This window comes from Bordetella ansorpii, assembly GCF_900078315.1.
Classification (GTDB): Bacteria; Pseudomonadota; Gammaproteobacteria; order Burkholderiales; family Burkholderiaceae_B; genus Bordetella; species Bordetella ansorpii.
On record NZ_FKBS01000008.1, the window covers coordinates 26,471 to 138,591 of the forward strand.

Sequence of the window (112,121 nt, forward strand, 5' to 3'; positions counted from 1 at the left end):
ATCCGGGCCACCCCGGCGTCCTTGTCCAAACTTTATCGAGGTACACCATGCAGAAAGCCCAATCCCTGAAGATCGTTGCCGCCCTGATGCTGTCGATGCTGGCCACCGGCGCCGCGCAGGCCCAGAAAGAAAGCGCCGTGCCCAAGGACTCGCTGTCGCGCGCGGAGGTCGTGCGCGACATGCAGGCCTGGAAGCAGTCGGGTCTTGCAGAAGAATGGCGCACCGAGAACACGCCCGACGTCTACAGCCCCGCATACCTCGAGAAGTACGAAGCGTATCTGCGCATGACGCAGCGTCCCGCCGTGCCGTCGGCCTCGCCGTCGCAAGCGCAGCCCGAGCCGCGTGGCTGATCGACCGGCATGGCGGGCGCATCGCGCAGGCTTCAGAACCGGTGCCGCAGCCCCACCGCATATTGCGTCTGCCGCCAGCCCGCATCGTCCCAGGCGCCGCGCAACTGGCCAAGAATGGCGTACACGTTCGTGCGGCGCGACAGGTCGTGCGAATAGCCCACCGAGGCGATGTGCTGCGCATGCGTCGCCCCTTGCCGCGCCAGCGCGCCGTCATTCTCGGGAATGCTGGATTGCCAGGAAGCCATCACCGTTCCCGCGCCGACCTGCCAGCCCAGGCCTGCCAAGAAGCCATGCACCGTGCTGCCGGGAAAGTAGGGCGTCTGGCCAGGCGAGGGCGCCGCGGGCAGCGTCGAGCCATGCCGCATGTGCGAGTACGCCAGGTACAGCGTCGCGGGTCCGATCTTCTGTCGTCCCGCCAGCGATACCGCCGAGGGTTGCTCCGCGCCGCCCGCCGCGGCCATCGCGCGGCCCTCGGCGGTGTTGGCGGCCCAGCGCCCACCTTCGTAGGTCACGGCCACGGCGGACGCGCCGTCGTCATAGCCCAGCGCGGCGCTGTCCAGGCGGTTGGCGCTGTTCGTGGCGAAGCCGCCGGTGCCCGTGGCATCGAAACTGTGATCCACCGCCACGCGCCAGGGGCCAGGCACCGGCAGGCGCCAGGCCAGCGTGTTGTCGGCGCGGTTGGCGTTGAAGGGCAGCAATGCGGTCTGCGCGCCCAGGTTCAGGTAGGACGCCAGGAAGGGATCGAACTCGCCGAGCAATTCCGACGACACCGAGGTCTGCCGGCCCGCGCGCAGTTCGCCCCATGCGCCGCCCACGCCCAGCCAGGCGCCCCGGCCGAACAGGCGGCCGCCCTGCGCGCTGCGTCCGGTGGTGGCCAGCACGCCGCTTTCCAGGTGATAGCGGGCGTACAGGCCCTCGCCCAGGTCTTCGCGGCCGCGCAGTCCCCAGCGCGAGCCGGACTGCATGCCGCTTTGCATGGTGTGCGAACTGCCGCGCTCGCTGTCGTCGAAGCCGGCCAGGCCCAGATCGACCACGCCGAACAAGGCGGGGCCGTCAGCCTGCGCCGCCAGAGCGGGGGCCACGGCGGCCAGGCCCAGCGCCAGGCAGGTGGCGCGCCATTTGGATACGTGCGTCATGGCCTGGCGTCTTACAGGTACTTCAGCCACGCGATGTCGCGGCGGCGGGCCTTCAGTTGCCCGAAGGCGCGCACCGGCCAGTACAGGGCCACGCCCAGCGCTACCGTCAGCACCCACAGCATGCCCACGCCGTCCACGCTGAAATACTGCCCCTGGTTGGGGCCCCACATCGCCATGGCCGCCAGGTACATCGCCTTCAGCACATACAAGTGCAGGATGTAGAAGAACAGCGGTGCGGCGCCGTACACGCACATCACGCGAACGGCGGGCCGCGCGTCCAGGCGTTCCAGCCAGGCCAGCAGCAGCAGCCCCAGGCCCAGGGTCAGCAACAGGAAGAACAGGGACGGCGGATACTTGGTGATGTTGATGAAGCTCATCAGCGAACGCACCGCGTCGTCCTGCACGCTCCAGCCTTGCCCCTGGCCGTAGGCGTTGAAGGTGCGCAGCACCACGAACAGCGCCAGGGCGCCGCCGCCCGCCAGGCACAGGCGCCGCCGGCGTTCGGCGGGTGCCACCGTGCGGGCGAACCACGGGCCGCAGGCATAGCCCAGGGCGATCACGCCGATCCACGGCAGCAGCGGGTACGAGGTGCGCAGGCGCAGCGATTCGCTGACCTCGATCCAGCCGCGGTCATGCAGGATGGCCCACAGTACGAAACCGGGTTCGCCCGCCGCCACGTGGATGCCGTCCAGCAGGTTGTGGCCGGCGACCAGCGCCACGCCCACCGCGATCAGCGCGGGACGGGGCAGGCGCACCAGCAGGGCCAGCGCCAGCATCGACAGGCCGATGGCCCAGATCACCTGCAGGTAGACCACCGACGGCGGGAACTGGAACGTCCAGGCGAAGTTGACGACCGTGAACTCCAGCGCCACCAGGAACAGGCCGCGCTTGGCCAGGAAGGCGCTGGTGGCGTTCAGGCTGCCCGCCTTCTGGCCGTACAGCCAGGCGGACAGTCCGGTCAGGAACACGAAAACGGGCGCGCACAGGTGCGCCAGCGCGCGGGAGAAGAACAGTTCGGGCGGGGTGTTGGCCACGTCCATGGGATCGCTGACCTGGGCATGCAGATACACGGTTTCTCGGACGTGATCCAGCAGCATGATGAGCATCACCAGACCGCGCAGGGCGTCGATGGACAGCAGGCGGGAGGGGGGAGAAGAGGAGGAAAGACCAGTCATCGGGTACGGCAACAGCGGGGCCGGCAAGGCGGCGGGTGACGCCTGGCGCTGCCTGTGAAGGCGGTCCAGGGCGGTAAAAGGCCGCAAGTGTAATGAAATAACATTACATCATCAAGCTGTTTGTCAGGTTGCCGTGCGAAAGATGGGGACGTTACGGTCCCGGCTTGAGCAATCCCGCGATCGCTCCCGGTTTTGCCTTTCCGGACTTGGCCGCCGCCTCGATGGCGTTCTGGATGGTGTTGGCGCCCGCCGTGGGTTTCAGGGCCTGGGACTGCTCGATGGCCTTCAGCGCCTGCGGATACTGGCGCTGTTCGGCCAAGGCCACCGCCAGATAGACCAGGACGCTGTTGGCGTACTCGTAGGCGCCGCTGGGCTCGTGGGCTTCCCAGGCGGCCTTCCAGCTGGACAGGTGCTTGACGGCGGTGCCGTACTGTCCGGCCAGCACGGCGGCCATGCCGATGTGCTGATGCAGGGCCGGCAGGTCCCGGGGCATCGTGGTGGGCAGAGCCAACGATTGCTCGAACGAGCTCACCGTCTTGGTGAAATCCAGCTTCTGCCGGTAGGCATGCCCCATGCCCTCCAGCGCCAGGGCCGCCATGTCGGGGTTGGCCGACGAGGACAGCGCGCGGAACGTGTCGACCGCGGTATCTGGTTTCTTCGCTTCCAATGCCGCGAAACCGCGCTTGAGGGCGGCGATTTCCGCCTGGGACGGATCGGCGGGCGGAGCCGGCTGGGCGGCCTGGACGCAGGCGGCGAAGCACAGAAGCAGGGCGCCCGCATGGGCCTTGAACACGTTCGGCACGGCAGGTTTTTCGGTTCGGGAAACCGGTATTGTGCCTGTTGGAAAGCCGCTGCGCCGGGGGCGTCGGTATCTGCGGCAAGCGCCCGGCAGGTCCGCTACGGGCACCATGCGGTGCAACTGCTGCCGACCGGGTACCGATTGATGGATTACTTCATGAGGCATGCCGGCCAGCTGCTGACGCGCGCCATGATTTTTCAGGCTGTCTGGCAATGAATGCGCGCTAGGCAGGGGACGTGGCTGTCAGTGCACGGCAGGCCCAGACGCCCCCGGCAATGGCATCGTTGATGCACGCCGTCAGCAGATGGCGCGTCTCGACGGCCGCCGCGGTGGGATGGTGGTATCGCGACACCGCGATGTAGCCAGTCCGGGCCAGCGCCTCGTCCTGCAGCAGCGCGCTGTCCAGCCGCAACTTCGCATCGGAGCCTGGCAACGAGGCCGAAGGCAGGATGGAGAAGCCCATTCTGCTGGCGATGGCCTGCATCAGCAGGCTGGGCGAGTCGATCTCGGCGCGCACCTGCGGCTTCACGTTCAGCCGCAGCCAGGAGGTTTCGAGGATTTCGCGGATGCCGTTGGGCCGGCGCAGAAGCAGCAGCGGATAGGTGCAGGCTTCCTCCAGCGTGGCCTTGCGGCGGCGCTTGAGCGTGCCGTGCGCGCCCACCAGCCAGAGCGGTTCCACCAGCATCGGCGTCAGGCTCAATGCATCGTGATTCGTGTCGTCGAACACCACGGCCATGTCCAGTTGGCCTTGCGTCACCAGCGTGCCTAGCATGGAGCTGGGGCCCTCGACGATCTGCAGGCGCACGGCGGGGAGGTGATCCAGCACGGCGCGCAGCAGATCGAGACCGATGACGGACGACACCGTCCACGGAAGCCCGACCACCACCGGGCCGGAGGGGCCGATGGCCGCCTGCGCGGCCACTTCGGGTGTCGCGGCCAGTTGCCGCAACACATGCTTGGCATGTTGATAGACGGCCTTGCCGGCCTCGGTGGGCGTGGCGCCGCGCACGTCGCGCAACAGCAATTGCACGCCCAGTTCGGCCTCCAGCCGGTTCATGTGCAGCGTCAGCGCGGGCTGGGCGACATGCAATGAACGCGCCGCCCGCGACAGGCTGCCGGCATCGACGATGCCGACGAAGTATTTCAATGGCCGGGTATCCATGGAGGAAGGGCGTCAGCGAAGAGAAGAGGCGGCTTTGGCAAGGGTATAACGATTCTATATGCCCCCAGTCTGAAAATGTATTTTTTGTGTCGCGCCGGTGACTCCTAGACTAGCCAAAACTCGAAACAGGAGACTCCATGAGCGGCACGCTGCAATTGCACCGCGACGGCCACGTCGCGACCATCGTCATCGACAATCCCGGCAAGAAGAACGCCATGAACCAGGCGATGTGGATCGCCATGGGCGACATGCTGCATGACCTGAAGAGGGATCCCGGCCTGCGCTGCCTGGTGCTGCGAGGCGCCGGCGACAGCGCCTTCGGCAGCGGGGCGGACATCGAGGAATTCGAAGCCATTCGCGCCACCAGGGAACAGGCCATCGCTTTCGCCCAGCACGGCCATCGCGCCATGCACGGCGTACGCGACTTCCCGGTGCCGACGGTGGCCGCCATCCGCGGCGCCTGTGTCGGCGGGGGGCTGGAGTTGGCGGCGTTCTGCGACATTCGCCTGTGCACCTCGGACAGCCGGTTCGGCGTGCCCATCGCGCGCCTGGGCGCGGTCCTCGCCTATCCTGAACTCGAAGGCCTGGTACGCGTGGCGGGCCCGGACGGCGCGCTGCGCTTGCTGCTGCTGGGCGACGTGGTCAGCGCCGACGAGGCCCTGCGCATGGGACTGGTGCAGCAGGTCGTCGAGACAGCGGACTTCGACGAGGCGCTTGGCCAAGCCGTATCGCGCATCCTGGCGGGCGCGCCGCTGTCGGCGCGCTGGCACAAGAAATTCGTTCAGCGGCTGCGCGACGGCACGCCGCTGACGCCGCAAGAACGCGACGAAGGCTACGACTGCTTCGATACGGAAGACTATCACCGGGGCTTCCAGGCCTTTCTGGCAAAAACGAAACCCGAGTATCTGGGGAGATGAGCAGCATGTCGGTTCACACGCACACCGAAACGGGCGGCCCGCTGTCCGGCCTGAAGGTCATCGAGATCGCACACGTCATGGCGGGGCCGGTCGGCGGTCTGCTGCTGGCGGACATGGGCGCGGACGTCATCAAGGTCGAACGTCTTCCTGGCGGCGACGACACGCGGCGCACCACGCCGCCCGAGATCCACGGCGAGTCGGCCTCGTTCATGATCATCAACCGCAACAAGCGGGGCATCGCGGTCGATCTGAAAGACCCCGCCGGCGTGGAGGTGGTCCGCCGGCTGATCGCGACGGCCGACGTCGTGCTGGAGAACTACCGGCCCGGCACCCTGGAAAAGCTGGGCCTGGGCTACGAATCCCTGCGCGAGCAGAATCCCGGCCTGATCTATTGCAAGATCACGGGTTTCGGCACCAACGGTCCCTATGCGACGCGCGCCGGCTATGACCTGATCTCGCAAGGCATGTCGGGGCTGATGAGCATGACCGGCGAAGCCCCGGGCCGTCCGCCCGTAAAGCTGGGCGTTCCCGTGGGAGACGTGACGGCCGGCATCCTGGCCGCCACCGGCATCCTGGCGGCCTACATCCGCCGCCTGACAACCGGCCGGGGGCAGTTCGTCGATACTTCGCTGCTGGAGGCTTCTGTGGTGCATACCTATTGGCCGGCTGCCCTGGCCCTGGCCACGGGCGTATCGGCCGGCCCCATGGGATCCGCCCATCCGGTCGCCGCACCCTACCAGGCGTTTCCCACGCAGGATGGCTGGATCAACGTCGGCGCCATCAGCAAGGCCACCTGGGAGGGCACGGCAAACGTGCTGGGCGCGGGCTGGATGATCACCGACGAGCGCTTCGCCACCAACGGCGCCCGCATGGCCAACCGCGACGCGCTGGTGGCCATCATGTCCGATATCCTGCGAAGCCGGCCGACCGACGACTGGATGCCGGATTTCGAGCGGGCGGGCGTGCCGGCGGGGCCGGTGCGCACCATGGCGCAGGTGCTGGCCGATCCGCAGACGCAGGCGCGCCAGATGGTGGTGGAAGTGGACCATCCCGTCGCGGGAACGGTGCAGGCGCTGGGCTGCCCGATCAAATTCTCCGATGGGCATGGCGTGACCCGGCGCGGGGCGCCGCTCTACGGCGAGCACACCCGCGATGTCCTGTCCGAGCTTGGCTACGCTGCAGAAGAGATCGAGGCGTTGGCCGGCAGAAACGTGGTCGGCGCGCGATAGGCGCGCTGCGCGGCACGGTTGCCCTAGAACGATAGGCAACGCGGCAGGCCTCGGAACGAAGGCCTGACAAACAAAAAAGCAGGAGACAACATGACACATTTCGCTCGACGCGCCTTGCGCGTTTCCTTTGGGGCGCTCGTTTCCGTGGCCTGTGCCTTGTGCACGGGCACTGCAGCGGCGCAAGACTATCCGCAACGCAGCATTCGCCTGGTGGTGCCGTCTGCGCCGGGCGGCGGCGGCGACTTCGTCGCCCGGCTGGTCGGCGAGAAGGTCGGCCGGATACTGAAACAGCCTGTCGTGGTGGAAAACCGGGGTGGCGGCGGCGGCAACATCGCAACGGAAGTGGTGCGCAGCGCCAAGCCGGACGGCTATACCTTGCTGCTGACCGGCAACAATCATCCGCTGAACGTCTACCTGTTCGCCAAGGCACCTTATGCATTGAATGAATTCGTGGCGATTGCGGAGGCCACGCGGGGACCCTCCGTATTGGTCGCGGCCAATAACGCGCCGTTCTCCACGCTGCGCGAACTGATCGCGCAGGCGAAAGCCAAACCAGGCACCATCGCCTACGGCAGCCCGGGGGTGGGCCTGCCGAGCCATATCGCCGCCGAACTATTCCAGCGCGCCGCGGGTATTTCGCTGGTGCACGCGCCGTATCGCGGCTCGGGGCCGTCCTTGGCCGATGCGTCAGGCGGACAGATTCCGCTGGTGTCGTCCACCTTGTCGGCCGCCTTGCCGTTGATCCAGGCGGGCAAGCTAAAGGCGCTGGCGGTGACGTCGGAGCAAAGGTGGCCGGCGCTGCCCGATACGCCCACGGTGGCGGAAGTGCTGGGCAAGCCCTTCAGCCATTTGACCTGGCTGGGCATCCTGGCGCCTGCCGGCACGCCGCCCGAGATCGTGTCGCGGCTCAATGCCACCGTCAACGACGTGCTCAAGGACAAAGCCGTGCAGGATGCCCTGGTGGCCCAAGGCACCTTGCCGCGTGGCGGCACGCCCGCCGACTTTCAGGCCACCATCGACCGCGAGGCGGTGGTGTCGAAGCAACTGGTCGAAGCCGGCGGCTTGAAGGTGGAGTAGCGTGCCCCCCGATCACGATCTTCCTTCCGGATTGACGCGGGCGGCCAGCATCGGCGACCTGCGGTTGCTTGCGCGGCGTCGCCTGCCCCGAATGGTCTTCGACTACATCGATGGCGACGCCGGCGAAGGAGAGTGCGCCGCGCGCAATCGGCGTGCGTTGCAGGAGTGCCGCCTTCAGCAACGGGCGCTGATCGACGTCAGCCGCGTGGATATGTCGACGACCCTGCTGGGCGCATCCAGTACGATGCCCGTGACCATCGGTCCCACGGGCTTGAACGGCGCCTACTGGCTGCACGGCGACGCGTGCCTGGCACGTGGCGCCGCCGACGCGGGCATTCCTTTCGTGATGAGCACTGCGGCCTGCCTGCCCATGACGGACATTGCCCGCATCGGCGGCCTGACCAAGTGGTTTCAGCTATACATGCTGAAGGACCGCGGACTGGTCGAGTCCTTCCTGCAACATATCCACGCGCAGGGCTTCGACGTGCTGCAGCTGACCGTGGATACGGCGGTCGCCGGGCGCCGCAACCGCGATATCCGCAACGGGTTCACCCTGCCGTTTCGCTGGACGCTGGCGAATCTGCTGGACTGCGCCAGGCATCCCGCATGGGCATTGCAGATGGCGCGGGGCGGATCGCCCACGCTGCGCGTGTTCGCGGAAGTCTTGGGCGAGGTGCCCAAAGGCAGTACGATCTCCGAAGTCATGCAGCAACAGCTCAGCAGCAGTTTCACCTGGGACGATCTGGCGTGGCTGCGCCGCGCATGGCCGAAGAAGCTGGTGCTCAAGGGCATACTGGATGCCGGCGATGCGCAGCGCGCCGTGGACGAAGGCGTCGATGGCGTGATCGTATCGAACCACGGCGGGCGGCAGCATGACGCGGCGGCGGCCACGCTGGACATGCTGCCCGCCATCGCCGAGCGCATCCAGGGCAGGGCCGCGCTGCTGATCGACAGCGGCTTCCGGTCCGGCTCCGACGTGGCCAAGGCGCTGGCGTGGGGCGCCGACGGCGTGCAGTTGGGCAGGGCTACGCTATATGGGCTGGCCAGTGGCGGACAGGCCGGTGTACGGCATGCGCTGGCCATCATCAAGGACGAATTACGCCTCGCCATGGCCCTGTCCGGGGCCGTGTCGGTCGCGGAAATGAAAGGGAAAGGGGTATGACCGAAGCAAGCGCCGTGCGGGTGTGCCGCAGCGACGAATTGGTGAACGGCGGGCTGTGCGTGAAGCTGCCCGCGCAGGATCGGCGCGGGCCGACCACCGTGTTCTTCGTCCGTTATCAAGACCAGGTGTATGGCTACCTGAACCGCTGCCTGCACATGGGCATCGCCATCGACTGGGAAGGCAGCGTCTTCACGCGCGCGGGCGACCTGCTGATGTGCGCGCAGCATGGCGCCACGTTCGCGCCGGACACCGGCACCTGCATGGGCGGCCTCAACCTGAAGGGCAGGCTCAGCCCCTTGCAGGTGGAAGAGCGGCAGGAGGCAGGCGGCAGCGTGGTGTACTGGCTGCCCGACGAGCGCGTCTGGCCCGTGGCGCAACCGGCGGCCTGATCGGAATCCTGGCCGGACTGCGAGCCTGCCTGCCGTGGGCGCCGGACTCTCCCGGGCGCGTCTACGGCTTTGCCGTGTCCTGCCAGGCCCTTACATATCCCAGCACCACGTCTTCCTGCTCGCGATGCGGCACATGCCCACAAGAGGGCAGGATATGCACCGTGGTGTCCGCCGGGGCCAGGCGGGCGATGCGCTCGGGATGCGTGGTGGAGCCGTACTCGTCGGTGTCGCCATGCAGCGACAGGATCGGGCTGCGCACCTGGCGCAGTTCCGCGTCCAGGTTCCAACTGGCGAACTCGGGCGCCAGCCAGGAGTCGATCCAGGCGTGCAGCACCCATCCGGCCTTTTCGCCGTGATACTTGGCCAGCCGCTGCAATTGGACCGGATCGGCAAACGCCTGTCGGGCGTCGCGGATGCCGTTCAGGGTGCGGTCTTCGGCGTACATCTGAGCCGATTCGCAGATGAGTCCCGCGCAGGCCGACGGATAACGCGCCGCGCAGGCCACCGACATGCCGCCGCCCACGCTGTGCCCGAACAGCACGAAACGCTCCAGCGCCAGGGCCTCGCGCACGCTGCGGAAACCTTCGTCGGCCTCGGCCTGGATGAAATGCAGCGGGGACAAGGTGCCGGGATTGGGATCGGAACGGCCGAAGCCCAGCCGGTCGTAGGCGATCACGTCACGGCCGGTGGCCGCAGCCAGATGCGCCGGAAAATCGCGCCACAGTTCCACGCAGCCCAACGAGTCATGCAGCATCACGATGGGAGGCAGGGCGCCGAAGCCATCCTCGTCCGGCGTCCAGCGCCGCACGAAAAGTCCGCCCTGATCGGTGGGCACCCGGTAATCGTTGGTTTGAATCGTGGACATCCGCTTCCTATTCCATGAAATGCCGTAGCGTACCCGCCGCCGCCACGCCGATAAGCACCGTCGGCAGCATAGGCAATCGCGTGGCCGCCAGCAAGGTCACCGCTGCGCCGCCAGACCGGCGGGCCGCCCGGCCAGGACAGTGTGTTTGGCTGGTCCGGCTTTCCGCACCCTGTTTTTCTGGGAAAATGGCGGTTGGAGCCGAAAATCTCCTCCTCTTGCACGCCATATCGTACTCACCCGCACATCGAGTCCGGTATTCCGATGCAGAACGATAAAACGGCGCTGGCAATTGCCGCTTCAGCCCCCATGTAGCATGGAGCGCCTCCGTGCATGGCGCGTTTTCCTGCCGCTGGCGCCGCAGGTTCCTGACATTTTTACCAAGTTGGTTTTCCGCTGTGACTGCCGTAGCCCCTCGAACCACACCCATTCAACCCGCCGCCTCGATCCGCGTGACGGTGCAACTGCCTGTCCGCCTGGCCGATGGCACGGACACCCTGGCGCAGTCGTACAGCTTCAACGGCCTGGCCGATGGCAAGGAGCACGTGGCGCTGCGCCTGGGCGAGCCGGGGGCCATCCCCGTGGTGCGGCTGCATTCCGAATGCCTGACGGGCGATGTGTTCGGGTCGTTGCGCTGTGATTGCGGCCCGCAGTTGCAGGAAGCGCTCAGCGTGCTGAACCAAGAGGGCGGCTATCTGCTCTACCTGCGCCAGGAGGGGCGCGGCATCGGCCTGTATTCCAAGCTGGACGCCTACCGCCTGCAGGAACAGGGCCGCGACACCTATGCCGCCAATCTGGAACTGGGGCATGGCGTGGACGACCGTGACTACACGGCGGCTGCGCAGATGCTGAAGGCACTGGGCATCACCCGCATCGAGCTGGTCACCAACAATCCCGACAAGAAGCAGCAGCTCGAACAACTGGGCATCGAGGTGGCCAGGTGCCGCCTGACGGGCGTGCACGCCAACCAGCACAACCTGGCGTACCTGAAGGCGAAGATCGATCGCACCGGCCATCTGCTGAAGATGGACGAAGGCGAAAAGAAGTAATCAGGCGGATCGGGTCGGTGCGCCTTCGGATTGACCAGTGGCCGGCGTTGCCGGCGGTGCGGTGCGCGACAGCGCCAGACCGGCGATGATCACCGAGATTCCGATAGCGTGGTACAGGTGCAGCGATTCGCCCAGGAAGCCCACGGCCATCAACGCTCCATACACCGGCAGAAGGTGGATGAACAGTGAGGCTTTGGCCGGTCCGATGCGTGCCACGCCCACTGAGTAAAGCAGATTGGCCAACAGCGAGGCCACGATGCCCACGTAGAGAATGGCCGCCACGGAGGTTGCGCTCCAGACCGTCCGGGCTCCGCCCCGGTACTCGATGACGGCAAGAGGCAGTAGCGCCACCACCGTGATGCCCAACTGGATCGTCAGCAACCCAATGCGGCTCAGGCTGGGGGGGACCGATCTTAGCCACAGCGAATACAAGGCGAAGGAGGCCATGGCCCCGAACACGATCAGGTCGCCCTCGGAAAAGGACAAGGCCAGCAGTCCCGCCAGGTCGCCGTGGGTGATGATGGTCAGTACGCCGACGCAGCTCAGTGCCAGGCCTACCACTTGCCGGGCCACCAGTTTCTGGCCGAAGAACAGGGCAGCCATCAGCAACACCAGTACGGGAATGGTGGAATTGAGCAACTGACCGTTGGCCGCGGTCGTGTGATGCAGGCCGATATAGACCAGCACGCTGAACATCGCCAGGCCGGCCAGCCCGGTGCGCACCAGCAACCAGCGCAGCCGCCAATATTGACGCCAATCCCGTCGGATCACCGCCCAGCCGAAGGGCAAAACACAAGCAAAGGCCACGACGTGCCGGGCGAAGGCCAGCATCATGGGAGGGACATCGGCGCGGACGGCGCGTCCGACGATGAAGTTTCCCGCCCACAAGAGGGGCGGCAGCAACAGGATGAGCCAGCCGTGAGAATCCGCCGCGCGGCTTTTGTCCATGCCCATGTCGTAGTTTCCGGTGTCTCGTTATCGGGGACTTTGCAAGAGCGCAAGAATACCCCTGTTGCACGAAACGGGCTGACTTGTCCATAGACCGAACCCCATAAGCCCATAGAATCCCGTCGATGGGCCGCCACCGCCCGCGCCTCTACGATGCCTTCATCTTCTACTGCAACGATGAAAGGCGAGGCATGTATCGAATTGGTATCGACGTCGGGGGCACCTTCACGGACCTGGTGCTGACGCACGGGGAAAGCGGCAAGACCGTCTTTCACAAGGTTCCGTCCACGCCGCACGACCCCTCGGAAGCGATCCACCGCGGCATCTCCGAGCTGATCCAGGACAACGGCCTGGACCCGGCGGACATCCGCCACATCGGGCACGGCACTACGGTAGCCACCAATCTGGTCATCGAGCGCAAGGGCGCCAGGTGTGCGCTGCTGACGACGCAAGGCTTTCGCGACATTCTGGACATCGGCCGCCAGACGCGTCCGCACATCTTCGACTACAGCGTGCGCAAGCCCGAGGCGCTGGCGCCGCGCAAATGGCGCCTGGAGGTGGCCGAGCGCATCGACGCGCGCGGCCAGGCGGTCGAGCCGCTGGACGAAACCGCCGTGCGCCAGGCCGCGCAGGCCATGAAGGACGGCGGCATCGAGGCCGTGGCCATCTGCTTCCTGCACGCCTACCGCAACCCCGCACACGAAATCCGCGCGGGCGAGATCCTGCGCGAGGTCCTGCCGCAGGCCTACGTGTGCCTGTCCAGCGAAGTGCTGCCCGAGTTCCGCGAGTACGAGCGCTTCTCGACCACGGCGCTCAATGCCAAGGTCGGCCCCAACATGGAACGCTACCTGGGCCGCTTCCTGCAGCGCGTACGGGAAACAGGCGTGAAGATCGAACCCTTCACCATCCATTCCAACGGCGGCCTGATGTCGGTGGAGTCGGTGCGCCGCTTCCCGGTGCGCACCTGCCTGTCGGGCCCCGCGGCCGGCGTGGTCGGCGCAGCCGTGATGGGCCGCATCATCGGCTATCCCGACCTTGTCACCTTCGACGTGGGCGGCACCAGCACCGACGTGTCGCTGATCGCCGATGGCAAAGCCATGCTCAGCGCCAGCCGCAGCGTGGCGGGCTATCCCGTGAAGACGCCGATGGTCGACATCCACGTGATCGGCGCGGGCGGCGGCAGCCTGGCCTGGCTGGACGATGCCGGGTCGCTCAAGGTGGGGCCGCAAAGCGCGGGCGCCGTGCCCGGCCCGGTGGGCTATGGCCGCGGCGGCACGCTGCCGACCATCACCGACGCGCAGATCTCGCTGCACCGCCTGAATCCCGTGGCCGTGCTGGACGGCAAGATGCCCATCTACGCCGACGCCGCCCGCCAGGTGATGCGCGAGAAGGTCGCCGAGCCGCTGGGCCTGGGCGTGGAAGTGGCCTCGGAAGGCGTGATCCGCATCGCCAACGCCAACATGAGCCGCGCCATCCGCTCGGTGTCGACCGAGCGCGGCTACGACCTGTCGAAGTTCGCGCTGTTCGCCTTCGGCGGCGCCGGACCGCTGCACGCACTGGACGTGGCCCGCGAATGCGGCATTCCCACCGTGATCGTGCCGCCCGAGCCGGGCAATATGTGCGCGCGGGGCATTCTGCTGTCCGACATCTCCTTCGACTTCGTCGCCACCGCGATCGCCGTCGTCACGCCGCAGACCTGGGCCGACGCCACCAGCCGCTTCGAATCCCTGCAACGCGCGGCCGATCAGTGGCTGGACGAAGAGAAGGTGGCCCCGCAGGACCGCGCCTTCGTCAAGACCATCGACGCCCGCTACGTGGGCCAGAACTTCGAGGTGCAGGTGCCCGCGCAGGACTTCGATGCCGGCAGCCTGGACGCCTTCCTGCGCGACTTCCACGCCGCGCACCAGAAGGAGTACGGCTACGACGTGCCCGAGCGCCAGGTCGAGATCATCAACTGCCGCATGAAGGCGGTGGGCGCCATCGTGAAGGCGCCGCTGGTGAAGCTGGAGGCGCGCGGCGACAACCAGCCCAGCGGTTCGCGCGAGATCTACTTCGGCGCCGGGCATGGCTGGCAGCCCAGCGCGGTGTATCACCGAAGCAACCTGTCGCCCGGCGCGCGCGTCGAAGGCCCCGCGGTGATCGAGGAAATGAGCTCGACCACCGTCATCCGCCCCGGCCAGTCCATGGTCATGGACGACTACGGCAACCTGATCATCAACATCGCATAGGAATGGCTCCCATGAAACCCCAAGAACTGCTGCGGGATCCGATCGAGATGGAGGTCTTCAGCAATCGCCTGCTGTCGATCACCGAGGACATGAACAACACGCTGGTGCGCTCGTCGTTCTCGACCAATATCAAAGAACGCAAGGATTGCTCGGTGGCGCTGTTCGACGGCCGTGGCCGCCTGATCGCCCAGGGCACGCAGATTCCGCTGCACCTGGGTTCGCTGAACGGCGCGGTGGAAACGGTGCTGGCGCGCTACAAGCCCGAGGACATCAAGGACGGCGACGTCTATATCTGCAACGATCCCTACCTGGCCGCCGGCAGCCATCTGCCCGACGTCAACCTGATCACGCCCGTGTTCTGCGACGGCCGCCTGGCCTTCTTCACGGCCAATGTGGGGCACCATGCGGACTTCGGCGGCGTGGTGGCCGGCTCCATCGCGGGCGGGCTGCGCTCGATCTACGCGGAGGGCCTGCGCCTGCCGGTGATCCGCATCGTGCGCGAAGGCGTGCTGGACGAGGATCTGCTGAACCTGATCGCCCACAACACCCGCGATCCCGAAGAGCGCGTGCTGGACCTGAAAGTGCAGATCGCCACCAATGCACGGGGCGCCCAGGCGGTGCGCGAGCTGTCGCAGCAGATGGGCCTGGACAAGGCGCTGGATGCGGTCGAGGACCTGATCTCGTACACCCGCAACCGCCTGCGCCTGCGTATCGGGCAACTGAAGCAGGGCTCGTACCGTTTCGAGAACTGGCTGGACGACGACGGCCTGGGCGATGGCGATCCGGTGCCGGTGCGGGTGGAGGTCACCGTGGCGGCCGACAAGCTGATCTTCGACTTCGCGGGATCCGGTCCCGAGGCGCGCGGCGCGATGAACCTGCCGGTGAATGCGCTGAACGCCTGCGTGTACTACTCGGTGAAGGCGCTGCTGGATCCGGACATGGCGGCCAACGCCGGTCTGTTCGAGCCGCTGGAGATCCGCCTGCCCAAGGGCAGCATCGTCAGCCCGGATTCGCCGGCCGCCGTGGGCGCGCGTTCGCTGACCGCGCAGAAGGTCGCGGGCGCCATCTTCGGCGCGTTCCGCGGCGTGCTGCCGCCCGAGCGCATCATGGGCGCCGGCAACGATGTGTGCCCGGCGATCGTGTTCTCGGGACGCCATGCCGACCGGCCGGGTTCCTACGTGTACATCGAAGCCGTGGGCGGCGGGTCGGGCGCCCGCGCGGATTCGGACGGCATGGACGGCGTGCACGTGCACATGACCAACTCGTCCAACCTGCCGGTCGAGGCGCTGGAGAACGAGTATCCGCTGCGCGTGGACGCGTACGGCTACGTGGTGGACTCGGGCGGCGAAGGCCGGCAGCGTGGCGGCATGGGCCTGGCGCGCCAGATCTCGGCGCAGGCCGAAGGCATCGTGTTCACGGCGCGGGCCGATTCGCACACCGTGGGCCAGGCCTCGGGCGCGGCCGGCGGCAACCCGGGCCGGCGCGCCACGCTGTCGCTGCGCAAGGCGTCGGGCGAGGTGACGGCGCTGCAGTCCAAGTCGGCCAACATCGTGCTGAAGACGGGCGACAGCATCCGCATGGAAACCTCCGGCGGCGGCGCGGTGGGCCTGCCCGCCGAACGCTCGCTGGAGGACATCGTCAACGACCTGGAAGACGGTGTGCTGACGGCGGAACGGGCGCGTATCGCCTATGGTGAATTGGGCGAGGCCGCGCTGGCGAAGCTGTTGCCGGCGGGCCGCTGAGGTTCACGCCCCGGCGCGCCCACGGGTAGCGCCCGCAACGAGAAAAGCCCTTGCGTGGGGCCTTTCTCGATTTCTATTGCGCCACCGCCTGCGCCATTGCCGGCATCCGCTGGCAGGTGGAAGGCTCCCGTTGCGTCTCCAGCTCGGTGGCAATGAAGTTGCGCAGCCAGGCATGCGCGCCATCGCTGCGGTTGCGCTCGTGCCAGAACATCGAGATGCGCATCTTGGGCAGCTTCAGGGGGATGGGCAGCACGGTGGTCTTCGACACCGACGCCAGCGCCTGGCCCACGCTGGACGGCAGGATGGCCAGCATGTCCGACTGGGCCAGCACGAAGGGCACGGCCAGGTAGCTCGACAGCACCGCACCCGTGCGGCGCAATTGGCCGGTTTCCCGCAGCGCGGCGTCGATCTGCGTGCTGAAGTAGCCCGCGTGCCCCGACGTGTCCACGTGCTCGTAGGCCAGGAAGGCGTCCAGGTTCCAGCTGCGCGCCAGCACTGGGTGGTCCTGGCGCACCACGCAACAGACCTCTTCTTCGAACAGATAGCGGGCGCGCAGGCTGCCGGGCGGATCCGGGTAATAGCCCAGGTACAGCTCGATGTGGTTTTCCGTCAGCATCTCCTGCCCGCCGTGCAGCCGGGGCGGCAACATGCGCAGCGTCAGGTTGGGCGCGATCTCCTTCAGCTTGCCGATGATGCGGGGCAGGGCGGCGAACTGCAGATAGTCGCTGGCATAGATGTCGAAGGTGCGCGACTCGGTTTTCCAGTCGAACTCGCTGGCGCGCGTCGAGGCCGACAGCCAGGTGTCCAGGAAGGGGCCGAACGAATGGTGCAGCGCCAGCGCGCGCTCGGTCGGCGTCCATTGGTTGCCTTCGCGCGTCAGCAGCGAATCGCCGAACAGGTGCCGCAGGCGGCTCAAGGCGGCGCTCATCGAGGGCTGGCTGATGCCCAGCTGCGCGGCGGCCTTGGACACATTACGGTGCGTCATCAACGCGGAGAAGTGGGGCAGGAGGTGAAGATCGCAGGCTTTCATAACACACCGTCTATGCACTTATAAATGGCAAGGGCTGGGTGGACGCGGCAGGAGTTGCGTAGCATGGTCCATTCCATTCGATGGACGGCAAGTCAAGGCGACCGTCCACGACGACATACTTCAAGGGGAAGTGATGAAGCAAAGTTTCAAGCGGCACGGTCTGGCGGCGGCCCTGTGCCTGGCCGCGGTGTTGCCCGGCGCACGCGTGGCGCAGGCGGCGGATACGGCCTCGTGGCCCAGCCGGCCGGTGCAGCTGATCGTGCCGTTCGCCAACGGCGGCTCGACCGACCTGGTGGCGCGCAAGGTGGCCGATGCCCTGGGCAAGGAAGTCGGCCAGACGGTCATCGTCGAGAACAAGGTCGGCGCGGGCGGCGTGATCGGCTCGTCCTACCTGTCGCGCCAGAAGCCCGACGGCTACGCGTTGCTGCTGGGCACAGTCTCCACGCACTCGATCCACGAAAGCGTGATGAAGAACCTGCCCTACAACCCGCGCAAGGACTTCACGCCCATCACCATGATCGGCCTGATTCCCGACCTGATCGTCGTGAATCCCGAAGTGGTCAAGGTCAAGAACCTGCAGGAGTTCATCGCGCTGGCCAAGGCCAAGCCCGGCGTCCTGAACTATGCGTCGGGCGGTCCCGGCACGTCGAGCCACCTGGGCAGCGAATACTTCGCCACCGAAGCCCAGATCAAGATGAACCACGTGCCGTACAAAGGCAGCGGTCCGGCCCTCATCGACGTGCTCGGCGGCCACGTGGACATGATGCTGGACGTGATCATGACCTCGCTGGAACCGGTGAAGGCCGGCCGCCTGAAGGCCCTGGGCGTGACCTCGCGCACCCGTTCGCCCCTGCTGCCCGACGTGCCCACTCTTGAAGAGCAGGGCATGAAGGACTTCGAGGCCATCATCTGGTTCGCGGTCTACGCGCCGCCCAACATGCCGGCCGACCTGCAGGAGAAGATCGCCGGCAAGATCGACACGGTGCTCAAACGACCCGAGATGGTGCAGTTCCTGCAGGGCCAGGGCATCCAGGTGGTGGCCGAAGGCCCGAAGCAGCTTCAGGAGCAGGCCAACGCCGACGCCGACAAGTGGCGCGCCGTCGTGCAGAAGGCCGGCATCGAACCGCAGTAAAGCGGACTGAGGGCTCGCCATTCCGGGCCTTTCCGGGTTCAGGCGGGCGAGCCCTGGAAACGCCCGATGGCGAATGCGTCGATCGGCAGGCTGCTGCGCCGGTCGACCACCAGTTCGCTGACGATGCGCCCGACCACGGGCGACATCTCGAACCCGTGGGCCGAGAAGCCGAAGGCGTGCACCACGTTGCTGGCGCGGCCGCTGTGGCCCAGCACCGGAATGTTGTCCGGCATCACGCCCTCGACACCGGCCCAGGTGCGGTTCACCGGCAAGGTCTTCAGGTGCGGAAACAGGTCGGTCACGGTGACCGCGCTGTTGTACAGCCGCGCCACATCGACGTCGGCCAGGCGTTCACCGGGATTGGCCTCGCAGCGCAGCGCGCCGCCGATCAGCACCGACCCGTTCTCGAACTGCTTGAACGACAGGGGCCGGCCCATGGCGCCCAGCACCGGATCGACAAAGGGCGCGATCTTCTGCGTGATCATCAGCATCAGCCCGGTCGGCTGGACGGGCACGGGCTCGCCCAACTGGCGCGCGAATTCGCCCGCCCAGGCGCCGGCGCAGTTGACCACATGCGTGGCCGAGCAGATCACGCCGCCCGCCTGCGCCACCCAGCGGTCACCCAGGGGTTCGATCTTCTCGACTTTCTGGCCTTCGAACACCTGCACGCCCTGGCGGCGGGCCGCGCCCAGCATGGCCAGCACGGTGCGGTAGGGGTTGGCGTGGCCGTCTTCCTTCGCCCAGATGCCGCCCAGCACGTGGGGCGACATGGATGGCACCAGTTCGCGCACGGCGGTCTGGTCGATCAGCACTTCGTGATGAAAGCCCAGGGCCTGCAGTTCGCCCACGCGCTTGCGAGCAGCCGCCATGTCGGCCTCGGTCTCGGCGACCTTGAGCTGGCCGCTGGCCTCGAAGCCGCAATCGGCTCCGAAAAAGCCGGGCATGTCGACCCAGTATTCGTCACGCGCCACCAGCGACAGCGGGATTTCGGCGACGTGCCGTCCCAGCGTGCGCACGCCGCCCGCATTTACGCCCGAGGCGTGGCGGCCGCTGTACTGCGCTTCCAGCACTACCGTCTTCAGGCCGCGCCGCGCGAGATGCACCGCGCTGGACAGGCCGGCCAACCCGCCGCCGACCACCACCACATCGGCTTCGATACGTTGCGGGCTCATGGCTTTTCTCCTGCTTGGGCGGCGGCGCCGCGCGCCAATTGTTCCAGCGTGATCGGTTTGAGCGGGGGCCGCAGCCGGTAATAACCGACCTGGGCGGGCGATATGCCGCGCGCGTCGGCAACGATCTCGTCCACGGTCAGGCCGCATTGGCGTCCCTGGCACGGGCCCATGCCGCAGCGCAGATAGGACTTGAGCTGATTCGGATCGGGCTGGTCCGTGGCCAGTTGCGCACGGATCGCGCCGGCGCTGACATGTTCGCAACGGCAGGCGATGACGTTGTCGGCAGGCACGCGAATGGCGTCGGGCGGCGTATAGAGCGTGTCGAGAAAGGCGCGGAACGGCGCCTGGCCGGCGATGCGGCGCTGCAGTTCGGCGATGCGCGCATCGCGGGGTTGCGACGCCGCCGACTGGCGCGCCGCGGCGATCGCCAGGCCAGCCAGTTCGCCTTGCAGCGCGGAGGTCCTGGCGCCGACGATGCCCGCGCCGTCGCCCACCACGTAGCAGCCGGACAGGCTGGCCAGGCCGCGGTCATCCACGCGGGGTTTCCAGCAGCGTTGCGTGTCATCCCACGTGTGGTCCAGGCGCAGCGCCTGGCTGTTCTGGATGTTCGGCACCACGCCCTGATGCAGCAGGACGAGGTCGGTCCCGATCCGGTGCGTGCGGCCCGCGGCCTTGAAACGCACGGCCTGCGCCGCTTCCTTGCCTTCGATGACCAGATCCTCGGCATGCTTGTAGCGAGGGATGGCGGCGCGGCGGATCGCCCGCAGCATAGTCATGCCCTTGCGCAGTTCCGCCCAGTTGGCCAGCGCACCGGCCACGTTGCGGGCCGCGCGCAGGTAATGGGCGCGAGGCGTGGTCTCGACGATGGCCTTGATCGAGACGCCCGCGCGCAGATACTGCCAGGCCAGCAGATAGAGCAGGGGGCCGGCGCCGACCAGCACCGCCGGCCGGCTGGGCACCACGCCCTCGGTCTTCAGCAGGATCTGGGCCGCGCCCGCCGTCATCACGCCGGGCAAGGTCCAGCCAGGCACGGGACAGGGGCGTTCCTGCGCGCCGGTGGCCAGCACCAGGGCATCCGTCGTGTAGGTGCGCGGCTGGCCATCGACCAGCGCGAAGACCTGCTTTTCCCGGGTGATCTGCCACACCGACGTGCCACCTTGCAGGCGCGCACCACTGCGGCGGAACCGGTCCAGCAGCGCCAGCCCGGCGCCGTAATCGGGGCCCAGTATCTGGTGCCGCGCCGGATCGGCGGCCTCTACCGCGCGGTAGATCTGGCCGCCCGCGCGGGCCTGTTCGTCCAGCACCAGCACCCGCAGCCCCTGTTCGGCGGCGGCACAGGCAGCGGCCAACCCCGCGGGGCCGGCGCCGATCACCAGGACATCGGCATGGCGGGCGGCGGCCGTCGCATTGACTGCCGCGCTCATGCCGGATCCCCGCCTGGTTCCGTGACGGATCGTCCCGTGCGCACGTTCATGCCCTCGCGCACCACGACCATACAGCTCTGCGTATGGACCTCGCCGTCCACGTCGACCAGGCATTCGAAACAGGCGCCCATCATGCAGTAGGGCGCGCGCGGATCGTTGCCCGCGGGATTGCGTTGGAAGGTTCGCGCGCCACTGCACAGCAGTGCGGTCGCCAGGGTGATGCCGGCAGGTACGCATTGCGGCTGGCCATCGACCGTCACGGTGACGGTGCCACGGGCGCCGGTCGAGGCCTCGAGCCGCCGCCATATGGGTTCGGACGCATTGGCCGAGGATTGATTCGGGTTTTCCCTAGATTCCATAGCAAATAGGTATGTATAGGTTCGCCGGTGCTTCTTTGAGGGTGGCGCCGGAAATTCGCAGGAAAATCGCAACGCAGACCTTGCTTCAGCAGATGCTAAGACCCTGGAAAGCCTATGTACAATTCCTAAACTTCACCTTTCAATGTCTTTTTGCTATGGCTGGCCGCGTCACTTTCCGCCATCTCGAAGCCTTCCGCGCGGTCATGCTGCGCAAGACCGTCACCAGCGCAGCCGAGATGATGCACGTCTCACAACCGGTAGTGACGCGCCTGCTCAATGCCCTGGAAGAACGGCTGGATTTCCGCCTGTTCGAGCGTGTGAAAGGGCGCCTGACGCCCACGGCCCAGGCCCTGTTGCTGTTCGACGAGGTGCAGCGCTCGTTGCGCGGCGTCGATCACGTGCTGGGCGTGGCGCAGGAAATCCGCGACCAGCACTATGGCCGGCTGCACATCGCGGCGGCGCCGGTGATGGCGCTGTCCTTCCTGCCCAAGGTGATCGCCGAATTCTCGCGTACGCGGCCCCGGGTGGCCGTCACGCTGGTCATGCACAGCTCGCGCACGGTGGTGGACATGGTGCTGGGCGAGCAGTGCGACGTGGGTTTCGGCATCCTGCCCGAGGTGTCGCGGGGGCAGTTCGGCGAACTGCTGATGTCGGCGCGGCTGGTCTGTGGGTTGCCGCTGGGACACCCGCTGGCCTCGCGTTCGCGCCTATCGCCCAAGGATCTGGCGGGCGAGCACTTCGTTTCGCATTCGACCATGCTGGACGTGCGGCTGCGCATCGACAGCGTCTTCGCGGCGCATGGCGTGCAGCGGGCGCTGACCATCGAAACGCCCACCTCGCAGTCCATTCTTGCCCTGGTCGAGGCCGGCGCGGGCGTGGCGCTGATCGATCCGCTGACGGCGGCATGCTATCAGGGCGGGAAGTTGCGCTTCCTGCCGTTCGACCCGGTGATCAAGACGGGCTTCTCGATGCTGACGGCACCGGGCCGCTTGCCATCGATGCTGTTGGAGCCGTTCGCGCAAGAAGTCCGGCGCAGTCTGGCGAGCCTGGTGGATCCTGCGATGGTGCTGGAGGGGGATCAGGAGGCGAGGCGAGGGTAGACCGTCTGCCCCCGCCCACGCGCTTACGCCGCCTGGACCAATCCCAACTGCGGCGGCAGGCGTGGCGCCGCTGACCTGCCTGGCCGAATGGCGAATGGGGCTGGCCAGGCGCGCGTTGCGGGAGGGCAAACGGCCGGTGGCGGCCATTGCAAAGACTGGCCAACCAGCCTTGCCGGCTTCACTTGAATTTGGCCCAATGGGCTTCGAGCCAGGCCACCACGTTTGCCTGGGTGCGGACGTCCGCCGGCAGTCCTGTCTGGATCATGCGTTCGGCTTTCAATGCCGCGGCGCGATTGAAGTTGTGCTTGGCGCAGAACCGGTTGAGCAGATAAACGACTTCGTAGATCTCTTTCCGGTTGAACAGGCTGCTGTCCGGCTCTCCCCGGAGTTTCAGGTCATCTCCCCGGGTCGCGCCTTTTGCGTAGGGATATCCGAGCGTATCTGCGGTGATGACTGCCATCGCTTCTCCTGTATTGGTATTCGAAAGCGGTTCGGTTGAATCCCTCTGAACAAAAAGCCGCGCTGTATGCTCCTTTCGTTTGCCAGCCGGGTCAATGGCGGTAACGGTTTGATGCTTTCTGCCCGGCCGATCCCATTTCAAGTCCTCCGTATGCTGACGATTTGGCGCAATTTAGCGATCTGCTGTCCGGACTTGCGTATTGCATCCGGAACGGGCCGACGTATCATGGCTGCATAGACCGTCAGCAAGAGCTTGCCTGGGCATGAATGCTGCCCGCCTCTCATGCAACGGCGGCGCGAATCAAGGGCAAACATGGATACGATCGACACACTGGTGCTGCGTGCCTTGCGGGACTGGCGGATGGCCGGACGGCGGGCGGTACTGGCCACCGTGGTGCGCACCTGGGGGTCGTCGCCACGGCCCGTGGGCGCGATGATGGCGCTTTGCGAAGACGGCGGCGTGGTGGGGTCGGTATCGGGCGGCTGCATCGAGGACGACCTGATCGACCGCTACACCCAGGCCTATGGCCGCGGAGCGATTCCCGGGGGGCCGCCGGAACTGCTGCGCTATGGCGTCAGCGCGGACGAGGCGCACCGTTTCGGACTGCCTTGCGGCGGCACGCTCGAATTGCTGCTGGAGTTCGACCCCGACCCCGGCTCGCTGGACAGGCTGGTCGTCCGCCTCGATAACGGCGAACTGGTGCGCAGAGAGGTGGATTGCCGCGATGGCGCCGTGCAACTGTTCGGCACGGATGCGCCGTGCGACCTGCAATTCGACGGCGCGCGCCTGGCGAATACCTTGGGACCGGGTTATCGCATGCTGCTGATCGGCGCGGGCGCGCTGGCGCAGTATCTGGCCACCATGGCCATCTTCAATGGATTCAAGGTAACCGTGTGCGACCCCCGCGTCGAGCATCGCACCACCTGGGCCATGCCCGACGTACCCCTGCTGACGGAAATGCCCGACGATGTGGTGACGGCGTTCCGGCCGGATTCGCGCACCTGCATCCTGGCGCTGACCCACGACCCCAAGCTGGATGACCTGGCCTTGCTCGAGGCGCTGGAAAGTCCGGCCTTCTACGTCGGGGCCATCGGCTCAAGGCGCAACAGCGCCGCCCGGCGCGCGCGCTTCATGGAGCACTTCGATGCGACCGAGACCTCGCTGGCCAGGCTGCGCGGCCCCATCGGGCTGTATATCGGCAGCAAGACGCCCGCGGAAATCGCCGTCAGCATCATGGCCGAGGTGCTGGCCACCAAGAATGGCGTGGTGCTGGCGCCGGAAATGGACATCGAGGCCGCCAAGGCCTTCCGTGAACTGAACCCCTAGGCTGGTCAGAATGCCCGCAGCAGGGCGCGTCCGTAGTGATTGTTGGATTCGACCAGGATACCCAGCAAGCGCATGAACACCTCGCGGTTGCGGGCATTCAGGGGTTCGAGCAGGCGCGCCTGCGCGCGCGCCATGCCCTCGTGCAGCTCTTCCACGATCTTGGCGCCGGCCTTGGTCAGCTTGGCCTGGCGCGACCGCTTGTCTTCGGGGTTGACGCGACGCTCGAGCAGGCCGCGCTCTTGAAGCCGCTTGATCACATCCGCGGTGGTGGTGCGGTCCAGGCCCACGTCCATGCCGATCTCGGTCTGGTCCATCCAGGGCAGCAGCGACAGCGCGGTCAACACGCCATACTGGACCGGCGTGATGTTCTGCGAATGGCATTCCTCGAAGAACATGGCGTAGTGGATCTGGTTCAGGCGGCGCACCAGGAAGCCCGGGCGCTCCCACAGGACCTCGCGCGCGACGTCTCCGTCCTCGTCCTGGGCGGGCGGGCGTGCGTTGAGGGTTGCCGACTTGCGCGCCGCCAGGGCGGATTTCTTAGGAGACGTCATGCACACTTCCCGTGTGGGCAAAAATAACAGTGTACTGAATAAAGTCAGACGGGATAGACCAGATCGTTGGCCAGGATGTTGGTATCGTAGATCACGTCCCGGCGCTTCAGGCGCAGTGCGCCGTCCTCGCGCACGAACACATCCTGGTACACCCCGGCCAGGTGCACGGTGGTGGGGCCTTCGACCAGGGTCTGCATCAGCAGGAAGCTGGCCTGGGCGGCGATCTCGCCGGCTTGCGTGGCGTCGATGACGCGCACGCCGCTGACGATGTGCAGCAGGTAGCGCGGCGCGAACATCTGCGTGCGCGAGATCGCCACCGCCCGATCATGCATCATGTCGCGGCCTTCGGCGTAGACCAGCCCCACGGGCAGGTTCAGCTCGGCGTTTTCGCGCGCGGTGACGCGGTACACCGCATCCTCGACGAAGAACTCCGGCCAGCGCTCGACATCGCCGCCGTCCAGCGCGGCGCAATATTCGGCGTGGAACAGCTCGATCCCGGCCTTCAACGCCAGCGCCTGCTCCAGCGGCAAGCGGCTGGGCACATAGGTGTTGCTTTGGTTCATCTCGGCAGTTTCCTTCAGAAGCCCATGACCTGACGGTAGTACTGATACATCGAACGGATGGCCGCCTCGGAGATCAGCGTCTCGGAGGTGCCGAGCTTGCCGCTTTCCAGTTTCAGCACGTTCAGGTCGGTGCTCGAACGCCGTACGCCTTCCTGCACGAACTTCATGGCCTCGTTGTCTTCCAGCCCGAGGAATCCGGCGGGGCCCATCAGGTTGCCCTGGCGCAGGCGATGGCGCTGCATCTCTTCCGTGTCGTCCTCGTAACCGAACATGGTCCATTGCATGATCATGCTGTTGGGGCCGTTGGGGATGATGTGGCGCACGCCGAGCGTATTCATCTCGCGCTGCACGATGAGGTTCGGCCAGATGGTCTGCATGGTGACCGACCAGGGCGAATCGAACTCCTTGACGTATTCCAGGAAACGGTCGTCGCGCAGCCGCAAGCCGTCGTGGAACGAGCGCATTTCCTTTTTGTTCTCTTCACTGACCGTGGCGTACTTCTCCTCGCTCTTGGCCGATGCCATGGTGCCGTGACGGCCGTGCACCGTATCCACGGTCATCGCCGACTTGTTGCCGGCCACCAGCAGGCCGAACACCACCAGGAACGAATGCAGCAGGGTCGCGTGGTACGGATCCTTCAGGTTCTCGTGGTACATCTTCCAGTTGCAGGGCAGCTCGTTGCGGTAGTAGCCCAGCAGTTTCAGCGGACGGCCGGGAAATACCGCATCGAAGTCCACCAGCATCTCGGGCGTCAGGTATTCCTCGATCGGCTCGACGTCGTCGGAATACGACGCGAAAATCACGCCGTGGCGCGTGGTGACGTTCAGCTTGCGCAGGCCGTGCTCTTCGTTGCGGAAGTCACGCGGCATGCCGCCGGCCTTGTTCACGCCGCGCTTGAACGGCACCCCCTGCAGATTGCCCTTCAGGTCATAAGACCACTGGTGGTAGGGGCACACGAACTCTTTGGCCTTGCCCTGGCCGTGGCGGCAGAACTCCGCGCCACGGTGCGCACACCGGTTCTCGAAGACATGCAGGCCGCCGTCTTCCGCGCGCGACACCACCACGGGCACGGCGCCCACATACGACCGCTTGTAGCTGCCGGGCTCGGGCACTTCGGCTTCCAGCGCCACATAGTTCCAGGTCTTGCCGCGAAAGATGCGGTCCTGCTCCTGCTCGTAGACCGCCTGGCTGGTATAGACCCAGTCAGGCACGAAATGCAGGGCGTCCTCGGGCCAGGTGCAGTCTTGCAGCGGCGGATCCTTGCGGGCGGGAGTGATGCCGATCACGGTTTGCGATTGATACATGAAAGAGCTCCGATGAGCCGCGCGTTCAGGCGGAACGCTGCAGGCAGGATTTGACGAAAGGCTTCAGGGCGCAGGCAGGATCGGCGAACGCGTGCGCGTCGATGGCGGCCGCCTGCTCGAACAACGGGCGCAGCACGCGCAGGTCGCCACCGGCATTGATGGCCACGCCGTGCACCGGCACGCCCTCGCGCAGGCCCACGGCCAACAGCCTGGGGGCATCGTCGGCGGGCTGCGCCGTGCCTCGCATGACGTACTGCAGGCCCGGTTGCGCAGCGCCCAGGATCTGGATGTTGCAGCCGAGCTGGTCGGTCCAGAACCAGGGGTAGGGCGTCACGGGGCGTTCGGCCTGCAACAGGGAAGCGGCGGCGATGGCGCCGTGCGTGTTGGCGTTCTGCCAGGATTCGGTGCGCACGGCCTGCGCGTCCGGTTCGCGGCATTGGCTGGCGCAATCTCCCGCGGCCCAGACATGCGGGTCCGCCGTGCGGCAGTCCGCGTCCACCAGCACGCCCGCCGTGGCCGCGCACAGGGGCAACCCCGCCGATGACGCCAGTTCGGTATTGGGGACGAGGCCGATGGCCACCAGCACCTGGTCGGCCTCGATCTGGTTGCCGTCGGACAGCGCCAGCGTGGTGCCGGCGGCGGTGGCGCCCGGCACCGCGCCGCAGACCGAGACTTCCAGGCGCACGTCCAGGCCCGCTGCGCGGGCGCGCAACAGCAGCCACTCGCTGAGCACGGGCGGCAGCACCCGTCCCAGCAACGCCGGCGCGCCTTCGATCACGGTGACGGCCGCGCCGCGCTGGCTGGCGGTCCATGCCGCTTCGAGCCCCAGGAATCCGCCGCCGACGACCGCCAGCCGCACGCCCGGGGCCAGGGCGGCGCCCAGCGCCATGGCATCGTCCAGGGTGCGCAGCACATGCACATTGGGCAGGCGCTCTGGCAGCAGCGGCAGGCGCCGCGCGCGGCCGCCGGTGGCCAGCAGGCACGCGTCATACGGCAGGCGCCTGCCATCGGCCAGTACGACTTCGCGCTGCGCGCGGTCCAGCGCGCTGGCCACGGCCCCCGAGACCACGCGGATGTCGTGGTCCGCGTAGTACTGCGCCGGGTGCAGGCGCCCCACGCCGGCATCGACGCCCGCGCCCAGGGCTTCCTTGGACAGGGGCGGGCGTTCGTACGGCAGGTGCGCCTCGTCGCCCACCAGCGTAATGACGCCGGCGTAGCCCCGTTCGCGCAGCGTGCGCGCGGCGACGGCGCCGGCCTGTCCCGCGCCGACGATCACGATGGAGGCGGGTACGGCCATCGTTCAGGCCTCCAGTTGCGCAAAGATCGCGCCATCCTCGACACGCACCGGGTACACGCTGATCGGAACGGTCGCCGGCGCGCACTCCGGCTCGCCGGTACGCAGATTGAAACGGGCCTGATGCAGAGGGCATTCGACGCAGCCGTCTTCCACATACCCCTCGGCCAGCATGGCGTGGCCATGGGTACAGACACCGTCGGACAGAAAGTACTCGCCATCGCATTTGTAGAGGGCCAGTTGCATCTGGCCGACGGTCAGCGCGATGGCGCTGTCGTCATCGACCTGATCGGTGGAGGCGATGCGTATCCAGTTCATGGTTTTCTCCGGCAATTAATCAGTACACTGAGCAAAGTCTAGCAGCGATGCATCGATTCTTCCAGCGTTTGTGGCAGGAATGAACTACGGGAAAACACGGGGCTCCGCGGGGCGTACAACACTGGTGCAGGCATGCATTTTCCTGGGCATCGCATGCGCCGATACGGTGCGTGAAAAACGCCGGAAATTTGTCCGCATGCTGAGGATTCAACCTATTGACGAACCTGCAAAGTAATCAGCATACTGATTAATAGCACGACGGCTGACAGTCAGTGCGATGCGCTTCACGCGAGATGGCACGATCCTTGCATGGGTAAGGTTGCCGCTCGCAGACCAGGGCCGGTCGGCCTCACGAATCAAGGGGAATTGAGTTATGCAACGTCGTCGTTTCCTGACCCAGGCGGCAGGTATGGGAGCCGCCATCGCGGCCGTTCCGGCAATTGCGCAGGAAGGCGCCACTGTGCGCTGGCGCATGTCCACCAGTTGGCCCAAGAGCCTGGACGCCATGTACGGCTCGGCCGACGAACTGGCCAAGCGCGTATCCGAACTGACGGGCGGAAAATTCGAGATCCGCGTCTTTCCCGCGGGCGAGATCGTGCCGCCGGCGCAGAACATGGACGCCGTCAGCAACGGCACCGTGGAATGCAACCACGTGCTGAGCACCTTCCACCTGGGCAAGAACACCGCGCTGGCGTTCGACACCGGCCTGTCGTTCGGCCTCAGTGCGCGGCAGCACAACGCATGGATCCACTACGGCGGCGGCCTGGAAAAGCTGCGGGCCCTCTACAAGAAATACAACATCGTCAATCACGTCTGTGGAAACGTCGGCGTGCAGATGGGCGGCTGGTTCCGCCGCGAGATCAAGACGGTCGATGACCTGAAAGGCCTGAAGATGCGCATCGGCGGCATCGGCGGCATGGTGCTGTCCAAGCTGGGCGCGATTCCTCAGCAGATTCCGCCGGGCGATATCTACCCCTCGCTGGAGAAGGGCACGATCGACGCGGCCGAGTGGATCGGTCCTTACGACGATCTCAAGCTGGGCCTGAACAAGGTGGCCCCGTTCTACTACTCGCCGGGCTGGTTCGAGGGCAGCGCGTCCATCACCACCATGGTCAACGCCGCGGCCTGGGCCGCGCTGCCGCCGCTGTTCAAGGCCGCCTTCGAGTGCGCATGCTCCGAACAGACCATGAAGATGCTGGCCAAGTACGACGCCAGCAATCCCGGCGCGATGAAGTCGCTGCTGGCGGGCGGCGCCAAGCTGTCGTTCTTCCCGCGCGACGTGATGGACGCCGCCTACAAGGCGTCGCAGGAACTCTGGAAGGAACAGGTCGCGGCCAATGCCGATTTCGCGGCGCTGTTCCCGCAGTGGTCGGAATTCCAGCGTGACCAGGCCAGCTGGTTCCGCGTGGCCGAAAGCGCGCTGGACAATTACACGTTCCAGGCGGTGACGCGTCGTTGAGCCACGGCCGGCCAGCCGTCTCATCACCATAGAGGTGTTTCATGCAAGACAAGCCCCACGCCGCCCACGGCGCCAAGCCCCAAGGCGTCGGCGCGCGTGTTCCCCGCAAGGAGGACACGCGCCATCTCATGGGCCGCGGCCAGTTCGTCGGCGACATGTCCATGCCCGGCCTGCGCGAGGTCGCCTTCCTGCGCAGCCCGCTGGCCCATGCCCGCGTGGCCGATGTCCGCATCCCGCCGGCGCTGGACGGCAAGGTGTTCACGCGTGAGCACATGCAGGTGCTGGACATCGTGGCCGACTCGACGCTGCCGACGTACCAGCGTTCGGCCCAGCCGCCGCTGGCGCGCGGCAAGGTGCGCTTCGTCGGCGAACCGGTGGTCATGGCGGTGGCGGCCACGCGCGCCGAGGCCGAAGACCTGATCGAAGAAGTCGGCGTGGATTACGACGAGCTGCCGGTCTACGCCAGTGCCCAGGCCGCGTTGGCCGCGCAGGGCGATCTGGTGCATGAGGAATGGCGCGACAATCTCTTCGTCACGCTGAAGGCCGAGAAGGATTTCGCGCCCGAGCAACTGGACGCGCCCGTGGTGGTGCGACGGCGCGTCGAACTGGCGCGCCAGTGCATGGTTCCCATGGAAGGCAAGGCGGTGCTGGCGTACTGGGATCACCGGGAAGACCAGTTGGTGGTGGTCAGCGCGACCCAGGTGCCGCACATGATCCGCACCGGCTTGGCGCAATGCCTGGAACTGGACCAGGCCAAGGTGCGTGTCATCTCTCCGGACGTGGGCGGCGCCTTCGGCTACAAGTGCGTGCTGCAGCAGGAAGAGCTTTGCGTGGCCTGGCTGGCCAAGACTTACAAGAAACCGTTCCGCTATCTCGAGGACCGCCGCGAACACCTGATCGCTGGCGCCAACACGCGCGAACACGACTACGAACTGACGGCCTATGCCGACCGCGACGGACGCCTGCTGGCCCTGGACGCCCACATCGTCATCGATGGCGGCGCCTATTCGGTCTGGCCGTTCACCATCGGCCTGGAGCCCGGGCAGGCCACCGGCAATCTGCCTGGGCCCTACGACTTCCAGCGCTACCGCTGCCTCACCCAGTGCGTGGCCACCAACAAGCCGGGCTTCGTCCCTTATCGCGGCGTGGCCCGCACCGGCGTCTGCTTCGCCATCGAACTGATGATGGACAGCATTGCCTACCAGGTCGGCAAAGAGCCCTGGGAGGTGCGCATGCTGAATCTGGTCAAGCCCGAACAGATGCCCTACGTGAACGTGGCGAACAAGCATTTCGACAGCGGCGACTATCCGGCCAGCCTGCGGCGCGCATTGCAGATGATCGACGCGCCCGCGGTACGCCGACGCCAGGCGCAGGCCGAGGCCGATGGACGGCTGATCGGGCTGGGCGTGGCGACCTATACCGAGCAGTCCGCGCACGGTACCTCGGTCTTCGCGGCCTGGGGCACGCCCGTGATTCCTGGCTATGACCAGGCGGCGGTGAAGATCACGCCCGATGGCGGCCTGGAGGTTCGCGTGGGCGTGCATTCGCACGGGCAGGGCATGGAGACCACGTTCGCGCAGATCGCCAACGAAGTCCTGGGCACCGATATTTCGCGCATCAAAGTGCTGCACGGCGACACCGGCCAGACGCCGTTCTCGACCGGCACCTACGCTTCGCGCGCCCTGGTGATGTCGGGAGGCGCGGTGTCGCAGGCCTGCAAGCGCCTGGCGCCGCGCCTGCTGCACATCGGCGCGCACATGCTGAACGCGACGCCCGACCGGGCCGAGTTGCGCGACGGATCGGTCTGGGTGGGCGAGCACTCGGTCAGCGTGCGCGAGATCGCCGACGCCTGGTACATCAACCCGCACAAGCTGCCCAGGGACGCGGACATCGGCGGCCTGGAGACCACGGTGGGCTACAAGCCCAAGGTGGACACCGGCTCGTTCACCTACGCCAGCCATGCGGCGGTGGTGGCGCTGGACCCGGGCACGGGCGCCGTCGAGATCCTCGATTACGTCGCGGTCGAAGACTGCGGCACCATGATCAACCCCATGGTGGTCGAGGGCCAGACCTTCGGCGGCATCGCCCAGGGCCTGGGGACGGCGCTCTACGAAGAAACCCCTTACGACGAGAACGGCCAGCCGCTGGCCTCGACGTTCGCCGACTACGTCATGCCCGGCGCGACCGAAGTCCCGTCCATCCGGATCGACCATTTCGAGACCCCGTCGCCGCACACGGAATTCGGCGCCAAGGGCATGGGCGAGGGCGGCGCGATCGCCCCTCCCGCCGTCATCTACAACGCGGTCAACGACGTGCTGCACCGGCTGCACGCGCCGCTGGTGCACCGCACGCCGCTGACGCCCCGGCGCCTGATGCACGCGCTGGCCGGGGCGGGCCGCGCGGCCGTCGCACCGGCGGGATCTTCGTCCGTCGCAACGCCGTCCGACGCCCTGATGGAGGTGGGCCAGTGAAAGCAGCCCGTTTCGATTACGCCCGCCCCGCCAGCCTGGCGGATGCGCTGAAGGGCCTGATGACCGCCGGACACGGGGCCAAGCCCATGTCGGGCAGCCAGTCGCTGGGGCCGATGCTGAACCTGCGCCTGGCCCGGCCCGGCGCCGTGGTGGATGTGTCCGGCGTCGCGGAATTGCGCAAGGTGGAGCAACGGGGCGAGCGCCTGCGGGTGGGCGCGGCGGTGACGCATGCCGAGATCGAGGATGGCGTGCACGCGCCGCTCAGGAACCATCCCATGCAGGGCGTGGCCGGGCGCATCGCCTACCGGGCGGTGCGCAACCGGGGCACGCTGGGCGGCAGCCTGGCCCACGCCGACCCGGCGGCGGACTGGGTGGTGGTGTGCGCCGGCCTGGGCGCCAGGCTGGAGATCGCGGATGCCGACGGCGCAGTGCGCCACGAGACCGTGCAGCGCTTCATGGCGGGCGCCTACACCACCTCGCTCCAGGAGGGCGAACTGATCGTGGCGGTGGACGTGCCGGCCGCCAGCGCCGACAGCCGCTTCGGCTACTACAAGTTCTGCCGCAAGACGGGCGAGTTCGCGGAGGCCAGTTGCGTGGCCTGGTTCGATCCCCGCAGCCGCACCGCGCGTCTCGTGCTGGGCGCGCTCGACGCCACGCCGCGGTCGCTGACGGCGCTGGCGCAGGCCTGTGCGCGGCAGGGCGGGGCGGCGGTGACCGCGGCGGCGGTACGCGGCGCGGTCGAACAGGCCCTGCCCGAAAAGGATGCGGTCGAACGCCGCCTGTACGAAACCGTGGTGGCCCGCTGCCTGGCCCAGGCGCTGGGCACGCCCGCCAACCTGATCGATGACATGCCGCCCCGCGGGGCCGGCGAGGCAAAGCCATGAGTCTGGTTTCAATGAAAGTCAACGGCGAAGCCGTGTGCCATGACGTCCCGGCGCGCATGCACCTGGGCGACTACCTGCGCGACGAGGCGCGCCTGACGGGCACGCATCTGGGATGCGAGCACGGCGTATGCGGGGCGTGCACCGTGCTGGTGGACAACCGGCCGGTCCGGTCCTGCATCACCTTCGCGGTCGCCTGCGAGGCACGCGAGGTCGTCACGGTCGAAGGCTACGACGAGGATCCGGTGATGCGCCGCCTGCGTGCCGCCTTCACCGCCCACCACGCCCTGCAGTGCGGTTTCTGTACGCCGGGCATGCTGGCCACCGCGCGCGACATCGCGCTGCGCCTGCCCGACGCCGACGAGAAGCGCGTGCGTATCGAGCTGTCCGGCAACCTGTGCCGCTGCACGGGCTATATGGGAATCGTGGCGGCAGTCCTCTCGGTGTTGCACGACCTGCGGGAACAACCCGATCCGGCCGTCGAGGCATTGCGCCGCGCACTGCCCGTCGCGCCGCCGCTGGCCGCGCTCGCGGACAGGCCGCTGCAGGTCTTCGAAGCGCGCCACGACGAGGACGAGGTCGCCGCGCCCACGCCGCCGGGCAGGCCCGCCGCCGGCGGCGCCAGGGAAGGAAAGGGCAAGGGGCAGCACATCGACGGCGAATTCAGCGTCCCGTTCCCGCCGGACGAGGTATGGACGTTCATGGTGGATCTGCCGCGCGTGGCGGGATGCCTGCCCGGCGCGCAGATCGTCTCCCGGCAGGGCGATGAAGTCCAGGGCCGGATCGGCATCAAGTTCGGTCCGATGCAGGCGGCGTTCGAAGGCAAGGCCACGCTCGAACGCGATGACGCGGCGCGCGCCGCCATCCTGCGCGGGGCGGGCAAGGATACGGTCAGCCAGTCGCGCGCCCAGGGCGACATCGGATACCGCCTGGAACAGGACGGGCAGGGCACCCGCGTCGTCATCGACATGGATTACGCCCTGCAAGGACCGCTGGCGCAGTTCTCGCGCTCCGGCCTGGTGCAGGATTTCGTACGCCGCATGATCGCCGAGTTCGGCCGCAACGTGGCCAGGCGCATGCAGAACCCCGACGCCGCCGATGACGCGCCGGTGGCCGCCCTCAATCCCCTTGCCCTGTTCTTCGGGGTGCTGAAGGACCGCATCATGCGCCTGTTCCGACGCCGGACGTAGCCCGGCCCCGATTCACCCCGGTTTTCCTGTTGGTTTTCAGATATCCCGTTTTTGTTGGGAGGCACCATGTCGCTCATACGCAAGCCATTCCTGTTGTGGGCCGCCCTGGCCAGCCTGCTGCTGGCAGGCCCTGGGCAGGCCGCCGAGACCGTCCGCGTCCGCCTGGACTGGACGCCCTGGGGCGTGCATGCGCCGTTTCATCTGGCTGCCCGGAAAGGCTGGTTCAAAGAGGCGGGGCTCGACGTCCAGCTCGAAGACGGCAATGGTTCCGTGACCACCGTGCAGATCGTCGGCAACGGCGACTCCTTCGACGTCGGTCATGCCGCGCTGGCCTCCATGATGGTCGCGCGCGACAAGGGATTGCCCGTCAAGGCGCTGGCGGTGTTCGCGCGCCAGGGCGACATCGGCGTGCTGGTGCCGGCGGACTCGGGCATCGATGGTCCCGCGGGCCTGAAGGGCAAGAAGGTGGCCTACACCGCCGGTTCGCTCGAAGCGCCATTCATCGATGCCTTCCTGGCTCATGGCAAGCTGCGCCGCGACGATCTGGAATTGATCAACGTGGATGCCGCCGGCAAGGCCAGCACGTATGCGGTGGGGCGCGCCGACGCGGCCTTCTCGACCATTCCGTTCTTCCTGCCGGTGGTGTCCCAGAGCCGCGCCTCGCGCGCCGTGCGCTTCGCGGATTACGGCCTGCACATGCCGGGCTTCGGGCTGTTCGCCAGCGAAAGCAAACTGGCGCAGCGGGGCGAGGTGCTGGGGCGCTTCGCCGGCGTGGTCGCCGCCGCGTGGGAATACATCTATGCCGGCCACCAGGACGAGGCGGTCGCCGCGATCCTGGCGGCGCGTCCGCAGGCCCGGCTGAACGCCGACGTTCTGCGTGGCCAGATCGACGCGTTGCGCGACTACTTCGGACCGCTGGACGGCGCGCGGATCGGGCCGCCGGTGGCGCAGGACTGGATCCAGGCCGTCCAGACCCTGTCCTCGGTCGGCCTGGTGTCCGCGCAACGCCCCGCGGCCGACTACTACGCCGAGGGCCGCATGGTCCTGCATGCTCCCTACGGAAGCGCCAAATGAGCGACATCACGATCGCCGCGCGCGGCGTGGGCAAGCGTTACGAAGGCGAGCGCGGGGTGCAGGCGCTGGCCGGCGTCGACGTGCAGGTGCCGGCGGGACGATTCGTCAGCCTTCTGGGCCCCAGCGGCTGCGGCAAGAGCACGTTCCTGCGCTGCGTGGCCGGACTGGAATCCATCACCGAAGGCAGCCTGGCTGTCTATGGCCAGCCGGTCCGCGGCGCGCCGGAAGGCATCGGTTTCGTCTTCCAGCGCGATGCGTTGCTGGAATGGCGCTCCATCCGCGACAACATCCTGCTGCCTATCGAATTCGCCGGCAAGAAGCGCCAGGATTACCAAGCCAAAGTGGACGCCCTGCTGGACATGACGGGCCTGTCGGCCTTTGCCGGCAGCTACCCCCGCGAGTTGTCGGGCGGCATGCGGCAGCGGGCGGCGATCTGCCGCGCGCTGGTGGATGCCCCCCGTCTGCTGCTGATGGACGAACCTTTCGGCGCGCTCGATGCCATGACGCGCGACCAGATGAACGCCGAGTTGCAGCGCCTCTGGCTGGGCACGCGCAATACCGTGCTGTTCGTCACGCACGGCATTGCCGAGGCCGTATTCCTGGGCGACGAGGTGATGGTGTTCTCTGCCCGGCCGGGCACGGTGCGGGAGGTGATCACGATCGGCCTGCCGCGGCCACGGCCGCTGTCGATCCGGGAGACGCCCGAGTTCGGCGCGTACGTATCGCGATTGCGCGGGCTCTTCCAGGAAATGGGCCTGTTCCAGGAGCCGGAGGTGGCGCGATGACAGCCCCGCGTTCCGGCCCGGCGCCCCGCAAGGGCGCCATCGGCAAGCTCGCCGCCGGCGCCGTGTCCATCGCGGCGATGCTGCTGTTGTGGGAAGCGGCGGGGCGGTTGCTGCACGTGCGGCCCATCATGCTGCCGCTGCCCTCGGCCGTGCTGGCCGACCTGGCCAAGGATTGGCACTGGTATCTGGACCACGCGCTATACACCCTTTTCACTACGCTGTGCGGCTTCGTGCTGTCGGTCGTCGGCGGCGTGGCCATCGCGCTGTTGCTGGTCGGATCGAGCGGGTTCGCGCGCTTCGGGTATCCGCTGATCGTGGCGCTGAACAGCGTCCCCAAGGTCGCCGTCGCGCCGCTGTTCGTGATCTGGATGGGCACGGGCGCGGAACCCAAGGTGGCCATCGCCTTCCTGATCGCCGTGTTCGCCATCATCGTCGACGCCGCCCACGGCCTGCGATCGGTGCCGCAGGACGTCCAGGACCTGGGCCGCGTGCTGCGAGGCTCGTGGCTGCAATTCTTCCTGAAAGTCCGGCTGCCCGCCGCGTTGCCCTCGCTGGTGGCCGGCATGAAAGTCGCGATTTCGCTGGCGCTGGTCGGCGCCATCGTCGGCGAATTCGTCTCGTCGCAGCGCGGCCTGGGCTACGTAATCATGAGCGCGCAGGGCACCTTCGACACCGTGCGGGTATTCGCCGCGCTGTTCGTGCTGGCGGCGCTCGGCCTGTTGCTCTATGGCGCGCTGGCATGGATCGAGCGGCGCGCCATGCCCTGGCGCGCCGCCGACCACTGACGGCTCGCGCCCACCGATTCCATTGTTTTCAAGATCAGAGACTGCCATGCAATCCTTGCTCCGCCTCTCTCGCATGATCGATGCACTGAACGTCCGGGTAGGACGGATCGTGGCCTGGTTGATCCTGGCCATGGTGCTGATCAGCGCGGCGAACGCCTTCGGGCGAAAGTTCTTCCACGCCAGCTCCAACGCCTGGCTGGAGATCCAGTGGTACATGTTCGGCGCCTTGTTCCTGCTGGCGTCCGGCTACTGCCTGCTGCGCAACGACCACGTGCGCGTGGACATCATCGCGCAGCGTTTCTCGCCACGCACGCAGGTGCGCCTGGAGATCTTCGGCATCCTGTTCTTCCTGCTGCCGGGCTGCACCATGATCATGTGGCTGGCATGGCCCATGTTCTGGGAGTCCTATACCAGCGGCGAGATGTCCTCCAACTCGGGGGGGCTGATCCGCTGGCCCGCCAAGCTGCTGGTGCCCGTCGGTTTCACGTTGCTGATTGCCGCCGCGCTGTCGCACCTGGTCAAGTGCGTCGGCTTCCTGCGGGGCGCGTGCGGCGATCCGCGCCAGCGCGAAGCCACGGCCGACGAAAAGGCGCTGGCCGAGGAGATCGCGGCACGCCTCGGGGAACACGGCGTGCCCGCCGGGCAGACGGCGCCGTCCGGCAAGCAGGCAGGGAAGGCGGACTGACCATGGAATTCTTCATCGACAACCTGGCGCCCATCATGTTCGCCACCTTGATCGTGCTGCTGCTGTCGGGATTCCCGGTGGCCTTCGCGCTCATGGCCAATGGCATCCTGTTCGGCCTGATCGGCATGGAACTGGGCCTGCTGTCGCCCGCGCTGTTCCAGGCCCTGCCGCAACGCGTCTTCGGGGTGGTGTCCAACGACACCCTGCTGGCCTTGCCGTTTTTCACGTTCATGGGGCTGATCCTCGAACGGTCGGGCATGGCCGAGGAATTGCTGGAAACAGTCGGCCAATTGTTCGGGTCGGTGCGCGGCGGCCTGGCCGTGGCGGTGGTGGCCGTAGGCGCCGTCCTGTCGGCCACCACGGGCGTGGTGTCGGCCTCGATCATCTCGATGGGGTTGATCTCGTTGCCCATCATGCTGCGCTACGGGTATGACCGCAGACTGGCGACCGGCGTCATTGCCGCCTCGGGCACGCTGTCGCAGATCATCCCGCCATCGCTGACGCTGATCATCCTGGCCGACCAATTGGGCCGCTCGGTGGGCGACATCTACCGGGGCGCCATCCTGCCCGGCCTGCTGATGATCGTCATGTACATGGCCTATGTGCTGTTCCTGACATGGGCACGCCCTTCCGCCGGCCCGGCCATGCCCGCCAGCGCCCGCCAGACGGCCGAACCCAGCGGCGCTTCCGGCACGCGGTCGCTGATCGTGCTGATGCTGCTGTCCAGTCTGTCCGCCTACTTTCTGGCGGTGGAGGTGCTGGACCCGGATGCGCCGGTCGACGAGACCGTGGTGGTGTCCATCCTCTGCTGGGGCACGGTCGCCTTCGCGGCTGCGTCGGTCAACCGCGTGCTGCGCCTGGGCCTGCTGTCCGGAATCGCCGAGCGCGTCACGTTCGCGCTGATCCCGCCGCTGGCGCTGATCTTCCTGGTGCTGGGCACCATCTTCATCGGCCTGGCCACGCCCACCGAGGGCGGGGCGATGGGCGCTGTCGGCGCCTTGGTCATGGCGATCGCCAAGCGCCGCCTGACGCTGCCGCTGCTCAAGCAGGCCATGGATTCCAGCACGCGGCTGACCTGCTTCGCGCTGTTCATCCTGATCGGCTCGACCGTGTTCGGCCTGACTTTCCGCGCCGTCAACGGCGACCTCTGGGTCGAACACCTGCTGGTGTCCGTGCCGGGCGGGGAGACCGGCTTTCTGGCCTTCGTGATGATCTTCGTCTTTATCGCGGCGTTCTTCCTGGATTTCTTCGAGCTGGCGTTCATCGTCGTGCCCCTGCTGGCGCCGGTGGCCGACAAGCTGGGCATCGACCTGATCTGGTTCGGCGTGCTGCTGGCCCTGAACATGCAGACCTCGTTCATGCACCCGCCGTTCGGGCTGGCGCTGTTCTATCTGCGTTCGGTGGCCCCACGCGAGGACTACCGCGACCGGGTCACGGGCCACGTCATTCCCAAGGTGACGACCGGCCAGATCTATTGGGGCTCCCTCCCGTTCATCGGCATCCAGCTGCTGCTGGTGCTGATCGTTCTTTGCTTTCCCTCGCTGGTGACGCACGACAAGGATGACGTCGTGAAGACCGACACCAAAGATGTGAGGATCGAAATGCAGGGAGGAGGCTTCGACAGCAATTACGGCGGGGAAATGAGCAACCCCTTCGGCAATTGAGAACACCGGCCGCCGCCAAGTGGGGAAGGGCGGCCGGCCACAGGACATAAGCCGGGCCAGCCGGTTGCCGATTCTCGGCGCGGCGCGGCCTGAATATTCAGTGCACTGACCATAAACAGGACAAGAGGTAGAACCATGCGCAAGATCGCTTTCGAGGAGCACTACACCGCGCCGGGCTTCCAGGACTATTCCAAAGTCTTCGCCCAGCACATCGACGCGCAATCGCTGGCCGAACTGGGGCGCCGGCTGACCGACTTCGACCAGTTGCGCCTGCAGGACATGGACGAGAACGGCATCGACTACGTCATCCTGTCCCAGACGGGGCCCGGCGTGCAGGCCGAGCGGGACCCCGTGGTGGCGTTGCGCCGCGCCCGCGAGAACAACGATTTCCTGGCCGAACGCGTGGCGCGCAACAGCCGCCGCTACGGCGGCTTCGCCGTGGTGCCCATGCACGATCCGCGCGTGGCGGCCGACGAACTGGAGCGCACCGTGCGCGGCTATGGCTTCAAGGGCGCGCTGATCAACGGCCACACCAACGGCACGTATTACGACGGCCGTGAATACGACGCCTTCTGGGAGCGCGTGCAGGCGCTGGACGTGCCGATCTATCTGCACCCGTGCGACGCCTTTGTGATGCCGCACGCCTACACGGGCCATCCCGCCATCGAACGGGCCACATGGGGCTGGGGGGTGGAGACCGCCACGCACGCCTTGCGCCTGCTGTTCGGCGGCGTGTTCGACCGTTTTCCGCGGGTCAAGCTGATCCTCGGCCACATGGGCGAAGGGTTGCCGTTCCAGCGCTGGCGCTTCGACAGCCGCTTCGCGGTCTACCCCCACGGCGTCACGCTCGACCGCATGCCGTCGGCCTATCTGGGAACGAACATCCTGATCACCACCTCGGGCGTGTGTTCGCATCCGACGCTGATCGGGGCCATCGCCGAGATGGGCGCCGAGGCGGTGATGTTCTCCGTCGACTACCCCTACGAGTCCAGCGCGATCGCCTCGCGATTCATCGACACCGCGCCGCTGGACGACGCCACCCGCGCCCTGGTTTGCCACGGCAACGCGGAACGCCTCTTCAAGCTCTGACCCATACCCGACCCGATTGCCCATTCCCGGAGGAGCAACCATGACCAAGACCTACCGCATCGGCCAGATCGTGCCGAGTTCGAACACCACGATGGAGACCGAGATTCCCGCGATGCTGCGCGCGCGCGAGCAGATCCGGCCCGAGCGTTTCACCTTCCACTCCAGCCGCATGCGCATGAAGAAGGTGGTGAAGGAGGAACTGGCCGCGATGGACGCCGAGTCGGACCGCTGCGCCGTCGAGCTGTCGGACGCGCGCGTGGACGTGCTGGGCTACGCCTGCCTGGTGGCCATCATGGCCATGGGCCACGGCTATCACCGTGTGTCGCAGGAGCGCCTGACGGGCCATACGGCGGCCAACGGCGCCAGCGCGCCGGTCATCACCAGCGCGGGCGCGCTGGTCGATGCCCTGAAGATCATGAAGGCGAAGAAGATCGCCGTGGTCGCGCCCTACATGAAGCCGCTGACCGAACTGGTGGTGAGCTACATCGCCAACGAGGGCTACGAGGTGCTGGACTACCGCGCGCTGGAGATCCCCGACAACCTGGACGTGGGCCGCCACGACGCCGCGCGCCTGCCCGAGATCGTGCAGGGCCTGAAATACCAGGATGCCGACGTGATCGTGCTGTCGGCCTGCGTGCAGATGCCCTCGCTGCCGGCCATCGCCAAGGTCGAGGCCATGACGGGCAAGCCCGTGGTGACCGCCGCCGTGGCCACGACCTACGCGATGCTGACATCGCTGGGCCTGGACCCGGTGGTGCCGGGCGCGGGCGCGCTGCTGTCGGGCGCGTATTGAACACCGGAGAGCCGACATGAGTACCTTCCAATACGGCGCGCACGTGCACGCCAACGGCATCCGCCAGCACTACCTGCGCTACGGCGGCGCCGAAACGGGCCTCGATCCCGTCATCATCGTGCCGGGCATCACCAGTCCGGCCGTCACCTGGGGCTTCGTGGCCGAGCGCTTCGGCCGGCGGTTCGACACCTACGTGCTGGACGTGCGGGGCCGCGGACTGTCGCAGGCCGATGCCTCGCTGGACTACGGCCTGGACGCGCAGGCGGCCGACCTGCTGGCCTTCGCGCAGGCCCTGGGCCTGGAGCGCTATAGCGTCGTGGGCCATTCCATGGGCGCGCGCATCGGCATCCGCGCGGCGCGCACCCGGCCCGCGGCGCTGGCCCGGCTGGCGATGGTGGACCCGCCTGTCTCGGGCCCGGGCCGCCGGCCGTATCCGGCCAAGCTGCCGTGGTACGTGGGCTCGATGGCGCAGGCGCGCGCCGGCATGACGGCCGAGGACATGCTGGCCTATTGCCCGACGTGGACCGAAGAACAGCGCCAGTTGCGCGCCCAGTGGCTGCACACCTGCGACGAGCGCGCCATCCTGGCCAGCTTCGACGGGTTTCACCTGGACGACATCCACGCCGACCTGCCGTCGATCGAGGCCGCGCGGCTGTTGGTCACGGCCGAGCGCGGCGAAGTGGTGCGCGACGACGACGTGGAAGAGATCCAACGGCTGGCGCCGGGCACGCGGCACGTACGCGTGGCCGACGCGGGCCACATGATTCCCTGGGACAACGAGGATGGCTTCTACGCGGCCTTCGGCGAGTTCCTGGGTGCGGCGCTAGACCTCCCCGAACAGGAGCCATGATATGCCAGTCAGCGACTACGCCATGATCGAAGCCTGGAAAGAGGTGCTGACCCTGTCCCGCCTGGAAGCAGGGCAGACCGTCACCATCCTGACCGGCGCGACCACCCATCCCCAGACCCTGTCCACCGCGCTGATCGCGGCGCAGTCGCTGGGCGCCATCGTCAATCGCCTGGACCTGCCGCCCGTCAACGGCGAGAAGGCGTTGAGCCGCGACACGCTTGCCTACCTGGGCACCACGCCGCTGACGGGCAACCAGGCGGCCATTGCCGCCCTGAAGGCCAGCGACCTGGTGCTGGACCTGATGACCTTGCTGTTCTCGCCCGAGCAGCATGACATCCTGGCCAGCGGCACCAAGATCCTGCTGGCGGTCGAACCGCCAGAGATCCTGGCGCGCATGGTGCCCACCGAGGCCGACCGGGCGCGCGTGAAGGCCGCCGCCGCCCGCATCGAGGCCGCCGGGACCATGCATGTGACGTCGCCCGCGGGCACGGACGTGCGGTTCCGGCTGGGCGAGTTCCCGGCGATCAGCGAATACGGCTACGTCGACGAGCCCGGCCGCTGGGACCATTGGCCCAGCGGCTTCGTGCTGACCTGGCCCGACGAAGGCAGCGCCGACGGCGTGATCGTCATCGATCGCGGCGACATCCTGCTGCCGCAGAAGAACTACGTGAACGACCCCATCCGGCTTACCGTGCAAGGGGGATACGCCACGCATATCGAGGGCGGCATCGACGCGCAGTTGCTCAGCGAATACATGGCGTCGTTCAATGATCCGGAAGGGTACGCGATCTCGCACATCGGCTGGGGACTGCAGCCGCGCGCCAGCTGGACCACCTTGTCGCTGTACGACAAGGAGGCCACCATCGGCATGGACGCGCGCGCCTTCGAGGGCAATTTTCTTTTCTCGCTGGGACCCAACAACGAAGCGGGCGGCCATCGCACCACGGCCTGCCACATCGATATTCCGCTGCGCCGCTGTACCGTGCGGCTGGACGGCGACACCATGGTGCGGGACGGCAAGGTGCTGTACCCGCCACAATCAGGAGCCCAGGCATGACCCAGACCCCACAGACCGCCGATACCGATGTCTACCGCCGGCAGAGCTTCGGCACGCCGCTGCCCTTGAAGGCTCCGTATGGCCTGCTGATCGTCGATTTCGTCAATGGCTTCGCCGATCCCGCCGTGTTCGGCGGCGGCAACATCCGCCCGGCCATCGACCGCACGGTGGGCCTGTTGCAAGCGGCGCGCGAACGCGGCTGGCCGGTGGCGCACAGCCGCATCGTCTACGCGGACAACGATGCCGACGCGAACGTGTTCTCGTTGAAAGTGCCAGGCATGCTGGGACTGAAAGAGCAGGGGCACAACAGCGCCATCGTGCCCGAGCTGACGCCCGCCGACGGCGAACTGGTGGTGCGCAAGACGGTGCCTTCGGCCTTCTTCGGCACGGGCCTGTCGGCCTGGCTGTCATTCCATGGCGTGCAGACCCTGCTGGTCGCCGGCGCCGTCACCAGCGGCTGCGTGCGGGCCAGCGTGGTGGACGCCATGCAGTACGGCTTCCGTCCGCTCGTGGTCACCGACTGCGTGGGCGACCGCGCGATCGCGCCCCACGAAGCCAATCTGTTCGACATGGAACAGAAGTACGCAGCGCTGATGACCCGCGACGAGGCGCTGGCCGCGACAAGCCGATAACGAAGCATGGGGCCGGCGGCCACGCCCTGCGTATTTCCCGACAGGTCGCCCTAGTCGTTCTCAAGCAACCGCCCGGCCTTGGACGACAGCGCCGACCCCGCGCGGTGATAGCCGACCACGCTGGCCACGCTGGCGTGGCCGGTCAGCGCCATGGTCTCGCCCAGCGGCAACGCCTGCCGGCCGGCCTCGGTCACGAAACCCGAGCGCAGGCTGTGCGCCGAGTAGTCGCCCTGCAGCCCGGCCTGCGCGGCGCGCTGCTGCACGATCTTGCGGACTGCCTCGGCCCCCAGGGCGGCACCCATCACGCCCCCCCGCCGCACGCGGCGGAACAGAGGACCTTCGGTAATGCCGGCTGCCGTCAGCCAGGCCTGCAGGGCCACGGCGGCGCGGCCCACGACGGGCTTGTGGCTGTCAGCGCGTTCGGCGCCTTCCTGGTTGGTCTTGGACGTCCCCATCGAATACAGGAATCCTTCGGGCACGCGTCGGGTGTTTTCCATGGTGGCCCGCACGACCTCCGAGCGGCGGCGTCCGCCGCTGGCCCAGGCGAACAGCAGCAGGGCGCGATCGCGCAGGCCGATCAACGAGTCGTCGCAGGTGGCCAGCAGTTGCTCCAGCGGCTCTTTCGTCAGTGCGTCCTTTCTGGCCGGACGAACGCCACGCTTGGCATAGGCGCTGCGCACGCGCGCCATCAGTGACCGCACCTCGCGGCTGCGGCAGGGATTGGGCTGCTGTTTTGCCTCATGGGCTTCGGACAATACCGCCAGGCGGTGCCGGACCGTGGCCAGCTTGAAGGGGCCCGGGCTGCGCTTGACGCCACTGGCGACCAGCGCGGCATCGACGGCAGCGGGCAGGTCGTGGGCCAGCCCTTGTTGCTCCGTGACGTGTTCGACGTGATCGGCGATGAACTGCAGGACGGCAGTGACCGAAAGGGGCAGCACGAACGGCTGGCCCAGGCGCAGCTGATGCCACGCGGCCCAGTACTGGATGGCCGACCGGTACGAAGCCACGGTGTTCTGCGCGCTGCCCTCGCGCATCAGCGCCTGGATCGAGGCTTCACTGGAACCCAGCGCGGCCACGACGGTTTCAGCGATGAGGGCCCGCCTGGGCATGGGTGTCGACGGAGAGGGCAGGGCTTCGGTCATGGCAATTCGATGTTGGCTTCAATATTGTTTGATATAATACATATCACGTATTAAATAATACGTCATTAAGAAACTAGATCGGATAACTTTCAATTATCCGCCCTAATTCTACGTCGCGACGGCGGTTCAACCCCTTACGTAACCAGGAAAAGGCACCCACCATGGCCAGAGGCATCACCGACGAGGACGTCTGGGCGGCCGCCGATGCGCTGCTGCGTGACGGCGAGCAACCCACCATCGAGCGTGTTCGGCTGCACCTGGGGCGCGGTTCGCCCAATACCGTCGGCCCGCACCTGAAAACCTGGTTCAAGCAGCTCAGCGAACGCCATTCACGGCTGGGCGGGGCAGAGCAGGGGGCCAGCGGCTTGCCCGCGCCGCTGTTGCGGGCGGCTGGCCAGCTCTGGGAAGTGGCGTTGGCCAGCGCCCACGCTGAATGGGCGGAGGCCGCCGCGCAGGAACGGACGGCGGTGGCCAGGCAACGGGAGCACATCGACCTCGAGCGCGCAACGCTGCGGCAAGAGCGGGACCGATTGCAAACGCGCGAAGCCGACCTGCTGGCCTCGGCCGAAACGGCGCGCGAACAGGCCGCCGCGGCGGAAGCCCGTCTGGTGGCGGCAGAGGCCCAGGCCCGCGAAACCCGCGCCGCGCTGAAAGACGCCGAATCGCAGTTGGCAGACATCCGCGACCGCGAGACCCGGCTGCAGCAGGCGCTGCGCGACGGCACGGTGGCCCACCAGGATGCCTTGGCCAAGGCAGACGCTCGCCATGCCGTGCATGAGCGCCGATGGCTCGGCGAGCTGGACGAATTGCGCCAGGCCCTGAAGAAAACCAACGAGGATCAGGAGCGCGCACGAAAGGCCGCCGAGACTACGGCGGCCAAGCTGCGGGCGGATATCGAACAGGCCCGGTCGGAAACGGACGCGCAGGTGCAACGCGCCCAGGCCGCCGAATCCACGGTGCAGACCGTGATTGCGCAGTTGGATGCCAGCATTGCCGCGACCGAGACGGAGCGGTCATTGCGTCACGCCACCACGGCGCAGTTGCTCAGTCAGTTGGGCAGCCTGAACGATCAGCTGGTGGGCCGAGACCGGCAGATCGACCATCTGCTTGCGCAATTGGCCACGCGAGCGTCCGAGCCTGTGGCCCAGGCCAAGACACCGGCGCAGCCCCAAGATCCGGCCCACGCTCCGCCCGACGCGAAGCCATCCGTCCCCCCTCGGACAGCCTCAGCCTCCGCGCCTTCCAGCCCGTCTCGAAAGCCAACGGCCAGGAAGCGCCGTTCCTGAACTTCCCGAGCGGCCTGCGTGGTTCCTGCGTACACTGGCCGCCATGCTACGCATCGATCAACTCGGCAAACGCTACGGCGACTACACCGTCTTCGACGGCCTGACCCACGTCTTCCCGGCGGGTTGCTATGCGCTGTGCGAAGAAGACAGCACCGGCAAATCGACCTTGCTGGGCATCATCGCGGGCGTCATCCCTCCCGATGCCGGCGAAGTCTGGATCGACGGCCATTCGTTGGCCGGAACGCCGCAGGAAGCCAGGCTCAGGCTTGCCTACGTCCCCGACAACTGCATGGTCGACCCCACGCAGACCGGCCGCGAGTTGCTGGCGCAAGCCGCCGCCGGCAAGCACACCACCGTCGACGAAGGCACGCTGGCGCTGGCCCGCGCCCTCGGACTGGAACCGCACCTGGACAAGCGTTTCGAACAGATGTCCACGGGCACCCGCAGAAAGGTCTATCTGGCGGCGGCCTCGCTGGGCCATCCCGCCGTCGTGATCGCCGACGGCGCCAGCAATGGGCTCGACGGCCCGGCCCGCGCAGTGCTGGCGCAGCAGTTCAAGGCCTGGGCCCGGGACCGCGTGGTGCTGTTCGCCAGCCATGACCCAGAACTGGTGCAGGCCTGCGGCGCGGCGACGATCAACGTCGGCGACCTGCGCCCGGCCTGACGCCGCGCGCGCCCTCATGTCCGCCGATACCGCCCACCGCCGCCGCGCCTTCCTCGCCGACACCACGGCGCTGATCCTGTTCTTCACCACGACCGGCGCGCTCAATGAACGCTACATCGCGGGCATGACCTGGGATCAGGTGCTGCATGCCCGTCTGCTGGGCGCGGCCCTGATGGTTCCGGTCGCAAGACCCTATGGAATCTGGCGAGACTACGTCATGCGTCGAGCGAGCGAGAACCGCTTGTCCCGGCTGCTGTGGGACAGCGCGGCCCTGGTCAGCTTCCAGGTGCCGATCTACGCCGCGATCATCGCGTTCAGCGGCGCCTCGGGGCAGGGCCTGTGGCTCGGGGTATTGAGTGCCACGGTAATGATGCTGGTGCTGGGACGGCCCTACGGCGCGTTTCTCAACGCCGTGCGCAGGCTGTTCGGCCTGCCGCCAGGCGGCGCCAAGCCGATGAGCCTGGATACCTGAAGACCAGGGCGTCCTGCGCCTGGCAAGGCCTGGATTCCGCCTATCTCTCGCGCCGCCGCCCCGTGCGCGCCACGATCACGGCCCCCACGATCACCATCGCCGCCATCGCGAACCAGGTAATCGCATAGACCAGGTGGCTGTTGCGGAACGCCAGCACCGTCAGGCCGCGCACCGGCGCAACGGAAGGATCCACCGCCGGGCCGGCGGTCTTCTCGGCATCGATGAAGTAGGGCGCCACCGCGCCCGCATCCAGGCCGCGCGCCACGCCGATCGCCCGCGTATCGCGTGAATACCAGACGTCCTTGGCGGGATCGTTGGTGCGCAGGATGGGAAAATCCGGCTCGGACATCCGCAGCAGCCCGGCCACTTCGACCAGGCCCGCCGGGCCGCCCTGATCCTGCTGCTTGCGCCAGGCCGGCAGCACGAACCCCCGGTTCACCAGCACCGTACCGCCCTGGCGCAGCTGCAGCGGCGTCATCACCCAGTAGCCGCTGCCGTAGTCCGTGGTGGCCTGGACCAGCGTCTGCTGGTCGTAGCGGTACTCGCCCGTGGCCACGACGTGCCGGTACTCGTCATTGGCGGTGTTCATGGTGTCCCAGCGGTCTTCGCCGGGCGCCTGGGTGGCGGGCAGATGCACGCGCTGGTCGACCTTCGCGATCAGGTCCAGCTTCCAGGCGCGGCGCTGCACCTGCCATACGCCCAGCGAGCAGAAGCCCGCGAACAGGACGATGGCCAGCAAGACCAGGAACACCCGCCGGGCCACGCCGCGCGACCGGGAAACGGCGGCTGTCGCGGTCAAGGCATCTTCCGTGCGTCGTCCGGCATCATGTGCATCATGTTGTGGTCCAGGTGGTACATGATCCAGATCGAGCCGCTCAGCGTGATGATGACCAGCACCAGCGTGAACAGGATGGACAGCATGTTCCAGCCGCCTTCCGAGCGGAAATCCATATGCAGGAAGTAGATGACGTGCACCACCATCTGGATGGCGCCCAGCGCCAGCAGCACCAGGCTGGTCACGCGCGTGCTGGAGAACAGCCCGCCCATCACGATGGCGAAGGGAATGGCGGTCAGGATCACGGCCAGCGCGAAGCCCAGCAGATAGCCGTGCAGCGAGGCGTGGGCCAGCGGATCCTCGTCCTCGTGGCCATGCCCATGGCCGTGCTCGTGGGCGGAGGTCGTCGTCGCGCTCATGGCAGCACTCCCATCAGGTACACCACGGTGAATACGCCGATCCAGATCACGTCCAGGAAGTGCCAGAACATCGACAGGCACATCAGGCGGCGCTTGTTGGGGATGGTCAGGCCGTGCCGGGCGACCTGCACCATCAGCACCACCAGCCAGACAATGCCGAAGGTCACGTGCAGCCCGTGGGTGCCGACCAGCGTGAAGAACGAGGACAGGAAGGCGCTGCGCTGCGGTCCGGCGCCTTCGTGGATCAGGTGCGAGAACTCGTACAGCTCCAGCCCCAGGAAGCCCAGGCCCAGCAGGCCGGTGATGGCCAGCCAGCCCAGCAGCGAGCCCACGCGCCCCTTGCGCCCCTGCAGCAGCGCGAAGCCGTAGGTGATGGAGGACAGCAGCAGCAGGGCGGTGTTGATCGCCACCAGCGTCAGGTCGAACAGCTCGGCGCCGGTCGGCCCGCCCGCGTAGTTGCGGCCCAGCACGCCATAGGTGGCGAACAGGCAGGCGAAGATGAGACAGTCGCTCATCAGGTACACCCAGAAGCCCAGCAGCGTGCCGTTCTTCGGATGGTGTTCCGTGGTCAGGTAGAACTGGCGACCCGCGTCGCCGTTCGGGGCGGTGGCAGTGAGTTCAGGCATGGTTGGCCAGCAGTTGGGTGCGATCGGATTCGGTGCGCGCGACCTGGTCGGCCGGCACGTAGTAATCGCGGTGGTAATTGAAGGTGTGCACGATGGTGACGCCCACCAGCGCGGCGAAGGACACGATCGCCACCAGCCACATGTGCCAGATCATCGCGAAGCCCAGCACCATCGATATCGCCGCCAGCACCACGCCGGCCCAGGTATTGGCGGGCATGTGAATGGGGATGAAGCCGTCCAACGGGCGCCGGTAGCCCTCGCGCTTCATCTGCCACCAGGCGTCGCGGTCGTGGATCAGCGGCGTGAACGCGAAGTTGTAGGCCGGCGGCGGCGAGGACGTCGACCACTCCAGCGTGCGGCCGTCCCACGGATCGCCCGTCTCGTCGCGCAGCGCGGCGCGCTTGCGGAAGCTCACCACCAGCTGGATCAGGAAGCAGGCGATGCCGCCCGCGATCAGCAGGGCGCCCACGGCCGCGATCTGGAACCAGATCTGCAGCGAGGGATCGTCGAAATGGCTCATGCGGCGCGTCACGCCCAACAGGCCCAGCACATAGAGCGGCATGAAGGCGGCGTAGAAGCCCACGAGCCACAGCCAGAACGACAGCTTGCCCCAGAAGGGGTCCAGCCGGTAGCCGAAGGCCTTGGGAAACCAGTAGGTGATGCCGGCCAGCAGGCCGAACAGCACGCCGCCGATGATTACGTTATGGAAGTGCGCGATCAGAAACAGGCTGTTGTGCAGGGCGAAGTCGGCCGGCGGCACGGCCAGCAGCACCCCGGTCATGCCGCCGATCACGAAGGTCACCATGAAGCCGACGGTCCACAGCATCGGAACGTCGAAGCGGATGCGCCCGCGGTACATGGTGAACAGCCAGTTGAACACCTTGGCCCCGGTCGGGATCGAGATGATCATCGTGGTGATGCCGAAGAACGAGTTGACGCTGGCGCCGGACCCCATCGTGAAGAAGTGATGCAGCCAGACCAGGTAGGACAGCACCGTGATGACCACCGTGGCGTACACCATCGAGGCATAGCCGAACAGGCGCTTGCGGCAGTACGTCGCCACGACCTCGGAGAAGATGCCGAAGGCCGGCAGGATCAGGATGTAGACCTCGGGGTGGCCCCAGATCCAGATCAGGTTGATGTACATCATGGCGTTGCCGCCGCCGTCCGCCGTGAAGAAGTTGGTGCCGACGTAGCGGTCCATGGTCAGCAGCGCCAGCACCGCGGTCAGCACGGGAAAGGCCGCCACGATCAGCACGTTGGTGCACAGCGAGGTCCACGTGAAGATCGGCATGCGCATCATCAGCATGCCCGGCGCGCGCATCTTCACGATGGTCACCAACAGGTTGACCCCCGACAGCAAGGTGCCCACCCCCGCGATCTGCAGGGCCCATATGTAGTAGTCCACCCCGGGATCCGGACTGTGCAGGATGCCGGATAAAGGCGGATACGCCAGCCAGCCGGTCTTGGCGAATTCCCCCACGAACAGCGACATCATCACCAGCACCGCGCCCGCGGTGGTCATCCAGAAACTGAAGTTGTTCAGGAACGGGAACGCCACGTCGCGCGCGCCGATCTGCAGGGGCACGATGTAGTTCATCAGGCCCGTGACCAGCGGCATGGCCACGAAGAAGATCATGATCACGCCGTGCGCGGTGAAGATCTGGTCGTAGTGGTGCGGCGGCAGGTATCCCAGGTTGTCGCCGAAGGCCACGGCCTGCTGCGCCCGCATCATCAGTGCGTCGGCGAAGCCGCGCAGCAGCATCACCAGGCCCAGGATCACGTACATGATCCCGATCTTCTTGTGGTCGATGCTGGTGAACCACTCATGCCACAGGTAGCCCCACTTGCGGTAGTAGGTGATGCCGCCCAGCACCCCGATGCCGCCCAGCGCCACGGCGGCGAAGGTTGCCAGCAGGATGGGCTCGTGCAAGGGAATCGCTTCCCAGGTCAGGCGTCCGAACAGAAGGCTTTCAGGTGCTGAATGATCGGCCATTTGGCGTTCCTGCGAGAGGCGTTCGTCGAGCGGGGAGTGGTTCTACAGGGCGGCGGGCGAGCTCATCGGGTTCTGCGGCAGTTGCAACTCGGCCTGCCGGGGCGCCCGGCAGATGTTGGCGTCGTCGAACCGGGCATGGGCGGACGTGCAGTGCCCGCCGGGCTGCGTGCAGCGGTCCAGGATGGCCTGGTACAGGCTCGGATCCACCGTGCCGAAGCGCTGCACGGGCACGGCCGAACTGGGCTGCACCAGCGCCTGGTAGGCGGCGCGGTCCAGCGCGCGCGGGTCGGCCTTGTTCTTCTGCACCCACTGGTCGAACTCGGCCTGAGACAGCCCGTGGAACTTGAAGCGCATCTGCGAGAAGCCCGCGCCGCTGTAGTTGGCCGAGAAGCCCTGATACACGCCGGGCTGGTTGATGACCGCGTGCAGGCGGGTCTGCATGCCTGGCATGGCGTAGATCTGGCCGGCCAGCGCGGGAATGTAGAACGAGTTCATCACCGAGGACGAGGTCAGCTTGAACTCGATGGGGCGATCGACCGGCGCGGCCAGTTCATTGACCGTGGCGATGCCCTGTTCGGGATAGAGGAACAGCCACTTCCAGTCCAGCGCCACCACCTGCACTTCGAGCGGCTCGGTGCCCGCCGGCACCTGGCGCTGCGCGTCCAGGCGTTCGAGCGGACGGTAGGGGTCGAGCTTGTGCGTGCTGACCCAGGTGAGGGCGCTCAACGCGATGATGATGAGCAGCGGCGCGGCCCAGATCAGCAGTTCCAGGATGGTGGAGTGGTCCCAATCCGGAGAGTAGGGGGCTTCGGTATTGCTTTCTCGATAGCGCCATGCGAACCACAGCGTGGCGACGATCACCGGCACGATGATCAGCAGCATCAGGCCGGTGGATACCAGGATGATGTCCCGCAACTGCCAGGCCACGTCTCCGGAGGGGGACAGCAGCACGGCCTTGCTGCATCCCCCCAGGGATGCCAATGCGGGAAGCCACAGAAAACGTCTCAACTTTCTGAAGAACAGCATGGACATGCAGCCCCTCCGCGGTTGGTGCCCCGATTAGGATAGTTTCAACCGTACTCTGGAGCCTATGAAAAATCTAGAGCAAAATGCAGGCTGGTTCGGTTGCAGGGCGCACAGGCAGGGTGCTGGCGCTCATCAGGGCAGGCTGTATTCCACGTCAAACACGGAGCGCGCCAACGTATGTCCACCACCGCGACGCAGTACCCCGCAAATACGCAGGCCCCCAGTCATTCCGCTGTCGCTCCGGGCGAGATCGCGGTCGGCGTGGTCATCGGACGAACGTCGGAATACTTCGATTTCTTCGTCTTCGGCATTGCCTGTGTTGCGGTTTTCCCACAAGTCTTCTTCCCCTTCGAGTCGCCCCTGTACGGCATCCTGTGGTCATTCGTGATCTTCTCGTTCGCGTTCGTCTGCAGGCCGTTCGGCACCGCGATCTTCATGGCCGTGCAGCACCGGTGGGGCAGAAGCGTCAAGCTCACGCTGGCCCTGTTCATGCTGGGCACCGCGACGGCGGGCATGGCCTTTCTGCCCAGTTATGAAACCCTGGGGCCAGCGGCTATCGTGCTGCTGGCGCTGTTTCGATGCCTGCAAGGCATCGCGCTGGGCGGCTCGTGGGATGGCCTGCCATCGCTGCTGGCACTGAACGCGCCGGCCCATCGACGCGGCTGGTACGCCATGCTGGGCCAGTTGGGCGCCCCCATCGGCTTCATCATCGCCGGCGCCATCTTCCTGTACCTGCTCAGCACGCTCAGCGAGTCCGACCTGGTGGAGTGGGGCTGGCGCTATCCGTTCTTCGTGGCCTTCGCCATCAACGTGGTGGCGCTGTTCGCGCGGCTGCGTCTGGTGGTCACCGAGGAATACACGCGGTTGCTCGAAGAGCGTGAACTGGCGCCGATCAAGGTGTCGCGCGTCATCGACGAACAGGCGTACAACGTGTTCATCGGCGCGTTCGCGGCGCTGGCCAGCTACGCACTGTTCCACCTGGTGACGGTGTTCCCGCTGTCATGGATCAGCCTGAACGGCGAACGGAACCTGGCCAGCGTGCTGTCGGTGCAGATCCTGGGCGCGGCGCTCAGCATGGTGGGCACCGTGGGTTCGGGCTGGCTGGCCGACCGCTTCGGCCGCCGCAATACGCTGGGCGCGCTGGCGCTCTTGATCGGCCTGTTCGCGCTCACCGTGCCGTGGCTGCTGGGAGGCGGCGCGGCGGGTGAGAACATCTTCATCCTGGGTGGCTTCGTGCTGCTGGGCCTGTCCTATGGCCAGGCTTCCGGCACGGTCACCTCGAACTTCTCTCTGCATTTCCGGTATACGGGCGCGGCGCTGACCGCCGACATGGCCTGGCTGTTCGGCGCGGCCTTCGCCCCGCTGGTGGCCTTGGGGTTATCGATGAAATTCGGCTTGGTGGCCACCAGCCTCTACCTGATCTCGGGCGCCGTCTGCACCCTGGTGGCGCTGAAGCTCAATCGCCTGCTCGAAACCAACTGAGCCCAGGCGGCACGGGGCTTGCATGAGCGGGCACATGCCGCCCGCGCAAGCGTCCGGCGTCAAGCCACGCGGCAGCGTGGCGAAGACAGGCGTCGGCAGATAGGGATAGAATTGCGTCCTATTCCTATTTACCCGCACCGACTACGCTCGTGGAGCCTGCTTCGTTATCCCTTTCTTCCGCCCGGCCGGCGGATCCGGCGGCCGTGGCCGTCGTCTACAAGGAACACCACGCCTGGCTGCTGAACCTGCTGCGCCGCCAACTGGGCGGCGGCCAGCAGGCCGATGCCTGGGATCTGGTCCAGGACACGTTCGAACGCCTGATGCGCCAGTCCTACCTGGAGCAGGGCGCCTGGAACCGAGGCTACCTGGCCACCATCGCCAAGCGCCTGCTGATCGACCGGCATCGGCGCCGTGCGCTCGAAACCGCGTATCTCGAGGCGCTGGCCGCCCAGCCCGAAGCCACCGAGCCATCCGCGGAAATGCTGGCCCAGGTCTCGCAACAACTGCTGGCGGTGTGCCAGGTGCTGGACCGGATGCCCGCGCGCATGCGGCGGATCTTCCTGCTGGCCCGCATCGACGGGCAGGCCTACGACACCATTGCGCGCACGCTGGACGTCAGCGTGAACATGGTGCAGAAAGACCTGATCCAAGCCTGGCAACGTCTGTATCACGCCTTCGATGACTGCTGAATCCGGCTTGATGGACCGCATCGTCGCGGAGGCGGCCGGCTGGATCGTGCGGCTGGACCACGTCGATGACGAGGGCGCGCGCCGGGCCTGGCGCCAGTGGCACGATGCCGATCCGCGCCACGCGGAAATATGGCGCCGGTTCGGACAGGTTCGGCTGGCCGTGCCGGACGGTACGCGTGGCCGCGACCAGGCCGCCGCCCAGGCAGTGCGTGCCGCCGCGACAGTGCAACCGCGCCGCCATGCGCTCAAGCTGCTGGCCGGAGGCATAGGCGTGGGCGTGGCGGGCACGGTCGCCTACCGGCAAGCGCGGCGCGAGGGCTGGCTGGCCGCGTACCGCACGGGCACGGGCGAACAGCGGCGTGTGGCGCTGCCCCAGGGCGTGAGCCTGACCCTGAACACCGGCACGTCCGTGGACTACGCCCTGAACGGATCGGACGTGGACGTGCGCCTGTACAGCGGCGAGATCATGCTGCACGCGCGGCCGGCCTCGGCGCCGTTCCGGGTGCTGACCTGCCATGGCGCAATCTCCGCCACGCAAGCGCAGTTGGCCGTGCGTCTGGTCGGCGACGCGACCCGGGTGGCGCTCAACGAGGGCAGCGCCTCGCTGCAACCGCGCGCCCAGGCGATCACGACCCTGGCGCCGGGTCAGGTGCGCAGCTTCACGCGCGATCAGGTCAGGACGGAACCGGAATGGGCGGGGCGTGACTTCGCCTGGACCCAGGGCATGCTGATTGCCGACGACATGCGCCTGGATGCCTTTCTTGCCGAACTGGAGCGCTATCGCCCAGGAGTGCTCGGGTGCGACGCAGACATCGCGCATCTGCGCGTCACCGGCACGTTCCGCGTGCAACAGACCGACCGGGTGCTGGAAGCCCTGGCTGCCACGCATGGCCTGCAACTGCGGTACCGCACGCGCTACTGGGTCAACGTTGGCCGGGCCTGAAAGCGGGCGTCATACCGGCCTGGCCACACAAACACAACAAAATGTAATTTCTCGGCAGATCGACGCGCGTGCTTCGTTAGTACAGGTGCAAGGCCCACGTCATGGGCCTCAACCGCGAGTCGTTTTTCTCATGCCCGTCATTTCCTCTTCCGTGCTTGCGCCCGTGCTGGGCGCGTTCCGCAGAACGTCCGCCACGCTGGTCTTCGGCGCCTGCGCCACCGTGCTGGTGGCGTCCCATCCGGGCGATGCCCGCGCCGCCGCCGTCGACATCGCCTTGCCTGCCACCACCTTGCAGGACGCCTTGCTGCGTCTGGGGCAGGCCAGCGGCACCACCATCATCAGCGATCCCCGGCTGACCGCCGGCAAGCAGAGCCGGGCCGTCCAACTGCGGGGCTCGGTCAGCGACAGCCTGCGGCAACTGCTGCAGGGCAGCGGCTTGCGCGCGGTGCCCAATGCCAACGGCGAGGGTTTCCGGCTGGAGCGCGAGCCGCAGGCCAGCGTGGACGGCGTGGCCACCCTGGCGCCCGTCAGCGTGACGGGACAGCTGGCGTCGGACGTGGGCGTGCTGGGCCTGACCGGCAGCGCCGCCACCAAGACCGATACGCCGCTCATCGAAAGCGCCCAGTCCATCTCGGTGGTCAACCGCGAGCTGATGGACATGATAGGCGCCAGGAGCACGGGCGAAGCCCTGCGCTACAGCGCCGGCGTGACGGTCGGGGCCTACGGCGTGGACAGCCGGGTCGACGAGATTTCGGTGCGCGGTTTCCGCACCGGCAGCTTCGCCAACAACCTGTACCTGGATGGCTTGCGGCCCCCCGGGTCCAGCAGCGGCGCCACCGCGTCGGCCACGCAGTTCGATGGCTACGGGCTGGAACGCGTGGAAGTGCTGCGCGGCCCGTCCTCGGTGCTGTATGGCCAGATCGCGCCCGGCGGCCTGGTCAACGTCACCAGCAAGCGTCCGACCGACTACGCGCGTGGCGAGATCGGTGTCAGCACCGACAACTACGGCCTGGCCCGGCTCAACGCGGACGTCAGCGGCCCGCTGGACGAGGCCGGCGAGTGGTTGTACCGCGTGGTGGGCACGGGCTACCACACGGACACGCAGGTGGACCATGTCGACCTGAACCGGGTGATGCTGGCGCCCAGCCTGACCTGGCGGCCCTCGGCACGCACCTCGCTGACCTTGCTGGCCAACTATCAGCAGGACCGGGGCGGCAGCACCTATCAGTTCCTGCCGTCGCACGGGACCTACTACGCCACCGACTATGGCACGTTCGGCTCAAGCCGCTTCCTGGGCGAGCCGGGCTTCAGCGCCTACGACCGCACGCAGTACGCCCTCGGCTACCTGTTCTCGCATGCGCTGAACGACCGCGTGAAGCTGAGCCAGAACCTGCGCTACATGCGGGTGGATACCGATAACGCCTCGGTGGCGCGCCAGGGCGACCTGCAGGCCGATGGCCGCACGCTGCGCCGCACGGCCTCGCTCAACCAGATCCGCTCCGAAGGCTTCACGGTGGACAACAACGCCGAGGTGAAATTCGGCCTGGGAGCCACCGAGCACACGGCGCTGCTCGGGCTGGACTATCGCACCCAGACCATCCGGGTGCGGCAGGCCTCCGGCACGGTCGGCTCGCTGGACGTGTTCGATCCGGTCTACGGCAGTTCGGTCACCATCGGCTCGGCCGTGCCCACGCGGCGCAGCGACAGCGACCAGACCGGCCTGTATGCACAGGACCAGATCCGCTGGGGCCAATGGACCGGCACCCTGGGCCTGCGCCACGACTGGTCGCATGACAATGCCCTGGTGCGCGCCACCAATGCCCGCACGAGCTATGCCGACGAAGCCACGACCTGGCGCGCGGGACTGGTCTATCTGTTCGAGAACGGCCTGGCGCCGTATGCCAGCTACGCCACCTCGTTCGAGCCGGTCAACGGCGTGGGCTATGCGGGCGTGCCGTTCAAGCCGACCGAAGGCAAGCAGGCGGAAGTCGGCCTGAAGTACCAGCCGCCGGGTTCGCGCAGCATGGTGACGTTCTCGGCCTACGAGATCCGCCAGCAGAACATTTCCACGCCCGATCCCGATCCGACGCATCTGTGCGATGGCAGCCAGTGCCAGGTGCAGACGGGCGAAGGGCGGGTACGCGGCCTGGAGCTGGAAGGCAACCTGGCCTTGACGGACAACCTGACCATGATCGCCTCGGCCACGCTGATGAGCAGCGAAGTCACCAAGAGCAACAGCACCGACCTGGGCCGCGAACTGCCGCGCGTGCCGCGCCGCAGCTACAACGTGTGGGTGGACTACCGCTTCGACCAGGACGTCCTGCCCGGCGTCAGCGTCGGGGTGGGCCTGCGGCACATCGGCGCCAGCTATGGCGACAGCGCCAACGAATACCGCTCGCCGGCCGTCAATCTGGTGGATGCGGCGGTGCGCTACGACATGTCCGGGTTGAGTCCGGCGTTCAAGGGCATGAAGTTCTCGCTCAACGCCACCAATCTGGGCAATCGGGAGTACCTGGCCAGCTGCTCGGGCGTGGCCAGTTGCTATTACGGCGCCCGCCGCGCGATCACCGCGAACCTGAACTACGCCTGGTAATCATGATGACCCTGACTGATCGAACGCCGAGGCGCCAGGTGAAGACCGGCGCGCATCTTCTGTCCCACGCCGTGGTGCTGGCCGCCACGCTATGGGTCGCCGATGGGCATGCGCAGTCCGCGCCGAATGGGCCGGTGCGGCCCGGCATGCAGTTGGTGGGGGAAACCGTGGCGGACCGGCCTTCGGCCGTCTACCGCTTCGAAACCCATCGGCTGGACTCGGCCGACGGCAAGCGCCACTATCGTATCCAGATCGCCGTGCCCCGGCAGCCCGGTCCGGCCACGGGCTATCCGGTGCTGTACATGCTGGACGGCAACGCCGCGCTGGACTCGCTGACCGATGCCGACCTGGCCCGACTGGGCAAGCAGGCCACGCCGGTGCTGGTGGCCGTGGGCTATGACGTGCCCACGCGCAACGACGTGGTGGCGCGCGCCTACGATTACACGCCGCCGTCGTTCGAGCAGGGCGAGCGCCTGCCCAATCCGGTGGTGCGCGGCCATGAGGGGGGAGGGGCGGATGTGTTTCTCGACCTGCTGCTGAACCGCATCAGACCCTTGGTGCGTCAGCGCGCGGCCATCGACCCTGGCAAGGAATATCTGTGGGGCCATTCCTACGGCGGCCTGTTCACCCTGTATGTGCTGTACAACCGGCCGGACGCGTTCGCGCGCTACATCGCGGGCGACCCGTCGGCGTGGTGGAACGACGGCGTGCTGGTGCGCCAGTGGCAGCAATTCCAGGCATCCCGCGCGGCGGGCAAGCGCGTCGCGGTCCTGGTGGGCACCCGGCCGCGCGATCCGGCCCGGCCCGCGCCGCCTGCCGCCAATGGCCAACCCGCCGATACGCGAGCCGCGGTACGAGACATGGTGGACGGATTGCGTGCCGCCGGCGCCGATGCCAGCTACGAGGCCTTCGCGCAGTTCGGCCATGGCGAGATGCTGCGCGCCTCGCTGGAACGCGCGCTGGACCTCGCGACGGCGCCCTGATCCGCGTCCGCTTACACGGGTAACAAGCAGACACGCAATGGCGGGGCGTGCCCATGCCTCAATGGGTACAGTACCCCCCTTGCCACGGTGGGGGCGGCGGGTCGGGGTGGTAAGGGAGGGGCGCTTACCGCCCGTCCGCCGCAACGGCCTGGATCTCGATTTCCACGTCCACACTCATTGCCAGCGCCGCCTGCACCGTGGAGCGAGACGGAAACGTCTCGCCGAAGCGTTCGCGGTAGACCTCGTTGAAGTCGTTGAACAGCGCCAGGTCGCTCAACCACACCGTGGCCCGCACGGCATCCTTCAGGCCGCAGCCGGCCAGGGCCAGCGTTTCCTCGATGCGGTCGAACACGGCGTGGGTCTGTGCGCGGATGTCGCCGCGCACGACCTGGCCGGAAGCATCCATCGGCACTTGCCCGGACAGGAACAGGAATCCGCCGGCCTGGGTGGCGCGGGAGAAAGGCAGCGGCAGGGAGCTGGGGTAGCGTTTGATCATGGGGCAGGCTCTGTAGGACAGGGTTATTTATCATATATGAGAATTTCTCGATGCGATAACCGAACTGTCTTGCCTCGCAAGATACTTTACATAATATACATTATGCGTAATTCAAAGCCGCAGTGTCATGGGCCTCGATGCCGCTCTCGATCCGGTCCCGCAACGCGAGCAGCCTGGGCGCCAACGCGGCCGCCACTCGCGCCCGCTGTGCGGGCGCCTCCTCGGACGGCTGACTGAAATTCAAGGCCAGCGTCCGGCACGCGATCGTCAGCGGCGCCGCCAACGCGATCACGTTCGGCTGCCAGGAAGTCCAGCAGTAGCCGGAACGGCCCAGCTCCGCCATGGCCTCGTTGATGCCCGCGCTGATGGGCCGCCATGCCGCCGCCGAATGGGCCCGCTTCAGGCTGGCCAGCAGTTCCTGACGCTCGGATGCATCCAGCCGGCCCAGGTAGGCGCGCCCCAACGACGTCAATTCGATGGGAACCCGCTGACCGGCCACCACCGTGCGCAACGATACTTTCCGGTGATAGCGAATCGACTCCAGGTAGATCATGTCCGCGCGGTCCGGACTGGCCAGGCCGACATTGACCTTCAGCCGCGCCGACACCTCGTGCATCAACGGCACCGCCACGCGCAACACGGGCGACGAGGCGCGCATGGCATGGCCCAGGCTCAGGACTGGAACGGCCAATCGGTAGGCGCGAGCCGCGCGGTCGTGTTCAAGGAACCCCGCCGTCACAAGCGTCTGGGTCAGGCGGCTGATCGTGGCGCGGGACAACCCCGTGCGTTCCGCCAGTTCGCCATTGCCCAGCAGGTCCGTGCCGGGACGGAAGGCCCGCAGCACCTCCAGCCCTCTTTCCAGGGACCGATTCTGGCCGGGACCGCCGAAGCGGCCCTGCCCGGCAATGGCAGGATCCTGAGTCATTTGCAATTCCACCAGATGGAAATGGGGTGATGTCGCCGCCCACTTTAGCGCGTAGTGTTCGCGGTAGGCCAGTGCAACGGCACACCAGCTACTGGCAGCCATACCGGAGGAGACATGGCGCACTACGAACTCATCGAACTGCAGGTCCACGCGGGCGTCGCCACGCTGACTCTCAATCGTCCCGACAAGCGCAACGCCTTCACCGACGGCATGCGCGCCGACTTCATCCACGCGCTGGAACACATGGCGCGCGACAAGGACGTCCGCGCGCTGGTACTGACCGGCGCGGGCAAAGGATTCTGCGCGGGCGGCGACGTCGCGGGCATGCAGCAGCGCATGGAAGCGCCCGCGGGCGACGTGGCGTTCAATGGATGGTCACGGCAGCAGGTCGTGCACCATGCCGTGGGGCTGCTCTATCACATGCCCAAGCCCACCATCGCCGCCGTCAACGGCGCCGCCACCGGACTGGGGGCCGACACGGCGCTGGCCTGCGATTTCGTGCTGGCCTCCGAGTCCGCGTCGTTCGCATGGAGCTACATCGACCGGGGCCTGATCCCGGACGGCGGCGGCATGTACTTCCTGCCTCGCCGCGTAGGCCTGCCGCACGCAAAGGACCTGATCTTCAGCGGCCGCAAGGTCGACGCCCGCGAAGCGCTGGCGCTGGGCATCGCCGACAGGCTGGCTTCGCCCGACGCCCTGCTGGCCGATGCGCAGGAATGGGCGGCGTCGCTTGCTCGCGGGTCGCGCACGGCGCTCGCGCTGGGCAAGTCGATCCTGAACCAGACCTTCGAGCTGACCGCGGACCAGGTCTTCGCCATGGGCAGCCAGGCCCAGGGCGTCTGCTACACCAGCAGCGAACACCGCGAATCGGTCCAGGCGTTCCTGCAGCGCATGGCGCAGGCCAGGGAGGCCCGTCAATGACGCTCTGGGACCGCCTCATGACGCCCCGCTCGGTGGCCATCATCGGCGCCTCGGCCGATGCGTCCAAGACCTCGGGCCGGCCCGTCGGCTATCTGCTCAAGCATGGCTACAAAGGGAAGATATTCCCCGTCAACCCACGAGCCAGCGAGATCGAGGGGCTGGCATGCCATCCGGACATCGCCTCGCTGCCGCAGGCGCCGGACGTCGCGCTGGTGCTGCTGGGGGCGCAACGTTCCGTGGACGCCGTGCGGGAACTGGCCGCGCTGGGCACGCCGGCCGCCATCGTGCTGGCCAGCGGATTCGCCGAGACCGGCGAGGAAGGCGCGCGCCGGCAGCAGGCCTTGTGCCAGGCGGCCGGGTCCATGCGGCTGCTGGGCCCGAACACGATCGGACTGGTCAACCTGACCGACGGCATCACCCTCAGCGCCAGCGGCGCCCTGGAGCTGGAGCAGTTGCAGCGGGGCGAGATCGGCCTGGTATCGCAGAGCGGCGGCATCCTGGGCGCCCTGCTCTCCCGCGCCAGCGCGCGCGGCATCGGCTTCTCCAAGCTGATATCGACCAGCAACGAGGCTGACCTGGATCTCTCGGATTTCATCGGCATGCTGGCCGACGATCCCGGCACGCGCGTCATCGCACTGTACGTGGAAACCGTGCGCCGCCCCGAAGCCTTCGTCCGGGCTTGCCGCAAGGCGGCGGCCGCCGGCAAGCCCATCGTGGCCTTCAAGATCGGCCGTTCGGAATCCGGCGCCCGCGCCGCGGCGTCGCACACCGGGGCGCTGGCGGGCGCGGACCGCATGTATGACGCGCTTTTCTCGCAGGCCGGCGTGCTCCGGGCGCAGACCTACGCGGACCTGCTGAACATACCGGCGGCCTTGGCGGCGGGACGGACATTGCAGGGCAATCGCGTGGCGGTGCTCACCTCCACCGGCGGCGCCGGCACGCTGGTCGCGGACAGCCTGGGCATGGCGGGCTTCGACCTGCCCGCGCCCGACGCAGCCACCGCGGCCGACCTGCGCGCGCTGCAGGAAGGCGACCATGCCGTGCTGGACCGCAATCCAATCGACGTCACGCTGGCCGGACTGCAGCCCGCCCTGCTGCGCCGGATCATTCGCGTGCTGCTGGACAGCCCGGCATACGACGCGCTGGCCGTGGTCGTAGGCTCTTCGGGCGTGGCGCAACCGGAACTGATGGCGGATGCGTTGCGGGACTCCATGGGCCACGATGGCAAACCCGTGATGGCCTACGTCAGTCCCCACGCGCCGGCTGCGGCCGCCGTACTGGGCCGCTATGGCATTCCCGCCTTCCACGAGCCCGAAGGCGTGGCGGCGGCCCTGGGCGCGCAATGGCGCTTCGCACAGCTATCCAGCGGCCCAACCGTGCATGCCACGGCGCGACGGCCCCTTCAAGCCCCGAAGGATCTGCCCGCCGGGCCGATGGACGAAGCGCAGGCCAAGGCCCTGTTCCGCCATTTCGGCATCCACGCGGTCCGTGAGCGGGTCGTGCACGACGCGGCACAGGCCGAGCAGGCCGCGCGCGAACTCGGGCCGGCCGTCGTGCTCAAGCTGCTGTCCGCACGGATCCTGCATAAGTCGGAGGTGGGCGGCGTGGCGCTGGGCCTGGAGGCGGCATCGATCGGACCACGCCTGGCGCGGATGGCGCGCGACGTCCAGGCCAGCACCGGCCTGGCGCCGGATGCCTTCCTGGTCCAGGAGATGACGGCAGGCGTGGCCGAACTGATCCTGGGCGTCCGCAAGGACACCCTGGGCACCGCCCTGTTGATCGGCATGGGCGGCGTGATGGCCGAACTGTTCCGCGACACGGCCTTGCTGATGCTGCCGGCGGATGGCGGTTCGCTGGGGCGCGATCAGGTGCTGGAGGCGTTGCGCGGCCTGACGTCCTGGCCGTTGCTGGAGGGTTACCGTGGCCGCCCCAAGGCCGACGTGGCCGCCGTCATCGACGCCGTGCTGGCGTTCGGCGATATGGCCCGGTCGCTTGGAGACCGCCTCGTCGAGGCCGAGATCAACCCCTTGTTCGTCCGCGCGGAGGGCCAGGGCGCGATCGCCGCGGACGGTGTGGCCACTCTTTCCTAGTGCCCGGACGGGCGCATGAACGCGCCCGCCATTTTTCACGATAAGTGCCGCACGAGCCGGCACGCTTTCTGGAGACAAGCAATGAACCGACGCCTATCTCGGGGGTGGCTGCTGGCCGCCGCCTTGACCGCCCTGCTGCCCCTGCACGCCGCACGGGCCGAATTTCCCGACAGGCCGTTGCGCATCGTCGTGCCCTTCACGCCCGGTGGCGGCACCGACATCATCGCGCGCCAGTTGGCCAAGGACCTGGGGCAGGAGCTCGGCCAGACGGTGGTGGTCGAGAACCGCCCCGGCGGCAGCACCATCATCGGCAGCGACAATGTGGCGCGCAGCGCGCCGGACGGCTACACCTTGCTGATGGCGACGTTCGCCCATGCCGTCAATCCCGCCATCCAGCAGAAACTGCCCTACGACACCGACAAGGCCTTCGCGCCGGTCGCCATGATCGGCAAGTCGCCGAACGTGCTGGTGGTCGCGGCAGACTCGACGTTCAAGACCGTGCAGGAGCTGCTGGCGGCCGCCCGCGCGCAGCCCGGCAAGCTGACCTTCGGCTCGTACGGCAACGGCACTTCCGCGCACCTGGCGGGCGAGATGTTCAAGAGCCAGGGCAAAGTGGACATCCTGCACGTGCCCTACAAAGGCGCAGGTCCGGCCATCAATGACCTGATGGGCGGCCAGATCGACATGATCTTCTCCACCTCGGCCAGCGTGAGCGCCCAGGTCAAGAGCGGCCAGTTGCGCGCCCTGGCGGTCACCTCGTCGAAGCGCTCTCCGACCTATCCCGACGTGCCCACCGTGGCCGAAGCGGGATTGCCCGATTATTTCGTGGACAGCTGGTATGCGGTGTTCGCGCCCGCAGGGACCCCGGCGCCCGTGATCGCACGGTTGAACCAGGGCATCCGCAACGCGGTCGGCAAGGAGGATTTTCGCCGCGCGGTCGAGCAGGAAGGGCTGCTGCCCGAGGTCGGCGCACCGCAAGACCTCGGCAAGTATGTCGCGACGGAGGAAAACCGGTGGCGGCGCATCGTGGACCAGGCAGGCTTGAAGCAGAAGCCGTAGGCCGGCAACGATCCTCTACAGATCCCGGTCCACGCCCCGGCGGGCCGAGGCGGCGCCCGGACTACTCGGCCTGCAATCCGGCAGCCTTGACCACGCCGCCCCATTTCCGCACATCCGCGGCGACCTCGGCATCCATCGCCGACGGTGTCCCCAGCGCCAGTTCGTACCCCAGTTCCTGCATCCGGGCCTGCATCTCCGGATGCTTGGCAGCCGCGGCCAAGGCCTGATTCAGGCGCGCGACGACCGCATCCGGCGTGTTCGCGGGGGCCATCAGGCCATACCAGATGCGAACCTCGTACCCCTTGACCCGCTCCGCGATGGCAGGCACCGCTTTCAGACGGTCCAGGCGGCCGGCATCCGCCACCGCCAGCCCGCGCAGTTTTCCCGACTCGATATACGGTTGCGCCGAATTGATGGCCGCCGACACCAGCGGGATGTGCCCCGCCAGCAGGTCCGATAGCGATTGGCTGGAACCCTTGTACGGAACGTGCGTCATCCGCAGGCCGCTCATGTGTGCCAGCAGTTCCACGGCCAGATGCTGCGGCGTGCCGACACCGGGAGAACCATAGGAGACCTTGCCCGGATTGGCCTTGGCATAGGCCAGCAGTTCGTCCAGGGTGGAAAACGGCGAGCCTGGCCCGGCCACCAGCACGATCGGCGACGTCGCGATGATGCCCACGCCGCGCACATCCCGCTGGATGTCGGTGGCCAGATTGCGGTAGAGGTGCGGATTGATGGTCACGGTGTTGGCCGCCAGCAGCAACGTGTAGCCATCGCGCGCCGATCGCGCGACCTGGTCCGTCGCGATGTTGCCCCCCGCGCCCGGCTTGTTCTCGACCACCACGGGCTGGCCCAGTTCCTGCGAGACGTGGGTGGCCACCAGGCGGGCGATGAGGTCGGTGCCGCCGCCCGGCCCATATCCCACCAGCAGGCGTATCGGATGGTCCGGAAAGCCCCCCGCGTGAGAACCGGCGGCCGATAGCGCCAGCATCCAGAGCAGGCTCAAGCGCTGCAGGTGTTTGTGCATGTCGATCTCCATGGCCGCCATGTCCACACGGACGGCCGCGCCGGCGCTACGCCAGCTCTCAGCGCCCCTTGAAGACGGGTGCGCGTTTTTCCAGGAAGGCCTCGACGCCTTCGCGATGGTCCTCGGTCATCAGCGCCGCCGATTGCGCCCAGTTCTCCGCGTCGAGATAGGTTTCCAGCGCCGGCGCATAGGCCTGACGGAACAGCCGCTTGCCGAAGCCATAGGCCAGCGTCGGCCCGTGCGCCAACGTGGCCGCGGTCGCCAGGGCTTCCTCTTCGAGCGAGCCGGCATCGACCACGCGCGTCACCAGTCCCATGTCGAAGGCTTCCTGCGCGCCGAGCCTGCGGCCGGACAGGACCAGTTCCTTGGCGCGCAACAGCCCGATGTTCTGCGCCAGCAGATAGATGGCGCCGCCGTCGGGCGCCAGGCCGACGTTCTTGAACACTTGCGAGAAAAACGCGGTATTCGCGGCCAGCACCGTGTCGCAGGCCAGCGCCAGGCTCCAGCCGATGCCCGCCACGGCGCCCTGCACCGCGGCCACCACGGGTTTGTCGATGTCCGCCAACGCACGGATCATGGCGTGGGCGCCCTGCAACCGCTCGCGTGCCGACGTAACAGTGAAATGACCCATGGTGGACACATCGCCGCTGGCGCAGAATGCCCGGCCCGCCGCGCAGAGCATCACGGCGCGCACCTGCGGGTCGCGGCCGGCCTGCCTGCACAGCTCGGCCAGGCGGTCGCGCATGGCATCGTTCAGCGCATTGAGCCGATCCGGCCGATTCAGCCTGATGATCGCCACATGGTCTTCGAGCCGGCATTGCACCAGTTCCTGCGGGTCTTCCTGCCGTGGTTCCGTCATGATGCTCTCCCCTACTGCGCTTCGATGCCGGCCTGGCGCACCTTCTCGCCCCACACCGATTTCTGCTGCTCCACGAACGGCCCGAAGGCCTGCGCCCGGGCCGGCGTCGGCTCCGCGCCCATTTTCTTCAACTTGCCCTGGATCTCGGGCGACGCGACGATCCGGTAGAGCGCGTCGCCCAGCTTGGCCGACACCGCGGCCGGCATCCTGGCCGGACCAAAGATGCCGACCCAGGCGGCCAGGTCGAATCCGGGCTTGCCCAACGCCTCGGACACCGGCGGCAGATCCGGGGCCAGCGCGCTGCGCCGTTCCGTGGTCACCGCCAGCGCACGCAGCGAACCGTTCTGGATATGGCCCGCCGCCGACGCCAGATCGACGAACATGAACGTGGTGCGCCCGCCGATGATGTCGGTCATCGCCTGAGGGGTGCTGCCATAGGGAATGGCCGCGCTGTTCAGGTTGGCGGCGCGGTCGAACGCCGCCGCTGCGATCTGGCCGGTGCTGTTGCCGTAGCCGTAGTTCATCTCGTTGCGGTGCGTCTTGCCGTATTCGAGCAGTTCCGCCACGTTACGTACCGGCACCTTGCCGCCGACCACCAGCACGAACGGGAAATTGCACACCTGCACCAGCGGCGTGAAGTCCTTGATCGGGTCGTAGCGCAACTGCTTGAACAGGTACGGATTGGAGGAATGCGTCGTGTTGGTCGCCAGCATGATGGTGTAGCCATCGGGCTGCGCCCGCGCCACGAAATCCGAGGCGACCTGGCCGGAGGCGCCCGGCTTGTTCTCCACGATGACGGGCTGGCCCAGATCGCCCTGCAGCTTCTCGGCGATCATGCGGGCCACGATGTCGCTGGCGCTGCCCGCCGCGAACGCGGTGATCATGCGCACCGGCTGCGAGGGATAGGCCGGCTGGGCCCGCACCGGGACGCACGCCAGCGTGGCCAGCATCAGCGCGCACAACTTTGCGGAAAATGCGTACATGGTTGTCTCCTTTGGTGTGAGGCCCCCGCAATCTGGGCGCGGTGGGCCGGCGATCCGTCGTGCCCGGCTAGGCCGGCAGATGGGCCAGGATGCGCTGCGCCTGCTTCAGGTGCGGGCGGTCCAGCATCTCGCCGTCGAGTTGCAGCGTGCCCACGCCCGGCGCCTGCTCGAACGCGGCCACGATCCGGCGCGCGCGCGCGATGTCGGCCTCGTCGGGGGTGAAAGCCTGGTTGATCGGTGCGACCTGATCGGGATGGATGGCGATCTTTCCGGTGAAACCCGCCCGCCGGGCGCTGGCCGAGTCACGCGCCAATCCTTCGGGATCGCGGAAATTGCCCCAGATCGTGTCGATGGCGGGCACCCCGGCCGCATGAGCCCCCAGGAGGCAGAGCGAACGCGCCATGCGGTAGGTGAAGTCGTATTCGCCGTTGTCCAGCCGGTTGCTGGCCGCGCCGACCGCCGCCGCCAGATCCTCCGCGCCCCAGGTCAGCCCGCGCAGGCGCGCGCTGCATCCCTGGTAGCTGCCCAATCCGAACATGGCCTGCGGCGTCTCCGTGGCGACCGGGACGATGCCGATGCTGCCCGGGTCCAACCCGTCGCGGGCCTCCAGCGCGCTCAGGTAGCGGTCCAGCAGAACGATGTCCGCCGCGCCGCCGACCTTGGGCAGCAGGATCGTGGCCGGGCCGGCGCGCACCACCGCGGCCAAATCGTCCAGCGCCAAGCCGGAATCCAGCGGGTTGATGCGCACCCAGAGCTGCGCGCCGCCGCCGGCCTTGGCCGCGAGATACTCGCGCACCATGTCGCGAGCGACAGGCAATCGCGACGCCTCGACGGAGTCCTCGAGGTCCAGGATCAGAACGTCCGCGCCCGCGCCGGCGGCCTTGGCCTGCTTGCGTTCACTGTCGCCCGGGACAAACAATAACGATCTCAACGGCATGGGTGCTCCTTGTGGGTGGGGATAGCGCTCAACGCCCCTGGAAAGCGGGCTTGCGCCGCTCCGCAAAGGCCTTCGTTCCTTCCTGTACGTCTTCCGAGTCCTGCAGCACGCGCAGGAAGATCTGTTCCATGCGCAGTCCGCTGGCCAGGTCCATGTCGCGGCTGCGCAGCGCCAGTTCCTTGGCGGCCTGCACGGCCAGCGGCGCATTGGCGGCCAGGCGCCTTGCGTACTGCATCGCGGCGTCCATCAATTGCCCGTCCGGCACGACCTGGTTGACCAGCCCCCAGCGCTGCGCGGTCGCGGCGTCGAACTTGTCGCCGATCAGCAGCATTTCCATGGCGATCGCATGCGGCAGTTGCTGGGCGACGCGCTGCGTGCCGCCATTGGCCGGGAACACGCCACGCTGCACCTCGCTCAGTCCGAACACGGCGGACTCCGTGCAGACCCGCAGATCGGTGGCCAGCAGCAACGTCATCCCTCCCCCCAGGCAATAGCCATTCACGGCGGCGACCACCGGCTTCCAGAGTTCGATGCCCCGATTGAGCAGTTGGTCCGACTGCGTGCGCATCAGGGCGCTCAACGCCGGCGGCGCGCCGATGAACGACTTCAGGTCCGCGCCCGCGCAGAAGGCCTGGTCGCCCGCGCCCGTGACGATCGCCACGCGGATGCCGTCGTCGTCCCGCACGCGCTGCCAGGCCTCGGACAGCCGCGCGTAATGCTCGGCATCCAGCGCATTGCGCCGTTCCGGACGGTTGATCGTGATCGTGGCGATACCGCCACCGACGGAGAAATCGATGGACATCAGCGTGCCTCCTTGATTGAGAAATCCTTTCTCGCGCGCCGCCGCCCAGGCGGCGCGCTTCAGGCCGATCCTGTGATGCGTGCGATATCCGCTTCGTCGTACCCCAGCGATGCCAGGATCTCCTGCGTGTGCTCGCCCAATACTGGTGGCGGACATTGGGCGGCGGGCCGCTGGCCATCGAAGCGCAGCGGCTGCGAGACGACCTGCAGCTGTGCGTCCGCGCCGCGCGGCAGCGCCTGGACCATGCCGCTGGCCAGCGTGTGGGGATGCGCCAGTACCTCGGACACGCCCATGATGGGCGCGCACGGAATGCCGGCCCGCGAAAACCGCGTGATCCACGCGTCGCGGCTGTCGCGCGCCAGCAGCGCGGCCACCTCGGCGAGCACGGCCTCGCGGTGCGCGACCCGGCCGGCATTGGTGGCGTAGCGGGCGTCCTCGGCCAGCGCCGGCGCGTCGACCTCGCGGCAGAACGCCTGCCACAGCGTATCGTTGGCCACGCCCAGCAGGATCGGACGATCGCTGGCCTGGAAAACCTGGTACGGGCACAGGGATTCGTGCGCCGATCCCCAGCGGCGCGGCTCGGTGCCGCGCTCCCAGTAGCTCTGCATGACGTAGCCCATGAAGGCCAGCGAGGTGTCGAACAACGACGCCTCGACGCGTCCGCCCCTGCCGGTCCGCAAGCGCCTGACGGCGGCGGCCAGAATGCCGATGGCCGCATGCATGCCGGTGGCCTGATCGATCGGCGAGATGGGGCTGCGCACCGGCTCCCCCTCCTCTTCCCCCGTCAGCGCCATCATGCCGCTGAACGCCTGCAGGATGACGTCGTACCCTTTTCCCTGGCGTAGCGGCCCCTCGCTGCCGAATCCCGAGATGCTGCAATGGATCACATCGGGCCGCAGCGCCGCCACGCTGTCGTAGTCGATGCCCAGCCTCTGCGCCACGCCCGGTCCGAAGCTCTCGACCACGATGTCGGCAGTGCCCAGCAGGCGCCGCACGGCCTGCATGCCCGCCTCCGACTTCATGTCCAGCACCACACTGCGCTTGTTCCGGTTGGCGCTGAGGAAGACCGTGCCATCGCCGTTGCGAAATGGCGGCCAGTGCCGGGTGTCGTCGCCGCGCGGCGGCTCCACCTTGATGATCTCGGCGCCCATGTCTCCCAGATACTGCGTGCACAGCGGCCCCGCCAGCACTTTCGAAAAATCGACCACCCTCAAGCCCTGCAACGCGTCCATGCCTGTCTCCCTGAAGATGCCGGCGTTCAGAACGCGACGTTGTCGCGGCCCTTGGTCTGGATCATGTCGCGCGCCTCCTGGGGCGATGCGACCTCCAGCGACAGTTCCTCGAGGATGCGGCGTATCTTGGCGACCTGCTCGGCGTTGGACACGGCCAGCCTGCCCTTGCCCGCATACAGGCTGTCCTCCAGGCCCACGCGGACATTGCCGCCCAGCAGCGCGCTCATCGTGACGAAGGACATCTGGTGGCGGCCGGCGGCCAGCACCGACAGGTAATAGTCGTCGCCGAACAGGCGGTCGGCGATCAGGCGCATGTGCAGCAGGTTGTCGTGGTCGGCGCCGATGCCGCCCAGGATGCCGAAGATGCACTGCAGGAAGAATGGCGGTTTCACCAGCCCCCGGTCCACGAAATGCGCCAGGTTGTACAGGTGCCCGACGTCGTAGCACTCGAATTCGAAGCGCGTGCCCATGGCCGACAGTTCGCCGATGCCGCGCTCGATCTGGGCAAAGGTGTTGGAAAGGATGAAGTCGCGCGTCATGTCCAGGTACGGCTTCTCCCAATCGTGGCGGAACTCGCGGATCCGCTCGCCGGCGCCCGAGATATTGAAGTTCAGCGACCCCATGTTCATCGATGCGACCTCGGGTTGCGCCCATTTGGCGGGCGCCAGCCGTTGCTCCAGCGTCATGCCCAGGCCGCCGCCGGTCGTAATGTTGATGATGGCGTCCGTGCGCGCCTTGATGTCCGGCAGGAACGCCGCGAATCGTTCGGGACTCTGGTCGGGCTTGCCTGTCTCGGGATCGCGCGCGTGCAGATGCAGCATCGCCGCGCCGGCCTCGGCCGCCGCCACGGCCTGGTCCGCGATCTCGCGGGCCGTCACCGGCAGGTGCGCCGACATGCTCGGCGTGTGGATGGACCCGGTCACCGCGCAGGTGATGATCACCTTCGGGGATTTCTTCATGATCGTCTCCTTGCCCGGCCACTGCGTGGTGGAAAGGCTGTAATGTGCATCGATGGTAATATCCGACCAGTCAATGGTCAAACAATTAGGCCGTTATTTACGGCATGGAAAACCCTTAAACAGATGATCACGCCATGAAGCCTCCGTCCGACCGCCCGCTGGCGCCGCAACTCGAAACCCTGCACATTCCGAAGTCCTGCGACGTCCTGGCCTCGCACTTGCGGCAGAAGATCCTGGACGGCAGTTTTCCGGACGGCACGATGCTGCCCGGCGAGCGCGACCTGGTCGAACAGACCGGCCTGAGCCGCGGGTCGGTGCGCGAGGCGCTGCGCATCCTCGAAGCGGAGGGCCTGGTCACGACGCGGCCGGGCCGCTACGGAGGCTCTCGGGCCACGCGGCCGACCGGCACCACCGTCTCGCGCCAGATCGCGCTGTTCGCCCGGGGGAGCCGCCTGCCGCTGGCCTCCATCATCGAAGCGCGCGAAGCCATCGAGCCGCCCATCGCGGAACTGGCGGCGCGGCACCGCACCGACGCGGATCTCGCCACGCTTCGCCAGATCGACGAGAGACTGCAGGACGCGTTCTCCGACGTCCCCACGTATCTGGCCGAGAACGTCAATTGGCATTGCGCGCTGGCGGCGGCCAGCCGCAACCCCTTGCTGGAGGCCTTCATGCGCTCCATCGCCAACCTCATCCACGAAGCCTCGGCCATCAAGGATTTCGCCAACGACGAGGTGCGCAGCCTGGTGCTCAAGGCGCACGACCGCATCCTGGATGCCGTCGAGAAACAGGACGCGGACGCCGCAAGGCGGCGGATGGCGCGCCATGTGCAGGCCTATTCGGTTCATCTGCGCACGCTCCTCGATCGTCCGGAATGACACTTCGGCATCCGGCGCGGGCGCGTGGCTTCCGCGCCCTCGGGCGTTGCCGGCGCTACCGGGCTAGTACGACTTCGGCAACCCCAGCACCCGCTCGGCGATGTAGCTGAGGATGAGCTGGATGGACACGGGCGCGATACGGGGCAGCATCGACTCGCGGAAATAGCGCTCGACGTGGTACTCCTTGGCGTAGCCCATGCCGCCATGCGTGAGGACCGCCGTCTCGCATGCCCTGAATCCCGCTTCGGCGCAGAAGAACTTGGCCGCGTTCGCTTCCGCGCCGCAAGGCAGGCCCTGGTCGTACAGCCAGGCCGCGCGCCGGTACAGCAACTCGGACGCCTCCAGTTCCACCCAGCGTTCGGCCAGAGGATGCTGGATGCCCTGGTTCTGGCCGATCGGACGGTCGAACACGACCCGCTCGGCGGCATATCCGGAAGCCCGCCGCAACGCGGCACGGCCCAGGCCCGTGGCCTCGGCCGCCAGCAGCACGCGTTCGGGATTCAATCCGTGCAGGATGTACGAGAACCCCTTGCCCTCCTCCCCGATCCGGTCCTCGACGGGCACTTCGAGGCCGTCGATGAACAGCTCATTCGAATCGACGGCTTTGCGTCCCAGCTTCTCGATCTCGCGCACGCTGATCCGGGTGCGATCCAGGTCGGTGTAGAACAGGCTCAGGCCGTGGGAGGGTTCGGTCACCTGGTCCAGCGGCGTGGTGCGCGCCAGCAGCAGGATCTTGCTGGCAACCTGTGCGGTGGAGATCCAGATCTTCTGGCCATGCACGACGTACCGGTCGCCATGCCGCACGGCCAGCGTGCGCAGCTTCAGCGTATTCAGGCCGGTGTTCGGCTCCGTCACGCCGAAGCACGCCTTCTGCTCGCCGTTGATGATGGGAGGCAGCCACCGGGCGCGCTGCGCATCGGTGCCATGCACCACCACCGGATGCAGGCCGAAGACGTTCATGTGGATGGCGGAGGCGCCCGACAGGCCGGCGCCAGACGCGGAGACTGCCTCCATCATCAAGGCCGCCTCGAGGATGCCCAGACCCGCGCCGCCATACTCGGTGGGCATCGCGATGCCCAGCCAGCCCGCGCCGGCCATGGCGCCGTAGAACTCGTCGGGAAAGCCGCCCTCGTGGTCCTTGCGGGCCCAGTAGTCATCATCGAAGTCCGCGGCGATGTCCTGCACGGCACGCCGGATGGCGTCCTGTTCTTCCGTCAAAGCGAAATCCATGATCTGTCCTCGCGCGGCTCAGGCCGTGGTTTCGGGCTGTCGCAACATCAGCGCGACGCGCCGGCAGGACGCCACCAGCAGGTCGCGCTGGTTGTAGGCGCGATGGGCGAACACCACGATGCCATTGGCCGGCCGTGACTTGCTGTCGCGCAGCTCCAGGACCTCGGTTTCCACGTGCAGGGTATCTCCGGGAAACACCGGCTGCGGAAACCGGACCTCATCCCAGCCCAGGTTGCCCACCGTGGTGCCCAAGGTGGTGTCCGATACGGAGATGCCCACCATCAGGCCCAGGGTGAACGCACTATTGAGAATGGGCTTGCCGAATTCGGTGCCGCGGGCGTACTCGGCGTCCAGATGAATGGCGGCGGGGTTGTGCGTCATCGCACTGAACAGCACGTTGTCCGCCTCGGTGACGGTGCGGCGCACATCGTGGCGGAACTGTTGTCCCACCCGGAACTGCTCGTAATAGAGGCCGGCCATGCATGTCTCCTGATGCACCCGGGAAGGCGCCGGATGCTTTATATTGGTCAAAAGTACTCTACCATAATGTATGCATGCATACTATATAAGTGACAACCCGAGGAGACACCCATGCCTGCCCGATCCAACCGCCAGATCGTCCTCTCATCCCGACCGCTGGGCATCCCGCGCGCCGAACACTTCTCCCTCCGTACCGCGCCCCTGCCCGCGCTGGAACCGGGCCGGTTCCTGGTCCGGAACCGGTTCCTGTCGGTCGATCCCGCGATGCGAGGCTGGGTCAACGCCGCCGCCAATTACGCGAATCCTGTGGAGCTGGGCGAAGTCATGCGCGCCTTCGCCGCCGGCACGGTCGTCGAATCCCGCCATCCCGACTATCCCGTCGGCACGGACGTCATGGGCATGCTCGGCTGGCAGGAATTCGCCGTCAGCGATGGCAGCGAGATCCGACGACGGGTCAAAGAATCCGACCTGCCCCTTTCGCTGTCCCTGGGCGTGCTGGGATTGAACGGCGTGACGGCCTACTTTGCGCTTCGAGAGCTGGGAGAGCCCCGGCGTGGCGACACCGTCGTGGTGTCGACGGCCGCCGGCGCGGTGGGCTCCATCGCCGGGCAATTGGCCCGCAAGCAAGGCTGCCGTGTCGTGGGCATCGCCGGCGGCGAACAGAAGTGCGCCATCTGCGTGTCCGAGTTCGGCTACGATGCTGCGGTCGACTACCGCGCCGCGGACCTGCCCGCTGCCTTGCGGCAGGCCTGCCCCGACGGCATCGACGTGTATTTCGACAATACCGCCGGCCGCATCAGCGATGCCGTGTTGCCCCAGATCAACCGGCACGCCCGCATCGTCGTCTGCGGCACCGCCTCCGTCGCCAGTTGGGATCCCTGGCCCGAAGGGCCGCGGGTGGAACGCCATCTGCTGAACAAGGCGGCGCGCATGGCCGGCTTTCTGGTCTGGGACTACGAACATCGCTACGAGGAAGCCGTCAGCCATCTCGCCGCCCTGGTGCGCAGCGGCGGACTGCGCTATCGCGAAGAAATCGTCGAGGGACTCGACGCCGCGCCCGGTTCCATCGCCGACCTGTACGAAGGCCGCAACCTGGGCAAGCGATTGATCCGCCTCGCCCCCCTCTGACCCGCACGGCGCCATTACCCGAATCTTATGCCCAGCAAGAAACCGCCCGCCCCGTCCAACACCTCGCAGGAAGACGATGCCAAGCAGCCCCAGCTCAATTGGGACCAGCGGCTGGGCTTCCTGATGCACGATGTCTCGCGCTTGCGCCGCAAGGTGTTCGACGAGGTCATGAAACCCGAAGGCGTCACGCGCTCGCAGTGGTGGGTAATGGCGTATCTATCGCGCCATGACGGCATGTCGCAGAGCGACCTGGCGGAGATGCTGGGGATCGGGCGCGCCGCGCTGGGCGGACTGATCGACCGGCTGGAAAGCCAGGACCTGGTGCGGCGCGGCGCCGATGGCGAGGACCGCCGCGCCAAGCTGGTCTTCCTGACGCCCGCGGGCAGCGGCATGATCGACCGCATGCGCGCCCGCAGCGATCAGATGAGCGAGATCATCCTGCAGGGGCTCAGCGTGGCGCAACGGCACGAGTTGGCCGACATGCTCGGGCTGGTGAAGAAAAACCTGCTGGCATTCGACGGCTTGCCTGACTGAGTGGCGCTCACCATTCATCGCGCCTTTTCCTACACCGCCTGCGCGGAGGCCCGTCTGCGCCCCGTGCACCGGAAACCCAGGCCGGCCTGCCGTAGAATTTCCGCCGAGCCAAGTCAACCGCCCGCCCCGCCGTGATCACCATCAAGCAGGTAGAAGCCTTCTACTGGACCGTCAAGCTCGGCACGTTCACCGCGGCCGCCGAGCGCCTGCACACCACGCAATCGGCCATCACCAAGCGCGTGCAGGACATCGAGAACATCTTCGGCGTGGCCCTGTTCGACCGTGTCGGCCATCGCCTGGTGCTGACCGACCGCGCCAAAAGCATCTGCGACTTCGCCAAGAACATGCTGCAGCAGCGCGATGCGATGCTGGTACAGTTGGCGGGCAATCCGGCCATGACGGGCACCGTGCGTATCGGCATCACCGAGATGACGGCAATGACCTGGATCTCCACGCTGATCCGGCAGACGCGGGCCCGCTACCCCTCGCTGCAGCTGCAACCCCGGCTCGATCTCAGCGGCAAGCTGCAACGCCTGCTGCTGGCCGGGGAGCTCGACCTGGCCTTCCTGCCCGAGATGTACCTTCATCCCGACCTGGACGCCCTGCCGCTGGCACCGGTGGAATTCGGCTGGATGGGCAGCCCCAACACCTTCGACCAGAGCCATCGCTTCAGCGTCGAGGAAATCGGCCGGATGGCCATCCTGGGCCAGTCCAGCGATTCGGTCATCAGCGCGATCAGCGACAACTGGCTCCAGCAGCGGGGCCAGCCGTATTCGAATGTGCTGGCCATCGACAACCTGGTTGCCATCGCGGGCCTGGCGGTCGCGGGGCTGGGCGTGGTGTGCCTGCCCATGGACTATTTCGCAGAACATCTGCGGGATGGACGGCTGGCCGTCTTGCGCACTGAAGTGCCGCCACCCAGCGCGCGGTACTTCGCCCTCTTCCGCAGGGAACCCGGCTCCGTCCTCGCCAAGACGCTGGCGGCGCTGGCGCAAGAGTGCTGCGACTTCACGGTCGAATCGCGCTAGCCCCGCTTTCCAAGAGCATTCTTTAAAGGACTGCCCAACAGGATATTTATTCCCTTTATTCCGACGCCGCGATCTCCCATGATGACTGCGGGACGCGCCGCCCACGCAGGCGCGCCGCGCAACCATCACTAATCATGAGAGCGGAATGTCAAATCCTGATTGGCCCCGGCAGATCTACGAAGAATTCAAGTCACTCGGCGTGCGCCAGGTCTCCTATGTGCCCGACGCGGGCCACAGCGCGCTGATCCGCCTGTGCGAAAACGATGCCGAGATCCATTCGGTATCGCTGACCACCGAGGAAGAAGGCGTGGCCCTGTCGGGCGGCGCCTGGCTGGGCGGTGACCGCGCCGTGCTGTTGCTGCAATCCAGCGGCGTGGGCAACTGCATCAACATGCTGTCGCTGCAGCACGAAGCCCGCATGCCGCTGTTCATGATCGTGACCATGCGCGGCGAATGGGGCGAATTCAATCCCTGGCAGGTGGCCATGGGCAAGTCCACGCAGGCCGTGCTGGAAGCCTCGGGCGTCTACGTGTATCGCGCCGACGCGCCAGAGGAAGTGGCGGTCAGCGTCGCGGCGGGCGCGCGCTTTGCCTACCAGACCGGCCGCAGCGTGGCAGTGCTGATCGGCCAGCGCGTCATCGGCACCAAGGACTTCAACAAGTGAGGCACGGCAAATGACAGAGCACATTGTGTTGGACCGCCGCGCGGCCGTGGCCCGCATCCTGCGGGACCGTGGCGACGCGCTGGCCATCGCCAGCCTGGGCAACCCGACCTTCGACCTGGCGGCCGCGGGCGATTGCGACCAGAACTTCTACCTGTGGGGCGCGATGGGCGGCGCCGTCATGGTAGGCCTGGGCCTGGCGCAGGCGCAGCCTGAAAAACGCGTCATCGTCTTCGTGGGCGATGGCGAGATGATGATGGGCCTGGGTTCGCTGGCCACCGCCGCGGTGCATGCCGCGCCGAACCTCAGCGTCGTGGTGATCGACAACGAGCACTATGCCGAGACCGGCATGCAGCCGGCGCACGCCGGACGCGGCGTGGACATCGGCGGCGTGGCGCGCGCGTGCGGCTTCCAGAAAACGCTGCTGGTGCGCACCGATGCCGAACTGGAGGCCGCCGCCGGCTCGGTCCTGAACGGACAAGGTCCGCTGCTGGCCACGATCAAGGTGAATACCGAGCCTCAGCCCACCGCCCTGCCGCCGCGCGACGGCCCGTATCTGCGCAGCCGCTTCCGCACCGCGCTGCTGGGGGAGGACGCTCACCGATAACACGCACGGAAGGATGGCGCGCGTCCGCCATCCCGCAATCCCTACCCATACGAGCTTCGGCAAGAAGCCGTCCGCCGCCCACGGGCAGCGGAACCGAGGAGACAGACATGAACACCTGCAATCAACGCCGCCTCGTACTGTGCGGACTGGCGCTTGCGCTGGGCGCGGCCACGCTGGGCATGGCGCCTGCAATCACTCATGCCGCATCGGGCAAGCCGATCCGGCTGATCGTGCCGTTCCCGCCGGGCGGCGGCGGCGACCGCCTGGGCCGGCTGCTGGCCGGCCCGCTGGGCAAGGCACTGGGCGCAGACGTGGTCGTGGAGAACCAGGGCGGCGCCAACGGCAACATCGCGCTGCAGAACGTGGCTCGCGCCGAAACCGACGGTTCCGTGCTGGGCCTGACGCTGGTGGACCACATCGGCGTCAACCCGCTGGTCTACAGGAACCTGCCCTACGATCCCTTGAAGGATTTCAAGGGCATCGGCCTGGTGCTGTCGACCCCGTATGTGATGGCCGTGCCGGAGGCCGGCCCACGCACGCTGGGCGAGTTCATGAACCAGGCGAAGGCCAGACCCGGTGAGAGCAGCATCGGCTATCCCACGACCAATATCCAGATCGCAATGCTGGATCTGCAATCGCGCTCGAAATCGGAACTCAATCTGATTCCCTACCGGGGCATCGCCCAGGGCCTGCCGGACATGCTGGGCGGACGGCTGTCCGCCTGGGTGGGGACCAGCGTGACGATGCGCGGCTACATCGAGGGCGGCAAGGTGCGCGGGCTGGCGGTCACGTCTTCCGAGCGCGTGAAGGTGCTGCCCGAGGTGCCCACGGTGGCCGAAAGCGGCTATCCCGGCTACCAGCACGTCAGTTGGTACGGCATCGTGGCGCCGGCGGGTACGCCGGACAAGGTCGTCGCGCGCTTGAACGAGGCGCTGAACGACGTGCTGCGCGAACCTGCGGTGAAGGACGAAATCGAACGGGACGGCGCGACGGTACTGGGCGGCGAAGCGGGCGCGCTGATGCAGGCGCTCGAAGCGGACCTGGAACGCCTGAAGCCCATCGTGGCGTCGGCGGGGATCAAGCCGCAATAAAGCCTGGCGCCAGCCGGCACGCACCGTGTTGCGTGCCGGGCTGGCCACCGGGGACGAGCCGTCGTTGCGTCGATACCCGTGCGCACGGCAGGCGGCGCAGGTTTCAAAGCCGCTCGAACGCCGCCCGCACCAGGCTTCGCACCACCGGCTCGATCTGGCTGGCCGCTTCATCGCGCCATGCGTACGGAGGCTGTTCGTCCATATAGGTGGACTGGCACATCTCCAGCTGCACCGCATGGATGCCGTCTTGCGGCGCGCCATAATGCCGCGTGATGTAGCCGCCCTTGAAGCGCCCGTTCACCGCCCAGCTGTAGGCGCCCTGCTGTTCCAACGCCTGCCGTATCGCCGATTCGATCCCCGATGCACAACTGGCGCCGGAGGACGTGCCGATGTTCAGGTCGGGCAGCTTGCCGTCGAACAGGCGCGGAATCACGCTGGCGATGGAATGCGCCTCCCACAGCAGCACCTTGCCGTGCGCGGCGCGCAGCCGGGCGAGTTCCTCGTTCAACTTGTCGTGATAAGGCTGCCAATAGGCCTGGCGGCGCGCATCGCGTTCGTCCACGCCGATCTCGTCACGGCCATCCTGGTACAAGGGCTGGCCATCGAAGGTATGCGTGGGACACAGGCCCGTCTTGGCCTGGCCTGGATACAGGCTTTCGTCATTGGGCGGACGGTTCAGGTCCACCACATAGCGCGAATAGCGCGCCCACAGGAAGGAGGCCCCCATCGTGCGCCCGAAGGCGTACAGGCGGTCCAGGTGCCAGTCGGTATCGCCCGAGCGCAGCGCCAGTTCGGTCATGCCGGCCCGTTGCGGCTCGGGGATCAGGCGGCCCAGATGCGGGATGGAGATCAGCAGCGGAGCCGACCCCGCTTCAAAATGGAAGACGTCGTTCATGGAACCTCGTTTTTGCGTGCGGGCATCGGTGCCCAGCCCATCCTAGGCGGGGCCCGCCGCGCGGCACGGATGATCCAGCGCGCTGATACTAAATACATGGCCCGCGTGATGCTGCCCGGCAGACCTAGGGTAAACGAGGGTTTTCATGGCGGCGTTAACTAAACCCCCTGTGATAAAGTCATCCGCGTTGTAGCTAGAGGACTTGCCACATGAACGATGAAGGTATCGCTCGATATCCAGATTGGGAATTGCTGGCAAGTTGGGTAGCCGTGGTCGAGGCAGGCTCCATTTCCGAGGCCGCCAAGCGCCTGCGCATTTCGCAGGCGGGCGTGTCCCAACGGGTCAAGGCCATCGAGGCCTTGCTGGACACCGTCCTGCTGGACCGCTCCACCCGCCCTGCCCGTCCCACTTCCGCCGGGCAGCGGCTGTTCGAACACGCCACCGCCATCTTGCAAAGCGCCGACCAGATGGTCGAGGGCGTACGCAGCGTCACGCGCGCCAAGCGGGTGGTCGTGCGCCTGGGCTGCGTCGATTCCTTCGCGGCCACCATCGGCCCCATCATCATCCGCGCGCTGACCGGCACCTCGCAGCAGATCCGCATGTGGTCGGGCATCACGCCCACGCTGGACGGGCTTCTGGATGCGCGCCAGCTGGACATGGCCGTGACCACCACGGGCGTCAGCGCGTCGCCGGGCGTGCGCCGCCAGAAGCTGTTCTCCGAGCCCTATTTCGTGGTGCTGCCACGGGGCTTCGCCGTCGACAGGCTGACCTCGCTGTCGGACCTGAGCCGCCATCTGCGCTTCATCCGCTACAGCGCCCGCTCGGTGATAGGCCAGCACGTCGACACCTACCTGATGGCCCATACCGACAGCATCGAACGCACCTGCGAATTCGATGCCACCGATCCCATGCTGAGCCTGGTGGCGGCGGGACTGGGCTTCGCGTTGTCCACGCCGCTGTGCATCTGGCAGTCGCGCCATTTCGTGCCCGACATACGCGTGGTGCCGCTGTCCGCGTTCTCGCGCCACGGCCGGCCCTACGAGGTGCTCAGCCGCACGTTCTATCTCAGCTCGCGCGAGAACGAGTTGGGCAACCTGCCCAATGAAATGCACGACCTGCTCTGTCAGGCGTACGACAAGCAGGTCTCGCGCGACATCGCCCGCGCGCTGTCGCTGCGGCCCGAAGACGTCTATTCGTTCGAGGGCTGATCGCGCACGCCGGCTGCACACATAACCGGCACCGATCCAAAGCATAAGGCCCGCTTAATTAACGGCAACGCCGCGAACGTGACGCGTACGCTGGGGATTCTCGCCGCGCGCCCCGCAGGCCGCGGCATGGATGCCCCATCAAGACGCTTTCCACACGAACCGTACAAGGAGTAAGCCAGCGTGATTTCCGGTCCCCAACTTCCGTTTCCCGCCAATGAACCCGAGTGGTCCTTCGCCCCGGGCACCGACGCCGCCAAGCAGTTGCAACAGGCGCTGGCCCGGCGCGAAATCGTGGACGTGCCCACGGTGATCGGCGGCAAGCGGCTGTACTCGGACGATGTGCTCGAAGTGCGCGCCCCGCATGACCACCAACGCGTGGTGGCGCGCATCCATCGCCCCAATGAAGCCCAGGTCAAGGAAGCCATCGCCAACGCGCGCAGCGTGTCGCGCGACTGGGCCGACCTGTCGCTGGCCAGCCGCTGCGCCATTCTGCACCGCGCCGCCGAGATCATCGCCACACGCTATCGCGTGGACATCAACGCGGCCACCATGCTGGGCCAGAGCAAGACCATCGAGGAAGCCGAGCCCGACAGCGGCTGCGAGCTGATCGACTTCTTCCGCTTCAACGCCTACAACGCCCAGAAGGTGCACGCCGAGCAGCCGCTGTCGGTGCCCAGCGCCGCCAACCGCACCGACTGGCGTCCGCTGGAAGGCTTCGTCTACGCCGTGTCGCCGTTCAATTTCACGGCCATCGGCGGCAACCTGAGCACCGCGCCCGCCGTGATGGGCAACACCGTACTGTGGAAGCCCTCGGACAAGTCTGCATGGGCCAACTACCTGTGCTATGAAGCGCTGGAAGAAGCCGGCTTGCCTGCGGGCGTGATCAACTTCGTACCCGGCGAAGCCGAGATGACCACGCGCGTGGCGATGGCCTCGCAGGAACTGGCCGGCATTCACTTCACGGGCTCGTCGGCGGTGTTCAATTCGCTGTGGAAGCAGGTGGCGGGCAACGTCGAGCACTACCGCTCGATCCCACGCCTGGTGGGCGAAACCGGCGGCAAGGACTTCGTGCTGGCCCATGCCTCGGCCAACGCCGACGCGGTGTCCATCGCGCTGGTGCGCGCCGCCTTCGGCTACCAGGGCCAGAAGTGCAGCGCCGCCTCGCGCGCCTACATCCCCAAGAGCCTGTGGCCCGAGGTCAGCCGCCAACTGCGCGAGCGCCTGGCCGAGTTGCAGGTCGGCGACGTGGCCGATCCCAAGACCTTCATGGGGGCGGTGATCAGCGAGGCGTCGCACGCCAAGTTGACCAACGCGATTGCGGCGGCGAAGGCCGACAGCGGCGTGGAACTGATTTCGGGCGGCCGCACCTGGGCGGATCCCGGCTACTTCGTCGAACCCACCGTGTTCCGCGTGCAGGATCCGAAGCATCTGCTGATGCAGGAAGAGCTGTTCGGCCCCGTGCTGGCGGTGTACGTGTACGACGACAGCGCCTGGGACGAGACGCTGACGCTGATCGACGGCACCAGCCGCTACGCGCTGACGGGCTCGATCTTCTCGAACGAGCGCGCCGCGCTGCACCAGGCCGAGGCCGTGCTGAACTTCGCCGCCGGCAACCTGTACCTGAACGACAAGCCCACGGGCGCCATGGTGGGCCAGCAACCCTTCGGCGGCGGCCGCGCCAGCGGCACCAACGACAAGGCCGGCTCGTTCATCAACCTGATGCGCTGGAGCTCGCCGCGCGTGGTGAAGGAAAACTACGCGCCCGTGCGCGACTGGAAATTCCAGCTATAAGGACCGCAGAAGCGGGCGAGCGTCAGCGTGCGATCACGCGGCTCGCCCGTTTTTTATTGCGTGAACGCAGTCCGCGACGAATCGTCTTGAAGCACTACGGGAAACCCCCAGCTTGTGTATCCCCGATACCCTGGAAAGCTAGTATTGACGCGGGTTTGCGCGAAGTTCTGTGCTAAACCGCGTAGCGGTTTGAATAATTCGGCGTTATGTAGATAGTCACGCTGCTTGATGTTGTTCAGACCCCTGCAACGCCTGACTTAAGTTCACGTTCATGGCCAGTGCGTGACATCAACCCACTGTCCTCCCGCCATCTGGAGGCACCGACATCATGAATAAATCGCAGCACAAGTATTCGGGCATTCTTACCGCGCTTCCCACGCCGCTGACGGCGGACCTGCAGATCGAGACCGCGCCGCTGGTGGCGCACGTGCAGCGTCTGGCCCAGGGCGGCGCGACCGACGGCGTGGTGCCGCTGGGCGGCACCGGCGAGTACACCTCGTTGTCGGCCAGCCAGCGCCTGCAGATCGTCGAAGCCACGCTGGCCGCGGCCGGCGACACCATGCACGTCATCCCCGGCATCCTGTCGCCCGGCGTGGGCGACGCCATCGACAACGCCCGCGCTTTCGTGCGGGCGGGCGCCAAGGCCTTGATGGTCGTCACGCCCTACTACTTCCGCCCCACGCAGGAAGGCATTCTCGACTACTACAAGCGCTTCTCGGACGCGGTCGACGCCGACATCATCCTGTACGAGATCCCCTACCGCACTGGCGTGTCGCTGCACTACGGCACCGTGGACAAGCTGGCCGACATGACGCGCGTGGTCGGCATCAAGGCCTGCAATCCCGACCTGGCCCAGCAGATGCGCGCGGCCGAGCTGGCCAGCACCAAGATGGCCATCCTGACCGGCGAGGAAGACGTCGCGCCGCTGCATATCGCCATGGGCGCGGTGGGCGCCGTCATCTCCAGCTCGAACCTCGTGCCCAACCAATGGCAGCGCGTGCTGGGCCTGGCCATGGAAGGCAAGCTGGCCGAGTCGGTGGCGCTGCACGCCACCCTGCGCCCACTGATCGACGCCATTTTCGCGGAGCCGAACCCGGCGCCGCTGAAACTCGCCATGAACCTGCTTGGATGGGGGTTCGGTCCCGACGTGCTGCCGCCGATGCAGGCCGGCAGCGCCGCATTGCGCGCGCGGCTGGAACAGGTCGTCCCGGCCCTGATCTCGCGCGAATAACCAACTTCCACACACAGGGGAAATCATGCAGAACCAGAATAACGCCAGCCGCCGCAGCTTCCTGAAAGCCTCTGGCGCCACCCTGACGGCAGCGGCCGTCGGGATGCCCATGATCATGACGTCGCGCCGTGCGATGGCCGCCGGCAATCTGGTGGTCGTCAGTTGGGGGGGCAACTACCGCACCGCGGTCGAAGAGGCGTTGACCAAGCCCTTCGAGAAGGAATTCGGCGTGCGCGTCACGCTGGTCGACACGCCGGATCTGGCCAAGGTCAAGGCGCAGGTCATGACCCGCAACGTCGAGTGGGACGTGTTCGATGCCGTCGGCCCCATGGCCATGACGGGCTCGAAGAACGGCTACTGGGAAGCGCTGGATCCCGCGATGTTCGACCAGGGCGACCTGATCGCGCCGATGACCAAGGAGGCCGTGCCCTTCTACGGCTTCACCGGCGGCATCTGCTGGGACAACAACCGCCATCCCGAGGGCAAGCACCCGGAAACCTTCGCCGACTACTTCAACGTCGAAAAATTCCCCGGGCAACGCACGCTGCGCAACCGCGCCAGCGAAACGCTGGAGATCGCCCTGCTGGCCGACGGCGTGCCGGCCGACAAGATCTACCCGCTGGACGTGGACCGCGCCTTCCGTGCACTGAACCGCATCAAGCCGCACATCGGCAAGTGGGTGGACCAGACCCCGCAGACCACCTCGCTGGTGGAAACCGGCCAGGTCGACTTCAGCTACACCTATGCCACGCGCGCCAAGGCCTCGCTGGAGTCGGGCAAGCCCACCGGCTTCTCGTTCAAGCAGAACCTGATCGGCCTGGAATACCTGGTGGTGCTGAAGAACGCGCCCAACAAGCAGAACGCCATGAACTACCTGAAGTTCGCCATGCGCCCCGATCGCCAGGCCGCGCTGATGGATCTGCACGGCAACACGCCCGCCAGCAAGAAGGCGATGGACCTGATGAAGCCCGAGGTGAAGAAGTGGCTGTCCAATCCCGCGAACCCGAACAACGTGATCAGCAACGACGCATGGTGGGCGGATCACTATGACGAGCTGACCCTGAAGTTCAAGGAGTGGGTGCTGACCTGACGAAGGCGGCGGCGCCGGTGCCCCGGCGCCCCTCTTCGGGAATTCGATCAATAAGGGAAAGTCTGATGAAAGCGCGAAGCGAGGCGTGGCTATACGTCGCACCAGCCACGTTGTTTCTGTTTCTGGTCATGCTGGTGCCGCTGGCCTACGTGGCGTACACCAGTTTCACCACGGCGGGCGGCGATTTCTCGATCGCGGCCTATCAGCGCCTGTTCGGCAGCGAACTGTTCCGGCGCACGCTGTGGTCCACGTTCGAGATCAGTATTCTCGCGTCGCTGTCCAGCCTGTTGCTGGGCTATCCGATCGCGATGCACCTGGCCCGGCAGACGCCGCGCAAGCGCGCCATCTTCATGGTGCTGGTGCTGGTGCCGTTCTGGACCAGCATCCTGGTCAAGAGCTATGCCTTCACCGTGCTGCTGGGGCGGGCGGGCCTGGTCAACCAACTGCTCACCTGGCTGACGGGCGACACCGTCCAGTTGCCCATGCTGTTCAACCGCTTCGGCGTGATGGTCGGCATGACCAACTACCTGATTCCCTTCGTCGTCTTCCCGGTGCTGGCCAGCCTGCTGGCCATCGACAAGTCGCTGTACCGCGCATCCGAGATCATGGGCGCCAGGCCGCCGCGCATCTTCCTGCGCATCACGCTGCCGCTGAGCCTGCCCGGCGTGGCGGCGGCGGTGCTCAGCACCACCGTGATGTCCATGGGCTTCTTCGTCATTCCGGCGCTGCTGGGCGGACGCCAGGACGTGATGATGTCGAACCTGGTCGACTTCTACACCCGTGAAACGATGGACTGGAACATGGCCTCGGCCATCGGCGTGATCCTGCTGGGCATCGTGACGCTGGCCGCCGTGGGCGCCAGCACCCTGAAGAAATCGGGCAACCGCGCGGAGGTGCCGGCATGAGCAATACCCTGACCATCGTCGACAGACAGGCGCGCACCTATGGCGCCTTGCGCAACCTGATCGCCTACGTCGTCTACGCCTTCATCCTGGTGCCCACGCTGATCGTGATTCCGATCTCGTTCGGCGGCCCCGGCGAACTGACGTTTCCGCCGCGCGTCTGGACGCTGGAGCTGTATGGCCAGCTGTTCTCGTCGGCCAACTGGATCGACCCCATCCTGCAGAGCCTTAAGGTGGCCGTGCTGACCATGATCGTCTCGATGGCGATCGGCGTGCCGGCGGCCTACGGCCTGGTGCGCTTCGAGTTTCCGGGCAAGCGCCTGGTGACCCTGCTGTTGATGAGCCCGATCCTGGTGCCGGTGATCGTGATCTCGCTGGGCCTGTATCTGTACCTGTCGCGCCTGCAGATCGTGGGCACCACGGCCGGCCTGGTGGCCAGCCACGTGGCCTACGTGACGCCCTTCATGATGATGACCGTGATGGCCGGCGTGAAGAAGCTGGATCCGGCGCTGGAGTTCGCCTCGACCATCATGGGCGCCAACCGCCGCACGGTGTTCCTGAAGGTGGTGCTGCCGCAATTGCGGCCGTCCATCATCGCGGGCGCCCTGCTGGCCTTCCTGGTGTCCTTCGACGAGGTGGTGATCGCCTGGTTCCTGACCAGCCCCACCACGACCACGCTGCCCGTGCGCATGTACAGCAGCATCCAGTGGGACATCTCGCCCGTCATCGCGGCCGTGTCGGCGCTGCTGACCGTGCTGTCCATCGTGATCTGCTGCGTGTCGGTGATGCTGCAGTCGCCCGCGCAGGAAGAATCCAATTAACAGGGGAACCGCCATGCAAGCCGTTCTGAATCAACCCGGTACCCGACCTCTGGCCCAACACGCGCCGGACTCTCATGGAAGCAAAAGTATGGAAGGTGCAGTCGCGTCCCCGCAGCAGATGATCGTCTTCGAAGGCGTCGGCAAATCGTATAACGGCGCCGTGGCCTTGCACCCCACCGACCTGACCGTGAAGAAGGGTGAGTTCCTGAGCCTGCTGGGCCCCAGCGGCTCGGGCAAGAGCACCATCCTGAACATCATCGCCGGCGCCATCGCGCCCAGCGGCGGCCGCGTGATGCTGGATGGCCGCGACGTGGCCACGGTGCCGCCGCGCGAGCGCCAACTGGGCATGGTGTTCCAGAACTACGCCCTGCTGCCCCACCTGAACGTGTACGAGAACGTGGCGTTTCCGCTGAAGATCCGCGGCGTGGGCGCGGCCGAGATCCGCCAGCGCGTGGGCAGCGCCCTGGAACGCGTGGGCCTGGTCGGCTACGAGAAGCGCAAGCCACGCGAGATGTCGGGCGGCCAGCAGCAGCGCGTGGGCATTGCGCGCTGTATTGTCTACTCGCCGTCGGTCATCCTGATGGACGAGCCGCTGGGCGCGCTGGACAAGAAGCTGCGCGAACAGTTGCAAGGCGAGATCAAGCGCCTGCACAAAGACCTGGGCACCACGCTGGTCTACGTGACCCACGACCAGGAAGAGGCGCTGAACCTGTCCGACCGCGTCTGCCTGATGAACGGCGGACGCATCGCCCAGCTGGGCACGCCCGACGAGCTGTATTTCGAGCCGCGCACCGAGTTCGTGGCCGATTTCGTGGGCGAATCGAACCTGCTGCCCGGCGTGGTGATGGACCGCGGCGTGGTGCAGGTGGACGGCAAGTGGAACATCGCGGTGCGCGGCACCGAGGGCTACGCCACCGGCGACCGCGTCAAGGTGATGGTGCGCCCCGAGAAGATGCGCGCCAGCCTGAACGACAACGAGGCCGACCAACTGGAGAACCGCTGCCAGGGCAAGGTGACCCAGGCGTCGTTCGTCGGCGGCATGACCCGCTATGAAGTCGCCCTGGCCGATGGCCGCACCGTATTGGTCAAGGGCATTTCCGACCGCTCGGCCGAGCGGTCGGCCCCTGGCTGCCCCTTGTATATGTCGTGGTCCGCCCGCGACAGCGTCGTCATCAAGCAGAACCCAGCATGAACGATTCCCTGATCAATGACCTGCGTGCCCTGGTCGGCAACGCCTACGTGGTGGACCAGCCTGCCGACATGGCGCCGCACCTGGTGGACTGGCGCGGCCGCCACCGCGGCAACGCCGCCTGCCTGGTGTATCCGCAGGACACCCGGCAGGTGTCGGCGGTGCTGAAGTACTGCCTGGCCAGCGGCGTTCGCGTCTATCCGCAAGGCGGCAACACCAGCGTGTGCGGCGGTTCGGTGCCTGGCGAGGACGGCGACAACGTGCTGCTGTCGCTGGCCAAGATGAACCGCATCATCGAGGTCAACCCGCGCAACAACTCGATGACCGCCCAGGCCGGCTGCGTGCTGGCCGACCTGCAGGAAGCGGCCTCAGAGGCCGACCGCCTGTTCCCGCTGTCGCTGGGCGCCGAGGGCTCGTGCCAGATCGGCGGCAACATCGCCACCAACGCCGGCGGCACCAACGTCGTGCGCTACGGCAACACGCGCGACCTGGTGCTGGGGCTGGAAGTGGTGCTGCCCGATGGCCGTATCTGGAACGGCCTGCGCACCCTGCGCAAGAACAACAGCGGCTACGACCTGAAGAACCTGTTCATCGGCGCCGAGGGCACGCTGGGCATCGTCACCGCCGCCGCGCTGAAGCTGTTTCCCAAGCCCAAGTCGATGGCGACCGCCCTGCTGGGCTTCGCCTCGGCGGATGCGGCGGTGGACGAAGGCATCCGGCTGCAGGGCCTGTTTCCGGGCGAGCTGGTGGGCCTGGAGCTGATCTCGCGTTCCGAATTCGAGATATCCATCCGCCACGGCGCGCACCTGCGCAACCCGTTCCAGGGCGAGACGCCACCGTGGACGGTGTTGGTGGAACTGGCCTCGCCCGAGCCCGGCGCCGGCATCCATGAGCGCCTGAACACCGTGCTGGAGGCCGACTACGAGGCCGGCATCTTCGTGGACGTGGTGATCGCCACCACTGAGCAGAACCGCCAGGGCTTCTGGCAGATCCGCCACAACGTGACCGAGGCCAATGGCCGCGAAGGCATGGGCCTGACGCACGACATCGCGGTGCCTACCTATCTGATTCCGGAATTCCTGACGCAGGCCGAAGACCTGCTGCGCCGCAGCTACCCGCAGGCGGTGCCGGTGATCGTGGGGCACATGGGCGACGGCAATCTGCACTACATCGCCATGTTCCCCCACGAATACTGGGCGGCGGTGCAGGACAAGCCTGGCCTGCAACGCCAGCTCAGCCACGACCTGTACGACATCGCGGCGGCGATGGGCGGCACCTTCAGCGCCGAGCACGGCATCGGCTCGCTGCACGTGGCCGAAATGCGCAAGTACAAGGACGGCATCGAGGTCGACGTGATGCGCCAGATCAAGGACCTGCTCGATCCCACCGGCATGATGAACCCCGGCCGCGTGCTGCCCCAGTAGCCATGCGCGCCAACGTCGAGGATTACAAGAAGGCCGCGCGCCGCTTCCTGCCGGCGTTCGCCTACGGCTATCTGGAAGGTGGCTCGGAGGACGAAGTGACGATGCGTCGCAACCGGCGGGTCTTCGAGGACATCGTGTTTTCGCCGCGCACGATGGTCGACGTCGGCAGCGTCAGCCTGCAATGCGAGATGGCCGGCACGGCCGCGGCCTGGCCCGCCGTGGTCGGGCCGACGGGCCTGAATGGCCTGTTCCGCCACGACGCCGACGTGGCGCTGGCCAGGCAGGCGCATCGCGCCGGCCTGCCCTTCACGCTGTCGACGGCCTCCACCAGCCTGCTGGAACGCGTGCGCGAGGCGACTGCGGGCGAACTGTGGCTGCAACTGTACGTGCAGCGCGAGCGCCGCATCGCCGAAAGCATGATGGCGCGGGCGCGGGCCTGCGGCTTCACCACGCTGCTGCTGACGGTGGACACCCCGGTCACCGGGCAGCGCGATCACTATCTGCGCACTGGCTTCACGCTACCGGTGCGCTGGACGCCCCGGCTGTTGGCCGACCTGGCGCGGCATCCGCGCTGGGTGGCTCGGGTGGGCCGGCACGGCATGCCGCAACTGGTGAACCTGAGCCGCAGCGCCGGCATGGGACCCGACCTGGCGCAACAGGCGGCCGCCATGAGCCGCGAGATGGACACGGCGCTGCGCTGGGAAGATCTGGCGTGGATACGCCGGCACTGGGCCGGCAAGGTACTGGTCAAGGGCATCCAGTCGGTGGAAGACGCCCGTCGCGCCCGCCAATACGGCGCGGACGGCGTGGTGCTGTCCAATCACGGTGGGCGCCAGCTCGATGGCGCGCCCAGCGCCATCGACATCCTGCCGCACGCCGTGGCTGAGCTGCCCCGTGGATTCGAGATCCTGGTCGATGGCGGCATCCGCCGTGGCAGCGACATCGCCAAGGCGGTGGCGCTGGGCGCGCGCGGCGTGCTGCTGGGCCGGGCGCCGCTGTACGGCCTGGCGGCCGACGGCGAACCGGGTTGCGCCGAGGTGCTGGCGCTGTTGCGCAAGGAACTGGAGATCTGCATGCGATTGCTGGGCTGCACCGACATCCGCCAACTGGACCGCCGCTTCCTGGCGCCGCCCGCCGGCCAGGCCGGCCCCGCGCCATGCATCGCAGCCTGACGCCACGATGCAAGAGCCTTCCCTGTTTCAACTGCAGCCCGGCCACGCCCCGGTGCTGATGGTGATGCCGCACAGCGGCACCGAACTGCCCGCCGATGCGCGCGGCATGATGACGCCGGCGGCGGGCAGCATGGCCGATGCCAGCTGGCATCTGGAAAGGCTGTACGCCTTTGCCCAGGACCAGGGCGCTTCCATCCTGCGTCCCCGCTATACGCGCTACTGGCTGGACCTGAGCCCCGTGCTGGAAACCGCCGGCCGCCTGGGCGACGACATCTACATGCCGCGCGAGACGCTGCACGGCGAGCCACTGTACCTGGGGCCGCCCGATGCCGCCGAACGCGACCGGCGCATCCAGGCCTACTGGGTACCCTTTCACCGCTGCATCCAGGCCGAACTGGCCCGATTGCGGGAAACCCACGGCGAAGTGCTGCTATGGGAGGCGCACGCCAGCGCCAGCGTGCTGCCCGGCCGCTATCCGGGCCGCCGGCCCGTGCTGTGCGTGGGCACCGACGCCGGCGCCACCTGCGCCGAGCCCGTGATGCAGCCGCTGATCCAGGCACTGGCCGCCCAGGACACCTACAGCTGGGTCGTCAACGGCCGCTACAAGGGCGGACGCATCGCGCAGAAGTACGGCAATCCTGCCGAAGGCGTGCATGCGGTGTCGCTGGACATCTGCCAGTCGGCCTACATGAACGAGTTCGCGCCCTACAACTATCGGCTCGACCTGGCCGAGCGCTTGCAGCCGCTGCTGGGCAGGATGTACGCCTCGGCCCTGGGCGGCTTGCGCATCGCGCAAGCCTGAAGGCCGCAATCCTTACAACGACGCCGTCAGCGACGGCACGACCTCGAACAGATCGCCCACCACGCCGTAGTCGGCCACGCCGAAGATCGGCGCCTCGGCGTCCTTGTTCACCGCGACGATGACCTTGGAGTCCTTCATGCCCGCCAGATGCTGGATGGCGCCGGAAATGCCGACGGCGATGTACAGCTCGGGCGCGACGATCTTGCCCGTCTGGCCCACCTGGCAATCGTTGGGCGCGTAGCCCGAATCCACCGCCGCGCGCGACGCGCCGATCGCCGCGCCCAGCTTGTTGGCCAGCGGATCGAGCAGCGTGAAGTTCTCGGCGCTGCCCAGGCCCCGGCCGCCGGCCACGACCACGCGCGCACCCGTCAGGTCGGGACGCTCGCTCCTGACCACCTCGCGGCGCACGAATCGGGACAGCTCATTGCCGTCCACCGGGGGCACGCTCTCGACCAGGCCGCTGCCGCCCTCGCCCGCCGCGGCCTCGAAGGCGGTGGCGCGCACGGTGATGACCTTGACCGCATCCGCGGATTGCACCGTGGCAATGGCGTTGCCGGCATAGATCGGCCGTTTGTAGGTATCGGCATCGACCACTGCGGTGATCTCGGAGATCTGCGCCACGTCCAGCTCGGCGGCCACACGCGGCGCCACGTTCTTGCCCGCGGCCGTCGCGGCGAACAGGATATGGCGGTAGGGTCGGGCCAGCGCCACCACCTGGGCCGCCACATCTTCGGCCAGTTGATGGCCCAGTTGCGGCGCGGACGCGACCAGCACTTTCTGCACGCCCGCCACGCGGCTGGCGGCCTGGGCCAGGTTCTCGACGCCATCGCCCGCCACCAGCACGTGCACGGGCTGGCCGATGGCCAGCGCCGCGGTGACGGTGTTGAGCGTGGCGCTCTTCAGTCGACCGTTGTCGTGGTCAGCGATCACCAGGGTCGTCATGTCAGATCACCTTTGCTTCGTTCTTCAGTTTGCCGACCAGCGTGGCCACGTCGGGCACCACGATGCCGGGCTTGCGGGCGGCGGGTTCCTCGACGCGCAGCGTCTTCAGGCGCGGGCTGGGATCCACGCCCAGGTCGGCGGCCTTCAATACGTCCAGCGGCTTCTTCTTGGCCTTCATGATGTTGGGCAACGTGACGTAGCGCGGCTCGTTCAGGCGCAGGTCGGTGGTGATGATGGCCGGCAGCGCCAGCGACAGCACCTCGGAACCGCCATCGATCTCGCGCGTGACGAGGGCGCGGCCATCGGCGATCTCGATGCGGCTGGCATAGGTGGCCTGGGGCCACTTCAACAATGCGGCCAACATCTGGCCGGTCTGGCCCGCGTCGTCGTCGATGGCCTGCTTGCCCAGGATGACCAGTTGCGCCTGTTCCTTCTGCACGACGGCATGCAACAGCTTGGCCACGGCCAGCGGCTGCAGCTCGGCGTCGGTCTCGACCAGCACGCCGCGGTCGGCGCCGATGGCCATGGCGGTGCGCAGGGTTTCCTGGCTTTGGGTCACGCCGCACGACACGGCCAGCACTTCGCTGGCCTGGCCGGCCTCTTTCAGGCGGGTGGCGGCCTCGACGGCGATCTCGTCGAAGGGGTTCATCGACATCTTGACGTTGCCGATGTCCACGCCGCTCTGGTCGGACTTCACGCGTACCTTGACGTTGTAGTCGACGACGCGTTTGACTGCCGCGATCACTTTCATCACATCTACCTCAGGGTGTCAGGATCGGCCTGCCGGAACAGGCGCGATCAATATCAAAATGGGTTGCGCGCCCACGGCATCCGCCACGACCGTGCGCGCATCCGGGCCAGGCGCCATCACGGCGTACTCGTCCTGGTGCAGGTTGGCGAGGCGGCCTTCGGCGGCATGCCCGATGGACAGTTGCGAACCGTTGGCCAGGACCAGCGCGTGCACGCCAGCGGGAATGCCGGCCCGACCGTCCACCGTACAGGCGGACAGCTCGTAGGCCCCGTCGCGCGCCATCACGTTCAGCGCCTGGCATGGGCCATCGGCCAGACGGGCCTGCCAGTCCAGCGCGCCGTCGTATTGCAGGGGCCGCCATGGCAGCAACTCGACCGTGCCGCCCGAACCGCGAAGGACCACGCCCGCACCGGACAGGATCATCGACAGGCGACGCAGCCCCGGAAAACGCGAATAAGCGCCGTCCTGCGAGATCGTGGCGATGCTGACGCGCCATTCGTCGCCGTGGACGGCCAGCGTACGGGTGACCCCGCCGCCGTTCTTCCAGGATTCGGCGGGCACGTCGGCCAGCCGGCGCACGAAGGATGGGCTCATGGCGCGGCCTGCCCTGTCAGGACACGGCGCCCAGGCCGTACTTGCCGGTCAGCAACTGGCCGGTGGAGAAACGCTCGATCGAGTACGGTTGCAGCGACACGTCGGTGGGCAGGCCCAGCGCTTCCTGCGCCAGGATGCGGCCCACCGTGGGCGACAGCTTGAAGCCGTGGCCCGAGAAGCCATAGCCCACCACCAGGCCTTCGATGCCGGGCAGCTTGCCCAGCACGGGATTCCAGTCGGGGGTGACGTCGTACACGCCCGTCCACGACGACGCGATGCCAGCCGTTTCATACGCCGGGAAGCGCTCGGCCACCTGGGCGCCGACTTCGACGATGTAGTCCATGGGGATGTCGCCCTGTTCGACCTCGGCAGCCTTCAGCTTCTCTCCGACGATGCCTTCGCTGACCAGCATCTGGTTGCCGCCGTAGCTGCGGCAGTACAGCATGCCCGGCGAGGCCAGGTCCTTGAAGACCGGCATCGAGAACGTGTACTTGGCCGGCTCGCACTCCAGCGCCAGCACGGCGTGGCGTTCCGGGACGACGGGCAGGTCGCGGCCGGTCCAGCCCGCCAGTTCGGGCGTCCAGATGTTCTGCGTGCTGACCACGGTCTTGGCATGGAAATCGCCGGCCGAGGTGGACACGCCGACCACCTTGCCGTTCTCGATCAGCAGCTTGCGGACCTCGACGTTCTCGCGCACCGTGACGCCTGCGCGGCGCGCGGCGCGGGCGAAACTGGTGGCCACCAGATACGCATCGGCAAAGCCCGCCTCGGGTTCATAGCCGATCAGGGCCGCGTCGTCGAAATGCGCGATGGGCAGCAGTTCGCGCGCCTGGGCCTGGCTCAGGATCTCCAGCGGGATGCCCTGTTCCTGCTGCTGCTGCAGCGAGGCGCGCAGCGGCTCGAGCTTGTCGCCGTCGGGCGACACGATCATGTAGCCGCACTTGACCATGCCGCACGAGGCTTCGTCATCGCCCAGGTATTGGGCGAAGTTGTTGAAGACGTCCCAGGAATGCCGCGCCAGCTCCACGTTCTCCTTGACCGAGTAATGGGTGCGCAGGATGCCCGAGGACTGGGACGTCGTTCCCGCCCCTATCGTGCCGCGGTCCAGCACCAGCACATTCTTGGCGCCCAGCCTGGCCAAGTGAAAAGCCACAGAGCTGCCGATGACGCCTGCGCCGATGACAACTACGTCATATGTATTCACGGTCCACCTTCCGTTTGAGGGATGCGGGCAGTGTCTTACACGGGGCGCAATGCGCGTTCAATATAAGTCGCGGCGATTCTTAACTAAATCGCGGGCTAACCTAGCAGCCCGAAAATGGGCTGGGCTCAGCCGAAAGGCTGCTCCGGAAAATGCGGCAGCCGTTCGCGCAGGCGCGATGCCAGCCCTGAAAGCATGTCGTTCACGGGCAATGCCAGGCAGGCGCGGCGCGCCTGGTCGGCCTCGTCCTGGCGCGACACCAGCACGAATTCGCGCAGGCCGTAGCGGCTGCGCGGCAGATGGATCAGCGACAGCTCGTCCAGACACTGCCTGGCCTGCCACAGGCACAACGGCGTCGTGATGGCGCACCCTGCCCCATTGGCCACCATCGTCAGCAGCGGCTCGGACAGATCGAACTCGTAGCGCCGCGGCGCCATCAGGCCGATATGGGCCGTATAGCGCTCGATCTGTGCGCCCAGTTCCACCCGGCTGCCGTAGCGCAGCAGCGGAAAGCGCTCGACCACGCTGCACAGGTCCCGGAACGGCTGGCCGTTGGCGCGCGCGCGCGGCACGGCCATCACGAAGATCTCGGAGAACAGCCGGTCGGCGCGTAGATGGCGGCTTTCCGGTGGCGGCGAGGCGCAGATGGCCAGGTCGATGGCGCGGCCGTGCACCCGGTCGGCCAGGTCGGTGGACTCGCCCGTGTGGAAGGTGATGTCGTGAAACCCCTGGCCCAGGGCAGTGACCAGATCCGGTCCCAATGCCGAGCAGACCGAGCCCGGCGCGCCGATGCGCAGCGGCAGACCCTCGTCGTCGAGCGCGGCCCGCACGCTGCGCGACACCGCCTGCGCATGGGTCAGCAGGCTTTCGGCCTGCTCGAACAGCGTGGCGCCCGCGGCGTTCAGGCGAGCCGGCCGGAAGCGCCGGTCGAACAGCGGTACGCCCTGGTCCTGCTCCAGCGCGCCGATGAGCTGGCTGATCGCGCTGGTGGTCACGCCCAGCACACGGGCCGCCTCGCCCATGGACTTGGTTTCGCACACCAGCACGAAGGCGCGCAGGGCCTTGAGATTCAACCCTTCGATCGCATGGCGCATGGAGGTCTCCTTTCCTCGCGCGATCGTGCGCCCGCTCAGCATCCGGCCTGACAAATCAAGCAGTTCGAATGCATTGCATAAGGCGTCTTTATGCAATGCGCCTGGCCGGGATAAGCCATCGGCCCGGCCTGGACTTAATCAATCGCGCGGACCGATCTCGTGCATCAGCAATCGGAATGCAGACAAGAGCCCGCGACAGCCGTTCCTAAGATGCCTGCACGGGGATTGCCCGCCGCTGGTGGCGGCTTCCGCCGTTGTTTGATTTCCCACGTAGTCGACACAACCACACAAGGGGTACTGCATGCTGAAACCGAACCGATCCGTAGCCGATCCGAGCCGCCGCTCGCTGTTGAAAGCGGGTGGCGCGGCCGCCATCGCCGCCGCCTTGCCGCTGCGCGCCAGCCAGGCCGCCGACGACAAGCGCATGACACTGGTCAGCTGGGGCGGCGCCTACCGCGACGCCGTCGAGCGCGCCGTCGTCAGGCCCTTCATGGAAGAAACGGGCATCAAGGTCACCATCGTCGACACGCCCGACCTGGCCAAGCTGCGCGCGCAGATCCAGTCCAACAACGTGCAGTGGGACGTGTTCGACGCGCCCAACGCGCTGGGCGTGGCCGGCGTGAACGCCGGTTTCTGGGAGCCGCTGGACCTGTCCCTGTTCGACCGCGACGACCTGGTCGTGGACATCCAGAACAACCTGGTGCCCTGGTACCTGTTCGTGGGCGGCGTGGCCTGGGACCCCAGGCGCTATCCGGCGGGCAAGCATCCGCGCAATTTCGCCGAGTACTTCGACCTGCAGACATTCCCCGGCCTGCGCACCTTCCGCAACCGCCCCAGCGAAACGCTGGAGGCTGCCTTGCTGGCCGATGGCGTGGCGCCCAAGAATCTGTATCCGCTGGACGTGGACCGCGCTTTCAGGGCGCTGGACCGCATCAAGCCCAAGGTGGTGAAGTGGGTCGAGCAGACGCCGCAGTCGCTGACCCTGCTGCAGACCGGCGAGGCCGACTTCTCCTATTCCTATGCCTCGCGCGTGCGGCCGGCCCAGGCCAGCGGCCAGTCGGTCGATTTCTCGTTCGACCAGACCATCGCCGGCTTCGAATACCTGGCCGTGGTCAAGAACGCCCCGAACAAGCGGGCCGCGATGCGCTTCGTGGCCTATGCCGCGCGCCCGCAGTGCCAGGCCGCCTTCATGGAACTGCTGGGCAACGCCCCGGGCAGCCGCAAGGCGCGCTCGCTGATGAGCGCCGATGCCCTGAAGTGGATCCCCGATCTGCAGTCGGACAAGGTCGTGCTGATGAACGACGCCTGGTGGACCAAGAACTTCGACGCAATCACCCTGCGCTTCAAGGAATGGTCGCTGTCCTGAGGACGCGCGCCCCTGAACCCGTTTTACCTGGAGGACAACACGCATCATGACCAAGCAACAACCGTTCAATGAAGACATGGCCGCGCTGAAGCAGCGCGTCTCGATCGCCGAGACCTTCGGCTGGGCCGTGGTCTCGGGCCTGACCGCGACTGTGTGGCGCGAGAAAGGCGAGGACGCGCTGAACAAGGTATGGCGCCGCCTGATGGCCGCCGAGCAGAAGGAACGCTTCGTGGCCGCGCTGGAAAAGCTCGGCATCGTGGGCGACACGCCCGCCGTCACCGCCGCTAAATACCACTACTTCAGCAATTCCATCGGCGGCCTGAACATGCAGTACATCGAGGAATCGCCCCGCAAGGTGTGGATCCGCTATCTGCCCCCCTGGGGCAGCTATCCCGGCATCTCGGCCCTGGCCGTGCCCAGTTCGGTGCGCCGCACCATCCTGACCACCTGGCATCCGCGCAACGGCGAACTGCTCGGCTGCCCCCGCCTGGGCTGGGTGGCGACCAAGTTCGTGGTCGAGGGCCATCCTTACGATGAAGGCTATTTCTACGAGTACGACCACGACCTGTCGTCCGACGAGCGCTTCGTGGTGCGGCACGAGGACAAGACCCCGGAATTCGACGCCGCCCGCGCGCCGCGCCTGGACCCGGTGCTATGGCCCGAGGCCCGCATCATGAAGGGCAGCGCCAATTACGCCTCGGATTACGTGAAGCACGCGGTGGAAACCGTGGTCGAGCATTTCGGCCTGGCCGCCGCCACCGACATGCTGCGCGCCACCATGAAGACGCTGGCCATCCAGTTCGTGGGCAACGTGCGCGGGCTGACCGGCAGCACGGGCAACGACGTGGCGGCGCTGGCCGGCAGCTACGCCACCATCCTGCGGGCCTTCAAGAACGACGTGCGCTGGGAAAGCACCGGCCAGGACACGGCGGAACTGGAGTTCTCGTCGCTGGCCCCCTTCCCTTATCCCGATTCGGAAGCCATGCGCGAGGCGGTGTTCGCCTACTTCCATATGGGCGTGCGCGTGGCCAATGGGCACATCCTGCTGGAACGCCGCCGCGACTGCGCCACGGCCCGCGAACGCTGGGTGTTCACCGACACCAAGCAGTGGCTCTGGTAAGTCCATGGGAATGCTGTCATGAACCATTTCTCCAGTGACGACAATATCCCCAGGCTGTTGCGCGACCGCGCGCGCGACAACCCGGATCACGTCTATTGCCGGTCCGACGCCGGCCCGCTGACCTACGCCGGCCTGAACGAACAGGTGAACCGGCTGGCCAATGCCCTGGCGGACACGGGCATCCAGGCGGGCCAGCGCGTGGCCGTGATGCTCTCGCATCACGTGGACCATGCGCTGGCGTTCCTGGCCCTGGCCAAGATCGGCGCGGTGAACGTGCCCGTCAACGTCCATCTGAAAGGCGCGGGGCTCGAGCACATCCTGCGGCATTCGGGCGCCGAATACGGCATCTTCGAGGATGCGTACGCCCAGACGCTGCAGCCGGTGGTGGCGGGCACCGAGGGGCTGCGTACGCTATGGCGTGGCGCCGTTCCGGCCTGGGCGGCCGATGGACTGCCCACGTTGGCGGCATTGCAGCGCCAAGGCGCTCCGCACGAACCTGCCTACCAGGCCGCCGACGACGACCTGCGCGCCATCCTGTACACCTCGGGCACCACCGGCCCGGCCAAGGGGGTGCTGATGACGGACCGCATGTTCCGCGCGGCCGCCCTGGGTTCGATCTGGATCGGCGACATCGCGCCGCGCAGCGTGCTGCACTTCTGGGATCCGATCTATCACGTGTTCGGCAGCGAAGTACTGGTGCTGGCGCTGATGCGGCCGGTGACGCTGTGCTTCGTGCCCCGCTTCAGCGCCTCGCGCTTCTGGGACGAGATCGCCGCCTGCGGCGCCACGCACCTGCACTTCGTGGGCGGCGTGCTGCAACTGCTGCTGAAACAGCCCGAATCCCCGCGCGACCGGCAGCACACGCTGAAGGTGGCCTGGGGCGGCGGTGCGCCGGAGGAAGTCTGGCGCGCCTTCGAGGCGCGCTTCGGCATCCCGGTGCGCGAAGGCTACGGCATGACCGAGACGTCCAGCTTCAGCGTCATCAACAAGGCCGGACGCCCTGGCTCCATCGGCCAGGCCGTCGACTACTTCGAGGTCGGCATTTCGGACGACGGCGGCCAGGCGTTGCCGCCCGGCCAGGTGGGCGAGATCCGCGTGCGGCAGAAAGAGCCCCACCTGATCACCACGGGGTACTTCCGCAATCCCGAAAAGACCGCCGAAGCCCTGCGCGACGGCTGGCTGTACACGGGCGACCTGGGGCGGCAGGACGAGGCGGGCTATTTCTATTTCCTGGGCCGCAAGAAAGACAGCCTGCGGCGGCGCGGCGAGAACATCTCGGCCTGGGAGGTCGAGAACGTGGTCAACGGCCATCCGCTGGTGGAAGAGTCCGCGTTGATCGGCGTGGTCAACGAGTTCGCCGATGAAGACCTGAAGCTGTTCGTCAAGCTCAAGCCCCAGGCCCAAGGTTTCGACCCCGCCGAGCTCGTGGCCTGGTGCGCCCGGCACATGGCCCGTTTCCAGGTGCCGCGTTTCGTGGCCGTCGTCGAGGACTTCTCCAGGACGCCCACCCAGCGCATCCAGAAGCACACCCTGTCGCCCGCCATCGACGACTGCTGGGACAGCGAGCGCCAGCCCGCCGCCAGCCGCTGATTTGCATCAGCCGCCCTTATCCTGGATGTGAGGCCGCGTTGAATTTCGCGGCCTCGCACAAGGGCGCTCTTATGCTGTCCGGGAAACGGATGGGAGCGTCCCATCCCGCCTGCCCTTCTTTCCCGAACCCACATGAACAATGCAGAAGTGATCGCGGCCCACGGCCCGCGTGAATCCATGTCGTACGACGTCGTGATCGTCGGCGGCGGCCCCGCGGGCCTGGCAGCGGCGATCCGGCTGAAGCAGCTGAACCCCGAGATCAGCGTCTGTGTGCTGGAGAAAGGCTCCGAGATCGGCGCCCACATCCTGTCCGGCGCCGTGATGGATCCGCGCGCCCTGACCGAACTGCTGCCTGATTGGCGCGAACGAGGCGCGCCGCTGAACGTACCGGTGACCGAAGACCGCTTCCTGTTCCTGGGCCGCGAATCGGCGCGCAAGGTGCCCAACGTCCTGCTGCCCGGCAGCTTCCAGAACCACGGCAACTACGTGGTCAGCCTGGCCAACGTGGCCCGCTGGCTGGGCCAGCAGGCCGAGGCGCTGGGCGTGGACGTGTTCGCCGGTTTCGCGGCCAGCGAGGTGCTGTACGACAGCCACGGCGCCGTGATGGGCGTGGCCACCGGCAACATGGGCGTGGGCAAGGATGGCGCACCCACCGGCAACTTCCAGCTAGGCATGGAGCTGCATGCCCGGTACACGATCTTTGCCGAGGGCGCGCGCGGCCACTTGGGCAAGCAACTGATCGAGCGCTACGACCTGGCGCGGAATGCCGGCCCGCAGGTGTACGGCCTGGGCATGAAGGAAGTGTGGCGCATCGATCCGGCCCGGCACCAGCCGGGGCTGGTGGTGCACACCGCGGGCTGGCCGCTGGACAGCAAGACCTATGGCGGATCGTTCCTGTATCACCTGGACGACCACCAGGTCGTGGTGGGCTTCGTGGTGGGCCTGGGTTACCAGAACCCCTATCTGTCGCCGTTCGAGGAATTCCAGCGCTACAAGACGCATCCCGCCATCCGCGGCTTTCTGGAAGGCGGCAAGCGCCTGGCCTACGGCGCGCGCGCCATCGCGGCGGGCGGCCTGGCCTCGCTGCCCGATCTGGTGTTTCCCGGCGGCGCGCTGGTCGGCTGCGAGGCCGGCATGCTGAACGCGTCCCGCATCAAGGGCAGCCATGCCGCCATCAAGTCGGGCAGCCTGGCCGCCGAAGCCGCCTATGAAGCCCTGTCGGCCAATCGCCAGCGCGACGTGCTGAACGCCTATCCGCAAGCCTTCCGACAATCGTGGCTGTGGCAGGAACTGCACCGCGCCCGCAACTTCAAGCAATGGATGTCCAAGGGGCTGTACCTGGGCTCGGCCATGGTGGGGCTGGAACAGAAGCTGCTGAAGGGCAACATCCCGTGGACGCTGCGCCACCGCAAGGCCGACCACCAGGCCATGAAGCCCGCCAGCCAGTGCACGCCGATCGACTACCCCAAACCGGACGGCAAGCTGAGCTTCGACCGCCTGTCGTCGGTGTTCCTGTCCAACACCAACCACGAAGAGAACCAGCCTGCGCACCTGACGCTGAAGGATGCCGGCGTGCCGGTGCGGGTGAACCTGGCGCAATATGCGGGGCCCGAGACGCGCTTCTGTCCGGCGGGCGTCTACGAGTTCGGCAAGACGGATGAAGGCCAGGACAGGCTGATCATCAATGCGCAGAACTGCGTGCACTGCAAGACGTGCGACATCAAGGACCCCACGCAGAACATCGTATGGGTGGCGCCCGAGGGCGGCGGCGGGCCGAACTACACCAATATGTAGGGCCGCGCATCAACCGCCCTCTGTTGACCACGCGCCGGAGGAATCAGACCGAACGAAAGGCAGGAGCTATATCCCGCTTCGTCCCGCTACTATTCTCCCAATCGACACTCCCCCTTCCGACATGGAACTGCGCCAACTCCGCTACTTCGTCCGCGTCGCCGAGCTCGGCAGCATCGGCCGCGCGGCGCGTGATCTCGGCGTGGTCGGCTCGGCCCTCAGCCAGCAGATCAGCCGCCTGGAAGGCGAACTGGCCACCCGCCTGCTCACCCGCACCTCCACCGGCGTCGTGCCGACCGAAGCCGGCACCGCCTTCCTGCGCCAGGCCCGCCTGACGCTGCGCCACGCCGACCAGGCTGTCGCCGCCGCGCGCGAGACCCGCCTGTCGGGCATGGTCAGCGTGGGCTTCGCCCCCACCACCGCCTCGGTGCTGGCGCGCCCCTTCCATACCGCGATGACCCAGCGCCACCCCAACGTGCGCCTGCACCTGGTCGAAGGCCTGTCCGGTAACCTGGGCGACCTGCTGAACGGCCGCAAGCTGGATCTGGCGGTGCTGTTCCAGAACGACAGCGGCGGCCAGGGCCGCAGCCTCATCCCGGTACTGGACGAGAAACTCTTCCTGCTGGCCCGCCGCGGCCTGTTCGCCGTACCCGACGGCGAACCCACCACCCTGTCCCAACTCGCCCCCCTGCCGCTGGCCGTCACCAGCAAGGCGCACGGCCTGCGGGCCTGGGTCGAGGCCGCCTTCGACCGCGCCGGACTCGAGCCCTGGATCGCCATCGAAGTCGACGGCATGACCACGCTGATGGACATCGTGCAGGCCAACGCCATGGCCACGATCCAGCCGGGCGCGGCGGTGGCGCGCGTCGAGGCGGGCCTGCTCACCATGCATCCCATCGACGATCCGTACCTGTACCGCCGCAACTCGGTGGCCTGCATGAACGACGAGGAACTGTCGCCCGCCGCCCTGGCCGCCCGCTCCGTGCTGGTCGACGTGATGCGCGGGCTGGTACGCCAAGGCGGCTGGCCCGGCGCCACCCTTCTGGATTCGTGAAGGCCTCTTGCCACATCGCGGGCTAGCCACCGCCCGCCGCCCCCCGTAGAGTCTGTCCGCATCAACGCCGCCGCCTGGCGGCACTTCTCGGATGGTGATGTGATGACGCAGACACGACGCCCCGGCGTTCTGGATATTCCCTCGATGCGGCCGCATTGCTCGGAGCAGGAATGGACCGCCCGCGTGAACCTGGCGGCCTGTTACCGGCTGGTCGAGCTGTACGGGCTGTCGGACATGATGGCCAACCACATCTCGGCGCGGGTGCCGGGCGAGGACAACGCCTTCCTCATCAACCCGTACGGCATGATGTACGAAGAGATCACGGCTTCGAGCCTGATCAAGGTGGACCTGGACGGCACGATCCTGGCCAAGCCGGATTTCGGCGCGCTGGACTACGGCATCAACAAGGCGGGCTACGTCATCCACAGCGCCATCCACGCGGCGCGCCACGAGGTGGACTGCGTGATCCATACGCACAGCTGGGCCTCGATGGCCGTGGCCTCGCTGGAATGCGGGCTGCTGCCCATGACGCAGACCGGCATGCGTTTCCTGAAGATCGCATATCACGATTACCAAGGCGTGGTGCTGGACACGGCCGAGCAGGCCTCGCTGCTGGAAGACCTGGGTAACGGCGAGGCGCTGCTGCTGCGCAACCACGGCGCGCTGACGGTGGGCCGCACCATCGGCGAGGCCTTCAACTGGATGCACCGCCTGGAGCTGTCCTGTCGTTCGCAACTGGCCGCCATGGCCACCGGCGCGAAGCTGCGGGCCGTCCCGCCCCAGGTGCTGCAGGAAACCTGGAACAACTACCAGCCCGGCACGCGCCGCCCGTACGGCGTGATGGAGTGGCCGGCGCTGCTGCGCAAGCTGGACCGCATGGATCCGGGTTTTCGCGACTGATCGCGTCACCCCATACACACCGATTGCATGAATCGACCGGCGCGCCAGACGCCGGCATTCCGAAGTCCAACGACGACCATCCCAAGGAGGAGACATCATGAGACTCGCCCGAGCCTTGCTTGCCGGCGCGACGCTGGCGGGCGCCTGTGCGGCCCTGCCCGCCGCCGCGGCCGACTACCCCGCCCGCCCCGTGAAAGTGGTGGTGGCCTTTTCGCCCGGCGGCACCACGGATACGCTGACCCGCAGCATCACCAACATCCTGTCCAAAAAGCTGGGCCAATCCTTCATCGTGGAGAACCGGCCCGGCGCGGGCGGCAATATCGGCACCGAATACGTGGTGAAGTCCGCACCGGATGGGTATACGCTGATCGTCAACTCGGTGGGCCCGATCGCCGTCAACCCGTCGTTGAACAAGCTGTCGTACAACCCGCTGACCGATCTGCTGCCGATGGCGCAGATCGCCACGGTGCCCAATGTGCTGGTGGTGCCGCCCAACTCGCCCGCGCGCGACATGAAAAGCTTCCTGGCCTACGTGAAGACGCGCAAGAACCTGAACTACAGTTCGACGGGCGTGGGCACGTCCTCGCATCTGTCGAGCTACATGCTGATGGACCAGTTGGGCGTGCAGGCCACCCACGTGCCATACAAGGGCGCGGATGCCGTCAACGACCTGCTGGCCGGCCGCATCGACTTCATGTTCGCGACCATTCCTTCGGTGATCGGGCAGATCCGCGCCGGCAAGCTGCGCCCCCTGGCCGTCAGCACCCTGCGGCGTTCCACCACCCTGCCCGACCTGCCCACGGTGGCCGAGTCCGGCTTTCCGGGGTTCGACGCGGGATCCTGGTTCGGCTTCTTCGCCCCCAAGGGCACGCCGCGCGGGGTGATCGACCGCATCAACCACGAGGTGAACGCGGCGCTGCCCGCGCTGCACGAGCAGATGCTGAGCGAAGGCGCCGAGCCCGTGAAAGGATCGCCCGAGCAGTTCGGCGCGTTCATCAAGACCGAATACGACAAATGGGCCGCACTGGTGAAGAAATTCGATGCCCCTGCCCAGTAATCCGATCCGTCTGCTGTGTTCGCCCGCCGAGGCCCCGCGGCTTCGGCAGGCGCTCGAACGGCCCGGCATGCCCGGCTGCGTGCTGTGCCATCCCGAGCCCGGCCAGCCCGCGCGGGCGGACGCGGCCTTCGTGTCGCGCGACATCACGGGCCGCTCGACCAAGTTCGACATCCTGCCCGAGACGGCCGTGTACTACGAGGCCATGCGGCATTCGGCGGACCTGCGCTGGGTGCACATCCATTCGGCGGGCGCGGACCGCGAGATCTACCAGGCCCTGCACGCTCGCGGCGTGATGGTGACGACGTCGCAAGGCGCCAGCGATGCCGTGGTGGCGCATACCGCGCTGGCCGGGGTGCTGGCCCTGGCGCGCCGGCTGCCGCTGCTGGCGCGCGCCCAGCAAGCGCGGCAATGGCAGCCGCTGATGGCGTCGCTGACGCCGCGCGACCTGAGCGGCCAGCACGCGGTCATCGTGGGCTGGGGCGGCATCGGGCAGCGCATCGGCGAACTGCTGCGCGCGCTGGGCATGACGCTGTCGGTGGTGCGCCATTCGGCCACGCCCGTCGAACATGCCCGGCACACGGTGGACTATACCCATCTGCCCGGATTGCTGCCGTCCGCGGATTGGCTGATCCTGGCATGCCCGCTAACACCGGTCACGCGCAATCTGGTGGATCGCGCCGCGCTGCAGGCGTTGCCCGGGCACGCCATGCTGGTCAACGTCTCGCGCGGGCACGTCATCGACGAAGCGGTATTGATCGAACGATTGCAGACCGGCCAGCTGGCGGGCGCCTTCCTGGACGTGTTCCAGCAGGAACCGCTGCCACCGGAATCGCCCCTCTGGGCGCTGGACAACGTGATCGCCAGCCCGCACAGCGCGGGGTTCTCGGACGGCAATGCCGACCGGGTGCGCCACCTCTTCCTGGAAAACCTGCGCCGTTGGGCGGCGGGCGAACCCTTGCGCAATGTGATGATGGGCTGAGGGGCGGGGACGCACTAGCCGTCGTCGAAGCGCACCGCGGCCACGCGCCGCGCCAATTCGTCGATGTCCGATGCGTTCAACGCATCCGCATGCACGCTGGCGGCATGTCCCAGCCGCTGCAGATGGCGGCCCTGCGAACGCGCATACAGCGGGTCATAGTGCAAAGCCATCATGTCCTGGAACAACGGCGCCAGTTGCCGCGCGATGGCCCAGTCGTGCCATCGCGACAAGGTGTCGTTGGCCTGCGTGCCCTTGAGCGCCGCGATCTTGCCGGCCAGGGCATCGGGATCGTCCCCCAGCCACGCGTAGTCGCGCAACAGGAATTCCAGCCGCGCCTGCACGGGCGCCACGATCTCGACCACCGGACTGGCGCGCAAGCGGTTCAGCAACGCCTCGGGCAAGGCCACGCGGCCGATGCGGCGGCTCTCGGCCTCGACCCATACCGGCCGGGCGGGATCCAGCGCCGCCATCGCCTCATACAGCCGCGTTTCGAAGGCCTTCTGCGAGGGCTGTTCAACCCCCGGAATCGCGCCCAGCACCGAACCACGATGCCCGGCCAGGCCCTCGAGATCCAGCACCTGCTCGCCCTGCCGCGCCAGGGCATGCAGCACGCGGGTTTTGGCGCTGCCCGTCGGGCCGCACACCACGCGCAGCGGCAAGGCCTGCGCCAGCACGTCGTTGCGCGCGATGACGTGGCCGCGGAACGCCTTGTAGCCGCCCTGCAGTTGCTGCGCATCCCATCCCACCAGCCGCAGCCAGGTCACGAAACTGCTGCTGCGCAGGCCGCCGCGCCAGCAATAGACCAGCGGCCGCCAGTTCTGCGGCTTGTCGTGGAACTGCTGCTGGATGTGCCGGGCGATGTTCTGCGCGACCATGGCGCCGCCGATGCGCCGCGCCTCGAAGGCCGAGGACTGCACGTAGGTCAGGCCGACGATATGGCGCTGCTCGTCGTCCAGCACCGGGCAATTCAAGGCGCCGGGCACATGATCCAGCGCGTATTCAGCGGGCGAGCGCGCATCGATGATGGCGTCGAAGCGCGAAATATCGTGGACGGTGGTAGGTTTGTAGCTCACGCGGATGGCCGGCGGGACGGAAGTCTGGCGCCCGCGCGGCGGCGGACACTATAGCCCAGCCGCCGGTAAGATCGTTTTCATGCAGCCCGACTGTCGCGTTGCATCATCCAGTCGCGCGAGGTGCGGAACAGGTCGTGCAGCGTGTGTTCGGGGATGGTTTGCAACGTGTGGGCCGGGGCGTAGGTCAGCATGGCCAGCAGTTGCGCCGAGCCCGGCGGGCCGGCATAGACGGCATTGGGCATGGCGGCCTGCATCTGCTTGAGCACCACGGGCAAGGCCCGCGCGGCAAGGCGATCCACGCGCACGGCTCTTTCGATGTCGTCCAGCAACCGCAAGGCCTCGCGTCGCGGGCGGTCGCGCACCCAATGGCGCAAGGCCCAGGCTGTGGCCGTGACGGTGCACAGGGGCACCAGGATAAGCAGGACCCACTGCCAGGCAGGTAATGCCAGCAGCACCGCGGGGTCGAACAGCTGCGCCAGCAGCTCGGCGAATCTGTTCATCGCACTTTCCTTGGCTTCAGGTGGCGAAGAGAAAAACGTAAAGCATAGTCAAGGGGGAGCTTGGCACAAGCCGGCAGGAAAAGGAATCCCGGCAAGCCCCCGATAAGCCAATTCGACACGCATTTTTCATCGCGAAATGGTTTCGCATGCTCATGCTATGCAAATTCGGACCCTGGCTATGCGCAATCCTCTGGCGCCATGCGGTCCAGCCGCAATCTGTCGCGGCCATCGGTCAGGCGCCGCAAGGCCAGATAGGCCGCGCCCATGGCGGCAAGACCGCTCGCGCCGCACAGCAGGAACATCAACAGGATCTGGTAGCGCGCCGCCTCGACGGGGTCCATGCCCGCGATCACCTGCCCCGTCATGATGCCGGGCAGCGTGATGATGCCGGCCGCGGACATCTGATTGATGCTGGGCACGATACCGCGCCGCACGGACTCGCGCAGCAAGGGGCTGAACGCGCGCCGTGCGGTGGCGCCCAGCGCCAGTTGGGCCTCGATGGCGCCGCGCTCGCGCCGCACGCCGGACAGCATGCCGTCCAGGCTCAGGCTGGCCGCATTCAGGATGGCGCCCAGCATGATGCCGACCAGCGAAATGACGTAGCGCGGGTCATACCAGGGATCGGGCCGCAATGCGGTCGACAGGATGAACAGCGTCGTCACCAGCGTGGTGGAAACCACCGTCAAGGCGCCTACCCACGCGTTGCCGCGCGCCGCCAGGCGGGCTCGCGGCCGCGCCGCCACTTCGCGCGCGGCCAGGGCCATCATCACCGCGATCACCAGGGCCGTCGCCGCGGGCGAGGCATGCGCGAACACCATGCGCAGGATGTGCCCGACCAGCAGCAATTGCAGCACCGTGCGCACGGCCGCCACCAGCATCTGCCGGTGCAGGGACAGGCGCAGCCAGAGCGAGATCACCGCTGATAGCGCTACCAGGCACGCCGCCAGCGCCAGGTCCCATTCATTCAGGGCAATCGCGCTCATGCGGCCTCCAGCGTGCCCTGCGCCATGCGCCAGCGATGCGTCGCCATGCGGGCGGCCTGCGCTTCGCTGTGCGTCACCAGCAGCACGGCCATGCCCTCGCCCATCGAGGCATGCAGTTCGCGTTCGACCCGCAGCGTCGATTCGGCATCCAGGGCCGACGTGGGCTCGTCCAGCAGCATCACCGGCGGCTTGCGCAACAGCGCCCGTGCCAGTCCCAGGCGTTGCCGCTCGCCGCTGGACAGCTCATGCACGCGCGCATCGAGCTGCGCCGCGCCCAATCCCAGCCGTTCCAGCAGGTCCAGCGCCTGCGCGCGATCGGGGAAATGCGGCGCCATCCGGTCGTGCCACCAGCCTGGCTCGGCCGCGCAGTACAGCACCTGCGCGCGCCATTGCGGCGCGGACATCGCGCTGCGCGCCTGGCCGCGCAGCAGGGCCTGGCCCTGGCCGGGATCCAGGTCGGCCACCAGGCGCAGCAGCACCGACTTGCCCGCCCCCGACGCGCCCTGGATCACATGGCATTCGCCGGCACGGCAGGCAAGGCTGGTGGGGTTCAGGCGCGGACTGGCCAGCGCCTGAAGCTGCAGCAAGGGAACATCGTCGGGGGAAACGGAAGACATCGGGCGTGCGGACCAAACGGAACGGGCAGCCACGATACCCCAGCAGCGCAAACCCCGCGCGGCTCAGCCCGCCCCACCCGCCTGCTTCCAGGCCTCGGCCAGCAACGCCGGCAAGCTGGTCTCGGCGATGTCGAAAGCGATGTCGCCGCTTTGTCCATCGAACAGGATCTCGACGCGGTAATAGCGCCGGTCTCCGCCAGCCAGCGGGCCGGCGCGCGAAGCCGCCTCGTCCAGCGCCTCGCACAGCGCCTGCCTGCGCGACGGATCGCAGTCCCGCAGATCGATGTCGCGAGCCCGCGCCAGGGCAGCGAGATACGCCACGCCGCCTTCGCGGCGCAGCCGGATGCCCGTGGCGGTGTCCAGCGGCGGCAGGGTAATCATGGCAGCACGCCCACCTCGGTCCAGGCGCGCTGCACGGCTTCCCGCACGCGCGCATCGCTGGCGGTGACCACCGTCAGTTGCGCGAAGGACACGAAATCGGCCTGCGGCGGCAATTGTCCGCCCGTCAGCGCGCGATACCAGACCTGCCCGGCGCCCTGCCAGGCGGGTCCGCCCAGGTTTGTCGCGGCCAGGTGGAAAGCCCGGTTGGGAATACCCGAATTGATGTGCACCCCGCCGTTGTCTTCGTCGGTGTCCACGAAATCGCGCATGTGCCCCGGTTGCGGATCGCGGCCGATCAGGGGATCGTCATAGGCCGTGCCCGGCTCGGACATCGACCGCAGGGCCCGCGCATTCACCGCCGCGGTGAACAGCCCAGCCCCGATCAGCCAATCGGCCTGCTCCGCCGTCTGGCCTGCCGCGTGCTGCCGCACCAGCGAGCCGAACACATCGCACAGCGACTCGTTCAAGGCGCCCGCCTGCCCTTGATAGGCCAGCCCGCCCGAGTGGTCGATGATGCCGTGCGTCAACTCATGCGCCACGACGTCCAGCGCGATGGTGAACCGGTTGAAGATCTGGCCGTCCCCATCGCCGAACACCATCTGCGCGCCGTTCCAGAAGGCGTTGTCGTAGTCCTCGCCGTAATGCACGGTGCCCACCAGCGGCAAGCCCTGGCCGTCGATGGAATCCCGGGCGTGCACCTGGCGGAAGTACGCGTGCACCGCGCCCAGATGATCGTAGGCCTCGTCCACGGCGGCGTCCGCGCGCGGCGGCTGGCCTTCGGCGCGCACCAGCTTGCCCGGCAAGGCAGTGGCATTGCCGGCGTCGTGGATACGCCGCTGGGGATGCGCCGAGGCATCCGCCTGCACCGTGGCCGACGCCCCCGCCGGCGACAGCGCCACCGATGACGCGCGCAGGCTGAGCTGCCGCGCATCCAGGTGCAGGGTGTTGGCGGCGCCGCTGGCCGCCCGGCCGGTGCCCTGGCGGGACAACCGGTCCAGCAGATAAGGGGGAATCAGGCAACGCGGCAAGGGCTGGGACGCGATCACTGACATGCAAGCTCCTTTTTCTGGTGGAACACAAGACTGGAAGGCCCCCGCGAGCCCTCCTCGACAAGCTGTACCTGCCCGGCGGGATTTGCCATAATGGCGCCGCCCGCGCCGCCGAGCCGGGCGGGTGTTGAGGCAGGCCGTCCGGCCATGCCGTCAGCAGGTCCCAACCGATTCCAGCGAGAACCCTCATGAGATCCGACGATACCGGCAAACTGATCCTGCGCCTGAGCCTGGGCATCCTCATCCTGCTGCACGGCCTGTCCAAACTGAGCACGGGCGTCGGCGGCATCGCGGGCATGCTGTCCCAGCACAATATCCCCGGCTTCGTGGCCTATTTCGTCTACGTGGGCGAGATCCTGGCGCCGCTGCTGCTCATCCTGGGCATCGCCAGCCGCCTGGGCGGCCTGATCATCGCGATCAACATGGTCGTGGCCATCATGCTGGCCCACTCCAGCCAGGTAAGCGGCATGACCGCCCAAGGCGGCTGGGCACTGGAACTGCAAGGCATGTTCCTGTTCAGCGCGCTGGCCATTGCCTTCATGGGCGCGGGCCGCTTTGCCCTGGCGGGCGCCAACGGCCGCTGGAACTGACGCACGCCGGCACGCCGCCGGCAGCGAATCGCGGGGTCGCTCAGGCGGCCCCGTTTGCTTGGCGCGGCGCACGCAAGCTGCCCATGCCATGCGGCGTCAGCGTCCGTAGCGGGACGCGCCGCCGGGCCTGGCCGGAACCATGGGCACCGCGGGCGCGGGCGTGTACGACGGACGCGCCGAGGGCAGGCCCGCCGGCGCCGAGGGCCGGCTGGGCCGCGACGGCAGCGTGGGCGCCGCTGGCGGCGACGGCTGCATGGGCACGGCGCGCGGCGGCTGATAGACCGTGACCCCCAATTCGCCTGGCTGGCGCGGAATGGGCGGCAAGGCCCGGTTGCCGCCAGGCGGCGCCATGTAGGCCGGTTGATTGGTCGAATAAACGCGGCCCGGCGTGGAGCCAGAAGGCTGCGCGAACGCGGCGCCGGCCATGCCGGCCAGGACCAAGATGGCGGGGCCGCCAAGGCGATGAGCGATGTGCATGGATTGTCCTCCTGCAACGTGCGCCGATCCGTCCGGGTGCGCACCGATGGGCGTATCGATGATACGGCGCAGGATCGGGCAGCGATACCGGCGGATTCAGCGTCTGGACAGGTCTAGCGTCCGCCAAAACGCCCACGCGCGTCAACCGCGCCGCGTAAGCGGATGTACAGCCCGTCAGGCGCATGATGGCACTGGACCGCGACCGGTTCAATCGCTATAACAAGGGCCTGACGCCGTCCGGAGATCCGCATGAAACGCTATCTGATTGCCGCCACCTTCGCCGCCGCGCTGGGCGTGGCCGCCGCCGCCCACGCCGCCCTCGAGATCGGCGCGCCCGCGCCCGATTTCACGGCCCAGGCGGCGCTGGGCGGCCAACCCTTCACGTTCAGGCTGCACGAGGCGCTCGCCAAGGGCCCGGTCGTGCTGTACTTCTACCCTGCCGCCTTCACCCAAGGCTGCAGCCTGGAAGCGCGCAGCTTTGCCGACGCCATCGAGCAGTACAAGGCGCTGGGCGCCACCGTGGTGGGCGTGTCGGCCGACGACATGGAAACCCTGAAGAAATTCTCGATGGCGGACTGCGCGGGCAAGTTCGCGGTGGCGGCGGACGCCGACCGCAAGGTGATGCAGCGCTACGACGCGGCCCACGAGCGCAATCCCGCGCGCGCGCAACGCATCTCGTACGTCATCACCCCTGACGGCAAGATCCTGTACGAATACTCGGACATGAACCCCGATCATCACGTCGCCAACACGCTCAAGGCGCTGCGCGACTGGAAGGCCAGGCAAGGCTG

Annotated in this window: 110 protein-coding genes (1 of these 110 cut by a window edge); 64 read left to right on the forward strand and 46 right to left on the reverse strand. The window is 67.3% G+C overall.

Translation table 11 applies throughout. The features are described from left to right. The first annotated feature begins 47 nt into the window (after positions 1-47). Positions 48-350 carry a DUF4148 domain-containing protein gene (locus tag A7W11_RS04150; protein ID WP_066408710.1) on the forward strand — a complete coding sequence of 101 codons (303 nt, stop codon included), beginning with the start codon at positions 48-50 and terminating at the stop codon, positions 348-350. Between the two features lie 32 nt (positions 351-382). Here the strand turns inward: A7W11_RS04150 and A7W11_RS04155 are convergent, their stop codons facing one another. From A7W11_RS04155 to A7W11_RS04170, 4 genes are all read right to left on the reverse strand, one after another. Then, a complete protein-coding gene (locus A7W11_RS04155; protein ID WP_066408712.1) occupies positions 383-1,486 on the reverse strand; it encodes a porin in 1,104 nt (367 codons plus the stop codon). Between the two features lie 11 nt (positions 1,487-1,497). Further along, positions 1,498-2,661: a DUF1624 domain-containing protein gene (locus A7W11_RS04160; RefSeq protein ID WP_066408720.1), complete on the reverse strand. Its 1,164-nt coding sequence runs from the start codon at positions 2,659-2,661 to the stop codon at positions 1,498-1,500. Positions 2,662-2,812: 151 nt separating this feature from the next. Continuing rightward, positions 2,813-3,463, reverse strand: coding sequence for a hypothetical protein (locus A7W11_RS28245; protein ID WP_066408722.1), 651 nt, complete (start codon positions 3,461-3,463; stop codon positions 2,813-2,815). A 220-nt stretch (positions 3,464-3,683) separates the two neighbouring features. Further along, on the reverse strand, positions 3,684-4,607 hold the full coding sequence (locus tag A7W11_RS04170; protein ID WP_066408724.1) for a LysR substrate-binding domain-containing protein: 924 nt from the start codon (positions 4,605-4,607) through the stop codon (positions 3,684-3,686). A gap of 152 nt (positions 4,608-4,759) precedes the next feature. Here A7W11_RS04170 and A7W11_RS04175 point away from each other — a divergent pair, with 152 nt between their 5' ends. The 5 genes from A7W11_RS04175 to A7W11_RS04195 all read left to right on the forward strand — a co-directional run bounded on the left by A7W11_RS04175 (position 4,760) and on the right by A7W11_RS04195 (position 9,396). Continuing rightward, positions 4,760-5,539 carry an enoyl-CoA hydratase/isomerase family protein gene (locus A7W11_RS04175; protein WP_066408727.1) on the forward strand — a complete coding sequence of 260 codons (780 nt, stop codon included), beginning with the start codon at positions 4,760-4,762 and terminating at the stop codon, positions 5,537-5,539. 5 nt (positions 5,540-5,544) lie between these two features. Further along, positions 5,545-6,768, forward strand: a complete 1,224-nt coding sequence (locus tag A7W11_RS04180) for a CaiB/BaiF CoA transferase family protein (protein WP_066409421.1) — start codon at positions 5,545-5,547, stop codon at positions 6,766-6,768. A 90-nt stretch (positions 6,769-6,858) separates the two neighbouring features. After that, the gene (locus A7W11_RS04185; RefSeq protein ID WP_066408732.1) at positions 6,859-7,845 is read left to right on the forward strand and encodes a Bug family tripartite tricarboxylate transporter substrate binding protein; all 987 of its coding nucleotides are present in this window, start codon (positions 6,859-6,861) and stop codon (positions 7,843-7,845) included. Position 7,846: 1 nt separating this feature from the next. Continuing rightward, positions 7,847-9,007 (forward strand): alpha-hydroxy acid oxidase, encoded by a 1,161-nt coding sequence (locus A7W11_RS04190; protein WP_066408735.1) that lies wholly within the window; start codon positions 7,847-7,849, stop codon positions 9,005-9,007. Beyond that, positions 9,004-9,396, forward strand: a complete 393-nt coding sequence (locus A7W11_RS04195) for a Rieske (2Fe-2S) protein (protein WP_066408740.1) — start codon at positions 9,004-9,006, stop codon at positions 9,394-9,396. The genes A7W11_RS04190 and A7W11_RS04195 overlap by 4 nt, the downstream gene beginning before the upstream one ends. 61 nt (positions 9,397-9,457) lie before the next feature. Here A7W11_RS04195 and A7W11_RS04200 read toward each other — a convergent pair whose 3' ends face one another. Continuing rightward, positions 9,458-10,261, reverse strand: a complete 804-nt coding sequence (locus A7W11_RS04200) for an alpha/beta fold hydrolase (protein WP_066408743.1) — start codon at positions 10,259-10,261, stop codon at positions 9,458-9,460. Positions 10,262-10,722: 461 nt separating this feature from the next. Here A7W11_RS04200 and A7W11_RS04205 point away from each other — a divergent pair, with 461 nt between their 5' ends. After that, positions 10,723-11,307 (forward strand): GTP cyclohydrolase II, encoded by a 585-nt coding sequence (locus A7W11_RS04205; protein ID WP_412778701.1) that lies wholly within the window; start codon positions 10,723-10,725, stop codon positions 11,305-11,307. Here the strand turns inward: A7W11_RS04205 and A7W11_RS04210 are convergent, their stop codons facing one another. Continuing rightward, positions 11,308-12,261 carry a DMT family transporter gene (locus tag A7W11_RS04210; protein ID WP_066408746.1) on the reverse strand — a complete coding sequence of 318 codons (954 nt, stop codon included), beginning with the start codon at positions 12,259-12,261 and terminating at the stop codon, positions 11,308-11,310. It abuts the gene before it with no gap. Between the two features lie 185 nt (positions 12,262-12,446). On the opposite strand from A7W11_RS04210, the gene A7W11_RS04215 reads away from it, so the two are divergent. Together A7W11_RS04215 and A7W11_RS04220 are read left to right on the forward strand one after the other, a co-directional pair. Continuing rightward, entirely contained in the window at positions 12,447-14,483 is a 2,037-nt protein-coding gene (locus tag A7W11_RS04215) for a hydantoinase/oxoprolinase family protein (protein ID WP_066409434.1), read from the forward strand. A gap of 11 nt (positions 14,484-14,494) precedes the next feature. Further along, positions 14,495-16,225, forward strand: a complete 1,731-nt coding sequence (locus A7W11_RS04220) for a hydantoinase B/oxoprolinase family protein (RefSeq protein ID WP_235816799.1) — start codon at positions 14,495-14,497, stop codon at positions 16,223-16,225. Between the two features lie 73 nt (positions 16,226-16,298). Here the strand turns inward: A7W11_RS04220 and A7W11_RS04225 are convergent, their stop codons facing one another. Further along, positions 16,299-17,255 carry a LysR family transcriptional regulator gene (locus tag A7W11_RS04225; RefSeq protein WP_082887081.1) on the reverse strand — a complete coding sequence of 319 codons (957 nt, stop codon included), beginning with the start codon at positions 17,253-17,255 and terminating at the stop codon, positions 16,299-16,301. A 133-nt stretch (positions 17,256-17,388) separates the two neighbouring features. On the opposite strand from A7W11_RS04225, the gene A7W11_RS04230 reads away from it, so the two are divergent. Continuing rightward, complete coding sequence (locus A7W11_RS04230; protein WP_066408757.1) at positions 17,389-18,387, forward strand: Bug family tripartite tricarboxylate transporter substrate binding protein; 999 nt, start codon at positions 17,389-17,391, stop codon at positions 18,385-18,387. 38 nt (positions 18,388-18,425) lie between these two features. Here the strand turns inward: A7W11_RS04230 and A7W11_RS04235 are convergent, their stop codons facing one another. Genes A7W11_RS04235 through A7W11_RS04245 form a run of 3 tightly spaced genes read right to left on the reverse strand, consistent with a single transcriptional unit; the run spans position 18,426 to position 21,342 of the window. Next, on the reverse strand, positions 18,426-19,559 hold the full coding sequence (locus A7W11_RS04235) for an NAD(P)/FAD-dependent oxidoreductase (RefSeq protein WP_066408759.1): 1,134 nt from the start codon (positions 19,557-19,559) through the stop codon (positions 18,426-18,428). Beyond that, entirely contained in the window at positions 19,556-20,983 is a 1,428-nt protein-coding gene (locus tag A7W11_RS04240) for an NAD(P)/FAD-dependent oxidoreductase (RefSeq protein ID WP_066408761.1), read from the reverse strand. Before A7W11_RS04240 ends, A7W11_RS04235 begins: the two co-directional genes overlap by 4 nt. Next, positions 20,980-21,342 (reverse strand): (2Fe-2S)-binding protein, encoded by a 363-nt coding sequence (locus A7W11_RS04245; protein ID WP_082887082.1) that lies wholly within the window; start codon positions 21,340-21,342, stop codon positions 20,980-20,982. The genes A7W11_RS04240 and A7W11_RS04245 overlap by 4 nt, the downstream gene beginning before the upstream one ends. Before the next feature lie 155 nt (positions 21,343-21,497). Here A7W11_RS04245 and A7W11_RS04250 point away from each other — a divergent pair, with 155 nt between their 5' ends. Further along, positions 21,498-22,442 (forward strand): LysR substrate-binding domain-containing protein, encoded by a 945-nt coding sequence (locus tag A7W11_RS04250; RefSeq protein ID WP_066408764.1) that lies wholly within the window; start codon positions 21,498-21,500, stop codon positions 22,440-22,442. A 178-nt stretch (positions 22,443-22,620) separates the two neighbouring features. On the opposite strand, the gene A7W11_RS27880 is transcribed toward A7W11_RS04250, so the two are convergent. After that, positions 22,621-22,902 carry a hypothetical protein gene (locus tag A7W11_RS27880; RefSeq protein WP_066408767.1) on the reverse strand — a complete coding sequence of 94 codons (282 nt, stop codon included), beginning with the start codon at positions 22,900-22,902 and terminating at the stop codon, positions 22,621-22,623. A 312-nt stretch (positions 22,903-23,214) separates the two neighbouring features. Here A7W11_RS27880 and A7W11_RS04260 point away from each other — a divergent pair, with 312 nt between their 5' ends. Beyond that, entirely contained in the window at positions 23,215-24,228 is a 1,014-nt protein-coding gene (locus A7W11_RS04260; protein WP_066408770.1) for an XdhC family protein, read from the forward strand. 5 nt (positions 24,229-24,233) lie between these two features. Here A7W11_RS04260 and A7W11_RS04265 read toward each other — a convergent pair whose 3' ends face one another. From A7W11_RS04265 to A7W11_RS04285, 5 genes are read right to left on the reverse strand one after another with little or no spacing between them, the layout of a single operon-like run. After that, positions 24,234-24,779 (reverse strand): MarR family winged helix-turn-helix transcriptional regulator, encoded by a 546-nt coding sequence (locus A7W11_RS04265; RefSeq protein WP_082887084.1) that lies wholly within the window; start codon positions 24,777-24,779, stop codon positions 24,234-24,236. A gap of 44 nt (positions 24,780-24,823) precedes the next feature. Then, a complete protein-coding gene (locus A7W11_RS04270) occupies positions 24,824-25,342 on the reverse strand; it encodes an aromatic-ring-hydroxylating dioxygenase subunit beta (RefSeq protein ID WP_066408772.1) in 519 nt (172 codons plus the stop codon). Positions 25,343-25,356: 14 nt separating this feature from the next. Continuing rightward, positions 25,357-26,646 carry an aromatic ring-hydroxylating dioxygenase subunit alpha gene (locus A7W11_RS04275; protein WP_066408779.1) on the reverse strand — a complete coding sequence of 430 codons (1,290 nt, stop codon included), beginning with the start codon at positions 26,644-26,646 and terminating at the stop codon, positions 25,357-25,359. Positions 26,647-26,671: 25 nt separating this feature from the next. Continuing rightward, positions 26,672-27,943 carry an NAD(P)/FAD-dependent oxidoreductase gene (locus tag A7W11_RS04280; RefSeq protein WP_066408782.1) on the reverse strand — a complete coding sequence of 424 codons (1,272 nt, stop codon included), beginning with the start codon at positions 27,941-27,943 and terminating at the stop codon, positions 26,672-26,674. Positions 27,944-27,946: 3 nt separating this feature from the next. Continuing rightward, positions 27,947-28,258: a non-heme iron oxygenase ferredoxin subunit gene (locus A7W11_RS04285; protein ID WP_066408785.1), complete on the reverse strand. Its 312-nt coding sequence runs from the start codon at positions 28,256-28,258 to the stop codon at positions 27,947-27,949. A 373-nt stretch (positions 28,259-28,631) separates the two neighbouring features. On the opposite strand from A7W11_RS04285, the gene A7W11_RS04290 reads away from it, so the two are divergent. The 14 genes from A7W11_RS04290 to A7W11_RS04355 all read left to right on the forward strand — a co-directional run bounded on the left by A7W11_RS04290 (position 28,632) and on the right by A7W11_RS04355 (position 43,673). After that, positions 28,632-29,717 (forward strand): TRAP transporter substrate-binding protein, encoded by a 1,086-nt coding sequence (locus A7W11_RS04290; protein WP_066129188.1) that lies wholly within the window; start codon positions 28,632-28,634, stop codon positions 29,715-29,717. 41 nt (positions 29,718-29,758) lie between these two features. Further along, positions 29,759-32,188 (forward strand): xanthine dehydrogenase family protein molybdopterin-binding subunit, encoded by a 2,430-nt coding sequence (locus A7W11_RS04295; protein WP_066408788.1) that lies wholly within the window; start codon positions 29,759-29,761, stop codon positions 32,186-32,188. Continuing rightward, complete coding sequence (locus tag A7W11_RS04300) at positions 32,185-33,072, forward strand: FAD binding domain-containing protein (RefSeq protein ID WP_066408791.1); 888 nt, start codon at positions 32,185-32,187, stop codon at positions 33,070-33,072. The genes A7W11_RS04295 and A7W11_RS04300 overlap by 4 nt, the downstream gene beginning before the upstream one ends. After that, on the forward strand, positions 33,069-34,259 hold the full coding sequence (locus tag A7W11_RS04305) for a xanthine dehydrogenase family Fe-S subunit (protein ID WP_066408794.1): 1,191 nt from the start codon (positions 33,069-33,071) through the stop codon (positions 34,257-34,259). Before A7W11_RS04300 ends, A7W11_RS04305 begins: the two co-directional genes overlap by 4 nt. 66 nt (positions 34,260-34,325) lie before the next feature. After that, complete coding sequence (locus tag A7W11_RS04310) at positions 34,326-35,333, forward strand: ABC transporter substrate-binding protein (RefSeq protein ID WP_066129201.1); 1,008 nt, start codon at positions 34,326-34,328, stop codon at positions 35,331-35,333. Next, a complete protein-coding gene (locus A7W11_RS04315; protein WP_066408798.1) occupies positions 35,330-36,118 on the forward strand; it encodes an ABC transporter ATP-binding protein in 789 nt (262 codons plus the stop codon). Before A7W11_RS04310 ends, A7W11_RS04315 begins: the two co-directional genes overlap by 4 nt. Next, positions 36,115-36,903: an ABC transporter permease gene (locus A7W11_RS04320; RefSeq protein ID WP_066408803.1), complete on the forward strand. Its 789-nt coding sequence runs from the start codon at positions 36,115-36,117 to the stop codon at positions 36,901-36,903. The genes A7W11_RS04315 and A7W11_RS04320 overlap by 4 nt, the downstream gene beginning before the upstream one ends. A 46-nt stretch (positions 36,904-36,949) precedes the next feature. Continuing rightward, positions 36,950-37,588, forward strand: coding sequence for a TRAP transporter small permease subunit (locus A7W11_RS04325; protein WP_082887085.1), 639 nt, complete (start codon positions 36,950-36,952; stop codon positions 37,586-37,588). Between the two features lie 2 nt (positions 37,589-37,590). Continuing rightward, complete coding sequence (locus tag A7W11_RS04330; protein WP_066408809.1) at positions 37,591-39,252, forward strand: TRAP transporter large permease; 1,662 nt, start codon at positions 37,591-37,593, stop codon at positions 39,250-39,252. Between the two features lie 135 nt (positions 39,253-39,387). Then, positions 39,388-40,341, forward strand: a complete 954-nt coding sequence (locus tag A7W11_RS04335; RefSeq protein WP_066408812.1) for an amidohydrolase family protein — start codon at positions 39,388-39,390, stop codon at positions 40,339-40,341. A gap of 40 nt (positions 40,342-40,381) precedes the next feature. Continuing rightward, entirely contained in the window at positions 40,382-41,134 is a 753-nt protein-coding gene (locus A7W11_RS04340) for a maleate cis-trans isomerase family protein (RefSeq protein WP_066408819.1), read from the forward strand. A gap of 16 nt (positions 41,135-41,150) precedes the next feature. Further along, positions 41,151-41,984, forward strand: a complete 834-nt coding sequence (locus A7W11_RS04345) for an alpha/beta fold hydrolase (RefSeq protein ID WP_066408823.1) — start codon at positions 41,151-41,153, stop codon at positions 41,982-41,984. A 1-nt stretch (position 41,985) separates the two neighbouring features. Next, a complete protein-coding gene (locus tag A7W11_RS04350; protein ID WP_066408825.1) occupies positions 41,986-43,041 on the forward strand; it encodes a M29 family metallopeptidase in 1,056 nt (351 codons plus the stop codon). Beyond that, the gene (locus tag A7W11_RS04355) at positions 43,038-43,673 is read left to right on the forward strand and encodes an isochorismatase family protein (protein WP_066408829.1); all 636 of its coding nucleotides are present in this window, start codon (positions 43,038-43,040) and stop codon (positions 43,671-43,673) included. Before A7W11_RS04350 ends, A7W11_RS04355 begins: the two co-directional genes overlap by 4 nt. Positions 43,674-43,723: 50 nt before the next feature. Here the strand turns inward: A7W11_RS04355 and A7W11_RS04360 are convergent, their stop codons facing one another. Further along, the gene (locus A7W11_RS04360; RefSeq protein ID WP_412778698.1) at positions 43,724-44,815 is read right to left on the reverse strand and encodes a site-specific integrase; all 1,092 of its coding nucleotides are present in this window, start codon (positions 44,813-44,815) and stop codon (positions 43,724-43,726) included. A 161-nt stretch (positions 44,816-44,976) separates the two neighbouring features. Between A7W11_RS04360 and A7W11_RS04365 the strand changes: the two genes are divergently transcribed. The 3 genes from A7W11_RS04365 to alaE are packed head-to-tail and all read left to right on the forward strand — an operon-like array spanning position 44,977 to position 47,237. Continuing rightward, a complete protein-coding gene (locus tag A7W11_RS04365; protein ID WP_066408831.1) occupies positions 44,977-46,101 on the forward strand; it encodes a DNA-binding protein in 1,125 nt (374 codons plus the stop codon). 43 nt (positions 46,102-46,144) lie between these two features. After that, the gene (locus A7W11_RS04370) at positions 46,145-46,765 is read left to right on the forward strand and encodes an ABC transporter ATP-binding protein (protein ID WP_066408842.1); all 621 of its coding nucleotides are present in this window, start codon (positions 46,145-46,147) and stop codon (positions 46,763-46,765) included. Between the two features lie 16 nt (positions 46,766-46,781). Beyond that, positions 46,782-47,237, forward strand: a complete 456-nt coding sequence (gene alaE / locus A7W11_RS04375; protein ID WP_066408845.1) for an L-alanine exporter AlaE — start codon at positions 46,782-46,784, stop codon at positions 47,235-47,237. Between the two features lie 40 nt (positions 47,238-47,277). Here the strand turns inward: alaE and A7W11_RS04380 are convergent, their stop codons facing one another. Genes A7W11_RS04380 through cyoA form a run of 5 tightly spaced genes read right to left on the reverse strand, consistent with a single transcriptional unit; the run spans position 47,278 to position 52,079 of the window. Continuing rightward, a complete protein-coding gene (locus tag A7W11_RS04380; protein WP_066408848.1) occupies positions 47,278-48,036 on the reverse strand; it encodes an SURF1 family protein in 759 nt (252 codons plus the stop codon). Beyond that, the gene (cyoD, locus tag A7W11_RS04385) at positions 48,033-48,431 is read right to left on the reverse strand and encodes a cytochrome o ubiquinol oxidase subunit IV (RefSeq protein ID WP_066408852.1); all 399 of its coding nucleotides are present in this window, start codon (positions 48,429-48,431) and stop codon (positions 48,033-48,035) included. Before cyoD ends, A7W11_RS04380 begins: the two co-directional genes overlap by 4 nt. Next, a complete protein-coding gene (gene cyoC, locus A7W11_RS04390; protein ID WP_066408858.1) occupies positions 48,428-49,057 on the reverse strand; it encodes a cytochrome o ubiquinol oxidase subunit III in 630 nt (209 codons plus the stop codon). Before cyoC ends, cyoD begins: the two co-directional genes overlap by 4 nt. Next, positions 49,050-51,053, reverse strand: a complete 2,004-nt coding sequence (gene cyoB / locus A7W11_RS04395; protein WP_066408861.1) for a cytochrome o ubiquinol oxidase subunit I — start codon at positions 51,051-51,053, stop codon at positions 49,050-49,052. Before cyoB ends, cyoC begins: the two co-directional genes overlap by 8 nt. Before the next feature lie 42 nt (positions 51,054-51,095). Beyond that, entirely contained in the window at positions 51,096-52,079 is a 984-nt protein-coding gene (gene cyoA, locus A7W11_RS04400; protein ID WP_082887100.1) for a ubiquinol oxidase subunit II, read from the reverse strand. 177 nt (positions 52,080-52,256) lie between these two features. Between cyoA and A7W11_RS04405 the strand changes: the two genes are divergently transcribed. The 5 genes from A7W11_RS04405 to A7W11_RS04425 all read left to right on the forward strand — a co-directional run bounded on the left by A7W11_RS04405 (position 52,257) and on the right by A7W11_RS04425 (position 58,769). Further along, positions 52,257-53,561 carry an MFS transporter gene (locus A7W11_RS04405; RefSeq protein ID WP_066408872.1) on the forward strand — a complete coding sequence of 435 codons (1,305 nt, stop codon included), beginning with the start codon at positions 52,257-52,259 and terminating at the stop codon, positions 53,559-53,561. Between the two features lie 203 nt (positions 53,562-53,764). Next, on the forward strand, positions 53,765-54,250 hold the full coding sequence (locus A7W11_RS04410) for a sigma-70 family RNA polymerase sigma factor (RefSeq protein ID WP_066408875.1): 486 nt from the start codon (positions 53,765-53,767) through the stop codon (positions 54,248-54,250). Next, positions 54,240-55,193 (forward strand): FecR family protein, encoded by a 954-nt coding sequence (locus A7W11_RS04415; RefSeq protein WP_066408877.1) that lies wholly within the window; start codon positions 54,240-54,242, stop codon positions 55,191-55,193. Before A7W11_RS04410 ends, A7W11_RS04415 begins: the two co-directional genes overlap by 11 nt. 130 nt (positions 55,194-55,323) lie before the next feature. Beyond that, positions 55,324-57,786: a TonB-dependent siderophore receptor gene (locus A7W11_RS04420; RefSeq protein WP_162270243.1), complete on the forward strand. Its 2,463-nt coding sequence runs from the start codon at positions 55,324-55,326 to the stop codon at positions 57,784-57,786. A 2-nt stretch (positions 57,787-57,788) separates the two neighbouring features. After that, positions 57,789-58,769, forward strand: coding sequence for an alpha/beta hydrolase (locus A7W11_RS04425; RefSeq protein WP_235816800.1), 981 nt, complete (start codon positions 57,789-57,791; stop codon positions 58,767-58,769). Positions 58,770-58,893: 124 nt separating this feature from the next. Here A7W11_RS04425 and A7W11_RS04430 read toward each other — a convergent pair whose 3' ends face one another. Together A7W11_RS04430 and A7W11_RS04435 are read right to left on the reverse strand one after the other, a co-directional pair. Beyond that, positions 58,894-59,265, reverse strand: coding sequence for a RidA family protein (locus tag A7W11_RS04430; RefSeq protein ID WP_066408879.1), 372 nt, complete (start codon positions 59,263-59,265; stop codon positions 58,894-58,896). 100 nt (positions 59,266-59,365) lie between these two features. After that, positions 59,366-60,340: an IclR family transcriptional regulator gene (locus A7W11_RS04435; RefSeq protein ID WP_412778699.1), complete on the reverse strand. Its 975-nt coding sequence runs from the start codon at positions 60,338-60,340 to the stop codon at positions 59,366-59,368. Here A7W11_RS04435 and A7W11_RS04440 point away from each other — a divergent pair. The 3 genes from A7W11_RS04440 (at position 60,305) to A7W11_RS04450 (ending at position 64,260) form a co-directional block, all read left to right on the forward strand. Next, positions 60,305-61,111, forward strand: coding sequence for an enoyl-CoA hydratase/isomerase family protein (locus tag A7W11_RS04440; RefSeq protein WP_066408890.1), 807 nt, complete (start codon positions 60,305-60,307; stop codon positions 61,109-61,111). The two genes, A7W11_RS04435 and A7W11_RS04440, sit on opposite strands and share 36 nt — an antisense overlap. Further along, entirely contained in the window at positions 61,108-63,201 is a 2,094-nt protein-coding gene (locus A7W11_RS04445) for an acetate--CoA ligase family protein (RefSeq protein ID WP_066408892.1), read from the forward strand. The genes A7W11_RS04440 and A7W11_RS04445 overlap by 4 nt, the downstream gene beginning before the upstream one ends. Before the next feature lie 81 nt (positions 63,202-63,282). Continuing rightward, positions 63,283-64,260, forward strand: coding sequence for a tripartite tricarboxylate transporter substrate binding protein (locus A7W11_RS04450; RefSeq protein WP_066408905.1), 978 nt, complete (start codon positions 63,283-63,285; stop codon positions 64,258-64,260). A 61-nt stretch (positions 64,261-64,321) separates the two neighbouring features. Here A7W11_RS04450 and A7W11_RS04455 read toward each other — a convergent pair whose 3' ends face one another. From A7W11_RS04455 to A7W11_RS04485, 7 genes are all read right to left on the reverse strand, one after another. Continuing rightward, the gene (locus A7W11_RS04455) at positions 64,322-65,287 is read right to left on the reverse strand and encodes a Bug family tripartite tricarboxylate transporter substrate binding protein (protein WP_066409454.1); all 966 of its coding nucleotides are present in this window, start codon (positions 65,285-65,287) and stop codon (positions 64,322-64,324) included. Positions 65,288-65,345: 58 nt separating this feature from the next. Then, positions 65,346-66,146: an enoyl-CoA hydratase-related protein gene (locus A7W11_RS04460; RefSeq protein ID WP_066408907.1), complete on the reverse strand. Its 801-nt coding sequence runs from the start codon at positions 66,144-66,146 to the stop codon at positions 65,346-65,348. A gap of 11 nt (positions 66,147-66,157) precedes the next feature. Next, complete coding sequence (locus A7W11_RS04465; RefSeq protein WP_066408908.1) at positions 66,158-67,129, reverse strand: Bug family tripartite tricarboxylate transporter substrate binding protein; 972 nt, start codon at positions 67,127-67,129, stop codon at positions 66,158-66,160. Between the two features lie 67 nt (positions 67,130-67,196). Then, the gene (locus tag A7W11_RS04470; protein WP_066408910.1) at positions 67,197-68,066 is read right to left on the reverse strand and encodes an HpcH/HpaI aldolase/citrate lyase family protein; all 870 of its coding nucleotides are present in this window, start codon (positions 68,064-68,066) and stop codon (positions 67,197-67,199) included. Positions 68,067-68,094: 28 nt separating this feature from the next. After that, a complete protein-coding gene (locus A7W11_RS04475) occupies positions 68,095-68,868 on the reverse strand; it encodes an enoyl-CoA hydratase/isomerase family protein (RefSeq protein ID WP_066408914.1) in 774 nt (257 codons plus the stop codon). 59 nt (positions 68,869-68,927) lie between these two features. Beyond that, the gene (locus tag A7W11_RS04480) at positions 68,928-70,100 is read right to left on the reverse strand and encodes a CaiB/BaiF CoA transferase family protein (protein ID WP_066408916.1); all 1,173 of its coding nucleotides are present in this window, start codon (positions 70,098-70,100) and stop codon (positions 68,928-68,930) included. 26 nt (positions 70,101-70,126) lie between these two features. Then, positions 70,127-71,059, reverse strand: a complete 933-nt coding sequence (locus tag A7W11_RS04485) for a beta-keto acid cleavage family enzyme (RefSeq protein ID WP_066408919.1) — start codon at positions 71,057-71,059, stop codon at positions 70,127-70,129. A 134-nt stretch (positions 71,060-71,193) separates the two neighbouring features. Between A7W11_RS04485 and A7W11_RS04490 the strand changes: the two genes are divergently transcribed. Further along, complete coding sequence (locus A7W11_RS04490; RefSeq protein ID WP_066408921.1) at positions 71,194-71,937, forward strand: FadR/GntR family transcriptional regulator; 744 nt, start codon at positions 71,194-71,196, stop codon at positions 71,935-71,937. 63 nt (positions 71,938-72,000) lie between these two features. Here A7W11_RS04490 and A7W11_RS04495 read toward each other — a convergent pair whose 3' ends face one another. Next, complete coding sequence (locus A7W11_RS04495; RefSeq protein ID WP_066408926.1) at positions 72,001-73,167, reverse strand: acyl-CoA dehydrogenase family protein; 1,167 nt, start codon at positions 73,165-73,167, stop codon at positions 72,001-72,003. Positions 73,168-73,185: 18 nt separating this feature from the next. Beyond that, on the reverse strand, positions 73,186-73,647 hold the full coding sequence (locus A7W11_RS04500; RefSeq protein WP_066408927.1) for a MaoC family dehydratase: 462 nt from the start codon (positions 73,645-73,647) through the stop codon (positions 73,186-73,188). A gap of 111 nt (positions 73,648-73,758) precedes the next feature. Between A7W11_RS04500 and A7W11_RS04505 the strand changes: the two genes are divergently transcribed. The 6 genes from A7W11_RS04505 (at position 73,759) to A7W11_RS04530 (ending at position 78,696) form a co-directional block, all read left to right on the forward strand. Then, entirely contained in the window at positions 73,759-74,775 is a 1,017-nt protein-coding gene (locus A7W11_RS04505; RefSeq protein WP_066408930.1) for an NADP-dependent oxidoreductase, read from the forward strand. 27 nt (positions 74,776-74,802) lie between these two features. Continuing rightward, a complete protein-coding gene (locus A7W11_RS04510) occupies positions 74,803-75,309 on the forward strand; it encodes a MarR family winged helix-turn-helix transcriptional regulator (RefSeq protein ID WP_082887089.1) in 507 nt (168 codons plus the stop codon). A gap of 131 nt (positions 75,310-75,440) precedes the next feature. Continuing rightward, a complete protein-coding gene (locus A7W11_RS04515; protein WP_066408933.1) occupies positions 75,441-76,337 on the forward strand; it encodes a LysR family transcriptional regulator in 897 nt (298 codons plus the stop codon). 145 nt (positions 76,338-76,482) lie between these two features. Next, on the forward strand, positions 76,483-77,001 hold the full coding sequence (locus A7W11_RS04520; protein ID WP_066408937.1) for a thiamine pyrophosphate-binding protein: 519 nt from the start codon (positions 76,483-76,485) through the stop codon (positions 76,999-77,001). Between the two features lie 10 nt (positions 77,002-77,011). After that, positions 77,012-77,605 carry a thiamine pyrophosphate-dependent enzyme gene (locus A7W11_RS04525; RefSeq protein WP_066408940.1) on the forward strand — a complete coding sequence of 198 codons (594 nt, stop codon included), beginning with the start codon at positions 77,012-77,014 and terminating at the stop codon, positions 77,603-77,605. Positions 77,606-77,712: 107 nt separating this feature from the next. Then, complete coding sequence (locus A7W11_RS04530) at positions 77,713-78,696, forward strand: Bug family tripartite tricarboxylate transporter substrate binding protein (protein ID WP_066408947.1); 984 nt, start codon at positions 77,713-77,715, stop codon at positions 78,694-78,696. A 103-nt stretch (positions 78,697-78,799) separates the two neighbouring features. Here the strand turns inward: A7W11_RS04530 and hutG are convergent, their stop codons facing one another. Next, positions 78,800-79,591, reverse strand: a complete 792-nt coding sequence (gene hutG, locus A7W11_RS04535) for an N-formylglutamate deformylase (protein WP_066408949.1) — start codon at positions 79,589-79,591, stop codon at positions 78,800-78,802. A 209-nt stretch (positions 79,592-79,800) separates the two neighbouring features. On the opposite strand from hutG, the gene A7W11_RS04540 reads away from it, so the two are divergent. From A7W11_RS04540 to A7W11_RS04585, 10 genes are all read left to right on the forward strand, one after another. Further along, complete coding sequence (locus tag A7W11_RS04540) at positions 79,801-80,799, forward strand: LysR family transcriptional regulator (protein ID WP_066408951.1); 999 nt, start codon at positions 79,801-79,803, stop codon at positions 80,797-80,799. A gap of 180 nt (positions 80,800-80,979) precedes the next feature. Then, positions 80,980-82,590 carry an L-glutamate gamma-semialdehyde dehydrogenase gene (pruA, locus tag A7W11_RS04545; RefSeq protein WP_066408954.1) on the forward strand — a complete coding sequence of 537 codons (1,611 nt, stop codon included), beginning with the start codon at positions 80,980-80,982 and terminating at the stop codon, positions 82,588-82,590. A gap of 328 nt (positions 82,591-82,918) precedes the next feature. Beyond that, positions 82,919-83,821, forward strand: a complete 903-nt coding sequence (locus A7W11_RS04550; protein ID WP_066408961.1) for a dihydrodipicolinate synthase family protein — start codon at positions 82,919-82,921, stop codon at positions 83,819-83,821. Positions 83,822-83,846: 25 nt separating this feature from the next. Continuing rightward, positions 83,847-84,911 carry an extracellular solute-binding protein gene (locus A7W11_RS04555; protein WP_066408966.1) on the forward strand — a complete coding sequence of 355 codons (1,065 nt, stop codon included), beginning with the start codon at positions 83,847-83,849 and terminating at the stop codon, positions 84,909-84,911. Positions 84,912-84,976: 65 nt separating this feature from the next. Beyond that, positions 84,977-85,816, forward strand: a complete 840-nt coding sequence (locus A7W11_RS04560; protein WP_066408970.1) for an ABC transporter permease — start codon at positions 84,977-84,979, stop codon at positions 85,814-85,816. Next, the gene (locus A7W11_RS04565; protein WP_066408980.1) at positions 85,813-86,634 is read left to right on the forward strand and encodes an ABC transporter permease; all 822 of its coding nucleotides are present in this window, start codon (positions 85,813-85,815) and stop codon (positions 86,632-86,634) included. The genes A7W11_RS04560 and A7W11_RS04565 overlap by 4 nt, the downstream gene beginning before the upstream one ends. Before the next feature lie 88 nt (positions 86,635-86,722). After that, positions 86,723-87,826, forward strand: a complete 1,104-nt coding sequence (locus tag A7W11_RS04570; RefSeq protein ID WP_066408989.1) for an ABC transporter ATP-binding protein — start codon at positions 86,723-86,725, stop codon at positions 87,824-87,826. Next, positions 87,823-89,247: an FAD-binding oxidoreductase gene (locus A7W11_RS04575; protein WP_066409005.1), complete on the forward strand. Its 1,425-nt coding sequence runs from the start codon at positions 87,823-87,825 to the stop codon at positions 89,245-89,247. Before A7W11_RS04570 ends, A7W11_RS04575 begins: the two co-directional genes overlap by 4 nt. Positions 89,248-89,249: 2 nt before the next feature. Next, complete coding sequence (locus tag A7W11_RS04580) at positions 89,250-90,419, forward strand: alpha-hydroxy acid oxidase (protein WP_066409007.1); 1,170 nt, start codon at positions 89,250-89,252, stop codon at positions 90,417-90,419. A 7-nt stretch (positions 90,420-90,426) separates the two neighbouring features. Then, the gene (locus A7W11_RS04585; protein WP_066409013.1) at positions 90,427-91,221 is read left to right on the forward strand and encodes an N-formylglutamate amidohydrolase; all 795 of its coding nucleotides are present in this window, start codon (positions 90,427-90,429) and stop codon (positions 91,219-91,221) included. A 12-nt stretch (positions 91,222-91,233) separates the two neighbouring features. On the opposite strand, the gene A7W11_RS04590 is transcribed toward A7W11_RS04585, so the two are convergent. From A7W11_RS04590 to A7W11_RS04610, 5 genes are all read right to left on the reverse strand, one after another. Next, positions 91,234-92,163: an electron transfer flavoprotein subunit alpha/FixB family protein gene (locus tag A7W11_RS04590; RefSeq protein WP_066409015.1), complete on the reverse strand. Its 930-nt coding sequence runs from the start codon at positions 92,161-92,163 to the stop codon at positions 91,234-91,236. 1 nt (position 92,164) lies between these two features. Beyond that, the gene (locus tag A7W11_RS04595; protein ID WP_066409017.1) at positions 92,165-92,914 is read right to left on the reverse strand and encodes an electron transfer flavoprotein subunit beta/FixA family protein; all 750 of its coding nucleotides are present in this window, start codon (positions 92,912-92,914) and stop codon (positions 92,165-92,167) included. A gap of 18 nt (positions 92,915-92,932) precedes the next feature. Next, a complete protein-coding gene (locus tag A7W11_RS04600) occupies positions 92,933-93,508 on the reverse strand; it encodes a HutD/Ves family protein (protein ID WP_082887090.1) in 576 nt (191 codons plus the stop codon). 16 nt (positions 93,509-93,524) lie between these two features. Then, positions 93,525-94,712: an NAD(P)/FAD-dependent oxidoreductase gene (locus tag A7W11_RS04605; protein ID WP_066409022.1), complete on the reverse strand. Its 1,188-nt coding sequence runs from the start codon at positions 94,710-94,712 to the stop codon at positions 93,525-93,527. 125 nt (positions 94,713-94,837) lie between these two features. Next, a complete protein-coding gene (locus A7W11_RS04610; RefSeq protein WP_066409025.1) occupies positions 94,838-95,803 on the reverse strand; it encodes a LysR family transcriptional regulator in 966 nt (321 codons plus the stop codon). Between the two features lie 301 nt (positions 95,804-96,104). Here A7W11_RS04610 and A7W11_RS04615 point away from each other — a divergent pair, with 301 nt between their 5' ends. From A7W11_RS04615 to A7W11_RS04650, 8 genes are all read left to right on the forward strand, one after another. Beyond that, entirely contained in the window at positions 96,105-97,169 is a 1,065-nt protein-coding gene (locus A7W11_RS04615; RefSeq protein ID WP_066409028.1) for an ABC transporter substrate-binding protein, read from the forward strand. Positions 97,170-97,215: 46 nt separating this feature from the next. Beyond that, the gene (locus A7W11_RS04620; RefSeq protein ID WP_066409031.1) at positions 97,216-98,289 is read left to right on the forward strand and encodes a hypothetical protein; all 1,074 of its coding nucleotides are present in this window, start codon (positions 97,216-97,218) and stop codon (positions 98,287-98,289) included. 18 nt (positions 98,290-98,307) lie between these two features. Further along, positions 98,308-99,879 (forward strand): AMP-binding protein, encoded by a 1,572-nt coding sequence (locus A7W11_RS04625; RefSeq protein ID WP_066409042.1) that lies wholly within the window; start codon positions 98,308-98,310, stop codon positions 99,877-99,879. A 132-nt stretch (positions 99,880-100,011) separates the two neighbouring features. Further along, positions 100,012-101,673: an electron transfer flavoprotein-ubiquinone oxidoreductase gene (locus tag A7W11_RS04630; protein ID WP_066409051.1), complete on the forward strand. Its 1,662-nt coding sequence runs from the start codon at positions 100,012-100,014 to the stop codon at positions 101,671-101,673. 121 nt (positions 101,674-101,794) lie between these two features. Next, positions 101,795-102,724, forward strand: coding sequence for a LysR family transcriptional regulator (locus A7W11_RS04635; RefSeq protein WP_066409053.1), 930 nt, complete (start codon positions 101,795-101,797; stop codon positions 102,722-102,724). A 102-nt stretch (positions 102,725-102,826) separates the two neighbouring features. Beyond that, positions 102,827-103,624, forward strand: coding sequence for a class II aldolase/adducin family protein (locus tag A7W11_RS04640; RefSeq protein ID WP_066409055.1), 798 nt, complete (start codon positions 102,827-102,829; stop codon positions 103,622-103,624). 97 nt (positions 103,625-103,721) lie between these two features. Continuing rightward, a complete protein-coding gene (locus A7W11_RS04645) occupies positions 103,722-104,681 on the forward strand; it encodes a Bug family tripartite tricarboxylate transporter substrate binding protein (RefSeq protein ID WP_066409058.1) in 960 nt (319 codons plus the stop codon). Then, the gene (locus A7W11_RS04650) at positions 104,665-105,660 is read left to right on the forward strand and encodes a D-2-hydroxyacid dehydrogenase (protein ID WP_066409065.1); all 996 of its coding nucleotides are present in this window, start codon (positions 104,665-104,667) and stop codon (positions 105,658-105,660) included. Before A7W11_RS04645 ends, A7W11_RS04650 begins: the two co-directional genes overlap by 17 nt. Positions 105,661-105,674: 14 nt before the next feature. On the opposite strand, the gene mnmH is transcribed toward A7W11_RS04650, so the two are convergent. From mnmH to A7W11_RS04680, 6 genes are all read right to left on the reverse strand, one after another. Next, on the reverse strand, positions 105,675-106,739 hold the full coding sequence (gene mnmH / locus A7W11_RS04655) for a tRNA 2-selenouridine(34) synthase MnmH (RefSeq protein ID WP_066409066.1): 1,065 nt from the start codon (positions 106,737-106,739) through the stop codon (positions 105,675-105,677). 71 nt (positions 106,740-106,810) lie between these two features. Further along, positions 106,811-107,233 carry a DUF4381 domain-containing protein gene (locus A7W11_RS04660; protein WP_066409077.1) on the reverse strand — a complete coding sequence of 141 codons (423 nt, stop codon included), beginning with the start codon at positions 107,231-107,233 and terminating at the stop codon, positions 106,811-106,813. A gap of 176 nt (positions 107,234-107,409) precedes the next feature. Further along, on the reverse strand, positions 107,410-108,216 hold the full coding sequence (locus A7W11_RS04665; protein WP_066409081.1) for an ABC transporter permease: 807 nt from the start codon (positions 108,214-108,216) through the stop codon (positions 107,410-107,412). Further along, the gene (locus A7W11_RS04670; protein ID WP_066409088.1) at positions 108,213-108,833 is read right to left on the reverse strand and encodes an ABC transporter ATP-binding protein; all 621 of its coding nucleotides are present in this window, start codon (positions 108,831-108,833) and stop codon (positions 108,213-108,215) included. Before A7W11_RS04670 ends, A7W11_RS04665 begins: the two co-directional genes overlap by 4 nt. Before the next feature lie 63 nt (positions 108,834-108,896). Beyond that, positions 108,897-109,214, reverse strand: a complete 318-nt coding sequence (locus tag A7W11_RS04675; protein WP_066409099.1) for a protealysin inhibitor emfourin — start codon at positions 109,212-109,214, stop codon at positions 108,897-108,899. Continuing rightward, positions 109,211-110,266 carry a M4 family metallopeptidase gene (locus A7W11_RS04680; RefSeq protein ID WP_066409103.1) on the reverse strand — a complete coding sequence of 352 codons (1,056 nt, stop codon included), beginning with the start codon at positions 110,264-110,266 and terminating at the stop codon, positions 109,211-109,213. Before A7W11_RS04680 ends, A7W11_RS04675 begins: the two co-directional genes overlap by 4 nt. A gap of 185 nt (positions 110,267-110,451) precedes the next feature. Between A7W11_RS04680 and A7W11_RS04685 the strand changes: the two genes are divergently transcribed. Beyond that, entirely contained in the window at positions 110,452-110,853 is a 402-nt protein-coding gene (locus A7W11_RS04685) for a DoxX family protein (protein WP_066409107.1), read from the forward strand. A gap of 96 nt (positions 110,854-110,949) precedes the next feature. On the opposite strand, the gene A7W11_RS04690 is transcribed toward A7W11_RS04685, so the two are convergent. Further along, positions 110,950-111,330 carry a hypothetical protein gene (locus A7W11_RS04690; RefSeq protein WP_066409110.1) on the reverse strand — a complete coding sequence of 127 codons (381 nt, stop codon included), beginning with the start codon at positions 111,328-111,330 and terminating at the stop codon, positions 110,950-110,952. Between the two features lie 249 nt (positions 111,331-111,579). Between A7W11_RS04690 and A7W11_RS04695 the strand changes: the two genes are divergently transcribed. Beyond that, positions 111,580-112,121, forward strand: the 5' portion of a protein-coding gene (locus A7W11_RS04695) for a peroxiredoxin (RefSeq protein ID WP_066409113.1). The gene runs 1 nt beyond the window's last position; 542 of the gene's 543 nt are visible here — the first part of the coding sequence; it begins with the start codon at positions 111,580-111,582; the stop codon is cut by the window's right edge — 2 of its three bases fall inside, at positions 112,120-112,121.

Bases quoted from the DNA above. Each gene is read 5' to 3' on its own strand.
- A7W11_RS04150 (WP_066408710.1), top strand. From the start codon at position 48: ATGCAGAAAGCCCAATCCCTGAAGATCGTTGCCGCCCTGATGCTGTCG.
- A7W11_RS04155 (WP_066408712.1), bottom strand. From the start codon at position 1,486: ATGACGCACGTATCCAAATGGCGCGCCACCTGCCTGGCGCTGGGCCTG.
- A7W11_RS04160 (WP_066408720.1), bottom strand. From the start codon at position 2,661: ATGACTGGTCTTTCCTCCTCTTCTCCCCCCTCCCGCCTGCTGTCCATC.
- A7W11_RS04175 (WP_066408727.1), top strand. From the start codon at position 4,760: ATGAGCGGCACGCTGCAATTGCACCGCGACGGCCACGTCGCGACCATC.
- A7W11_RS04180 (WP_066409421.1), top strand. From the start codon at position 5,545: ATGTCGGTTCACACGCACACCGAAACGGGCGGCCCGCTGTCCGGCCTG.
- A7W11_RS04185 (WP_066408732.1), top strand. From the start codon at position 6,859: ATGACACATTTCGCTCGACGCGCCTTGCGCGTTTCCTTTGGGGCGCTC.
- A7W11_RS04195 (WP_066408740.1), top strand. From the start codon at position 9,004: ATGACCGAAGCAAGCGCCGTGCGGGTGTGCCGCAGCGACGAATTGGTG.
- A7W11_RS04200 (WP_066408743.1), bottom strand. From the start codon at position 10,261: ATGTCCACGATTCAAACCAACGATTACCGGGTGCCCACCGATCAGGGC.
- A7W11_RS04210 (WP_066408746.1), bottom strand. From the start codon at position 12,261: ATGGGCATGGACAAAAGCCGCGCGGCGGATTCTCACGGCTGGCTCATC.
- A7W11_RS04215 (WP_066409434.1), top strand. From the start codon at position 12,447: ATGTATCGAATTGGTATCGACGTCGGGGGCACCTTCACGGACCTGGTG.
- A7W11_RS04220 (WP_235816799.1), top strand. From the start codon at position 14,495: ATGAAACCCCAAGAACTGCTGCGGGATCCGATCGAGATGGAGGTCTTC.
- A7W11_RS04225 (WP_082887081.1), bottom strand. From the start codon at position 17,255: ATGAAAGCCTGCGATCTTCACCTCCTGCCCCACTTCTCCGCGTTGATG.
- A7W11_RS04230 (WP_066408757.1), top strand. From the start codon at position 17,389: ATGAAGCAAAGTTTCAAGCGGCACGGTCTGGCGGCGGCCCTGTGCCTG.
- A7W11_RS04235 (WP_066408759.1), bottom strand. From the start codon at position 19,559: ATGAGCCCGCAACGTATCGAAGCCGATGTGGTGGTGGTCGGCGGCGGG.
- A7W11_RS04240 (WP_066408761.1), bottom strand. From the start codon at position 20,983: ATGAGCGCGGCAGTCAATGCGACGGCCGCCGCCCGCCATGCCGATGTC.
- A7W11_RS04245 (WP_082887082.1), bottom strand. From the start codon at position 21,342: ATGGAATCTAGGGAAAACCCGAATCAATCCTCGGCCAATGCGTCCGAA.
- A7W11_RS04250 (WP_066408764.1), top strand. From the start codon at position 21,498: ATGGCTGGCCGCGTCACTTTCCGCCATCTCGAAGCCTTCCGCGCGGTC.
- A7W11_RS27880 (WP_066408767.1), bottom strand. From the start codon at position 22,902: ATGGCAGTCATCACCGCAGATACGCTCGGATATCCCTACGCAAAAGGC.
- A7W11_RS04260 (WP_066408770.1), top strand. From the start codon at position 23,215: ATGGATACGATCGACACACTGGTGCTGCGTGCCTTGCGGGACTGGCGG.
- A7W11_RS04265 (WP_082887084.1), bottom strand. From the start codon at position 24,779: ATGACGTCTCCTAAGAAATCCGCCCTGGCGGCGCGCAAGTCGGCAACC.
- A7W11_RS04270 (WP_066408772.1), bottom strand. From the start codon at position 25,342: ATGAACCAAAGCAACACCTATGTGCCCAGCCGCTTGCCGCTGGAGCAG.
- A7W11_RS04275 (WP_066408779.1), bottom strand. From the start codon at position 26,646: ATGTATCAATCGCAAACCGTGATCGGCATCACTCCCGCCCGCAAGGAT.
- A7W11_RS04280 (WP_066408782.1), bottom strand. From the start codon at position 27,943: ATGGCCGTACCCGCCTCCATCGTGATCGTCGGCGCGGGACAGGCCGGC.
- A7W11_RS04285 (WP_066408785.1), bottom strand. From the start codon at position 28,258: ATGAACTGGATACGCATCGCCTCCACCGATCAGGTCGATGACGACAGC.
- A7W11_RS04290 (WP_066129188.1), top strand. From the start codon at position 28,632: ATGCAACGTCGTCGTTTCCTGACCCAGGCGGCAGGTATGGGAGCCGCC.
- A7W11_RS04295 (WP_066408788.1), top strand. From the start codon at position 29,759: ATGCAAGACAAGCCCCACGCCGCCCACGGCGCCAAGCCCCAAGGCGTC.
- A7W11_RS04305 (WP_066408794.1), top strand. From the start codon at position 33,069: ATGAGTCTGGTTTCAATGAAAGTCAACGGCGAAGCCGTGTGCCATGAC.
- A7W11_RS04310 (WP_066129201.1), top strand. From the start codon at position 34,326: ATGTCGCTCATACGCAAGCCATTCCTGTTGTGGGCCGCCCTGGCCAGC.
- A7W11_RS04315 (WP_066408798.1), top strand. From the start codon at position 35,330: ATGAGCGACATCACGATCGCCGCGCGCGGCGTGGGCAAGCGTTACGAA.
- A7W11_RS04320 (WP_066408803.1), top strand. From the start codon at position 36,115: ATGACAGCCCCGCGTTCCGGCCCGGCGCCCCGCAAGGGCGCCATCGGC.
- A7W11_RS04325 (WP_082887085.1), top strand. From the start codon at position 36,950: ATGCAATCCTTGCTCCGCCTCTCTCGCATGATCGATGCACTGAACGTC.
- A7W11_RS04330 (WP_066408809.1), top strand. From the start codon at position 37,591: ATGGAATTCTTCATCGACAACCTGGCGCCCATCATGTTCGCCACCTTG.
- A7W11_RS04335 (WP_066408812.1), top strand. From the start codon at position 39,388: ATGCGCAAGATCGCTTTCGAGGAGCACTACACCGCGCCGGGCTTCCAG.
- A7W11_RS04340 (WP_066408819.1), top strand. From the start codon at position 40,382: ATGACCAAGACCTACCGCATCGGCCAGATCGTGCCGAGTTCGAACACC.
- A7W11_RS04345 (WP_066408823.1), top strand. From the start codon at position 41,151: ATGAGTACCTTCCAATACGGCGCGCACGTGCACGCCAACGGCATCCGC.
- A7W11_RS04350 (WP_066408825.1), top strand. From the start codon at position 41,986: ATGCCAGTCAGCGACTACGCCATGATCGAAGCCTGGAAAGAGGTGCTG.
- A7W11_RS04355 (WP_066408829.1), top strand. From the start codon at position 43,038: ATGACCCAGACCCCACAGACCGCCGATACCGATGTCTACCGCCGGCAG.
- A7W11_RS04360 (WP_412778698.1), bottom strand. From the start codon at position 44,815: ATGACCGAAGCCCTGCCCTCTCCGTCGACACCCATGCCCAGGCGGGCC.
- A7W11_RS04365 (WP_066408831.1), top strand. From the start codon at position 44,977: ATGGCCAGAGGCATCACCGACGAGGACGTCTGGGCGGCCGCCGATGCG.
- A7W11_RS04370 (WP_066408842.1), top strand. From the start codon at position 46,145: ATGCTACGCATCGATCAACTCGGCAAACGCTACGGCGACTACACCGTC.
- alaE (WP_066408845.1), top strand. From the start codon at position 46,782: ATGTCCGCCGATACCGCCCACCGCCGCCGCGCCTTCCTCGCCGACACC.
- cyoD (WP_066408852.1), bottom strand. From the start codon at position 48,431: ATGAGCGCGACGACGACCTCCGCCCACGAGCACGGCCATGGGCATGGC.
- cyoC (WP_066408858.1), bottom strand. From the start codon at position 49,057: ATGCCTGAACTCACTGCCACCGCCCCGAACGGCGACGCGGGTCGCCAG.
- cyoB (WP_066408861.1), bottom strand. From the start codon at position 51,053: ATGGCCGATCATTCAGCACCTGAAAGCCTTCTGTTCGGACGCCTGACC.
- cyoA (WP_082887100.1), bottom strand. From the start codon at position 52,079: ATGCTGTTCTTCAGAAAGTTGAGACGTTTTCTGTGGCTTCCCGCATTG.
- A7W11_RS04405 (WP_066408872.1), top strand. From the start codon at position 52,257: ATGTCCACCACCGCGACGCAGTACCCCGCAAATACGCAGGCCCCCAGT.
- A7W11_RS04415 (WP_066408877.1), top strand. From the start codon at position 54,240: ATGACTGCTGAATCCGGCTTGATGGACCGCATCGTCGCGGAGGCGGCC.
- A7W11_RS04420 (WP_162270243.1), top strand. From the start codon at position 55,324: ATGCCCGTCATTTCCTCTTCCGTGCTTGCGCCCGTGCTGGGCGCGTTC.
- A7W11_RS04425 (WP_235816800.1), top strand. From the start codon at position 57,789: ATGATGACCCTGACTGATCGAACGCCGAGGCGCCAGGTGAAGACCGGC.
- A7W11_RS04430 (WP_066408879.1), bottom strand. From the start codon at position 59,265: ATGATCAAACGCTACCCCAGCTCCCTGCCGCTGCCTTTCTCCCGCGCC.
- A7W11_RS04440 (WP_066408890.1), top strand. From the start codon at position 60,305: ATGGCGCACTACGAACTCATCGAACTGCAGGTCCACGCGGGCGTCGCC.
- A7W11_RS04445 (WP_066408892.1), top strand. From the start codon at position 61,108: ATGACGCTCTGGGACCGCCTCATGACGCCCCGCTCGGTGGCCATCATC.
- A7W11_RS04450 (WP_066408905.1), top strand. From the start codon at position 63,283: ATGAACCGACGCCTATCTCGGGGGTGGCTGCTGGCCGCCGCCTTGACC.
- A7W11_RS04455 (WP_066409454.1), bottom strand. From the start codon at position 65,287: ATGCACAAACACCTGCAGCGCTTGAGCCTGCTCTGGATGCTGGCGCTA.
- A7W11_RS04460 (WP_066408907.1), bottom strand. From the start codon at position 66,146: ATGACGGAACCACGGCAGGAAGACCCGCAGGAACTGGTGCAATGCCGG.
- A7W11_RS04465 (WP_066408908.1), bottom strand. From the start codon at position 67,129: ATGTACGCATTTTCCGCAAAGTTGTGCGCGCTGATGCTGGCCACGCTG.
- A7W11_RS04470 (WP_066408910.1), bottom strand. From the start codon at position 68,066: ATGCCGTTGAGATCGTTATTGTTTGTCCCGGGCGACAGTGAACGCAAG.
- A7W11_RS04475 (WP_066408914.1), bottom strand. From the start codon at position 68,868: ATGTCCATCGATTTCTCCGTCGGTGGCGGTATCGCCACGATCACGATC.
- A7W11_RS04480 (WP_066408916.1), bottom strand. From the start codon at position 70,100: ATGGACGCGTTGCAGGGCTTGAGGGTGGTCGATTTTTCGAAAGTGCTG.
- A7W11_RS04485 (WP_066408919.1), bottom strand. From the start codon at position 71,059: ATGAAGAAATCCCCGAAGGTGATCATCACCTGCGCGGTGACCGGGTCC.
- A7W11_RS04490 (WP_066408921.1), top strand. From the start codon at position 71,194: ATGAAGCCTCCGTCCGACCGCCCGCTGGCGCCGCAACTCGAAACCCTG.
- A7W11_RS04495 (WP_066408926.1), bottom strand. From the start codon at position 73,167: ATGGATTTCGCTTTGACGGAAGAACAGGACGCCATCCGGCGTGCCGTG.
- A7W11_RS04500 (WP_066408927.1), bottom strand. From the start codon at position 73,647: ATGGCCGGCCTCTATTACGAGCAGTTCCGGGTGGGACAACAGTTCCGC.
- A7W11_RS04505 (WP_066408930.1), top strand. From the start codon at position 73,759: ATGCCTGCCCGATCCAACCGCCAGATCGTCCTCTCATCCCGACCGCTG.
- A7W11_RS04510 (WP_082887089.1), top strand. From the start codon at position 74,803: ATGCCCAGCAAGAAACCGCCCGCCCCGTCCAACACCTCGCAGGAAGAC.
- A7W11_RS04520 (WP_066408937.1), top strand. From the start codon at position 76,483: ATGTCAAATCCTGATTGGCCCCGGCAGATCTACGAAGAATTCAAGTCA.
- A7W11_RS04525 (WP_066408940.1), top strand. From the start codon at position 77,012: ATGACAGAGCACATTGTGTTGGACCGCCGCGCGGCCGTGGCCCGCATC.
- A7W11_RS04530 (WP_066408947.1), top strand. From the start codon at position 77,713: ATGAACACCTGCAATCAACGCCGCCTCGTACTGTGCGGACTGGCGCTT.
- hutG (WP_066408949.1), bottom strand. From the start codon at position 79,591: ATGAACGACGTCTTCCATTTTGAAGCGGGGTCGGCTCCGCTGCTGATC.
- A7W11_RS04540 (WP_066408951.1), top strand. From the start codon at position 79,801: ATGAACGATGAAGGTATCGCTCGATATCCAGATTGGGAATTGCTGGCA.
- A7W11_RS04550 (WP_066408961.1), top strand. From the start codon at position 82,919: ATGAATAAATCGCAGCACAAGTATTCGGGCATTCTTACCGCGCTTCCC.
- A7W11_RS04555 (WP_066408966.1), top strand. From the start codon at position 83,847: ATGCAGAACCAGAATAACGCCAGCCGCCGCAGCTTCCTGAAAGCCTCT.
- A7W11_RS04560 (WP_066408970.1), top strand. From the start codon at position 84,977: ATGAAAGCGCGAAGCGAGGCGTGGCTATACGTCGCACCAGCCACGTTG.
- A7W11_RS04565 (WP_066408980.1), top strand. From the start codon at position 85,813: ATGAGCAATACCCTGACCATCGTCGACAGACAGGCGCGCACCTATGGC.
- A7W11_RS04570 (WP_066408989.1), top strand. From the start codon at position 86,723: ATGGAAGGTGCAGTCGCGTCCCCGCAGCAGATGATCGTCTTCGAAGGC.
- A7W11_RS04575 (WP_066409005.1), top strand. From the start codon at position 87,823: ATGAACGATTCCCTGATCAATGACCTGCGTGCCCTGGTCGGCAACGCC.
- A7W11_RS04580 (WP_066409007.1), top strand. From the start codon at position 89,250: ATGCGCGCCAACGTCGAGGATTACAAGAAGGCCGCGCGCCGCTTCCTG.
- A7W11_RS04585 (WP_066409013.1), top strand. From the start codon at position 90,427: ATGCAAGAGCCTTCCCTGTTTCAACTGCAGCCCGGCCACGCCCCGGTG.
- A7W11_RS04590 (WP_066409015.1), bottom strand. From the start codon at position 92,163: ATGACGACCCTGGTGATCGCTGACCACGACAACGGTCGACTGAAGAGC.
- A7W11_RS04595 (WP_066409017.1), bottom strand. From the start codon at position 92,914: ATGAAAGTGATCGCGGCAGTCAAACGCGTCGTCGACTACAACGTCAAG.
- A7W11_RS04600 (WP_082887090.1), bottom strand. From the start codon at position 93,508: ATGAGCCCATCCTTCGTGCGCCGGCTGGCCGACGTGCCCGCCGAATCC.
- A7W11_RS04610 (WP_066409025.1), bottom strand. From the start codon at position 95,803: ATGCGCCATGCGATCGAAGGGTTGAATCTCAAGGCCCTGCGCGCCTTC.
- A7W11_RS04615 (WP_066409028.1), top strand. From the start codon at position 96,105: ATGCTGAAACCGAACCGATCCGTAGCCGATCCGAGCCGCCGCTCGCTG.
- A7W11_RS04620 (WP_066409031.1), top strand. From the start codon at position 97,216: ATGACCAAGCAACAACCGTTCAATGAAGACATGGCCGCGCTGAAGCAG.
- A7W11_RS04625 (WP_066409042.1), top strand. From the start codon at position 98,308: ATGAACCATTTCTCCAGTGACGACAATATCCCCAGGCTGTTGCGCGAC.
- A7W11_RS04630 (WP_066409051.1), top strand. From the start codon at position 100,012: ATGAACAATGCAGAAGTGATCGCGGCCCACGGCCCGCGTGAATCCATG.
- A7W11_RS04635 (WP_066409053.1), top strand. From the start codon at position 101,795: ATGGAACTGCGCCAACTCCGCTACTTCGTCCGCGTCGCCGAGCTCGGC.
- A7W11_RS04640 (WP_066409055.1), top strand. From the start codon at position 102,827: ATGACGCAGACACGACGCCCCGGCGTTCTGGATATTCCCTCGATGCGG.
- A7W11_RS04645 (WP_066409058.1), top strand. From the start codon at position 103,722: ATGAGACTCGCCCGAGCCTTGCTTGCCGGCGCGACGCTGGCGGGCGCC.
- A7W11_RS04650 (WP_066409065.1), top strand. From the start codon at position 104,665: ATGCCCCTGCCCAGTAATCCGATCCGTCTGCTGTGTTCGCCCGCCGAG.
- A7W11_RS04660 (WP_066409077.1), bottom strand. From the start codon at position 107,233: ATGAACAGATTCGCCGAGCTGCTGGCGCAGCTGTTCGACCCCGCGGTG.
- A7W11_RS04665 (WP_066409081.1), bottom strand. From the start codon at position 108,216: ATGAGCGCGATTGCCCTGAATGAATGGGACCTGGCGCTGGCGGCGTGC.
- A7W11_RS04670 (WP_066409088.1), bottom strand. From the start codon at position 108,833: ATGTCTTCCGTTTCCCCCGACGATGTTCCCTTGCTGCAGCTTCAGGCG.
- A7W11_RS04675 (WP_066409099.1), bottom strand. From the start codon at position 109,214: ATGATTACCCTGCCGCCGCTGGACACCGCCACGGGCATCCGGCTGCGC.
- A7W11_RS04680 (WP_066409103.1), bottom strand. From the start codon at position 110,266: ATGTCAGTGATCGCGTCCCAGCCCTTGCCGCGTTGCCTGATTCCCCCT.
- A7W11_RS04685 (WP_066409107.1), top strand. From the start codon at position 110,452: ATGAGATCCGACGATACCGGCAAACTGATCCTGCGCCTGAGCCTGGGC.
- A7W11_RS04690 (WP_066409110.1), bottom strand. From the start codon at position 111,330: ATGCACATCGCTCATCGCCTTGGCGGCCCCGCCATCTTGGTCCTGGCC.